Origin of the sequence: Limnobaculum xujianqingii (assembly GCF_013394855.1) — a bacterium.
In the GTDB taxonomy this organism is placed as follows: Bacteria; Pseudomonadota; Gammaproteobacteria; order Enterobacterales; family Enterobacteriaceae; genus Limnobaculum; species Limnobaculum xujianqingii.
Window position 1 is genome coordinate 461,373 of record NZ_JABMLK010000001.1, and the last position, 115,343, is coordinate 576,715.

A 115,343-nucleotide genomic window follows, 5' to 3' on the forward strand; every position below is an offset into this window, starting at 1 on the left:
GTTCATTAAGCCTGAAACGGCGTTATGCGATATTACTCAGCCAATAGCAATTCCGGATGGATTCGGTTCTGTCCATTATGAAGTGGAGCTGGCGGTACTCATTGGTTTGCCGCTGAAGAATGCTGATGAAGGGCGGGTTGCTAATGCTATTGTAGGATACGGCATTGCTATTGATTTAACTCTGCGTGATTTGCAGGCAGAGTGCAAAAAAGCGGGCGAACCTTGGGAAAAAGCCAAAGCATTTGATAATTCTTGTCCTATTTCAGGCTTTATTCCGGTAGGGCAGTTTGGTGATGCCCAACAGGCTTCATTATCGTTGTCGATTAATGGTCAGGTGCGCCAGAACGGGAATACTCGGGAGATGATCACCCCAATTCTGCCGCTGATTTCCTACATGAGTCGCTTCTTTACGCTGCGTCCTGGCGATATCGTATTAACCGGTACTCCTTCAGGGGTTGGCCCGATTGAGCATGGTGATAACTTCATCGTTGCGCTTAATGGTAAAGAAATTACCAGCCGCGTGCTATAATCCTCTTATATCGTCTAAAACAGACGCCTGTAGCTAACCGTTACAGGCGTTTATTTTTAGATTAATCCCTTATTTATTAATACCGGAATACCATCATGAGCCAATCCTTTTTTTGGCAGCAAAAGACGCTGCCTGAGATGACCGATGACGAATGGGAGTCGTTGTGTGACGGATGTGGTCAGTGCTGTCTGAACAAACTGATTGACGAAGATACCGATGAAATCTATTTCACTAACGTCGCATGCGACCAACTGAATATTAAAAGCTGCCAGTGCAGTAATTACGATCGCCGTTTTGAACTGGAAGAAGATTGCATCAAACTTACCCGTGACAATTTACCTACTTTTGAATGGTTACCGCCAACCTGCGCTTATCGTCTGATTGCTGAAGGTAAAGCTTTACCAGAATGGCATCCGCTGTTGGCTGGTTCTAAATCAGCTATGCATGCTGCCAGAATTTCAGTGCGTCATATTGCGGTACCAGAGAGTGAAGTGATTGACTGGCAGGATCATATTTTAAATAAACCCGACTGGGCCAGGTAATAAGTTTATTTCTAGAATACAGTACCATGCCTGAGTCGAATGATGATTTTGTTGAGAATACCAATGACAATGATCCAAAACTCATTAATGAATGAATTTATACTCTCAGCAGATGATGACGGCTTCATCCCATTAAAAGTATTTGCTCAAAAAGCATTAAAGCGAAGTGCTAATGACATTAATACTTTCTTTGATCCTGAAAGCCGTTTTTATCAGCAATATCTACAAACCGTTATTCTTAACGTAAAACACAACGTTGTATTTACTCAACGCTATAAAAAAGATGGTTCTCCGGGAGCTCGTGTTTGTGAAGGTGGTGTACATAAAGACGATTTACTTATCTTTATTTTGCAAGCCCAAATAGCAATTGAGAATAATACAAAAAAGTTTGACGAAGTTTATAGAGACTATTATGAATTGAAATAACCTTGCTGAAAGCAGGATTATTCATGATTTTATTTGACCCCAGCCGCTTTGATGACAAAACAGTAATTATCGATTGTTCGACAAATAGTAGATTTAATACCCTTGTTTCTTGTGGTATCCCATTCTGAGTCTGTAGCATGTGGTAAACGCTCAATAATAGCAGGTGTGAAAAATATTAGGCGTTAGCCAAATTTTTTACTCATTGCAACCTTGCAAAATTCAATAATCAACTATTATGTATATATAAAGCCTAAGGAATTACAAATAGAATCAACCCGACAAGGTGATAAGCGGCAGTGCGGTAAGAAGATTGTTCAACCCCAGAGAGAGGTGGTCCAAAATATCTTCGATAGCCATAATTGGCAAGTCAGCACGCAACTTAGAGATACGTGGCAAAGCTGGCGGGAAGTTTGAAAAAAATGTGCGTATCGATAACATTAATATATTAACAGAGCCTTGCATTCGTGAGGCTTTTTTATTTCTCCCGGTGATTTTTGATTTCTACTGTAACTCGGGCATAACGCGCTTAATTTCTCTTTTTGCTATATCAAATTTTGTCAGAATATACTTATCGATTGATCTTTGAATTTATCAATTAATAAGTATTGTTTAGCAATCTATTATTTTTAATTAATTGTTAATTATAAGTTATTTTTTCATTCATAACATAGTATACTCCGCCGGCAGTTATTTTTGTAATTTGATTATGGTTTACGCCATAAAGCTGGAGTTTTCCCCTATGACAGGTCTGTTTTTGGGTCTTCTTCTCGGTTTTGTCATGCAACGTGGACGTTTTTGCATGGCAGGAGGGTTACGGGACCTCTATTTGTTTCGTGATAGTCGAATGACTATTGCTATGCTAATCATCATTACTCTTCAAAGCATCGGTCTGTTTATTCTTATCGACTTAGGTTGGGCGAAATTACCTTCGGGGGATTTTCGTTGGCTGGCAACTCTGGTCGGAGGGTTGATGTTTGGTATCGGAATGGGATTGGCAAGTTCTTGTTCTACAGGAGCTTATTATCGAGCTGCTGAAGGGCTGGTAGGAAGTATGATTGCCGTGTTTGGTTTTGTTATATCCAGTTGGTTTATTCGACAGCCGGATGGAAAACAGATCTTTGCGCCCATTAATGCTCCTTCTCTACCTGATGCGTCGCTTACTCAAACATTCAATATCTCTCCCTGGATTGCGGTTTTGGTTTTAACTATAACTACGCTTTTCTTGGTATATCGTCATCTGAATAAAAAATCGTTTCCAATTCCCCAACCTCAACCCAGAAAGCAGGGGATATCTCATTTGCTTTTTGAAGCCAGATGGCATCCTTTCGTTACCGCTACCATTATTGGCATTATTGCTTTATTAGCATGGCCATCCAGTTTGCTATCAGGGCGAGTTGGAGGGCTTGGTATCAGCGGGCCCAGTGCTCAACTATTTTCTTTAGTCACTGAAGGTAAAACGGGATTCTTTGGTTGGGCAGGGTACTTACTGATTGGAATATTTGTTGGTGCTCTTATTGCTGCCTGGGGAAGTCAGGAACTCAGAGTTCGTTCTCCTGGTTGGAAGGCATTAATCAAAAGCTTATTCGGTGGCTTATTAATGGGGGTTGGTAGCGGATTAGCTGGCGGTTGTATGTTGGGGAACACGGTAGTTAATACTGCATGGTTCTCATGGCAAGGATGGCTGTTTATTCCCTGCATATTAGTCGGTAGTTGGTTGGTAAGTTATTTCACCATTATCATTCCTAATCAATTAATTAAGAAAAGCGAGGCATAACACATGAAAACAATCGTACTGGATACTACAGGTAAGCTTTGTCCATTCCCGTTAATTGAAGCTAAAAAGCAAATTGCAGAACTTAACGCTGGTGATACCTTAGTTATTGAATATGACTGTGCGCAGGCAACTGAAAATTTACCTCGCTGGGCGGTTGAAGACGGTCATGAAGTGACTAGTTTTAAACAAACCGGTGATGCTCAATGGCAAATAAGTATTCAAAAAGGTTGATACGATCTATTTTTGATTAACCCTCTTCGGAGGGTTTTTTTATTGGTTTGAAATTTCTGGTGATACACCGTATCTGATAGTTATTTTCTGTTTATAAAGTTAAACACAATTGTATAGAATGAGGCGTTAAATTAACTAAAAGGAGTTTAGTATGCGTCGAATTCTTGTTGCCTTAACGGTAATGGTATCAGCCAATGCATTAGCTGCAGGCTGTGCAACACCGCGTAATGCCTTTGATCAGGTTTATTGTAGTAGTACGGTATTTTCTCAGTTAGATCGTGATTTAAACCAGCAGTATTCTCGTGTAGTGAAGCTAGTCAGTGCAGAACAAAAGGCTATTTTGAAGAAGAGCCAGCTAAATTGGATCAAGCAACGGGATGATAACTGTAGCGAAGAGAAAAACAGCGGGTATTTTGTCAATTTAACCTGTGCTAACAATATGATGAATGAACGAATTGCTTTCCTTAAAGAACGCGAGCATGAATGTAGCAGCACCGGTTGTGTGTCATCTAAACTAGCCGAATAAGCCATTTGTTATTTAAGGCCTCGCAATGCGAGGTTTTTTTATGATCGATGCTTAAAACCGTAGTTAACAAAAAAGCGCCGATAATGGCGCTTTTTGAACATTGATCTTCTGATTTATATATCAGAGTGGATTGTTATAGAAAAAACGTCTCTTTGGTTTAACAAACTGAGCAATAATAACCAAAGCAACAATAACTAAATTAATAGCGAAAATAATCAATAACCATTGTGGCATTTCTAATGAAAGGAATGACCACTGTTTTTCACTGCAATCACCGTTAGCTACAAATAACGCTGGTAACCATTTATCCAGCGGTAGCCAGGTTGGAAAGTTAACAAAAATATCACAGGTGTTTGCCGGGGAAGGGTAAAGCTGAATCATGGTGTGTTTCCATGTCAACAATAGGCCTTCGATAGTGCTGTATAGCCATACAATGATAGCCAGAAAACGTATCAGCGTAGAGGAAGGTGCCAACATACCAATCAAGGCTGCGCCTAAAATACCAAACAGAGCGCAACGTTCGTAAATGCAGAGCACACAAGGTCTCAGTAACATTACGTGTTGGAAATAGAGGGCAATTAACTCAAGTACAATAACAATCAGAGCCAGAAGAAACCAGGCACCTCTTCCTTTAGAACAGCTATTTAAATAACATAACATGATTAATTCACTTTAATATGTATGAGCGATCGCCGATAGCGGTAGTTTAAACTAGTTTTATTTCTATGCCATCTTTCAAATGACATTATGGTTAAGATTTTCTTTGTAAGCCAAGGATTTTTTCCTGCATGGCTGATTTAGAATGAATAAGTAATTTTTTACACTGAAATTAGCCTGTTTTTGTAATCTAAACCACAGTTTACTCTATTTGATATTTTGAGATGCTATATCCGGCTATGGCCTTCTGGTATGATGCAACAAATCGTTTTAATTTTTGTACCTTAATGGAATAGCACTTTTATGGTGATCAAAGCGCAGAGTCCGGCAGGATTTGCGGAAGAGTATTTAATTGAGAGCATTTGGAACAACAGGTTTCCCCCTGGTACCATTCTGCCCGCAGAACGTGAACTCTCCGAACTTATTGGCGTAACTCGTACCACATTGCGTGAGGTATTGCAGCGTTTAGCCCGAGATGGCTGGCTGACAATTCAGCACGGTAAGCCAACTAAAGTAAATAACTTCTGGGAAACTTCCAGCTTGAGTCTGCTGGAAACGCTGGTACGTTTAGATCACGATAGCGTTCCTCAGTTAATTGATAACCTTCTGGCCGTCAGAACCAATATCGCTGCTATCTTTATTCGGGCTGCGGTTCGTCAAAATCCGGAAAAGGCGCTGGAAGTTTTAGCTCAGGATAATGGTTTTGAAGAGCGTCCGGAGCTATTTACCGAGTTGGATTATAATATTTTCCGCGGTTTAGCATTTGCCTCAGGTAATCCGATCTATGGTCTGATTCTTAACGGTATCAAAGGGCTATATATCCGCGTTGGTCGCTATTATTTTTCTAATCCAGAAGCGCGCCAGTTAGCCCTGAACTTCTATCAACGTCTTTCTGACTTATGCCGCGACAGACTACACGATCAGGTGATGGAATGCGTACGCCAGTACGGTAAAGCCAGTGGTATTATCTGGCATAAGATGCAAAGCAACATGCCAAAGGATTTGGCTGAAGCAAATTAATCGGTATTCGAAAGATGTAATAAGGGGCGCAATAAGCGCCCCTTATTATTGAGCTCAAATTAACAGAGGGCAATTTGAGGGGAGCTGGCATCGAATAGCAGCAGGTACCACTTCAATTTGAAATTGATTGCCTTTTAATGGCTCTCCATCAAGATTAAGGATCATCTCATGGCTGGAAGTAAGGGTCAGACTATTTAAGGATTTCTCAATAATATGCTCACTGTCTTTGCCGTTGATTAAGCTGGAGAGCAGGGCAGGCAACGATTCATCTGCCATCAGAATAGCCAGTTGCAACTGTCCATCGTTAATTTTAGCATCAGGACACAGGGGATGACCGCCTCCAGCCTGCTTGCCATTACCGATGCCTATCACCAGTGCTTCCCCTGACCAGTGAAAGTTATCTGCTGTAATCGTGCAATTGTCGGGTTTTAACGTGTTAGCCTGAGTAATGCCGTGCAGCAGGTAAGAAAAACCACCTAATGCTGCCTTAAGTTTATCCGGTGTTTCAGTAGTGATTTTGGTACCAAAACCGCCGGTAGCCATATTAATGAAATAGTGCTGCTGGTTTACCTTCACCATATCAATAGCAACCGGGTTACCGTTCAGGGCCAGAATTAAAGCCTGATAAGGTTGTTCCGGAATTTGACAGGCGGTAGCAAAATCGTTGGCGGTTCCTAGTGGTAAGATCCCCATTGCGGGTCTGGAATGACTGTTCAACTGTACGATTGCTGCCGCAACCTCATTAATGGTTCCATCACCACCTCCGGCAATAACCAGTTCAGCGTGTTGTCGTTGCGCCTCGGTAACGTAACGACCAGCATCACCGTATTCCCAGGTGACCCTGACTTCGAGTTGGTATCCTTGTTCCCTGAGTTTTTTTATCGCGTCCCGAACCTCGGGTGTATTGGCTCCTTTACCGTTTAAGATAATAAAAGCATTGGGTGATATAGCCATTACACCTCCTGAAAGTGAAAAATAAGAGAATATAAAAACAGTATAACGATTCAATTACGAGTGATAATATTTTTACCAATTGTTTACATTAAAATAATTTGTTGCCTGATAAATATAAGGAAGAAAATCATGATTGCGGTAATTTTTGAAGTGCAGATAAAACAGGGGCATAAACAAGCTTATCTGGATTTGGCAGCAGAACTAAAACCTTTACTGGTAGAAATGGATGGTTTTATTTCTATTGAGCGTTTTGAAAGTCTGTCTGAACCGGGCAAGATTTTATCACTTTCATTTTGGCGTGATGAAGAAGCTGTTCTGCAGTGGCGGCAATTAGAATTGCATCGGCAGGCACAGGCTAAAGGCCGGGCGATGATTTTTAATGATTATCGGCTCAAGATTGCCGGAATTATTCGCGATTATGGTATGACTGACAGGGAACAGGCACCCAATGATAGCCGCATTATGCATGGCTAAATCAGTCGAAAAGAGAGACAAAAGAATTTTGAGAGACGCTAAAAAAAAGAAACCAGCCCAAGGGAGATTGGACTGGTAAGGAGGTGGTTTCTATTAAAGAGATAATAGGAACACAACTAGTTATTAATCTTTAGGACTGAGATAGTAGTCCTTTTATTTGCTAATAGATGTGATCCATTTCTAATAATTTGAATTAAAGCGTGTGATTTTTATCACCGCCAGTGGAAAAAAATCATTTTTATGCACTATGCGGATTTCTGGTGTTGTTGTTTCCCGCTAAATTACGCATCAACAAAGCATATTCCAGATTAACATCATCCGGAACCGGCAAATAAACCACGTGCCCGTTACCCGGGGCTACTTCGGTAGGTTGGCCTTTGCTGGTTTCCATTGATTCAATAGTGAAATGGATGTTGCCCTGAGGGGTCATCATCTCCACACTATCACCAACAGAAAATTTATTTTTTACATCAACAGCGGCTAAACTATTACGTCGTTCACCGGTAAACTCACCAACAAATTGCTGACTGTCAGAAATAGAGTAGCCGTAATCATAATTTTGATGCTCATCGTGTACATGGCGACGCAGGAAACCTTCGGTATATCCCCGATGGGCCAATGACTCCAGTGTTGTCATCAGCGACTCATCAAATGGTTTACCTGCAACTGCATCATCAATAGCCCGGCGATAAACCTGAGCAGTACGCGCGCAGTAGTAGAACGATTTGGTGCGACCTTCAATTTTTAATGAATGAACGCCTAACTGGGTTAAACGCTCAACATGTTGAACAGCACGCAGATCTTTAGAGTTCATAATATAAGTGCCGTGTTCGTCTTCAAAGGCACTCATATACTCGCCCGGACGCAGTGCTTCTTCAATCATAAATACTTTATCGGTAGGGGCTCCGGCACCTAATGTAGGCTCAACGTTTTTTACCGGGATTGGCTCATGAATATGCACAATGTTACCTGTGTCATCTTCTTTGCCTTCTTCTACTTTGTATTCCCAGCGACAAGCGTTAGTACAGGTACCCTGATTAGGATCGCGTTTATTTATATAGCCAGAGAGCAGACAACGGCCAGAGTAAGCCATGCATAAAGCGCCATGCACAAAGGTTTCCAGTTCAATATCGGGTACCTGCTGGCGAATTTCTTCAATTTCTTCCAGCGACAGTTCGCGGGAAAGGATAACGCGGGTTAGCCCCATCTGTTTCCAGAATTTTACCGTCGCCCAGTTGACAGCGTTGGCCTGTACCGAAAGGTGAATATCAATATCAGGAAATGCTTCACGTACCATCATAATCAGGCCAGGATCGGACATGATCAATGCATCTGGTCCCATTTCTACCACGGGGGCCAGATCGCGAATAAAGGTTTTTAGCTTGGAGTTATGAGGAGCGATATTAACCACCACATAAAACTTTTTGCCAAGGGCATGGGCTTCATTAATACCTAAAGCCAGATTCTGATGATTGAATTCGTTGTTACGTACCCGCAGGCTGTAACGAGGCTGACCGGCATAAACTGCATCTGCGCCATAAGCAAAGGCGTAACGCATATTTTTAAGCGTACCGGCCGGAGAAAGTAATTCCGGTTTAAACATGTTGTTGGTCTCTTAGTCTGATCACAAGTCAGAGCCGCACCCTAAGGGTACAGCTTTGGGAAAATCCCAGGGCCGGAATTGTAGACCTGGTTGAGGGGAATGGCAACGCAGGAATATCCACTTATACCGTTTGTTTATCACCAATAAGTGTAAGTCGACCGCAACACAGTAGTTCGATCGACGACATAGGTCGGAAACAGCTCCAGTTCCTTACTGATAGATTTGGTACAGTCGTTGCGATCATTCCATTCCAGACAGTCGGTTTGTTTACTGCCAAGATAGTAGGGGGATACGGTAATTTCTATCATTCCACTGGCGCGTTGCTGCTGGTCATACAGATAACTGATATTCATAGTTGGGCTGATTAAGGCGAAAGGTTTATTGTCCGGTTGATAGAAGAAACGATATTCACCATTTACCGACTCATCACTGCCGCTTAACAGGCTGTAGGCCATACGAAATTTGTCATCAGTTTTATAGATACCGTCGGTAACGCCAGTTTCTGCTTTTTTCTCATCGCTACCAGAAATGTAATTATCCGTTGAGCTAACAATCAGTCCTTTATCATCCGTCTGATAATCAATTGCGCCTTCCCGGGCATAAAACAGCTTATTCATACCAAAAAGAGTGACATTGTAACTATTTCTCCAGCCCTGCTGAATTTTACTAATATCGTAGCTGGAATCAATACGAAAGCGCAGTTCATTGCGGGTCATTTGAGCATACATATCGGTTAACTGGCCACAGCGATCGTAATTAAATTTATAGTAAAAGGCAGAACGCGTGTTGTCGCTTTCAGTGACGGTTTCCACTACACGGGCGTGATTAAACTCAGGCATGCTTAACAGCGCCAGATGATTATTAACAATAATATCTTTGTTTATCGGGCAGCTTCCCGGGGTATCTGCATGGGCTACGGAAGCTAGCAAAGCTGGAATAACCAGAACCAAAGGGGAACTTTTAATAACTAAACTCATTAACCTGACAACTCCTGTTGTGTTATTCCATTTCTGCTTAGAAAGGTATAAATACCTGTTTTGTTACTCTTCCCAACGGTAGCCTAATCCATATACCGAACGAATAAAGACTTTTTCTGGCGCTAAGGTTTCCAGTTTACGGCGTAAATTCTTGATATGACTGTCTACAGTACGATCGGTTACTACACGATAATCATCGTAAAGATTATCTAACAGCGATTCCCGCGTCAGTACCTGGCCTGAATGGGATGACAGAGTTTTAAGCAACCGAAACTCAGCGGCGGTTAAATCAAGGCTGGTATTGTTATAACGAACCTGAAACTGTGATTCGTCTAATTGCAGTCCCAGCTCCGGCGAAGGTAGCTCTCTGGCGGGCAGATAACAGCGCCTTAAAATGGTTTTAACCCGAGCCACTACTTCTCGTGGGCTATAGGGCTTACAGATATAATCATCAGCGCCAATTTCCAGTCCGGACAGGCGGTCTATCTCTTCGGTTTTTGCTGTTACCATGACTACCGGAACATCAGAAAACGTACGGATCTCCCGGCACAGTGTAATGCCATCAACACCCGGCAGCATCAAGTCTAACAGGATCAGCGAAGGCGGGTATTGTTTCACCCAACTAATCACTTTCTGACCCTGAGTAATTAAATGTGTGCGATATCCGGCCGCCTGAAGATAATAAATTAATAACTGACCCAGTTTAGGCTCATCTTCTACAATCAATACTGGCGGCAAGTCATTACCGGTCAATAGGGTACTTTCTGTCATAGTTATGAGGATACCGTTTCTGTTACCAGCGGCAAGAGTAACTAATTTCCAGCCCGCCTAAAGCAGAATGGCTGGCGCTAATTTCTCCGCCGTGAGCATCAACAATATTCCAGCAGATGGACAGGCCGGGTCCGGAGCCGCCGCTGGCCCGGTTACGTGAAACTTCAGTACGATAAAAACGCTCGAAAATCTGACTCAGTTGCTCGTCGGTAACGCCGGGGGCAGAATCCTGCCAGTGTAATAGTATTGATTGTTTGGTTACTGTTGCGGAAATATGTAGCTGTCCCTGAGTATTGTCACTACTGGCATCAGTATAGCGCAGGCTGTTCTCTAATAAATTGTGAAATAGTTGCGATAAACGATCCGGATCGCCAAACACGATTGCGTTTGGCGGTAGTTCTGTTTCGATAGCTAATCCTTTATGACTGAAGCGGCTGTGATAGGCAGCAATCGCCTGTTCCAGTAAGGCTATCAGATTGAGATCGCTCTTCTTATAGGTTAGTGCCCCTAAATCGGATAATGAAAGCTGATGCAAATCATTAACTAATTTAGTCAAAGATCGCACTTCAGCCTGGAGTGAATGTAATGAAGTCGGCGTTAACTGGCGTACGCCGTCTTCCAGTGCCTCCAGTTCTCCCTGCAATACCGCTAATGGTGTACGCAGCTCATGAGAAACATCGGCAATAAATGCCCGTCGCATACGTTCGTTTTTTTCCAGAGTATTGGCCAGTTGGTTAAAGTCATTGGCCAAAATTCCCAACTCATCTTTACTGGTAATTGGAACCCGGGCAGAAAAGTCTCCGGCTGCCAACTGATGAGTACCGGTCACAAGGCGTTTTACTCGTGATAACAGGCTGCGGGAAACCAGCAGTGTAGTGACGGCAGCTAACAGGGTCGAAAGGGCAATCAGCATCCAACTGGTGCGATTCTGTTGTTTAGCAAAGTTGATGTCGGCACTGCGGGTAAGTTTTTCGCTGGGCATGCCGACAATCCAACCGATGGTTTTCCCATCCAGCGTAATGGCTTTACGGGTCGCATGACGTGGAACCGGATGAGAAGATCCTGCCAGCATATGGTTCTCGGTATCAAAGATCCAGAAAGGAACGCGCCATCCCTGAGGTGGTAGTGCCTGTTCGTCACTTTCATCATCATTTTGTTCTACCGCTCGTAGAAACTGATAGATGATTTTTTCATTGCGTTGAAGGAATTGCCAGTTGCCTTCATGGCGATAACGTTCGGCCAGAGCATTGCCCAATAAACTTAAGCGCTGCTCATTACTGGAGCGAATATAGTCGGTAAAACCACGTTAAACTCAGGCGAACTCCCCAGTGCATGGTAATCAGCACCAGCATGCAGGTGGCTAAAATAGCAAAGAACAGTTTTCCGGTGATCCCCATTTTCATTAGATTTGATTTCCGCTAGTTATCGGATTTATCCCGGTTTTTACCGGAGCCCAGCAAGACGTTTTTGGCACTGTCTTTGGGAACTCGGGCAAAAATCGCCGTTGGGATTAACATAATTAAACCAATGCACAGATAGGTATATAAGAACGCCTGTTGAACCTCAGGGCTACCAACTGCCACATGATGCATTGAGAAGACCCCCAGTAAAATCCCGGCGGTACTGACACCCAGGCTCATGGATAATTGCATAACCATCGACAGCAAACTGTTGCCGCTGCTGGCAAACTCATCGGGCAGATCTTTGAGCGTCAGGGTGTTCATAGTGGAAAAACGCACGGCATTAGTCACACCGAGCATAAATAGCAGGAATGGAATGACGATATACCATCCCAACATGCCTGCAATCGGAATCATTAACGTAATGGCCGGTAAGGCTAAGGTCGCAATACTCAGAACACCCCGATAACCATAGCGATTAACAATTTGTACCACCAGACGCTTAATACTCATACTGCCGATGATCATGGGAATCATCATTAAACCAGCATGAAATGGGGAAAAGCCTAAGCCGATTTGTAAATATAGCGGTGTCATAAAAGGCAACATTCCGCTGCCGATACGGGCGAATAAACTGCCGGTTAGTCCCAGAGAGAAGGTAGGGATTTTAAACATGGCTAAATTGAACAGCGGTGCTGTTGCCCGACGAGCATGCAACCAGTAAAGTCCAAGTGCGGCAACGCCACTGGTACACAACAATAGAATAGTTGCCGGTGCCAACCCTAAACCAGAATGACCATCCAGAGAAAGGGTAATAGTAGCCATACCAATGGCTAATAGAATAAAGCCAACCACATCAAAGGGGCGTGGCGGCATCTTGTAGTTAGGCATAATCATCAGCGTTGCCAGTACACCAATAATACCAACCGGAATATTAATCAGAAAAATCCAGTGCCAACTGGCGTACTCTACCAGAAAACCACCCAACGCAGGCCCCATTAATGGCCCTACCTGACCGGGTAAGGTAACAAAGGTCATAGCTGCCATATACTGTTCACGAGGAACAATTTTCATTACGGTTAACCGACCAACGGGCACCATCATGGCACCACCAATTCCTTGAATTACTCTGGCACGAACCAACTCCTGTAAGCTTTCTGACTGGGCACAAAGCAGGGAGCCTAAAGTAAAAAGCACAATGGCTGACAGAAATACGGGCTTAACGCCGATGCGATCGGCTAACCAGCCGCTGGCGGGTAGCCCTACGGCAACCGTCAGAATATAGGCAACGATTACTGATTGCATCTGTAGCGGACTTTCATTCAGACTAACAGCCATAGAGGGTAAGGCAGTATTTAAAATAGTGGTGTCCAGTGACTGCATAAAGAAACCCAGAGCCACAATCCACAGTTGCCAACGCACATTAGCAGTACTATTTTTCATTTGGTGTTGGCTCCTCCGGCCAGACTAATGTGGTGAGTGGATGATCAGTGACCGGTTGTCCCGGTGCCAGTTTTGATGCTGATGACGAACCACGGTTTTTATACCAAAGCCTTAAGCGATCAAAATAGAGATATATCACCGGTGTGGTATACAGTGTTAATAGCTGACTCATGACCAGCCCACCAACAATAGTAATGCCCAGAGGCTGTCGTAACTCTGCGCCATCGCCGCTACCGAGAACCAGCGGGACTGCACCAAAAATAGCGGCCAGAGTAGTCATCATAATGGGTCTGAAACGCAACAAGCAGGCCTGAAATATAGCCTCGCGAGGTGTCAGGTTACCTTGTCTTTCTGCGGTGAGCGCAAAATCCACCATCATAATGGCATTCTTCTTCACTAAACCAATTAACAACATCACACGATCAGGGCAATCAGGCTGAATGGCGTATCAAACAGCTCTAAAGCCAGTATAGCGCCAACCCCGGCAGATGGCAGGGTGGATAAAATGGTCAGTGGATGAATATAACTTTCATACAGTACACCCAACACGATATAGACAGTGACAATAGCCGCAATAATCAGAAAAATCTGTGATTGCAGCATTTCCTGAAATACCTGAGCAGTACCGGCAAATGATCCTCTGACCGTATTTGGAACCCCTAATGCGGTCATAGAACGTTCAATGGCAGTAGTGGCCTCGGATAATGAGTATCCCTCTGCCAGGTTAAACGAAACGGTGGACGCAGCTGATGGTTAACTGATAACGGCGCATTTGCCGGCATCCATTGGGCAAAGTAGGAAAGGGGAATCGGTTTGCCATCCTGATTGATGACAAACATCTTATCCAGAGCACTCTGGTCCTGGGCAAACTCGGGTGCGACTTCCATCACGACTTTATACTGGTTCAGTGGTTGGTAGATGGTAGAAATCTGTCGTTGTCCAAACGCATTATTCAACAGGGCATTGGCAGCAGAAACATCAATCCCTAATCGTGACATCGTTTCACGGTTATAGGTGATAGCAATTTCGGCCCCTTTGTCCTGTTGGTCAGAGTTTACATCAGCCAGTTCAGGCAGAGTGGCGAATGCAGTCCGAATTTTCGGCTCCCATTCGCGCAGGGTGCTCAGGTCATCAGACAGCAAAGCATATTGATAACCAGCGTTAGATTGACGCCCTCCGGCTCTGACATCCTGAACCGCCATCAGAAATAAACTGGCTCCTGGTTCCTGAGACAGTTTACCTCTCAGACGGTTTATCACTTGTTGGGCGGTATCTTTACGCTCAGAGAGTGGTTTTAGCGAGATAAACATTGAGCCACTATTGGTGCGTGAACCACCGGTGAATCCGGTCACGTTATCCACATCCCGATCGCTACTGACGATTTTCATCAGTACTTCCATTTTCTTTTTCATTGCTTGAAAAGAGATGCTTTGGTCAGCCTGCACAAATCCCATCAATCGACCGGTATCCTGCTCAGGGAAGAAGGTTTTTGGGACATTTATATACAGCCAAACGTTGAGCACAATAGTGCTAAGAAAGATCACAAATACAAACCGGGAGTGATCCAGCGTCCAGCTGAGAGTACGGGCATAGCCTTGTTGCAGAGTAACAATAATGCGGCCAAACCCTTGTGATGAACGTGGACGTTCCTGTTTTTTAGCACGTAACAGGCGGGCACACATCATGGGTGTTAGGGTAAGGGAAACAACCAGTGAAATCCCAATAGCCACCGACAGTGAAATAGCAAATTCACTAAATAAACGACCGGGCAGGCCACTCATAAATAACAGAGGAATGAACACCGCTACCAGAGAAAGGCTCATCGAGAGAACGGTAAAACCAACTTCACTAACGCCTTTCAGTGCGGCATCGAAAGGTTTTAGTCCCGCTTCAATATGGCGGGCAATGTTTTCCAACACCACAATAGCATCATCTACCACAAAACCAGTGGCAATGGTTAAGGCCATGAGTGACAGGTTATTCAGGCTAAAGCCGAGCATATACATGGCGGCACAGGTACCAATCAGTGAAACCGGTACAGCGACCGCCGGGATCAGTGTGGCACGGCCAGAACGCAAAAACAGGAACACTACCAGAATCACCAGCGCAATAGCGATGATTAATGCCCGTTCAACCTCCACCAGCGAAGCTCGGATAGTGGGTGAGCGATCCTGAGCAATGGCCAAATTAATCGAAGCAGGAATATAGGATTGCAGTTCAGGCATCTCGGCACGAATGCGGTCTACCGTATCAATAATATTGGCATCAGCGGAACGCCGAATCATGATCAAAATAGCCGGAACACCATTTGCCATACCGGCATTACGAATATCTTGTACCGAGTCGGTGATAGTGGCTACATCCTGCAGCCTGACCGCAGACTGATTATTGTAATGAATAATAATCGGCTTATATTGGTCAGCGGTTTTAATCTCATCATTGGTTTGAACCTGCCAGTTTTGATCGTCTGCCTTAAGAAAACCCTGGGGTTTGCGAACGTTAGCCTGACTAATGGCAGTTCTGACATCGTCTAACGAAACGCCCTGATTAAATAACGCCTGGGGGTTAAGTTGTACTCGTACGGCAGGTAAAGAACTACCACCAACAGAAACATCACCAACACCTTCCAATTGAGAGATCTTTTGTGCCAATTGGGTAGAGGCATAATCATACAGTTCACCCTGACTATAAACGTCGGAAGTTAATGTCAGAATCATAATTGGCGCGTCAGAGGGGTTGGCTTTCCGATAGGTAGGTCTTGATGGCATGCCACTGGGCAGCAAATTATGTGCTGCGTTAATGGCCGCCTGAACATCACGGGCAGCTCCATTGATATCCCGGTCCATATCAAATTGCAGAATAATCCGGGTACTGCCCAGCGAACTGGTTGATGTCATTTCATTTACGCCGGCAATAGCGCCCAGCGAGCGCTCCAGCGGGGTAGCAATAGATGATGCCATGGTTTCGGGTGATGCCCCCGGTAGTGATGCACTAACGGAAATCACTGGAAAATCAATTTTAGGCAGAGGTGATACCGGCAATAACCTAAAACCAAGAATACCGCTGAGAATAATGCCCAACGTCAGCAAAATGGTGGCTACCGGACGGTTAATAAACAGGGCATAGAACTTCATATCACACACCGTCCTGAGAGGTTTCAGTTGGTTGTGTCATTACCGGCTTATGACGACTCAAACGGTCAAACATCAGATAGATAACCGGAGTGGTAAATAGAGTTAGTACCTGACTGACCAGCAGACCCCCAACCATACAAATTCCCAGTGGGTGGCGCAGCTCGGCACCAATACCTGTACTGAGCATCAGTGGTAAGGCACCGAGTAAGGCTGCCATAGTGGTCATCAGAATAGGGCGAAAACGCAGTAAACAGGCCTGATAAATGGCATCATAAGGTGTTTTTCCCTGCTCACGTTCCGCCGCTAAGGCAAAATCGATCATCATGATGGCGTTCTTCTTCACAATACCGATAAGCAGGATGATGCCGATAATCGCAATAATATCCAGCTCCTGACCAGAAAGCATCAGTGCCAGTAAGGCTCCAACACCCGCGCTGGGTAAGGTAGAGAGGATGGTTACCGGATGAATAAAGCTCTCATACAGTACCCCAAGTACAATATACATGGTGACAATCGCCGCCAGAATTAACCACAGAGTACTACTCAACGAGGCCTGAAAAGCCAGAGTAGCCCCTTGGAACTGAGTGGTAATGTCGCTAGGGAAATTCAGATCCTGTTCAGCCTGAGTAATCGCTTTAGTTGCCTCACCTAATGAGACGCCTGCCGGTAAGTTAAATGAAACCGTGGCCGAAGGAAATTGAGCGATACGGTTAACCGATAGCGGTCCAAGTCGTTGCTCAATGGTGGCAATATTGGTTAAACGAATTGACTGACCGCTGCCATTTTTCAGGTAAATATCGTCAAAGGCGTTCAATACCTGTTGTTTATCAACTTGCTGTTCCAGCACCACCCGATACTGATTGGCCTGGGTATAGATAGTGGAGATCAACCGCTGACCAAAGGCGTTATACAGCGCATTATCAATGCTGCTCATATTTATGCCTAAACGGCTGGCTTCATCGCGATTAACATTCACATAAGCCACTAATCCCTGATCTTGCCAGTCGCTGCTGACATCCGTTAGTTCCGGCAGTTGTTTCAAACGCTCCAGTAATTTAGGCACCCATAAAGTAAGTTGATCCAATGACATGGTTTGCAGTGTAACTGATACTGAGTAAGGCTTACCCGATCTTCAATAGTTAAGTCTTGTACCGGTTGCAGATAGAGAGTGATTCCCGGAACGGCTTGTACGCTATGTTGGAGACGTTCGATAATTTTAGGTGCACGATCATCACGTTGGCTTAATGGCTTCAGATTAATTTGCAGTCGTCCATTATTCAGAGTGGCATTACTGCCATCAATACCAATAAATGAAGAGACGCTTTCTATTGCCGGGTCCTGTAGTAGAATTTTAGTGACGGCCTGCTGGCGTTCAGACATGGCTGAAAATGAGATAGATTGCGGTGCTACCAAAGTTCCCTGAATCAGGCCATTGTCCTGTAGTGGAAAGAAGCCTTTAGGAATAAACAAATAGAGCAATACGGTAAGGCCCAGAGTACCCACCGCCACAGCCAGAGTAGTCCACTGATGTTTTAATACCACAGTCAGATAGCGCCCATAACCAGCGATAACTCGTTCAAAAAAACGCTCACAGGCCAGAGAGAAACGGTTTTGTTTACGCAGAGATTCATGATTCAGTAGCCGGGCACACATCATTGGTGTGAGAGTCAGAGAGACCACGCCAGAGATCAGAATCGCAATGGTCAGGGTCAGAGCAAACTCATGGAATAAGCGACCAACCACATCCCCCATAAACAACAGAGGAATGAGTACTGCCACCAGAGAAATGGTCAGTGAGATTATAGTAAAGCCAATTTCTCCAGCACCTTTCAGTGCCGCATTTAATGGTTTTTCTCCCTGTTCGATATAACGGGAGATGTTCTCTATGACCACGATCGCATCATCCACCACAAAACCGGCGGCAATTATCATTGCCATTAATGTCAGGTTATTGATGGAGAAACCGAGAAAATACATGGCGGCAAAGGTGCCGATTAATGACAGGGGCACCGCAACGCTAGGGATAATGGTGGCAGGAACATTACGCAGAAACAGATAAATCACCATCACTACCAGTATTACCGCCAGCAACAGTTCAAATTGCACATCGTTAATTGAGGTACGAATGGTAACGGTACGATCGGTGAGTATTTGAACTTTTACCGAGGCGGGCAGACTTTCAGTGAGTTGGGGCAATACATCACGGATTTCATCGGCGGTGGTAATAACATTAGCACCAGGCTGGCGCTGGATATTTAAAATAATGGCCTGTTTTTGATTGGCCCAGGCGGCTAACTGAGTATTTTCTGCACCTTCTTCAACATTCGCTATGTCCTGCAAGCGAACGGGTGCGCCATCTTTATAGAATACAATCAGCTGGCGATAATCTTGTAACGATTTCATCTGGTCGTTGGCTGATAAGGTGGCGGAACGTGTCGGGCCGTCGAGGTTACCTTTAGCGGTATTGACGTTGGCACCGGTAATGGCTGTGCGTACTGTTTCGCTATCCAGACCGTAAGCAGCAACGGCTTGAGAGTTAAGGATAACTCGTACCGCCGGGCGTTCACCGCCGGATAAACTAACTAGGCCAACGCCGGAAACCTGAGAAATCTTCTGAGCCACGCGGGTTTCTATCATATCCCGCACCTGACTCATCGGTAAGCCATCAGAAGTGACGGCCAGAGTCAGAATGGGTGCATCAGCAGGGTTGACCTTACTGTAAATAGGGGGATAGGGTAAATCATTTGGCAGCAGGTTAGTTGCTGCATTAATTGCCGCCTGAACTTCCTGTTCTGCAACATCCAAGTCCAGATCGAGCTGAAACTGCAAGGTAATAACCGAAGCGCCGCCGGAGCTTTGAGAAGACATCTGCTTCAGGCCGGACATCTGACCCAACTGCTGTTCCAGCGGTGCTGTAATCGCCGACGTAGTCACATCGGGGCTGGCACCCGGATAGAGCGTGACTACCTGAATAGTTGGGTAGTCAACTTCTGGTAATGCAGAAACCGGCAGTGATTTATAACCCAGAATCCCGGCTAACAGCAGAGCAATCATCAGCAGCGTTGTCGCTACCGGACGCAGAATAAACTGGCGGGATGGGCCGCCACCTGAAATCATTTCATCAGGGTTATGTTCAGGGCGGTCGCTCATTTTGCATCCTGCGGCTGGCGAGGCACTTTAGTCTGAGGGACTGACAGGGATTGCGGGGTGACTACTTCAACCTGCATATCCTGTTTCAGGCGGTCAACACCATCGGTAACCACTCGTTGCCCGGTCTCTATGCCTTGGGTAACCACTACACTTTCGCCACTGCGTAATCCGACCGTGACGGCTTGTTTACTGACTTTATTGTCGCTATCAATCATCCAGACAAAGTTTTCATTATTACCGGTTTGAATGGCAGCAGCAGGGATGACGATGGCGTTATCCAGTGTATCAACCTTAATTTTGGCGTTAACAAACTGATTTGGGAACAGTTGATTATCCTGATTGGTAAAGCGAGCTTTTAATTTGATGGTGCCGGTAGCAGTATCAATTTGGTTATCCAGACTGAGTAAGGTGCCGGTAGTTATCAGCTGTTTATTACCTCGATCCCAGGCTTCTACCGACAGGCTTTTACCCTGATTGTAGGCAGGTAAAATGGCTCTCAGATCGGTTTCCGGTAAAGCGAACAACACATCAATCGGATGGGTTTGGGTAATAACCACCAAACCGGTACTGTCACCGCTGGAAACATAGTTACCCACATCAACCAGTTTCAGGCCAACCCGACCAGAAATAGGGGCAGTGACTTTACTGTATGTTAATTGCAGATTAGCACTGTCAACCGCGCCTTGTGCAGCTTTCAAACTCCCTTCACTTTGCTTAACCAGCGCTTGCTACGTATCTAACTGTTGTTGTGAAACCATATTGGTTTTAATTAGCTTTTGATAACGAGACAAATCACGTTTGGCATTGCTCAGGGTGGCTTGCATATTCAACAGTTGGCCTTCTGCCTGAGTTAGCTGTACCTGATAAGGACGCGGATCAATTTCAACCAGTAGATCACCGGCATTCACTTCCTGACCTTCGGTAAAATGTATTGCCATAATCTGGCCATCCACCCGATTGCGTACCGTAACGGTATTGGCGGCGGTAACTGTTCCGAGTCCACTAAGGTAGCGAGGAATATTTTGTACATCCGCGGTGGCAACTTGCACTGGCGGTAGCGGCATATTACGCCGTCCACCACTGGCAGGTTGGGATGATTTGGTTGCACCCGGAGCCTGACTGGTATTACTGTTATGCCAAAACAGCCAGGCTCCGATAACAAGAATCGCGATAGCAATGAGCGGTAGTGGGCGTAATAAACGCTTAGATTGCAGTGTCATAGTTAGAGGCTCACTTAAACAGCTCAATGGTGGAGCTATTACTCTGAATTAGTTGAGAATACTGTAATTTTATCAGTATAACTGGTTCAGAGAAAAAAATGATGAAGGAAATATGGAAGTTCGGTAATGAAGCGTAAGCCGGATGTCTGTTTTATGTAATGAAAAACCAGGACAGAATCCAGCTTAGCTATAGCAGCCACAGATGGTGTTATTCACACAAGAAATAGGGCAAGGTTCCGCTGGAGAACAGGCGTTTTCCACTATTCATACGGATAATCACCAAATGGGTCGATTCATGTTGTTCGGTACTGAAGCGATAGAGATAACGTTCTCCCAGCGCTTTAGGCAAGTTATCCGTATTTTCTAAAGAAACTTGAGTAGTGTTCAAAACGTAATTATTAGTTTTATTGTAGGTGTAATCAAACTGTACTTTGCGATTGATGGTGTAATTGCTGCCATCCACCAGTAAATTTCCCATAATGATGTTGTAACCTTTCCCGTCACCATCAAAATGAAATCTCATTTCAGAGGTTAGTACGGCTTCTTTTTCTTTGTTAATTTTTTCAAATAGATAGGTAGTGTTTGCCGAACAGGTGAATTTATTGTTGCTACTGGCATAAAACAGATATAAACCAACCGCCAGTAAGGCTGTAACAATTAGTGTGGCAATCACCGAAAATTTAATATTGTTCATTTCACTTTTACCACATAGAAATTGAAGCAAGAGGCATTAGATTTATCCGGATCGCTGTCGCAGACCTGAATTGACTCCCGGCGATCGTCGGCAGGAAGGCTAAAATAGACGTTTTTAGGACTGTCGCAGGCGATAGCAAATTCATCTAACCGCTTTTTCAAATTGGCTAAGTCAGTAGCTTTTTGATTGTGAATGAAAATATCACATTTCTGGTATTTTTCCTGATGATGGTAATCAGCAAAATAGCCCGGCTTGCTGGTAAACATATCTAAAGCAAAATAGAACACAAAAATAAACAGGGCGGCAACCAACGCAATTCGGGTGTAATACCACACAAAACGGCTTTTTGGTTGCGACGCAGGGGATGAATCATTGTTGCCATTGACTGTGGCAGAATTGACCAATGACTTTTTGGCAATATACGGTTTTTTCTTTGCTGTCATCACTGAAGGTTCGTTAGCTGGTGATAACTTTTAGCTCTACATCAGTGGATAGCTGTACACCATATGAGTAAGTGGTCAGTATGGGTTCAAACTCACCTAATTGATGAAAGGCTTGAGTAATATCACTCAGTTCAGAGACAACGTCTTTAGCCGTATTTATAACGTTTTCAGATTGTTGAATTTCACTGGTTAGCTGTTCAAAAGGAACAATCTGGTAGCCACTGTCAATCAAACGCAGAAATAATCGTTTAGCATTACTACTGAGCGTGCTCAACTTCCGCGGATCGTCAAGTCGACTTAATCCACCGGTAAAAGTGTTAAACATCACTCGGTCATTAATAATATAGTTATGCAAACGTTCCCTCCGGGCACTTATTTCTCAATGGTTTTTAATCTGAGATTTGGCGCATTTTACACATTAATTCACCAGATTAAAGAGAAATAATAGTGTTACATAAAGTAGGGTTATTTCATCTGAAACAGCTAATTGTTATTTATCATACTAATAGAGATGATAACTCACCTCTATTAGCATTATCTTTTGTTTTTTAAACAATATTATTCACTGTGCTCACCACCCAATGCTTCAATTAGCTCTTCAATCAGTTGGGCAACTTCACCGGTCATCAGGGTGAAATCTGCATCAAAGCGTGCAGCATAATCTTCTTTATCGATATCCTGATTTTGTTCGCGAATAGTTTCAGTAAATTTGATTCGTTTCAAACTGCCATCATCGGCAATCACAAACTGAATACGTTCACGCCATTCCAGTGCCAGTTTGGTAACCAGTTTGCCCGCTTCAATATGCACTGCAATTTCATCACTGACCAGTTCCTGAGCCTTACAGCGAATAACGCCACCGCCTTCAAGAATTGCTTTCAGTTCAGCTTCATCCTGCAGCACAAATCCTGCTGGTGCATTGCCAGAACGAACCCATTCAGTGAGTGTCAGTTCAATAGGACTTTCCAGCGTTAAAGGTACTACTGGTAATGAACCTAAGCTTTTACGCAGCAGGGCCAGAGTATCTTCAGCGCGTTTGGCACTGGCGGCATCAACAATAATCAAACCGTTAACCGTATCAATCCACAGGCTGGTTTGATTAAAACGGCTAAATGCACGGGGTAACAGACTGTGCAGCACTTCGTCTTTTAACGCATCTTTTTCAGTCTTTTTTAGTTTTCTATGTTGTTCGGCTTCTAACTGTTCAATTTTTGCCTGTAGGGCCTGTTTGATCACCGGAGAGGGTAGAATTTTCTCTTCCTTGCGGGCAACAATTAGAATTTGATTGCCTGAGGCGTGAGTTAAGGCATCACTGTGTGATCCTAAAGGAGAGACCCAGCCTGTTTTTGCCATATCCTGGCTACCACAAGGTGTAAATGTTAATGGCTTCAGCTGCTTTTCCATCTCGTCAGCAGACAGATGGGTTTCGCGACTGAGGCGATAAATCATTAAATTCTTAAACCACAACATAGTTATTTCCATTAAAAAGAGCTGAGCTCTGTATAAACATAGCCGTCATCATAACCAATCGCAAAGCCTCTTGCTGTGATTTTGGCTAATGAAACTTATGAAATAATTAGATAATGCTATTCTTTGAACCGATCATCCAATTTACTGATACCTAATCCATTCACTTTACGAACCCGAATTTGTACCGGGATACGTTCTTTCATGGCGTCAATATGGCTGATAACCCCAATGATTTTACCGCTGGCATTCAGGTTATCTAAGGCATCCAATGCAATATCCAGCGTCTCAGCGTCCAGAGTGCCGAAACCCTCATCAAGAAACAGAGAGTCAATACTGGTTTTGTGACTAACCAGATCGGACAACGCCAGCGCCAGCGCCAGACTCACCAGAAAACTCTCTCCACCGGACAGGGTACGAGTATCCCGTAGATTATCGGCCTGCCAGGTATCGACCACCTGTAACTCAAGAGCGCCGCTCTCTTTACGCTGTAACAGATAGCGACCATGTAACCGATTTAGCTGTTGATTAGCCAGGTAGACTAAATGATCCAGCGTGAGGCCCTGAGCAAATTTACGGAACTTTGCACCATCACTGGAGCCGATTAGATTATTCAGATAGGCCCAATCATCAACCTGCTGTTGATGTTGTGCAATACGCTCTACCAATGACTGCTGATTGGTGCGGCTTTGTCGGTCATTTTCCAACTGTTGGCGGATTTCTCCCTGACGGATACCGTTAGCTTTACTCTCTGCTGCCAGTTGCGTTATCTGTAAGCTGAGATCTGCAATATTACTCACATCGGTTAGGGTTTCTGGCCGTTGAGCCTGATGCTGTTGCCGCTGTTTGTTCGCTTGATTAAACAGGGTTTGTGCCTGATGCAGTGCGTTAGTGACGGTCTCTTTAAGTTCACTAAGCTGCTGGTGTAATTCCGGAGATAACAGAGCATCCAGGAAATCGGCCTGAAGGCTGAATGGGCTTTGTTGTAACGCGGTATTAAATTCATGCTCTGCACTGTCAGTTTTTTGTTGAAGTTGCTGTTGTTGAGATAACAGGGCGGAAAGCTGTCCGCTGAGCGTCGTCTGTCTGTCGTTAAGCTGCTGCCAAACGTTTCTGCTATCGGTTACCGTCAGTTCAAGAGTTTGCTGTTGTTGCTGAAGTTGCAACATGACAGCATCGGTTTGTTTATCCCCGAATAGCTGATAGCGCTGTTGTTTGAGTTGTTCTGCCTCACGTTGACAGGTTGTAAGTTGTGTCTGGTTTTCTACCGTTTGGATATTCAGACTTTCTAACCGGGTTGTCAGTGTCGCTATCTGAGTATTCAGAGTAATTAACTGTTGCTCCAGCGTTTTTTGAGCGTTGAGGTGGCTTTGCCACTGTTGCCATTCATTTTTACGCGCGTTATACCAGCCGTCATACTGTTCTGGTTGTGGCAAGGTTAGTTCATAGTGAGTCAGCGCCGTTTGTAGTTGTTCTGACAGCGTTTGATAATCTTGTTGTAGTGATAATAGGGCCTGCCCGGAAAGCTGCTGTTGCTGAGTTTTGTTCAAAACATCTTGAGCCAGTAGCGTTACCCGCTGTTGTGCTTCCTGAGTTGCATTATGCTGTTTATTGAGAAGCTCTTTTTCTTGCAACCATTGTTGCTCGGCCAGTTCAAGTTGGTTTATCTGTTGCTGTAACTGTCTCTCTTGTTGGCGAACGCTTTCCAGATAAGATTCAAATTGCTCTGTCCCGGTAAGTGACAGGTTGATATCCAATTGTTTGCAGTGTTGTTGCCATTGCTGGCTGATGTCGTCCAGCTCCAGACTCAGATTATTCATCTCTTTGGTCAGTTGGTTTTGCCGATCGCTATGCAGAGCTATTTTGCTTTTTAACTCAATTCCTGCATCGTGTAATTGCTGAAACTCGGTTTTTAACTGATTCAGGCGCTGCTGAGTGTCCGAGGTTTTCAATGCAGTATTTTCACCCACTAATGGATGCTGGGTCGAACCACATAGCGGGCAGGGTGAACCGGGTTGCAATAGCGCTCTTTCTTGCTCAAAACGGCTAATTATCAGCTCTTGCTCGGCCAGTTTTTCTACGTTGGTCAAATGGACTTTTTTATCGCTATATTGCTGACGTTTGGTAACTAAATCTCTATCGAGCTGTTTAATCACCGTCGTGAGTTCATTTAGCTGGCTGGACCTGGCCTGATGCTGCTTAGTCACCTGTTGATAACGCTGAAACAGCAGGGAAAGTGACTGTTGTCGATCTCTGGTTTGGGCAAGATTATGCTGTTGTTGTTTTAGTCCATTTAAGTCGTGCAGGGCGCGCAATTGTTGGAAGGCGGCATCATGCTTATCAAAGCTCTGTTGCAATTGTTGCAGCTGTGTCTGATGTTGTTTTTGTGACAATGTAACTTCAGTCAGCTGTTGATTGAGCCGATCGATCTCTTTTTGTTTAAGTTCTGCTGATTGCCGGGCGTTCTGTAACTCGCTATTAATACGGGTGAGCTGATTTAGTTGCTGCTGCCACAGAGGGAGGTTTTCCCCCCAATATTGATGGTGCGAGTGATGTTGGAAATAGTCATTTAGCTCCTGCTGACGACTGAGTAGCTGAAGCTGTTGTTTTAAGCTTGCATCATGTTCGCTTTGCTGTAGTTGTAATTGTTGAACAAGGTTGGTTCGAATTAATTCAAGTTGAGTTAATTGACTGACCTTATTTCCAATCTGTAAATCCAACGGCATGACTTGGGTATTAATCAGAGTGCGGGTTAACTCATGCTGTTTAAGTTGCGATGCATGCTGCTGTTCTGCCTGTTCACGCGCCCGTAAAGCAACAGCGATCTGTTGTTTGAGTTCGGTTTCGGCCTGAGTAATGCGCGCTATTTCCTGCTGGTTATCTTGTTGTTCCTGACGCAAACGCATCAGATTAGTATGCAGGGGGCGCAGTTTTTCAGCCGGTTCACTTCGCTGTAATTTTTCAAGTTGGGGCTGTTGCTGTTGCCAATTTTGCTGAGCCAGAGTTAATTGTTGCTGGCACTGTGATTCCTGACGTAGATATTCATCTTGTTTTTCCAGCCATTGCCTGTCTGCCAGCAGGCGTTCAGTTTGCTGGGTTAGTAATTTCTCCTGAGATTGCAGTTGCCGGGCCTGTTGGGTTAGCTCCTGAGTTTGCTCTTCTGACAGCAACTGTACACTACCTAACAAAGTATGCAGGGTATCCAGCTGATTTTTAGCCTCTTTGTGGGATAGAAAAACTTGCTCAGAGATGTGACCATAAATCTCTGTGCCGGTAAGCTCTTCCAGCAATTCAGCACGCTCATTCGGTTCTGCATTAAGAAAAGCGGCGAACTCACCCTGCGATAACATCATGGACTTGGTGAAACGGCTAAAGTCTAAACCGGTGATCTGGGCAGTAAGGTCGAGTTTATCGCGAATTTTATCGGTAATAATTTTGCCATCGCGTATATAGGCCAGTTCAACCTTAGGGGTTTGCAGATTACCATCCGGGCTGCCTTTTGCCCGGCGTTGGCTCCAGAATGCCCGATAGCCAATGCCTTGAACTTCAAACTCTACCTCAGCCAGCGACTCAGCTGTGTGATGAGTCATCAGTTCATTTTGAGTTGGCGTTACATTCAGGCGAGGTGTTTTATGATAAAGCGCCAGACAAATGGCATCCAGCAGGGTGGTTTTACCGGCCCCGGTAGCGCCGGTAATGGCAAACAGAGCGTTATCGCAAAAGGGTTCTTGAGTGAAGTCGATTTTCCACTCGTCTTTCAGCGAGTTAATATTTTTAAGTCGCAGGCTAAGGATACGCATCAGACGGCTCCTCCATCAACGGGCTGTTCAGTCTGTTGTTCCATTTCCTCTACCAGCGAATGAAACAGCTGACGCACTCGTTGATGTTGCTGCCGGGTGCTTTGATTATCGTCATCATCCTGTACCAGTCTGCGTTCAAATACTTCGTTTACCGTCAGCTCTGACAGCGTCTCTTTTTCCTGGCGCTGAATGGCTTGCTGAGTGAGGGCCTTACTGCGACGCAGTAATATCACCTCGACCGGTAATTGTTCTGCCATTTGCTGTATTTGTCGCTGAAGGTCATTCAGGTAAAGGCGAGAATCCACTTCAATATCCAACCAAACGGTTTTCTGTTGTTGCCGATCGCGAAAACCTTCCAGTGCCGATTTGATTTGTTCAATGTCGCCTTTAATCAGTTGCATTGGCTGAAATTGCGGTACGGTAAGTAATGTAATTTGCGGCTCTGCCGGAGAGGAAAAATCTACCATCACTACGCTTTTTTCCTGGCCGCTTTCATCAAAGCTTAAGGGAATCGGGGAACCGGAATAACGAATATATTCTGATTTGGCGACTTTCTGTGGGCGGTGAATATGCCCCAAAGCAATATAGTCTGCCGGGGGAAATGCCTGCGCGGGAAATGCATCCAGCGTACCGATATAGATTTCACGAACAGAGTCGGAGGTGGATGCGCCAACGGTGGTTAAATGCCCGGTAACAATAATCGGTAAATGTCTGGCGTATTGTTGCTGCTTTTCTTTTGCCAGTTGGTATATCTGCTGGTAGTGCTGGCTGATTGCTTCCAGCAAAGCCTGTTGTTTTTCACTACCCGATTGGCCCGCCTGGCTGGAGAGTACATCTCTGGCTCGAATAAAGGGAATTGCACACACCAATGCACCAGGCTCGCCCTGAGCGTTATTCAAAACGATAAGCTGCTGTTCAGGCTGTTGTGCAACGCTGGCGATGACCTGAGTATTGAGGTAGGTCAGTAGTTCCCGGGATTCATTCAACATCGCAACAGAGTCATGATTTCCACCCAATACCACTAACTGACAGCCGGTTGGTTGCAGTCCCACAATAAACTGATTATAGAGTTCCCGGGCATAGCTGGGAGGAGAGGTAGTATCAAAAACATCACCCGCGACAATAATGGCATCAACCTGATGCTCTGCGACTTTTTCGGTTAACCAGCGCAAAAATTCTGCATGTTCAGCCGCTCGGCTTTTGGTAAAAAAGTATTGTCCAAGATGCCAGTCAGATGTGTGAATAATGCGCATGAATCCTCTCTGTCAAAAAATAGCCATATGGTGCGCTATGGTTATTGGGGATTATACGCAGCAGAGATGGTCAGCACTACCTTAGTGGACGCTTCTATTAACAGAAAACGTTGTTAACGTAATAAAAGTGTCATATATCTGTAGCATAATGCCAATGCACTATAATCCAGTGTACTTTAGGTTGCAGATGTATTGACAAGATTTCTGGTGTTTCTGCAACTCAAATTATTAGGGTATATAATCATTCAACTCGCATTGTGTTGAGAAAAAACAACAAAGAGCAGAGCCCGCATGATAAAACGCATACTGGTGGTTGAGGATGAAGCACCTATACGGGAAATGATTTCTCTTGTTCTTGAACAACATGGCTATCAGGCCATCGAAGCTGCGGATTTTACCGCGGCGCAATCTTTACTTATTGAACCTTTTCCCGATCTGATCTTACTGGATTGGATGTTGCCGGGCGGATCCGGCATTCAACTGATTAAATATCTGAAACGCGACCCTCTGATGAAAGCCATTCCGGTGGTGATGTTAACTGCCCGGGGAGAAGAGGAAGACCGTGTACAAGGGCTGGAGTCCGGGGCGGATGACTATGTCACTAAACCTTTTTCTCCTAAAGAACTTCTGGCGCGCATTAAAGCTGTGATGCGCCGAACGTCACCTATGACCGAACATGAATCTTTAGTATTTGATGGCTTAACCCTGGACCCATCATCCCATCGGGTTATGGCAGACGATAAGCCACTGGATATGGGACCTACGGAATACAAACTGCTGCATTTCTTTATGAGCCATCCTGAGCGGGTTTATAGCCGTGAGCAACTGCTTAATCAGGTATGGGGTACTAATGTGTATGTTGAAGATCGAACCGTTGACGTATTTATTCGTCGCTTGCGTAAGACGCTGGAAGACAGCGGTTATGACAAGATGCTGCAAACCGTACGCGGTTCAGGCTATCGTTTTTCAACTCGTTTTTAAGTTAACTGGTTAGGGACTCGCCTGTGCTAGAACGCCTGTCGTGGAAGAGAATTGTCATTGAGCTGTTGCTGTTTTGCCTTCCGGCATTGCTGTTAAGCATTTTTATTGGTCATCTGACGCTGTTACTGCTGATTTCGGCACTCTGTGCCTTGTTGTGGCATTTTTATAATCTGCTGAAGTTATCTCACTGGTTATGGTTGGATCGCAGCATTATGCCTCCACCAGGTCGGGGAAGTTGGGAACCGTTATTCTACGGCCTGTATCAAATGCAGCACCGTAACCGCCAGCGCCGTCGTGAGCTGGCTTCACTGATTAAACGTTTTCGTAGCGGTGCCGAATCGCTACCTGATGCCGTGGTATTGAGTACCGAAAGCGGACATATTTTTTGGTGTAATAAACTGGCTCAACAAATGTTAGGGTTTCGCTGGCCGGAAGATAACGGCCAGCATATTCTTAACTTGATTCGTTATCCGCAATTTACCGAGTTTATTAAACGCAAACAATTTGATGAACCACTAACGTTAAAATTCAATAAAGGTAGCTATATTGAATTTAGAGTAATGCCTTATGACGAAGGGCATATGCTGATCTCCGCTCGTGATATATCACAAATCAGGCAATTGGAAGAGGTTCGTCGTAAATTCTTCACTAACGTCAGTCATGAGTTGAAAACGCCGCTTACCGTGTTGCAGGGCTATATTGAAATGCTGGGAGATGACGATACCCGTCCGGAGATTCGCCATAAAGCGTTGACCAGTATGAAGGGCCAAACGGAGCGCATGAGCAGTCTGGTTAATCAATTACTGACGTTATCGCGTATTGAAGCCGCTCCTCGCTATGCGTTAAATGAAAAGATTAACGTGCCTGTTCTATTGGATAATCTTGCGCGTGAAGCCAATATTTTAAGTAACGGCGAACATCAGCTTCATTTTGATGTTGATACCAAATTGCAGGTGTTAGGTAATCAGGAACAGCTTTACAGCGCAATGTCCAATCTGGTGTATAACGCTATCAATCATACGCCGTCCGGAACGGATATTTATGTCAGTTGGGCATTAACGCCTCGCGGCGCTCAGTTTAGTGTGAAAGATAATGGGCCAGGCATTGAGCAACAGCATATAGCCCATCTGACCGAGCGTTTTTATCGTGTTGACCCATCGCGTTCCAGTCTGACCGGAGGCAGCGGCTTGGGACTGGCGATAGTTAAGCATGTGTTGAATCACCATGATTCCCAGTTGAGTATTGAAAGTCAGTTGGGGGTAGGCAGTGAGTTCAGATTTGTGTTGCCGGGAAGGTTGGTGGTGGGTAATTAGTTGTTTTGGCGTTTAATTAGATAACAGGCCTGTTTTAACAGGCCTTTATGAACGAAAGTTAATCGACGGGAGGGACGGGTGTTGGGGTCGACTTGGCGTAAGCCAACGAAGTGCCCCTAACCCGGCCAGGCCCGACGCACTCTGCTCCTGAGTACAAACGCCCATCCGTCCGGGCACCATGCCAATATAGGTATATAGCCTTTACGGACGGAATATCCTCTGAAGTTAATACTGTATTTGCTTTACTATTTAGTCGCCGCCTTCATCCCCTTAACAAACTCCGCCAGTTTCTCCAGCATAATCTTCGGCTGTTGATGGCTTTGTTCGATAATCTTCACAATGGCTGAGCCAGAAATGGCTCCTGCGGCTCCACTGGTGAGAGCCGCTTTTACCTGTGAAGGTTCTGAGATGCCAAAACCCTGAATCGATGGTGCTGCGTTGTACTCTTTCAGTTTAGCAACCAAATGCTCTAATGGCAGATGTGCTTTGTTCTCGGCACCGGTCACGCCAGCACGTGAGAGCAGGTAGGTATAACCACGACCATGAGTAGCAATTTGGCGTAATAGCTCGTCATTCGCGTTAGGTGGGCAGATAAATATTGGCGTAATATTATGGCGCTGTGCTGCCAGACGGTATGGTTGTGACTCTTCCAGTGGAACATCAGCAACCAGTACGGAATCTACACCTACTTTTGCACATTGCGCATAAAACTCATCAATACCGCGACTAAACACCAGATTGGCATACATCAGTAAACCAATCGGAATATCAGGATGTTTTGCCCGAATTTTGCCTAATAATTCAAAGCAAAGTGTCGGCGTCACTCCTGAAGCAAAAGCACGCAAGGTAGCACTTTGGATGGTTGGTCCGTCAGCCAGTGGGTCAGAGAACGGAATGCCCAGTTCCAGAGCATCAGCGCCTGCGGCAATTAAGGTATCAATAATTTCCAGCGAGAGTTCCGGGTTTGGATCACCCAGGGTAACAAAAGGAACAAAAGCGCCCTGGTTGTTGGCAGCCAGACGTTCAAATAGTTGTTGATAACGATCCATCAGATTTCTCCCCGCGCTTTTAAAATATCATGAACTGTAAAAATGTCTTTATCACCACGACCGGATAGATTGACCACCAGGATTTGTTCTTTTTCCGGTTCTGCGGCAATCATTTTTAGGGCATAAGCCAGGGCGTGAGAAGACTCCAGCGCAGGAATAATTCCCTCATGGCGGGATAGCTGTTTAAAGGCATTCAACGCTTCATCATCAGTAATTGAAACGTATTCTGCACGACCAATGCTGTTCAGGTGAGCATGCTGAGGCCCAACAGAAGGGAAATCCAGGCCAGCAGAAATAGAGTAGGACTCTTCAATCTGACCTTCACTGGTTTGCATCATTGGTGACTTCATACCAAAATAGATGCCAACGCGGCCGTGTTTTAATGGGGCACCGTGTTGTCCGGATTCAATACCTAATCCCGCAGGTTCAACACCAATCAGTCGAACGCTGGATTCCTCGATGAAATCAGCAAACATACCGATAGCGTTAGAGCCGCCGCCAATACAGGCAATAACCGCATCCGGCAGACAGTTTTCACGCTCTTTCATTTGTTCTTTGGTTTCTTCACCAATCATTCGTTGGAATTCACGTACGATGGTTGGGAATGGGTGTGGACCCGCAGCAGTACCCAGCAGATAGTGCGCGGTTTCATAATTACCAGACCAGTCGCGCATAGCCTCATTACAGGCATCTTTCAGGGTGGAAGAGCCGCTGTGAACAGAAATAACCTCTGCTCCCATCAAACGCATTCTGAAAACGTTTGGTGACTGACGCTCAACGTCTTTAGCTCCCATGTAAATCCGGCATTTTAAACCCAGTAAGGCACAGGCTAATGCGGCTGCAACTCCGTGTTGACCAGCACCAGTTTCGGCGATGATCTCGGTTTTACCCATGCGTTTTGCTAAAAGTGCCTGACCTAGTACCTGGTTGGTTTTATGAGCACCGCCATGTAATAAATCTTCGCGTTTTAAATACAGTTTGGTTTTGCTTCCTGCCGTCAGATTACGGCATAGGGTTAACGGCGTCGGGCGACCTGCATAGTTTCTTAATAAATCCTGAAACTCTGCATGAAATGCCGGATCCCGCTGAGCGCTAACAAAAGCCTCTTCCAGTTGCTGTAATGCAGGCATCAGGATTTGGGGTACATACATCCCGCCAAATTCGCCGAAATAGGGGTTAAGTAATGTCATGTTATATCCCTTAGTCTTCCACTTTTGTCATTATTAATAGTTGCGTAGTATGCTAAATACCGCGTTGATTTTGGTAATGTCTTTATGGCCAGGCTGGCTTTCCACTCCGGAATTAAAATCCAGTCCCAGGCAGCCAAGACCGGCTGCTGCTGCGGTATTACCCGTGTTTAATCCACCGGCTACCATCACATTGCTCAATTCCTGGTCCTGCAATACTTGCCAGTCGAAAGTTTGTCCGGTACCACCGGCACCGTTATCCAGCAGGTAGCAATCAACCTGAGAATCATTCAGTTCTGGCAGTTGGCCATCAACCGTTTGCGCTTTCCAGATCAGGCAACTTGCCGGTAAGCGTGAACGTAAGTCATGAATATAGTCGCTATTTTCATTACCGTGCAGTTGAATGGCAGAGAGATTAAGCCGCTCAACTGCCAGAAAAATGGTTTCGGTCTTAGCATTACTGAATATGCCAACCCACTTTAATGGGGCTGCTGCGGCAACTTTTTGAGCCTGAACTAAATCAATATAACGAGGTGACTTGCCAACAAAAATTAAACCACCGTATACGGCACCGGCATGATAAGCGGCCGCGGCATCTTCAGGTCGGGTTAATCCACACACCTTATTCGCACCGAAAAGAACACGGCGTACAGCCAGATCCAGATTTTCTTCTGACATCAGTGCGCTACCGATAAGGAAACCATCCGCGTACTGACTAAGCTCACGTACTTGCTGGTAGTTATGAATACCGGATTCGCTGATAACAATAGTCGACTCGGGCAGTTGTGGTGCCATGGTACGAGTACGATTCAAATCGATAGAAAGATCGCGTAAATCCCGATTATTAATACCCACGACACGGGCCTGTAGATCAATGGCGCGCTGCAATTCGCTTTCATTACTGGCTTCTGTTAACACACCCATATTGAGTGAATGTGCAACGGCGGCCAGTTCGACATATTGCTCATCATCCAGTACCGAAAGCATCAGCAGAACGGCATCTGCATGATAGAAACGAGCCAGATAAATCTGATATTCATCGATAATAAAATCTTTGCACAATACCGGTTGATGAACCTGATTGCTTACCAGCGTCAAATAATCGAAGTTGCCTTGAAAGTATTTCTCATCAGTTAATACAGAGATAACTGAGGCAAAGTTACGATAACTTTCAGCGATAGCCCGTGGATCAAAGTTTTGACGAATCACCCCCTTAGATGGGGATGCCTTTTTACATTCCAGAATAAAAACGCTGTTATCACTGGTTAATGCCTGGTAGAAGTTACGCTCGCTGGGAATAACTTTATGACGAAAGCTTTCCAGCGGCTGTTTTTGACGACGTTCTGCGACCCAGACCTGCTTATCACGAACAATGCGCGTTAATACGGTTTCTTGCATCATTTATCCTCTTGCCGCCAGGGCCTGAACTCTATCGAAGGCAACACCACTACTAATCACATCCATTGCCTGTTGCGCATTGGTACGCAGATTTTCTTGTCCAAATAATCTCATTAATAATGCCACATTTGCCGCCACGGCAGACGCGTGAGCAATTTCACCTTTACCTTGTAACAAGCGAGACAAAATGTCACGGTTTTCTTCAGGTGTCCCGCTTTCAAGGTCAGACAGCGAATATTGCTTCAGACCAAAATCCTGATGGGTTAACTGATAGCATACAATTTCACCGTCACGCAGTTCAGCAACCTGAGTTGGAGCGTGGACGGCAACTTCATCCATTCCACCACCATGAACCACGGCAGCTTGCTGATAGCCAAGCACTTTCAATGCCTCAGCGATAGGACGAACCAGTTCCGGGCTGTAAACACCAATCACGGCTTTTTTCGGGCGCGCCGGATTAATTAACGGACCCAGTACGTTAAACAACGTGCGGGTTTTTAGCTGCTGACGAACCGGCATGGCGTGACGAAAGCCAGCGTGGTATTGAGGAGCAAACAAAAAGCAGACGCCTACTTCATCTAACGCCTGACGAGAAACATCGGCCGGTAAATCCAGTTTAATGCCCATTGCTGCCAGCAGGTCGGAAGATCCTGAACGGCTGGAAACGCTACGGTTACCATGTTTAGCAATTTTGATACCACAAGCAGCGGCAACGAATGCGCTGGCGGTTGAAATATTAATGCTGTTAGTGCCATCACCACCGGTGCCAACAATATCGGCAAAATCGTAATCCGGACGTGGGAAGGGCACCGCGTCAGCTAAAAATGCGTTTGCAGCACCAGCGATTTCATCCGGCGTCTCCCCGCGAACTTTCATGCTAATCAGTGCAGCAGCCAGTTGTGAGGGTTCTAAATCTCCATGTGCAATGCTGCTAAAAAGCATTTGGCTTTCCTGCTGAGTCAATGATTCGGCACGGAATAATTTATTAAGAATTGATTGCATCATGTCTTGTGTTTGCATTTTGGTGTTCGCCGTTTTTATTAATATTTGTTTCTTTGCCAGGATGCTTTCGGTTGGTGAAAAGCGTCCATAAAAAAGCCCGCAAAATGCGGGCTTTTGGCTATTTGCTTTATCAGATGACAAATTAGTGCAAGTAAACCGCCCGCTAAGGGAGGAGTCGCCACCAACGATTTGCTAAAATATTTAATGTCATCATGATATTACCTATGTGTTGTTGTGTTAGTTATTTACTGCATCTGTGTACTAGTAAACTAGTTTTATGTATCGCTGTCAATATATTTAAGCCAGAAAAACAAAAATATTTTTGTTCTTTCAGTTACAACGGCTTGTCAGTCAAAAAATAAAATAAATACATTTATTTTTCATATAATTAAAATATTCAGGATAGTGCCCATTCCAGTGTTTGATCTAACAGGCGTGCACCCTGAGTGGTTAAAATGGATTCAGGATGGAACTGAAAACCACATACCCGATGCCGATCGTGGCGAACTGCCATTACCATCTGATTAAAATGTGCGTTAACGGTGAGTTCTGAAGGAATTTCAGTGCCCACCAGTGAATGGTAACGGGCAACGGGTAACGGAGATGGTAACCCTTCAAACATCGCTACACCGTCATGAGTAATCAGAGATGATTTTCCATGCAGAATTTCACCAGCCTGACCAACGGTACCACCATAGGCTTCAACAATGGCCTGATGTCCCAGGCAAATGCCAATAATGGGTAACTTGCCAAGCAGGGCTGAAAGTAATTCTGGCATACATCCCGCTTCTGATGGTTTACCTGAACCCGGTGAAAGCATTAGTACCGGATTATTCATTTGTTCAATTTGTTGAATAATCATATCGGCAGGCAATTGGTTGCGATAAATCGTTACCTGATGACCACTGGCCCGAAGTTGATCCACCAGGTTATAGGTAAAGGAGTCGATATTGTCGAGCAATAGGATATCAGCCATTAGAAAATCTCCTTAACCTGATGGGCACTGGCAATCGCGCGTAGAACGGCTCTGGCTTTATTACGGGTTTCATCCGCTTCTGATTGTGGGTTTGAATCCAGAACAATGCCGGCACCGGCTTGAATGGTTGCAATACCGTCTTCAACATAGGCAGAACGAATAACAATGCAGGTATCCAGATCGCCATGGGCGGTCAAATACCCCACAGCACCACCATAGCTACCACGACGAACACCTTCATATTGAGCAATCAGCTGCATTGCACGAACTTTAGGCGCACCGCTTAAGGTTCCCATGTTCATACAGGCCTGATAAGCGTGCAGTGCGTCCAGATCCTTTCTCAAAGTACCGACCACCCGCGAAACCAAATGCATCACAAAAGAATAACGGTCAACTTCGGTTAAATTGGCGACATAGCGACTACCTGCTTCACAAATACGGGCTAAATCGTTACGGGCTAAATCAACTAACATGATGTGCTCCGCCAGTTCCTTGTGATCGGTACGCATATCTAACTCAAAGCGACTGTCCAGGTCTTTATCCAAGGAACCATCAGGCTTACGTCCTCGTGGGCGGGTACCGGCAATAGGGTAGATCTCAATTTGACGACTGTTAGCGTCATATTTCAGTGCGCTCTCAGGAGATGCACCAAACAGCGAAAATTCTTCATCCTGCATAAAGAACATATAAGGGCTGGGATTGCTCTCTTTCAGGGTTTGATAAGCCGCCAGCGGAGAAGGGCAAGGCAAAGTGAAACGGCGCGAAGGCACCACCTGAAAAATATCGCCACAGCGAATTGACTGTTGTAGCTCACGAACAATATCTCCGTATTCTTCATCGCTGCGATCGCAATTTAATTGCATACTATCGAGTGCGGGAGCCGTTACTGGTGAAGCCGGTGCACGTAACTGTTGTTGAATTTCAATCAGTCGAGATTTTAATCTCTGTTGTTCAGTATTGTCCTGCGTAAACAGACTGGCCTGAAGGCGCGAAACACCATTTTGATGATCGAGAATCAGTAGCGTTTCTGCCAGATAAAAACAGAAATCAGGACAGCGGCGATCGCTTTCCAGAGTAGGAAGGTTCTCAAAACCTGCCACCAGATCGTAGGCAAACAGACCACCCAGGAACATAGCTTCACGCTGATCCTGAGGAACATTAACCAGAGTAAGTAGTTGGCGTAATGAATCAAAAACTGAGATGGATTTTAAGCGGGTATCTTCATCCTGTAGCGCATCAATCTCAGGATAAATCAACTCACGTTGTCCTGAACTGATACGGTTTTCCACCTCTTTTGGTAGCTGTTGGTCTAATAGGGCTAGCAGCGCATTACCATTTTCTGTCAGTGCCCGGAACGTAACCCGGCGGCCTTCAGCGGCAATTCGCAGTGCGCTATCAATTACCAACAGGCTCTTCAAATTTTGTTTACTGTCGACTTCAGCCGATTCCAGCAGCAAAGTAGACGGGCGATTATTACAAAACTGGGTAAAAATAGCCGTAGGATCGTCACGATATGGCGTCTCTGCGGTCAATAATAATATCGTTGGTTTCTGTGTTTGCATGTTGTACGCCAGTATTAGTTAGTTTCTGTTGATTATCTATCAATTCTCGGGCAATAAAAAAGCCCGCAGTTTGCGGGCTCTTGGGCTATTTGCTTTATCAGATAACAATATGGTGCAAGTAGGCCGCCCGCTAAGGGAAGTCTCGCCACCAACCTGTTAATACCATAGGATATGTCATCATGATAATTGCCTGTATAAATCATTTGTTCTTGTGTACTAGTAAACTGGTTTTTGTCGTAGGTGTCAACTGCTTTACTCAAGAAAAGCGAAAATTATTCTGATTGAATCAAAAGAAGTGGCGACAGGATTGCAGTCAAATGTGTTTATCAGGAAAAAGTTATAAGCATCAATAAGCCGAAAAATCTGATAATATCAGCTCCTCGTCTGGTCAGAACCAGTCCGTTCACTTTCTGCTAAAGAGTCTTCTGTGAGTACAACACTATCCTTTTCCGAATTACCGCTGGATAAAGCGCTAATTGATAACCTGCATGAGCTGGGTTATGCACAAATGACCCCGATTCAAGCCGCAGCGCTGCCCGTTATTTTGCAAGGGAAAGATGTGGTTGCACAGGCAAAAACCGGTAGCGGAAAGACAGCTGCGTTTGGTATTGGGCTGCTGTCTGCTATTCAGGTTGATGCTTACCGTACCCAGGCATTAATACTTTGTCCTACCAGAGAACTGGCCGATCAGGTCAGTAAAGAGCTTCGACGTCTGGCTCGTGCCATTGCCAATATTAAAGTACTAACCCTGTGTGGTGGTCAGCCAATGGGAGCACAGGTAGATTCACTGGCTCATCCTGCTCATATTATTGTTGGTACTCCGGGGCGAATTCAGGATCATTTACGTAAAGGAAATTTGACCCTGAACGATCTGAATATTCTGGTACTGGATGAAGCCGACAGAATGCTGGATATGGGTTTCTCTGACGAAGTAAATGATATTATCAGCCAGACGCCGTCTCAACGTCAGACGCTGTTGTTTTCTGCTACTTATCCTGCGGATATTGAAAAAATGAGTGAGCGAATTCAGCGTTCTCCTCAGCGAATTATTATTGAATCGGTGGATGACCGGGTTCATATTGAACAGCAGTTTATTGAAGTTGCTGCACAACAGCGTATTAGCCTGTTGCAAAAAATTCTCTCCAGCAATCAGCCTGAATCATGCGTAGTGTTTTCCAACACTAAACGCGACTGTCAGGAGATAGCTGAAACGCTCAGTGCTGCGGGTAGTAGCGTTTTGGCACTGCACGGTGATTTAGAACAGCGGGATCGGGAACGTGTATTAGTACAATTTGCTAATCAAAGTTGTCGTGTGTTGGTGGCAACAGATGTAGCAGCTCGTGGATTAGATATTAAGGATCTTCCATTAGTAGTTAACTTTGAGTTACCTTTTGATCCTGAGGTATATATTCATCGCATTGGTCGAACCGGTAGAGCGGGCGCTCAGGGAATGGCCATTAGTTTTTGTACTGTGAATGAGTTACAGCGAGCCCATGCTATTGAAGATTATCTGTCTGAACAGTTAGAGTGGAAACAGGCAGAACGTTTTAATCATAGTGATATTCAGCCAGTAGTTTCGAATATGCTGACGTTAAGTATCGACGGCGGGCGTAAAGCTAAAGTTCGCCCGGGAGACATTCTGGGGGCCTTGACGGGTGATGCGGGGCTAACCGCTGCTGATGTTGGTAAGATAGCTATCTTTGATACTCAGGCTTATGTGGCCATTCGCCGCCAGCGTGCCAGATTCGCCCTTGAACAATTGCGTAATGGAAAAATTAAAGGCAAAAATTGTCGGGTGTGGTTAATTAAATAATTTTATTGTTATGACATGAAAAAGGCTAAGGATTTTAAATGAGCGAAATAACTATTGTTGCAACACTGACTATTAAAGCAGATTTTCAGGCTCCCTTAATGGATGCACTAAAAAAACTGGTAGATAGCAGCAGAGCGGAAGAGGGATGCCTGCAATATGATTTACATCAGGACAATCAAAATCCGCTGGTTTATGTGTTTATAGAACGCTGGGCATCACAGGAAATACTGGATATCCACAGTAAATCACCTCATTTTGTCTCCTTTGGCCAATTTACCAAAGGTAAAATCGAATCGCTGACGATTAACTTGATGTCAAAAGTCTATTAATTTTCTGAAGTGATAAAAAAACCCGCATTATGCGGGTTTTTTATTTTTTGCTATATCACAGTTGATTAATCATCAACCGGAGCCGGTCTTGCTGCAGGAGCACTGGCATAATTAGTGGCAGCGTGACCACCGGCAGAAGGCTTAGCAGTAACTTCTTCTTTAGCTACAGCTACTGGCGCTTCTTCAGGTTTAGCTTGTGGTTCCACAGGAGCTTCTTCAGTTTCGGCTGTCTCTAACTCTGGCATGACTGGTTTAAAGGCCGGAGAACTGGCAACACTAGACACCTTCTTTTCAACCGATTCAGTATTAATAACCTCAACCACAGCTGCCTCTACTTCAACTACCGTTTGAATCACTTCTTCAACGATAGCTTCAGGTTCAGCACTAAATGCCGGAGAAGCAGCCGGAGCAGATGAACTACCGCCTGAAATCGCTTCAGATGCCGATACTGATTCACTCTTCAATGGCTTTGGTGCTTCAATCGGTGCGATATCAAGAGGTGCCGGTGCTTCAACATGCCATACAGTTTCTACTGATGGTGTGACAACCAGTTCAGTTGTTGGAGCTGATGGTTCATCTCTTTCAGCAATATAGGTTACCGCAATTGCTGGTTCGCTTACTGATACAACTGGAGTTGTTACTTCAGCAATTATTGCTGGCGCAGTGACCGGAAGTTCTGTTGGTGTTTCAACGACGACTGGTGCCTCAACAACAGCAGTGACAACAGATACAGCCTCAGTCTGTTGGTGATTAGCGGCTTCCAGAGCTTCAACTGGCTCAAAAACCTTCGCCTGTTCTGTTGCCAGTGCTGCATAGTTAATGCAGACTTTCCCTGACGCCATTTCTGGTGAAGCCATTGCCAGACTTAATGGCATAGGAGAAACAGTTGGATACTTCTCATCGCGATAACGACGACGGCGTTGTCCACTAACGCGCAGATGACGAGGGGAGCGACGAGAACGACGTGGCATACCGTTATTATCGGTTGCGTTGTTATAACCGTTTTTCTCTCCATCAATTTCATCAGCTGTCGGGGCTACGAAGTTTTCACTGATAGCAGTTGGCTGAGGTAGTAACTTAATTTCTTCTACCGGAGCAACATGCGTTTTCACCGCAGCGACTGGCGTGATATTTTCAGCCGTTTGGTCATTTTGAGCCGCAACACGAACCTTTTGGTTCATTTGGCGACGCTGACGACGCTGAGCTGGTGCCTGCGTCGGTTTTTCTTCCTCGGCAGAAACTTCATTTTCCACAACGGCTTCAACTTGCTCTACCTGCGCAGCTTGTTGCTGTTGTTGACGCTTGTCTTCATTACGACGACGTTGGCGTTCTGCTCGAGTCTCACGGCGGTTTTCATCACGAGTAGCAGTGGTAGCTGTAGCTTCCTGTGTATTATCTTGTGAAGCAGCCGTAGCCTGGCGGTTATTACGACGTGATTCCTGGTTGTTATCGCGGTTTTGACGATCGCCATTACGTTCATTCCGCTCATTACGGTCGCTGTTACGATCGTTATTACGGTCATTGTTGCGGTCGTTATTGCGATCTTTACGATTATTATTACGACGGTTGTTACGGCGATCTTGCTGGTTGCCGGAAGATTTCTCTGCTGCTGTTTTTTCAGCCGGAGTAGCAACGGTTTCTGCCGGTGCTAACAGATTTTTTAATCCGCTAACAAAACGAGAGAACAGACCCGGACCGGCTGGTTGGCTGGCGACAGGAGCTGCAACAACAGGTGCTTTTTTCTCTTCAACCGGGGCAGATTCCGTCGGCATTGAGAAGCTGGTTAATGCCGGTTGCTCAGGCATTTTACGCTCAAGAACAGTCTCTTCTTCGGATTCTGTTTCAGCTTCATGCAGCTGTGGCAACATGTAACTTAATACATTGCTTTCTTCGCCAGGTTTTTTACGAATAACTTCGTAATGAGGGGTATCCATACGATCGTTTGGAACCACCACTACGCGAACCTTACCGCCAGAACGTCGTTCAATAGCATTAACGGATTCACGTTTTTCGTTTAACAGATAAGAAGCAATTTGCACCGGAACAATGGCGTCAACTTCTTTGGTATTGTCTTTCAGCGCTTCTTCTTCAATCAAGCGTAGAATAGACAGAGATAATGATTCGTTATCACGTACGGTGCCGGTGCCATTACAGCGTGGACAGACGTGATGGCTGGATTCACCCAGAGAAGGACTCAGGCGCTGACGGGACATCTCCAGCAGGCCAAAACGGGAGATACGACCAATTTGAATACGGGCACGGTCCTGACGAACGGCATCGCGTAAACGGTTTTCTACTTCGCGCTGATGGCGAATTGGGGTCATATCAATAAAGTCGATAACGATCAAACCACCCAAGTCGCGCAGACGTAATTGACGGGCAATTTCATCAGCCGCTTCCAGGTTGGTATTAAATGCGGTTTCTTCAATGTCACCACCACGGGTAGAACGCGCGGAGTTGATATCGATAGCGGTTAATGCCTCAGTGGTATCAATAACGATAGAACCACCAGACGGCAGGCGTACTTCACGTTGGAATGCAGATTCAATCTGCGATTCAATTTGATAGTGGCTAAACAGCGGGATTTCACCGGTATAAGGTTTAATTTTACTGCTGAAATCCGGACGACCTAACGCTGCAATATGTTCTTTAGCCAGATCGAGAATTTTGATGTTATCGATCAGAATCTCACCGATATCCGGACGTAAATAGTCACGGAAAGCACGAACAATAACATTACTCTCCTGATGGATCAGGAATGGAGCAGGGCGACTTTCAGCCGCTTTTTTAATCGCTTCCCAGTGTTTTAACCGGAAAGATAGGTCCCATTGTAACGCTTCTGCAGATTTACCTACGCCAGCAGTACGGACAATTAAGCCCATGCCGTTAGGAATCTCTAATGAATCCAGTGCTTCTTTTAACTCCTGACGATCGTCACCCTCTATACGGCGAGAAATACCGCCAGCGCGTGGGTTATTGGGCATCAGAACTAAATAACTACCGGCCAGACTGATAAATGTTGTCAGTGCTGCGCCTTTATTTCCACGTTCTTCTTTATCGACCTGAACTATCACTTCCTGACCGACATGCAGTACATCCTTAATGTTAGGACGACCCTGAGATGCAGAATTAGAGGAAAAATACTCGCGGGAAATTTCTTTGAAAGGGAGGAAACCGTGTCGTTCTGCACCGTAGTCGACAAATGCCGCTTCAAGGCTTTGTTCAACGCGGGTGATCTTACCTTTATAAATGTTTGCCTTTTTTTGTTCATGCCCTGGACTTTCAATATCTAAATCATACAGACGTTGCCCGTCAACTAAGGCTACACGCAACTCTTCCTGTTGAGTTGCGTTAATCAACATTCTTTTCATTAAAAAATACTCATTTTTTTACATTGTCAATTGAGTCTACGCATAGAGGAACTGATGGACAGCGTTAACCGACGGCCCCGAGTCTTATCGCAAAATCGTCAACCTCACGGTTGTCGCCTGCACAGGGGCGCATTATCTCGGTAAGCCTGTATTTCTTTGTGAAAACAGCGCTTTTTATCGGGGAAAGCCGTTCCTGAAATCTGTGGAAATCGGGTCCCTTTATACTATCCAGGCCACTACCCGTAGCTCGCTAATTGCCTGATACTCAATGCGTCTTACGCCATTGCTGCACTACTTGAGCTATCTGCAAATTCATTTTTTCCCTGTTATCTCACTTTAAAGTGAGTCAGGGTAGAAAATCAGCCACATTATCAACTGCCAACTGCATTATGGCAAGGTGACTTTTACTCAGATGCGTAATAATGTAAAAAACGTGTTAAAGTTAACGCCGACAGAGGCTTACATGCCTGAATACGATGGCATACTTGCAACACGTATCTTATTTATTTTTCAGCTCAAATAGCACTATTGTTAAGTGTAGTCATTAAAACAGGTTAATAAGGCATATTTAGCAAAAAATGATCGTGCTAGAATCAGCGTTATGAAAACAAATCAACCAACTGTACAAACTGTCACCATTACTGCCGATACGGCAGGGCAACGCATTGATAACTTTTTGAGAACCATGCTGAAGGGCGTGCCAAAAAGTATGATTTATCGTGTGCTGCGTAAAGGTGAGGTTCGCGTAAATAAAAAACGTATTAAGCCGGAATATAAGCTGGAAGACGGCGATATTATCCGAATTCCTCCCGTTAGAGTGGCTGAACGTGAAGAGTCTGTAGTTTCAGCCAAATTAGATAAAGTTGCTGCACTGGAACACTGCATTCTTTATGAAGACGATCATATTCTGGTGATGAATAAACCTTCAGGAACCGCAGTTCATGGCGGAAGTGGTTTGAGCTTTGGTGTAATAGAAGGCTTAAGAGCGCTTCGACCAGACGCTAAATTTCTTGAGCTGGTTCATCGCTTGGATCGTGAAACATCCGGTGTTTTGCTGGTAGCAAAAAAGCGTTCAGCATTGCGTTCATTGCATGAGCAATTACGCTTAAAAACTATGCAAAAAGATTATCTGGCGTTGGTCCGGGGTCAATGGCAATCCCATTGTAAAGTGGTACAAGCTCCTTTACTGAAAAACGTCTTGCAGAGCGGTGAACGAATCGTTCGTGTTGATGCGGAAGGTAAACCTTCAGAAACGCGCTTTAAAGTAGAAGAGCGCTTTGAGTTTTCAACGCTGGTTAAGGCCAGTCCGGTAACAGGTAGAACCCACCAAATTCGCGTTCATACTTTGCATGCTGGTCATCCTATTGCTTTTGACGATCGCTACGGCGATCGGGAATTTGATCGACAGCTTGAACATACCGGTTTAAATCGTTTGTTCCTTCATGCGGCCAGTTTGCGTTTTGAACATCCCTCTAGCGGCGAAACCATGAGAATAGAAGCACCGATGGATAAAACACTTCATCGCTGTTTAATCGCATTACGGGCGCAAAAGTCTTAATTCTTCTGATGGCTCGCACTTTTGTTGTTTGATTAAACCGCAAAAGTGCGAATAGAAAATTTATTGAAATCAATACTGGTGACGCTGTCACGCTTTATTTTCGATTTAATGGGTTGATACCATTTTTTATCAACATATGATTAAGGGCAATTAAAGGAAGCCCAATCAGACTATTCGGATCCCGTCCCTCTAATCGTTCAAACAGTACAATGCCTAATCCTTCTGATTTAAAACTTCCTGCGCAATACCATGGTTGCTCTTGATCAACATAGACTTCTATTTCTTTTTGACTGAGATGACGAAAAAAAAACGTAAAAGGTTCACATATAACCTCTGCCTGCTGGTTATGACTGTTATATAAGCAAAGGCCGGTATAGAAGGTAATCGATTGTCCGCTGGCTTGAGTTAGCTGAGCGATAGCATTTTCTCTGTTAAGCGGTTTCCCGGTAATTTGGTGGTTTAACACGCATACCTGGTCGGAACCAATAATTAAACTGTCCGGATTATTTTTAGCCACAGCTTCAGCTTTGCTGGTTGCCAGTCGCATAACTAACGCTTCTGCAGATTCATTTATCTGAGGTGTTTCATCCACTTCTGGTGCAACACAAATAAAAGGAAGTCCCAGTTTTTCCAACAGGGCCTGACGGTAAGGTGAGGTTGAGGCCAAAATGAGTTTTGTCATATTTTTTCGTATAAACGCGTCGAGTGTGTTTAAACAAACATAATAAAGATAATTCATTGTTTAGCCATAAATAGGATAGGGCGAATATTTATTAGCAATGAAATATGGTTGTTAATTAATCACTCGTTATTGGTAATTAACATTATTTATCCCATACAACAAAGTTTATTAATTCATTACATAATGTGAGTGATGGTTTTTTTACTCTATAAATCAATGGGTAATATGGTTTTTGTTGCGTGTTTAATTTTTATTAAAACCATAGCGAAACCGCTCCGGCTGCTTTAAACTATGCCCACTCAAAAAAGCTGAGATCGTTAAAAGCACGTTATTTGCGTGCATTTCCTTTGACTATCAGCCATGACAACGATAATATGCGCGCCCTATGCAAAAGGTAAAATTACCCTTAACTATTGATCCGCTCCGTACGGCTCAGAAAAGTCTGGATTACTCAGGTATCTATTCAGGCGCTCAAGCCCAGCGGTTAGCAGAGTCAGTAGTAAGTGTGGATGGTGATGTTGAAGCTGAATTATCATTTAATATTGATAATCAGCGATTAGTTGTGATTACAGGGCAGGCCACGGTTCCCGTAACCTTGATGTGTCAGCGTTGTAATGGCAATTTTCCTTACACTATTCACGCAACGTATTGTTTCAGCCCGGTCAAGAATGATGAGCAGGCAGAAGCATTACCGGCAGGCTACGAGCCGATTGAAGTCGATGAGTTTGGCGAAATCAATCTGCTGGCAGTAATTGAAGATGAACTTATTCTTTCATTGCCAATAGCGCCGGTTCATGAATATGAACACTGTGAAGTGTCCGAAGCGGACATGAGTTTTGGTGAACTACCGCCAGAGGCGGAAAAACCAAATCCGTTTGCCGTATTAGCCAGTTTAAAGCAAAAGTAACCGAGGAGTAAGGTCGATGGCCGTACAACAGAACAAAAGTACCCGTTCAAGACGTGGCATGCGTCGTTCACATGATGCATTGACTACAGCTGCAGTATCTGTGGATAAAGTCTCAGGTGAAACTCACCTGCGTCACCACATCACCGCTGACGGTTACTACCGTGGCCGCAAGGTTATCACTAAATAATCACTGGTGATCCCTTGTCTCGTCTAACCATTGCGTTAGATGCTATGGGCGGGGACTTCGGTCCCTGCGTAACAGTGCCTGCAGCCTTGCAGGCATTGGCTTCTAATCCCGCACTCAATATCAAATTAGTTGGTAATCCATCGGATATTCAGCCACATCTTAATCAATGTGACTCAACTATTCTTGAACGTCTTCAGCTTATTCCCGCAGAACTCATGGTGGCTAATGATGCCAAACCTTCTCAGGCTATTCGTAATAGTCGAGGCACATCTATGCGTATTGCGCTGGAACTGCTAAAAGAGGGTGAAGCTCAGGCCTGTGTTAGTGCCGGAAATACCGGTGCCTTGATGGGGTTAGCCAAAATGATGCTTAAACCTCTGGATGGTATTGATCGCCCAGCATTGGTGACCGCCTTGCCAAATCAGAAAGGGGGGAAAACGTTGTTACTGGATTTAGGTGCCAACGTTGAGTGTGACAGTGACATGCTGGTTCAGTTTGCTGTAATGGGGGCAGTAATGGCAGAGGAAATTCTGCAGATTAACAACCCACGAGTGGCGCTACTGAATATAGGTGAAGAAGAGACGAAAGGCCTTGATAATATTCAGGCTGCTGCGGCTATACTCCGGAATGTTCAACAGATAAACTATATCGGTTATCTTGAAGGTAACGATCTTCTGACTGGCGAAACGGATGTGTTAGTATGCGACGGTTTTGTCGGTAACGTTACGTTAAAGACACTGGAAGGCGTAGTCAGAGTATTCCTTTCATTACTGTCGTCAGGGAAGCGGAAACGATTATGGTGGATGAAATTAATCAGTTACTGGTTTAAAAAGAGTCTTTCTAAACGTTTCGGCCATTTAAATCCTGATCGATATAATGGTGCCTGTCTGTTAGGATTACGCAGTTCCGTGATTAAAAGTCATGGGGCAGCAAACCAACAGGCTTTCACCGTAGCCATTGAGCAGGCAGTGCAGGCAGTGGAACGTCAGGTTCCTACGCAAATTGCTGCTCGCCTTCAGGCTGTATTACCTAAGAGTGAATGATCGTCCATGTATACAAAAATTCTCGGTACCGGCAGCTATCTGCCTGTACAAGTGCGTACCAATGCCGATCTAGAGCAGATGGTAGATACAACAGATGAGTGGATTGTCTCCCGTACAGGGATTCGCCAACGTCATATTGCGGCAGCGGATGAAACCGTTGCAACCATGGCATGCCACGCCGCTGATAAAGCGATCGAAATGGCAGGGATCGATAAAGATGATATTGGGTTGATTATTGTTGCAACCACATCATCAAGCAATGCTTTCCCCAGCGCAGCCTGTGAAGTGCAAAAATATTTAGGCATTAAAGATGCAGCAGCATTTGATATTGCTGCCGCCTGTGCTGGTTTTGCTTACGCAATTAGCGTTGCGGATCAGTATGTTAAAACTGGCTTTGTTAAAACCGCGTTGGTTATCGGTTCTGACGCGCTAAGTCGCACGCTGGATCCCGAAGATCGCGGTACCATTATTCTGTTTGGTGATGGAGCCGGTGCGATCGTGGTGGGTGCATCCGATGAGCCAGGAATTATTTCTACTCATTTACATGCCGATGGTCGTTATGGTGAGTTATTAACTTTACCTAATCACGATCGTGTTGATCCTTCCAAGCCTGATTATCTGACGATGAAGGGTAACGATGTGTTTAAAGTGGCGGTGACAGAGCTGGCCCACATTGTTGATGAAACCCTTAATGCCAATAATATCGATAAGTCTGAACTGGACTGGTTGGTTCCTCACCAGGCTAACTTCAGAATTATTTCCGCGACCGCGAAAAAACTCGGTATGGAAATGGATAAAGTGGTTATTACGCTTGATCGCCATGGTAACACTTCGGCAGCTTCAGTGCCTGCGGCGCTGGACGAAGCCGTTCGGGATGGGCGTATTCAACGTGGCCATCTTATTTTATTGGAAGCCTTTGGTGGCGGTTTCACCTGGGGCTCAGCACTAATTCGTTTTTAAGTTAAGATCTGGAAAAATAATTATGAGTCAATTTGCAATCGTATTTCCGGGGCAGGGTTCACAAACCGTAGGTATGTTAGCCGCACTGGCTGAAGAGTTTCCGGTAGTTCAGGAGACGTTTGCTCAGGCTTCTGAAGCACTGGGCTACGATCTTTGGGCACTGGTACAACAAGGGCCAGATACTGAACTGAATAAAACATGGCGGACTCAACCGGCACTGTTAGCTGCCTCCGTTGCTATCTGGCGCGTTTGGCAACAACAGGGCGGTAAACAGCCTTCAGTATTAGCTGGTCACAGTCTGGGTGAGTATTCCGCTTTGGTATGTGCTGGCGTATTAGATTTTAAAGATGCCATTAAACTGGTTGAACTGCGCGGTAAATTGATGCAAGACGCTGTGCCTGAAGGTACCGGCGCGATGTATGCCATTATTGGTCTGGATAATGAAGCTATCGCGAAAGCTTGCGAAGAATCAGCTCAAGGGCAGGTAGTTTCTCCGGTTAATTTCAACTCACCGGGTCAGGTGGTCATTGCTGGTAATAAAGAGGCTGTTGAGCGTGCCGGAGCTGCCTGTAAGGCTGCGGGTGCTAAACGTGCTCTGCCGCTACCAGTTAGCGTACCGTCACACTGTGCTTTGATGAAGCCGGCAGCAGATAAACTGGCTGAAGCATTAAAATCAGTTAACTTCAACGCACCACAAATTTCTGTCATTAATAATGTTGATGTTAAAGCTGAAACTGATGGCGAAGCAATTCGCAACGCATTGGTTCGCCAGTTGTATAGTCCGGTTCGCTGGACCGAAACCGTTGAACATATGGCAACCGAACAGGTGACATTCCTGTTGGAAATGGGCCCTGGAAAAGTTTTAACCGGATTAACCAAGCGCATTGTAGATACCTTGTCAGCCGCTGCGGTTAACGATCCAGCCAGCTTACAAAGTGCTCTGGAACTGTAAGCCGGAAACGAGTTTATCCTAAAGGGGAAATGCATGAAGTTAGACGGAAAAATTGCACTGGTCACTGGCGCAAGCCGGGGTATCGGCAAAGCTATCGCTGAAAAACTGGTTTCTGAAGGTGCTCGTGTTATTGGCACAGCAACAACAGAAAAAGGTGCTGAAGCGATTAGCGAATATTTGGGCACTCATGGAAAAGGATTGGCGCTAAATGTGACTGATTCCGCATCTATTGAATCTGTGCTCGAGACTATTCGTGCTGAATTTGGTGAAATCGACATTCTGATCAATAATGCGGGTATTACCCGTGATAACCTGTTAATGCGTATGAAAGATGACGAGTGGCAAGATATTATTGACACCAATCTGACGTCCGTTTTCAGATTATCAAAAGCAGTTATGCGTGCGATGATGAAAAAACGTTATGGTCGGATAATTACTATTGGCTCAGTTGTTGGTACAATGGGTAATGCAGGGCAGACAAACTACGCTGCGGCTAAAGCTGGCATTATTGGTTTTAGTAAGTCGCTGGCGCGTGAAGTTGCCTCAAGAGGCATTACTGTCAATGTTATTGCACCAGGTTTCATTGAAACTGATATGACGCGTGCATTGACAGATGAACAACGGTCAGGCATTTTGTCACAAGTCCCAGCTAACCGCTTGGGCGAAGCAAAAGAGATAGCCAGCGCTGCTGCATTTTTAGCCTCTGATGAAGCTGGATATATTACGGGTGAAACCTTACATGTGAATGGTGGCATGTATATGCTTTAAGAATCGCACTTTTTTTAAGCAATTTGCGCTAAATTTAGCTAAATAGTTTAAAATTGTGGTTCGACCAGCCGATATTTGGTTGCATCTTTTTCAACATTGAATAAACTACGAAAACCATCGCGTTAGCGAGTTTTGATAGGAAATTTAAGAGTATGAGCACTATCGAAGAACGTGTTAAGAAAATCATTATTGAACAACTGGGTGTTAAAGAAGAAGAAGTCAAAAACGCAGCTTCTTTCGTAGAAGACCTGGGTGCTGATTCTCTTGACACCGTAGAGCTGGTTATGGCTCTGGAAGAAGAGTTTGATACTGAGATTCCAGACGAAGAAGCAGAGAAGATTACTACTGTTCAGGCAGCGATTGATTATATCACTGCTGCTAACGCGTAATCAGACATATCTAGGCGGTCATTCGACCGCCTAAGTTTTTCTCATTTCCATATACAAATCATTCCCCCTCTGGAGGATTCAACGTGTCTAAGCGTCGAGTTGTAGTGACTGGAATGGGCATGTTATCCCCTGTCGGCAACACTGTAGAGACTACATGGAAGGCTCTCCTTGCCGGGCAGAGTGGTATCAGCCTAATAGACCATTTCGATACTAGCGCCTACGCAACGCGTTTTGCTGGTTTAGTTAAAGGTTTTGACTGTGAAGAGTACATTTCTCGCAAAGATGCCAGAAAAATGGACCCTTTTATTCAATACGGTATTGCTGCTGGCATCCAGGCCATGAAAGATTCCGGTATTGAAGTCACAGCAGAAAATGCACCACGTATTGGTGCTGCTATCGGTTCCGGTATCGGTGGCCTTGGCTTAATTGAAGAAAACCACAGCGCATTGATGTCTGGCGGTCCACGTAAAGTAAGCCCATTCTTTGTACCTTCAACCATTGTAAATATGATTGCTGGTCATCTGTCCATTATTTATGGATTAAGAGGCCCAAGTATCTCTATTGCAACGGCATGTACATCTGGCGTGCATAACATTGGTCATGCGGCGAGAATCATCGCGCATAACGATGCTGATGTGATGCTGGCTGGCGGTGGCGAAAAAGCCAGTACTCCTCTGGGAGTGGGTGGATTTGGCGCGGCTCGTGCGTTATCTACCCGTAACGATAATCCTCAGGCTGCCAGCCGCCCATGGGACAGAGACCGTGATGGTTTCGTGCTGGGTGATGGTGCCGGTATTATGGTGCTGGAAGAGTATGAGCATGCCAGGAAGCGTGGCGCAAAAATTTATGCTGAGATCGTTGGTTTTGGTATGAGTAGCGATGCTTATCATATGACATCACCACCAGAAGATGGCGCAGGGGCAGCATTAGCGATGGAAAATGCGCTACGTGATGCTAATGTGACGCCGTCACAAGTTGGTTATGTTAATGCACACGGAACATCCACTAACGCAGGCGATAAAGCTGAAGCGCAAGCGGTGAAAACTATTTTCAAAGAAGATGCGAAGCGTGTTCTGGTAAGCTCAACCAAATCGATGACGGGCCACCTGTTGGGTGCGGCCGGTGCAGTCGAATCAATTTTCTCTATCCTTGCTTTACGCGATCAGGCGATTCCGCCAACCATCAACCTGGATAATCCGGATGATGGTTGTGATTTGGATTTTGTTCCTCATGAAGCGCGTCAGGTAAAAGGAATGGAGTACGTATTATGTAACTCATTTGGTTTTGGTGGTACTAACGGTTCTGTACTGTTCCGTAAAGTGTAATGCCAGAATAAATAAGTTCTGTAATGAGTAAATAAACGGCCTGGTATATTCACCGGGCCGTTTTGCTTATAAAATCAGGATAATCTTGTTAAACGACCAAAACGTTTCAGAAACACGCTTGAAGGGAATGGCCAGGGCAATGAAGAAAAAAATTTTAGGGATCTTTGCAATCTTAATACTGGCTGGAGCCGCCGGTGTATTTGCCGGGTATCAATGGCTACAGAAATATGCAGAGACACCGCTGAATATTGAGCAGGAAACCTACTTTACGCTGCCAGCAGGAACCGGACGTGTGGGTCTGGCACAGTTGCTGGTTGATAAAAAACTGATTGATGAGATTAAGCCTTTCCCGTGGTTACTGCGAGTACAGCCAGAACTGGGTGGATTTAAGGCCGGTACCTATCAGGTTACTCCGGGAATGACGTTAAAACAGCTATTACTGCTGTTGCGTTCCGGTCGTGAAGCTCAATTCTCGATTCGCTTTATTGAAGGTACCCGAATGAAAGACTGGATACCTCTGTTAGCCGATGCCAATTTTTTACAGCACACCCTTCATGGTTTAACGAATAAAGAGATTGCGGAGAAGTTAGGAATTCAAGATCCTGAACATCCGGAAGGTTGGCTCTATCCTGATACTTATAATTACACGGCGGAAACCAGCGATCTGGCGGTACTAAAACGTGCTTATTCACGAATGAAGACAGCACTTGATGAAGCCTGGGCTGGCAGAGAAGAGAATCTTCCGTATAAGACACCATACGAAATGCTGACTATGGCATCGATTATTGAGAAAGAGACGGCATTAGACTCTGAAAGAGATAAGGTTGCATCGGTGTTTATTAATCGGATGCGTATCGGTATGAAGTTACAAACTGATCCGACGGTTATTTATGGTATGGGTGAGCAATATAATGGAAATATTACCCGTAAAGATCTGACTACAGCGACCGAATATAATACTTACGTGATTGGCGGTTTACCACCAACGCCAATCGCTATGCCGGGATTAGCCTCGTTGAAAGCGGCCGCCCATCCTGCAAAAACGCCATATCTCTATTTTGTTGCAGATGGCAAAGGTGGACACACATTTACCACTAATCTGGTGAGCCATAATCAGGCAGTACAGGTTTACCTCAAGACTTTACGAGCAGGAAAATAGGCATGACCAAAGGTAAATTCATTGTTATCGAAGGGCTGGAAGGCGCAGGTAAAACTACCGCCCGGGATACAGTGGTTAAAGCACTGCGCGACAGCGGTATCCAAAATATTGTTTTTACCCGTGAGCCAGGGGGAACACCTCTGGCAGAAAAGTTACGAGAACTGGTAAAGCAGGGCGTTGGTGATGAAGTTCTGACAGATAAAGCAGAGCTTTTGATGATGTATACCTCCCGGGTTCAGTTGGTTGAGAATGTGATTAAACCAGCGTTAAGTCGTGGTGATTGGGTAGTAGGCGATCGCCACGATCTCTCTTCTCAGGCTTATCAGGGCGGCGGTCGGGGAATTGATAACCAACTGATGATAACCCTGAGAGATACCGTACTGGGAGACTTTCGTCCGGATCTGACGTTATATCTGGATATTCCTCCGGAAGCTGGATTAAAACGCGCCAGAGCCCGTGGTGAATTGGATCGTATCGAGAAAGAGTCACTGGCTTTTTTTGAACGTACACGTCAACGTTATGTTGAACTGGCACAAGCTGACCCATCTATTGTGACAATTGATGCTTCTCAGCCATTAGAGAAAGTTACCGCCAGTATTCAAACTGCGATGAACCATTGGCTGGAGAGCCGTAAGTGATTTGGTATCCATGGTTAACGCCCGCCTATAAACAGTTGGTGGCTCAATATGCCTCTGAGCGTAAGCATCATGCACTATTATTACAATCCGTTCCCGGATGTGGTGATGAGTTATTAATTCAGGCGCTGGGTCGTTGGCTAATGTGTCAGGCACCGCAGGGGGAAAAAACCTGTGGCGTTTGCCATAACTGCAATTTAATGAAAGCTGGCACGCATCCGGATTGGCATGTAGTTGAACCTGAAAAAGGAAAAACCGCCATTGGTGTCGATCAAATTCGCCAACTGACTGAAACTTTGTATAACCATGCACAACAAGGTGGGGTTAAAGCGGTTTGGTTTACGCAATCTGAATTGCTTAGTGAAGCTGCGGCCAACGCTTTATTAAAAACACTTGAAGAACCGCCGGAAGGCACCTATTTTTTATTAGCCAGTCATGAAATTTCGCAAATACCGGCAACCATACGTAGCCGCTGTTTGTTGTGGACTCTGAGCTGCCCAAATGAGGCATTCAGCATTGAATGGTTATCACGACAGAATGCAGGGCAGCCGGATAGCCTGAAAACAGCGTTACGCCTTAGCCATGGCGCGCCATTGGCGGCACAGCAATTGCTGACCACTGAGGTTTGGAAACAGAGAGATGCAGTATGTCAGGGATTAGATAGTGCGTTCTCTCAGCGGGATTTATTGTCATTTTTACCACAGCTTAATCATGACAATGCAAATGAGCGAATCCATTGGGCAGTTTCCCTGTTACTGGATGTGGTCAAATATCAACAAGGGGCTGCGAGTTTTGTGGTAAATCAGGATTGCATATCGCTAATTCAGCGACTGGCCACAATGGGTTCAACGTCGGTGTTTAATCAGCTGGCAAAGGATTGGTTAAACTGTCGATATGAACTGTTAAGCGTTGCCGGCGTAAACAAAGAGTTATTACTGACCAATATGCTAAATCAAGCCGATAGCCTACTGGCCTGATTGTCCATTCTAATGAGTTAATATTCCTATGTATTTAGTTGATTCACATTGCCATCTTGATGGCCTGGATTACGCAGGGTTACATACAGACCTTGCCAGCGTACTTCAGCAGGCAAGAATGCGTGATGTTAAAGCCTGTCTGGCGGTGTCTACTACGCTGCCCGGGTTTAAAAAGTTGAAACAGATGGTGGCAGGACATGATGAAGTATTTCTTTCCTGCGGTGTTCATCCATTAAATTTGGATGAAGTTTACCAACAGAAAGAGTTACTGGCGTTAGCTGACGACTCTCGAGTAATAGCATTGGGAGAAACCGGGCTGGATTACTATTATCAAAAAGATAATATTCCACTGCAGCAAAACTGTTTTCGTCAGCATATTCAGGTAGGAAGAGAATTAAATAAGCCGGTAATTGTTCATACTCGCGATGCTCGTACGGATACATTGGCTATTTTAAAAGAAGAGAAGGCTGATGAATGCGGTGGCGTTCTGCACTGTTTCACTGAAGATTGTGATACCGCTAAAAAACTATTGGATATCGGTTTCTATATTTCATTTTCAGGCATAGTTACTTTCCGTAATGCCGACGCTTTACGTGAAGCGGCACGTTATGTTCCTTTAGACCGAATGTTGGTTGAAACTGATTCACCTTATCTGGCTCCAGTGCCACATCGGGGCAAAGAGAATCAGCCTGCGTATGTACGTGATGTAGCGGAGTATCTTGCAGTATTGAAGCGGGTTGAGCTGGAAGAATTTGCTGAAATCACTACCAAAAATTTTAGTCAGTTATTTAACGTTACACTGTAACTAGCATTGTCATTATTCTGGTTCGCCGGACGGTAATTAAAAGGTTGTCCGGCAACTATTTTTTTATTCAGTGATAATATTTATCCATAATCTGTTGATAAATTCATCTTTAGCCTGTTAAGATGCGCCCGCCTTCAAGTATCACCGCGTTAAAATCCCTCTGTTTTACGCCTTATCATCTGCTCATTTGGGTAGGATGAATTATGCATAACTATTTCAACGAATCTGTTTTAATTAATGATTACTGTTAGTCCGCAACCGCGGAATACCAATGTCGGATAGTCTCGTAATGAAATAATGTGCATCTGAAAAGTGGATTAGCATTATGGATATGCAATCGAGAAAATATGGCAGAACTTACCATTATCCATTTTCTCCGGGAACCACCAGTGACGATCGTATCAACCATCATTGGTGGCGTGATATTGAAAATATATCTCATCTGGTTCATACCGAGAAATTGGATGGTGAAAATAACTGCCTGAATAAATATGGCGTATTTGCCCGATCCCATGCCGCACCGACACAATCGGCCTGGACCCAGCAAATTCGTCAACGTTGGCAACTGATTAAAGATGACTTAGGCGATATAGAGATTTTTGGTGAAAATCTGTATGCCATACACTCCATCGAGTACCAAAAGCTGGAGGAATATTTTTTTGTGTTTGCTGTACGTTATAAAGATATGTGGCTTAGTTGGGAAGAAGTCGGTTTTTATGCCGAGCTGTTTGATTTTCCTCGTATTCCACAATTAGACATTGTTGAAACAACCAGTGAATCAGAGTTTAGTCGTTTGATTCTTCAGCATGCAGGTCAGAATAGCCATTTTGAATCCTGGGATACCCATTCTCATCAGCCCTGTTCGATGGAGGGAATTGTTACCCGCAATAGCGATGCTTATCCGGTAACGGATTTTTCTCATAATGTATTTAAGTACGTACGAAAAAATCACGTTAAAACCGATATTCACTGGAAGAGTAACTGGCAACAAGCCCCGCTTTATTATGAGCGAGATGCAGCAGGAGGGCCAAAATGAGCTGGATGTTAAGTCGTGACAAATCGTGGCAATTCCTGCAGCAAAATTTCTTATGGGTTGCTGATATGAGCGGTGTAATGCAAGATCCGATTCATCATGCCGAAGGGGATGTGTCCGTACACACTCAGTGCGTACTGGAGGCTTTGAGGTCATTACCTGAATATCAGCAATTGCCAACGTTGCAGCAGGAAATTTTGTGGAGTGCAGCACTGCTTCACGATGTGGAAAAGCGAAGCACTACCCGAATCGATTACGACGGACGTATTGTTTCGCCAGGACATGCCCGCAAAGGTGAGCTTACGGCTCGTCAGATTCTGTTTAAGGATCTCGCTGCACCCTTTGCCATACGAGAAATGATAGCCGCTCTGGTGCGCTATCATGGGTTACCTTTGTGGGTTATGGAAAAACAAGATCCACAAAAATCACTGTTATCTGCATCACTGCGGGTAGATAACCAGTTGCTGACGCTATTGGCCAAAGCGGATGTGCTTGGTCGGGAATGCACTGATGCGAAGGAGTTATTAAACCGTATTGAGCTATTTGAGTTGTATTGTCATGAGCAACAATGCTGGAGACAAGGGCGAGAGTTTCCGTCTGCGGAGGCCAAATATCGTTATTTTTCTACCGATAATGCCCCGCTGGACTATCAGCCTTATGACGATTATCAAAGTCAGGTAACGTTGTTATCCGGATTACCGGGAATGGGAAAGGACAGCTATATTCAGCAGCATTGTTTTGGATTACCAGTAATCAGCCTGGATGATATTCGCCGTCAACATCGTATTGCACCTGATGACAAAATGGCAAATGGCTGGGTGGTTCAACAGGCTAAACAACTGGCAAGAGAGAAATTACGTCGTGGTGAAGATTTTGTCTGGAATGCGACTAATATTACTCACCAAATGCGCCAACAGCTGATAAATCTGTTAGTTAGTTATAAAGCTCGGGTCAGGGTAATCTACATAGAAGTGCCCTATGTGAAATGGAAACAGCAAAATAGTGCACGTATATATGCAGTACCTGATGCGGTGATGGATCGTATGTTGGCTAAACTGGAATTACCGGCACCTGAAGAGGCGCATGAGGTTATTTATTATATTGATGGTCAGACAGAAGCTATCTCCATATAGCCGCTATACATTCGATATTATTAAATTAATCTGATAATAAAATAACGAGAAGATAAAATTAATGTTTTGTCTTCTCGTTTTAACATGTGTTGGCCAGCGGCGTACGCTATATCGAGTTATCACCTGATTTATTGAATAAAATAATGAAATATCATTAATATGGCGGGTTGTTTAATGATGGCATCAGAGGCTATAGTCAGGGATAAATATTTTTCAGGAGTCTGACATGTATTACGGTTTTGATATGGGCGGCACAAAGACGGAATTGGCCGTATTTGATGCAGACTTAAATCAGCTATGGCAGAAACGTGTTCCCACGCCTAAAGATGATTATCAGGCTCTGCTACAGGTATTTATTGACCTGACAAATGAAGCTGATCAACGGTTTAATACCAAGGGGCAGGTTGGTGTCGGTATTCCAGGTATTGTGAATGCCAAAGAGGGAACCGTATTTACCACCAATGTGCCGGCGGCTAAATATAAACCATTGGTAGCTGATTTGACGCATTGCTTACACCGGACGGTGAAAATAGACAATGATGCCAACTGTTTTGCGCTGTCTGAAGCATGGGCGCCTGAATTTCGGCAATACCCAACGGTATTAGGTTTAATTCTGGGTACTGGTGTTGGTGGTGGTTTTGTCGTCAATGGAAAAGTGATCTCCGGTAAAAATGGTATCGCGGGTGAAATAGGTCATTTAAATCTGACAAGCGCTGCAGATAAAGTTCTGACTGATGCAGTACCACAAATAGTTTGTGGCTGTGGCAAGATGGGCTGCTTTGAAGGATATCTGGCTGGTCCGGGTTTTGAGCGTATCTATCGCAGTTTTTATCAAAAACCGCTAACCGCGGTGCAAATTATCGAAGATTATTATGCGGGGGATGCTTCAGCTAAAATTCACGTAGAGCGCTATCTCACTGTGTTATCCATCTATCTGGGCAACATACTGACATTGTTTGATCCACATTTATTGGTCATCGGTGGAGGATTGTCGCAGTTTGATGAAATCTATCGTTTGTTGCCTGAGTATCTGCCTCAGTATCTGTATGGTATAGCAACGCTACCGGCTATTGAAAAGGCACGTTATGGTGATGCTGGTGGTGCCCGGGGAGCGGCCTGTCTTAATCTGGTGGATTAGCAGATAGTTGTTAGATAAAAAATGCCGCAATTATATGCGGCATTTTTGTATCACTGGATAATTATGCCAGATTTTTAGCAACAAATTCCCAGTTAACCAGCGCCCAGAAATTTTCTAAATATTTAGGGCGGGCATTACGGTAATCAATGTAGTAAGCATGTTCCCATACGTCTACAGTTAATAGTGGCTTATCACCATCAGTCATTGGGTTGGCTGCGTTTGAAGTATTTACGATAGCTAATTTACCATCGGCTTTTTTCACCAGCCAGGTCCAGCCTGAACCGAAGTTCTTCACTGCTGAATCAGATAATTGATCTTTAAATGCAGCGAAAGAACCAAAGTTTTTAGCAATAGCGTCAGCCAGTGCACCTGTTGGTTCACCACCAGCTTTAGGCGCCAGACAGTTCCAGTAGAAGGTATGGTTCCAGACTTGTGCTGCGTTATTAAAGATGCCGCCAGAAGATTTCAAAACGATCTCTTCCAGAGATTTACCTTCAAACTCAGTACCTTTTACTAAGTTATTCAGGTTAACAACGTAGGTGTTGTGGTGTTTACCGTAGTGATATTCCAGAGTTTCAACGGAGATGTGTGGTTCCAGGGCATCTTTAGCATAAGGAAGGGCTGGTAATTCAAATGACATTTTATTGCTCCTCAAGAAAAAAATAGTGCTCATTGATTTCATCAACCCTGAATAACGAGTTGTATGAATCATGAGTCATTTGCAAGAAAACTGTTATTACTTTGTTATAACTTATGATTTTATCAACTTTTTTTTATATTTAAAGGAAAATAGTGGAAAAGATCGGTGTTTGAGTAGGGATTCATCAATGAAGACGCCGGTATCAAAGGAACTGAAGGAAAATAAAAATTAGTTTATGTATTAACTTAAGCGTGAGAGAAATCAGGTAATTGCGTTATAAGGGATACATAATAGAATGTATTCTATCTGCTATACTATAACCCTATAAAAAGTGGTATTTTTTCCTGTCACTATAGTCGCTACAATAGTCATACAATAAGCGCAATGTCTGCTTGAGGAAGCAAAATAATGACGACACTAGAAAAGATTCAACGCCAAATCGCTGAGAACCCAATTTTACTCTATATGAAAGGCTCACCAAAGCTACCTAGTTGTGGTTTTAGTGCTCAGGCAGTTCAGGCACTCTCCGCTTGCGGTGAGCGTTTTGCGTATGTGGATATTCTACAGAATCCTGATATTCGTGCTGAATTACCTAAATATGCTAACTGGCCAACGTTCCCTCAACTGTGGGTGAACGGTGAGCTGATTGGTGGCTGTGATATTATTCTGGAAATGTATCAACGTGGTGAACTGCAGACATTACTGAAAGAAGCTGCAGCAAATGCCGGCTCTCAAGACGCAGAGTAATTAATTTGATTGAAATATAAAGCCCCGATTTTCGGGGCTTTATAGTAATTAGTCTCTGACCTGCTGGTCTGGCGTGACTGGCCAGCCACCGAGTTTTTTCCAACGGTTAACCAGTTCACAAAACAGTTCAGTAGTTCTTTCAGTGTCGTAAAGAGCTGAATGAGCCTGAGAACTGTCAAAAGGGATACCTGCTGTAATACAGGCTTTTGCCAGTACGGTTTGCCCAAGCACTAAACCACTTAGTGCTGCGGTATCAAAGGTGGCAAAAGGGTGAAAAGGGTTACGCTTCAGGCCAGCTCGCTCTGCGGCAGCCATCAGAAAACCATGGTCAAATGTGGCATTGTGCGCAACGACAATTGCCCGGTTACAGTTCTGATCTTTAATTCCTTTACGTACCATTTTAAAAATAGCGTGTAACGCATCATATTCACTGACCGCCCCGCGCAGAGGGTTGGTTGGGTCAATACCGTTAAAGGCTAAAGCGTCAGGGGAGAGTACGGAACCTTCAAAAGGCTCAATATGAAAATGCAGAGATTGGTCACGCATCAACCAGCCCTGATCGTTCATTTTTAAGGTAAAGGCGGCTATTTCTAATAACGCGTTAGTTTTTGCGTCAAATCCTGCGGTTTCAACATCAATCACAACGGGGTAAAACCCACGAAAACGCTCGCTTAAACTGTTTTGAGTATTATTATCAGCCATGTCTACCTGTTCTTTAAAATTTTCAAGCCACTATTATGCCAAATTTTGCCATCTGATGCTTGGTATAATCATTATCTCAGGCAGGGATAATCCCAAACTAAGAAATAATGCTAACCGATCATCAGAAACGATAATATGAGGGTATAAGGGTGTTTATTGAGCATACCTGAGTATGCTCAACGATAGGAAAAAATATAAATTAGTTACCTAATGCCTGACTGGCTTGCTTATTTTCGATCAGTTCAATTTTATAACCGTCAGGATCTTCGACGAATGCAATAATAGTGGATCCACCTTTTACCGGACCCGCTTCACGAGTAATATTTCCACCTGCTTTACGTATTTGTTCACAGGTCGCCGCAACATTATCAACACCCAGAGCGATATGACCGAATGCTGTTCCCATATCATAGCTTTCGACGCCCCAGTTGTACGTCAGTTCAATAACGGCGCCTTGACTCTCATCACTGTAACCGACAAATGCTAACGAATACTTATATTCGGTATTCTCACTGCTGCGCAGTAAACGCATACCTAATACCTTGGTATAGAAGTCAATAGAACGCTGTAAATTACCAACTCGTAGCATGGTATGAAGCAAACGCATGTCGTTATCCTCTTGGTTGTTAAATCTTTCACTCGGTAAATTTGAACAAATTATCCTGTCGCTCAGTATACCCGAGACTGAGCTGAAGTGTTTAATGGATTGATACAGCAAGTACTGAATTGGTTACCGGGAGCAGGCAGTCATTCCTGAATACAATAAACTCCTTGCTTTTTATCATAGTTCAATCTATTACCTATCCATATTCATTATTTTGTTTGCTAAGTAATTCGTTGAGTTTGACTATGCCACAGCAACTGGAATTTTTTGATATCCCATCGCCATGCCGCGGCGTTTGTCAAAGTGACAGCCGGGGATATTGCCTGGGCTGTTTCAGAAGCAGGGATGAACGCTTTAAGTGGATGACACTAAGCGATATGGAAAAACGCGATGTTTTACGCCTTTGTCATCAACGTCGCCTGATCAGAAACCGAAAAGCAATTGCGCAAGATGATAATCAGCCAGAGCAACCTTCTCTATTTTAAATTCACTACTTCTTTTTGGTTATTAATGAGTTAAAACACGTTCATCTATTTTACATAGCGTGATAACGATCACTTAGTTTGATGTTCACTCTGAAATAACGCTATTTATCACCCATAATAAATAGGCTTAGATAATAAGCGATTTATTAAAAGGATAAACAATGAAACGTTATTTAACTGCATTAGCAGCACTGGTTATTTCTGGTGGAATTCAGGCTGCAACTGTTGAGGTTCCTGTTAATAGTGTTTCCGCTGAAGGAATCGGACAATCAGTGGGTACCGTAACCATTAGTGAAACGGATTATGGATTGCTATTTACCCCTAATTTGAAATCATTACCGGCTGGTATTCATGGATTTCATATTCATGAAAAAGGAAGCTGTGAACCAGGAATGAAAGAAGGTAAAGCGGTTGCTGCATTGGCTGCCGGGGGGCATTTCGATCCGGAAAAAACAGGTAAGCATCTGGGGCCCTATGCCAATGGTCATTTAGGTGATTTACCTGCGGTTTATGCTGCGGCTGATGGAACGGCGACTTACCCGGTATTAGCTCCACGTCTGAAAACTATTGAACAAATTAAAGGTCTTGCGCTGATGGTTCATGCTGGTGGGGATAATCATGATGATCATCCTGAACCACTGGGCGGTGGCGGTGCCAGATCGGCCTGTGGTGTAATCAATTAATTCATCACACAGATTATCACTTAATTAATTTAACTTTTTTTTCATCTATTAACGCCAATGTATGTTGGCGTTAATTTCAATCTGTAATTATTTAACATTAATATAATAATTAATTTAAATTTAATCAATATCTCCATCCGCGCCGCACCCTATTGAAATTAAAGATAAAAACCCATTAATGTGTTAATTTGAATGATTAAAGTACACGTTAATTGTCGTTCAAATCATATTTATTGAAATTAATTGCAGATTAATGTTTTAATTATTAGCAATTGAGTGGTGAAAAAAGTCATAATTAGCTTCGTAAGAATATCATTCATTTTACTACTATCGGATATAAAATATGAATTCAAAAACTGAATATACATTAGGTGCAGATATTGCACGATTAGTACGCAGCTGGCGTAGCATTATTGATCTCCAGCTTAAACCAATTGGCTTAACTCAAACGCATTGGATTACGCTTTACTATTTAAATGGCTTACCTCCAAATCAATCGCAAATACAATTAGCGAAAGCAATTGGAATAGAGCAACCCTCATTAGTTCGTACTTTAGATCAATTAGAAGGGATGGGATATGTAAGAAGAGATCCTTGCCCATGCGATCGCAGAGCAAAACAAATTAATCTGACCGAAGACGCTAAACCAATTTTAGGTCAGGTGAAAGAGGTTGTTGATGGAGTTAGAGAGGGCATTCTGCGTGGCGTCAAGGACGAAGAGTTAGCAACATTTGTCAATCTGATCAGGAAGTTTGAGCAAAATATTGCTGATTTATCTGGAAAATAATTTTCTGGCGAACATAAGATTAATTATCTTAGTGTGAATTAATGGTTAAGCACCCCCGTTAGGGGTGTGCACCTTATTTTGTATAAAAATTCTTCCTCACTTTTCTTCGATTAATATCTGGTAATTGCTGATTTTTTTGCTCTAATACTTATTCTGGTCATTTTGATTTATTCATCACAATCACTGAGAAGGTATTAATCATGAAAGCAGGCAATTATATTGGCGTCATGTCAGGCACCAGCCTGGACGGTGTCGATGTGGCATTAGTCAAAATTGATAACGCTACTGTTACGCAAACTGCCAGTTATTCACATCCAATGCCTGCAGATCTCAAAGCGGACGTTTTGTCGGTATGTCAGGGACAAAAAACTACGCTATCTCAAATTGGTCAATTAGATCTTCGTTTAGGCCTTCTGTTTGCCGAAGCTATTCAGGGTTTACTCAATACTCACCATATTAAACCAGAAACTATTACTGCCATTGGATGCCACGGACAAACAGTATGGCATCAGCCGGATGGTGTTTATCCTTTTACTATGCAACTAGGGGATAATAATCGTATTGCTGCCAGTACTGGTATTGTGACGGTTGGTGATTTTCGCCGTAAAGATATGGCATTTGGTGGGCAGGGCGCACCACTGGTACCTGCATTTCATCAGGCCTTGTTGATGGTAGAAGATGAGCGGCGAATTATTTTGAATATTGGCGGTATCGCTAATTTATCATTACTGATTCCGGGGAGTGATGTCACCGGTTTTGATTCTGGCCTGGGAAATATGTTGATGGATGCCTGGATTCAACAACAGCAAGGTTTACCTTATGATAAAGATGCCCTGTGGGCGCTCCAGGGACAGATCTGCGAACCTTTATTACAACAGATGATGTCAGATGCCTACTTTGCGCTACCTGCGCCTAAAAGTACGGGTAGAGAATATTTTAATATTCAATGGTTACAGCATCATTTAATCGCATTTCCCCATCTTAAACCTCAGGACGTGCAAATTACTCTGGCTGAATTAACCGTGCGAACCATTATCGATCAGGTAAAAGCTTCAGGTGGTTGTGACCGGTTATTGGTATGTGGCGGCGGGGCTCGTAACCCATATCTGATGGCACGTATGGCAGCAGCGCTTCCAGAGACCGTGGTAGATACTACCGATAACTACGGCATCAGTGGCGATGATATGGAAGCTATTGCATTTGCATGGTTAGCCGCTCGCACATTATCAGGATTACCGGGAAATTTACCTGCGGTTACCGGCGCATCCAGAGCAACAGTGTTGGGGGCTATCTACACGCCATAGTCTAAGCTTATATAGGTTTATCTATTAATATTGCGTTTTTTCTTATCTAACCATGGGAGACATAATGAAAAAGTTATTAGCAGGATTATTTGTTATTGGGTTAGCTGGCTGTACAGTAACAACGGAGCAGCGGGTTGAAGGTACAACACTGAACTATCAATGCGAAGGCCAGTCGCTATCTGTAATATTGAATAATGAAAAACAGTTAGTGAATGTCATTATTGCCGGAGAACCTCAGCAGCTTCATCAGGTGGTGTCTGCTTCTGGTGCCAAATACAGTAATGACAAATATTCATTCTGGTCTAAAGGTGATACCGCAATGGTGTTGAAAGGTGACGATATCATTATTAATGATTGTAAATTGGTTCAGTAATCGATTCTTATCTGCTGGTTTTCTTTTCGACAAGGTTTGAAATCCGCCATCAGTGAGTGCAAGATAAGGCAAAACAAGATACCAATAGGTTTTCTGATTATGCCAACTCAATTAAGTGATGATATTGCTGACCTACGGCGTGAATACACTCAGGGTGGTTTGCGCCGAAAAGATTTACCTGAAAATCCCCTGGCTTTGTTTGAACTCTGGTTAAAACAAGCTTGTGAAGCTCAAATTCCCGATCCTACCGCGATGTGTGTTGCTACCGTAGATGCTCAAGGACGACCTTCTCAGCGTATTGTGTTACTAAAACACTACGATGAAAAAGGTTTCGTTTTTTATACCAATCTGGGTAGCCGTAAGGCGCAACAAATTGCACAAAATAATCAGGTTAATTTACTGTTTCCCTGGCACTTTTTCGACAGGCAGGTCATGGTTTCCGGTAAGGCTGAACGGCTCTCATCCCTTGAAGTACTAAAATACTTTCACTCACGTCCTAAAGACAGCCAGATTGCTGCCTGGGTATCTCAACAGTCATCCCGAATTTCAACTCGTGGCGTATTGGAAAGTAAGTTTCTGGAGTTAAAACAGAAATTCCTTCAGGGTGAAGTTCCATTACCCAGTTTTTGGGGCGGATTTCGCGTCAGTATTGAGGAAATGGAGTTTTGGCAAGGTGGTGTAAATCGGTTACATGATAGATTTATTTATCAGCGTACAGAAAATCACTGGAATATTGATCGACTGGCACCTTAAATACTGGTCATTGCGTTAATCGGCGTTTATGCTATCCAGTTCATTAAAACTAATTAATTCAGCGGTAATAAATATCGCAGCTTATAACAACGGAGTTATGTATCGATGGCGAACAACCTGATTAAACAATTGCAGGAGCGGGGGCTGGTAGCCCAGGTTACGGACGAAGAGGCACTGGCAGAACGACTGGCACAAGGGCCTATCGCGCTGTATTGTGGCTTTGACCCTACCGCTGACAGCTTGCATTTGGGCCATTTGGTTCCGTTATTGTGTTTAAAACGTTTTCAGTTAGCCGGGCATCAACCAGTTGCATTAGTGGGCGGCGCGACCGGTTTAATCGGTGACCCCAGCTTTAAAGCAGCTGAGCGTAAACTGAATACTGAAGATACGGTCGCTGATTGGGTTGATAAAATCCGCCAGCAGGTTTCACCGTTCCTGGATTTTGATTGTGGCAGTAACAGCGCCAAGATGGCCAACAACTATGATTGGTTTGGTGGCATGAAAGTGCTGACTTTCCTGCGGGATATCGGTAAGCACTTTTCTGTTAATGCGATGATTAATAAAGAAGCGGTAAAACAGCGTCTGAATCGTGATGATAGTGGAATTTCTTTTACTGAGTTCTCCTATAACCTGCTGCAAGCCTATGATTTTGCCTGCCTGAATAAAGAACATGGTGTTGAGCTACAAATTGGTGGTTCTGACCAGTGGGGTAACATCACATCCGGTATTGATTTAACCCGTCGTCTGCATCAGAAACAAGCCTATGGCTTTACCGTACCATTAATCACTAAGTCTGATGGCACTAAGTTCGGTAAAACTGAAGGTGGCGCAATTTGGCTCGATCCAAAGAAAACCAGCCCATATAAGTTTTATCAATTCTGGATCAATACTGCTGATGCTGATGTGTATCACTTCCTGAAATTCTTCACCTTTATGAGTATTGAAGAGATTAATGCGCTGGAAGAAGAAGATAAAAACAGCGGTGTTGCACCTCGTGCTCAATATGTACTGGCAGAGAACGTAACCCATTTAGTGCATGGTGAGAAAGGATTAGCTGCTGCGAAGCGTATCACACAAAGCCTGTTCTCTGGTGAGCTGGCAGATATTACTGAAGAAGACTTTGCTCAACTGGCTCAGGACGGTATGCCTGCGGTTGAACTGGAAAACGGCGCTGATTTACAGCAGGCACTGGTAAGTGCAGAACTGGTACCGTCACGCGGTCAGGCCAGAACCATGATTAGCTCAAATGCAGTAACGATCAATGGTGAGAAGCAATCCAGTCCGGAATATGTCTTTACTGATAGCGATCGTTTGTTTAATCGCTATACGCTATTACGTCGTGGTAAAAAACATTATTGCCTGCTGATTTGGAAATAAGCTGGAAATAAATTGTTCCATAAATTCGGTCGCTAAGCGGCCGAATTTTTTGCCTTGAACGTAGCATTCATCGTTTGATATCTGACACAATATTGCCAATACCTTTCTTATCTTAGGGACATGCCATCATGAAAAATATCTTATCCATTCAATCCCACGTGGTATATGGCCATGCAGGGAATAGCGCTGCTGAATTTCCAATGCGCAGGATGGGTGTGAACGTATGGCCGCTAAATACAGTACAGTTTTCTAACCATACCCAGTACCGTCAATGGGAAGGGTGCGTAATGCCCGCCAGTCACTTAACGGATATTGTTCGTGGTATCAGTGAAATTAACCAATTGGTACGTTGTGACGTTGTTCTGAGTGGTTATATTGGTTCCCCGGAACAGGGAAAGAGCATTTTAAATGCGGTGGCATCTGTTAAAGCAGCAAATCCTAAAGCGCGATATTTCTGCGATCCTGTTATGGGGCATCCTGAGAAGGGCTGTATTGTTGCACCAGGCGTTTCAGAATTTTTTTGTCAGGAAGCATTACCACTGAGCGATATGATGGCTCCAAACCTGCTGGAATTGGAGATCTTAAGCGGTAAAACCATTACTTCGGTTGATGAAGTTGTCAGTGCTGCCCGTGAGTTGTGTAAACAAGGCCCTGAACTGATTTTAGTTAAGCACCTGAGTCGTGCTGGTTATCGTGCAGATGCCTTTGAAATGGCGCTGGTAACACCTGATGAAGCATGGCATATCAGCCGTCCTCTGGTGGATTTTGGTCCTCGTCAACCGGTGGGTGTTGGTGATATCACCAGTGGTTTGCTGCTGGTTAATTTATTACTGGAAAAAACGTTGCCAGATGCCTTAGAACACGTAACAGCTGCCGTTTATGAAGTGATGTTGGAGACCCAACGCAGAGGTGAATATGAACTGCAATTGGTGGCTGCACAGGACAAAATGGTTAACCCGGAACATCATTTTAAAGCGATCAAACTCTAAGATTATATCGACATGTATCGTAATGTTTACAAATAAAAAAACGGGCTAGATGGCCCGTTTTTTTATCTCAATCAAAAGACAAAATCAATGTAAGCCTTCAGCTTTAAGTGCAGCGGCTGTCGCTGGTCGTGCGGCAATTCGTTCCATATAGGCAGCCAGTGACTTTAATGCACTCAGATCCAGTTTTACCGCAGCAGCCCAACGGGTCACGGTAAACAGATAGGCATCCGCTACGCTAAATGAAGCGCCTAAAACATACTCTTGTTTTTCCAGCACGCTATCAACATAGGTAAATTGCTTGAGTAATTTCTCTTTAGCAATTTTCTTATATTCTTCTGGTGTCTGTGGATTGAACAACGGGCTAAAGCCTTTATGTAGTTCAGTTGAAACAAAGTTTAGCCATTCGATAGCATGGTAATATTCGGGAGTTCCTGCGCCTGGCATCAGGTGTTTACCGGGAACTTTATGTGCAATGTACTGAACAATAGCCACACCTTCAGTCAAAATACTGCCATCATTCAACTCCAAAGTTGGTACTTGTCCTTTGGGGTTAACGGCCAGAAAGTCTGCTCCATGCTCGGTTTTCTTGGTGGCTAAATCCACTTTTTCTACTGAGTAGTTCAGGCCGCTTTCATTCAGAATGATGTGAGGGGATAACGAACAGGCACCTGGCTTATAATATAATTTCATTAAAACTCTCCGTGCAGTTAAAGGTATCAGACTAACGGTATAAAACCGTAAGGTATCGTATTGTATCTTGCCTGAAAGATGTTTGATATATGTTGTTAAATGGTAACTAAATATCAGTAGAAAAACCGGTAAACTGTCAGTTTAACCTGTTAAGCAGCTGCCAGATTAGTCCTGATTGTTTTGCATCATTCGGTGTATTAGCGGTGCGGAGATAACCATCAATACTGCAATAATGGCAGTTACGATACCAATCGTCATAAACCATTCGCTGTACAACGCCAAAGAAATATAAGGAGAGTCACTGTTCAGAGGAGGAATAGTTTTTGATGCAATTTTACCTGCCGTTAATGCTGCGACAGCAAAGGTGAAAAACCACATGATGGTGATAAAGTTTTTTAATTCCGACGGTACCATACGATTAACCACAATAAGCCCTAATGCGGAAATCGACAGATGGCCAATGCTATGTAAGGCGTAACTTAATATTAACCAGTTAGCAGAGATAAATCCTGAACTGTCAGAAAAAGCAGCGCCCCAGGGTAAAACCAGAAATGAAGTGGAGCAAAGTACCATACCTATAGCTAACTTATGAGGTATGGGCAGATAACTACCCAATCGATTGTATAAAGCAGCGAGCATGGGGGCGGTAATAATAATCCAGATGGGATTCAGTGCCTGAAATTGTTCAGGTAGAAACGAAATATTGAAGACTAAATGGGAAACGTGATTAATGGCAAAAAAGTTAAGTGAAGTGGGGATTTGAAGATACAGAGTGAAAAAGACAAATACTATGAATAATAGAATAAAAATAACCCCCATTTTCCGGCGCATTTCGGATTTAAGGCGAGCTATATCTTTCCAATAAAATATGACGCAAGCGATGACTAAAATCGCTAAAACCCAGGGAGCTACTTTCTGATTACGCAACAGAGCTATGCCAAAAACAATAGCAACCGCAATAATAGTCGTTACCAGTAACCCGATCTTTAGGGAAACGGGTTGTTGGTCAGCCAGCGTTCCCTGTTTATCGAGATAATGTTTACCAAAAATTAAATGAATAATGACCAGGAACATACCAAATACACTCAACGAAAAGGCGATGTTCCAGTCATAATGATGAGCAATCCAGGGGGTCAAAAGTACTGCGGCAATAGAGCCCAGGCAGGCCAGAATATGATACAGCGTGAATCGGGTACGATTATAAATACCCGATAGCAAAGAGGCCGGATTAGTTTTAAATAGTCCATGGCCTATCGCAATAGTTGCCAGACCGGGGTAGAACAATTCATTTTGACGATTAGAGAATACCAGCAGGACATAGCCGGCCATCATGATTAATGAGCCTAAAAGCAGGGTGTGTTTAATTCCGATAACTTGTTCACCCAACCAGCGACCAACGGAAATAAAACCAAAAGCCAGAGCAACATAGATAGAAAATAGCCTGAAGGCATCTGCCAGTGTCATTTCAAGTTGCCAGACAAAATAAAGTGGAAGGATGCACTGTAAACCGTAATAACTAAAACGCTGCCATAACTCCAATATCGATACCAGATAGAAAGAGCGGGACTGGTTGAAAAGATCCTGAGTAGCTATAGACACCATCACCTCTGGCTTTTAGATCGTCTAACGAGCGGCGATATTGATTAATTATGGCATTAAGTTTAGTTAAAGCGGCAGAAAACCCAAGGAGTTACCGTCAGATTACGATCGCCTGCAAATAATATTATTCAGTCTTTTCTTTAAATTCGCACAGGTCTTCAATCAAGCAGGAACCACAACGAGGTTTACGGGCAATGCAAGTATAGCGACCATGCAGAATCAACCAGTGATGACAATCAACTTTAAATTCAGCCGGAACGACTTTAAGTAATTTTTCTTCCACCAGTTCAACGGTTTTACCTGGAGCAAAACGGGTGCGGTTACATACGCGAAAAATATGAGTATCAACAGCAATTGTTGGCCAACCAAAGGCGGTATTTAAAACCACATTAGCGGTTTTACGGCCTACACCAGGTAGTGCTTCAAGCGCCTCACGATTTTCTGGCACCTGACTGTTATGTTTTTCAATCAGAATACGACAGGTTTTAATGACATTCTCAGCCTTACTGTTAAACAAGCCAATGGTTTTGATGTACTCTTTAACACCATCAACGCCTAACGCCAGAATAGTTTCTGGCGTATTGGCGATAGGATAAAGCTTAGCCGTCGCCTTATTTACGCTAACATCCGTTGCCTGTGCTGAAAGTAATACAGAGATCAATAGCTCAAATGGGCTGGAGAACGCCAGTTCAGTGGTAGGCGTAGGGTTGTTATCACGCAGCCGGGTTAAGATTTCTATGCGTTTTGCCTGATTCAAACCGGGTATCCTTACTTAATTATTTAACGTTTTCATCTGACAGAGTGGAGATTTTTACCTCTGTAGATTTTTGTTTATAGGCTTTTACCTTCTCATCAATAACATATTTCAACGCCAGCAGAAACCCGAGGCCTAAAAACGCACCGGGCGGTAATATTGCCAGCAAGAAGGCGTTATCCAGATGTAGAACTTCAATACGTAGAACTTTAGCCCAGGAACCCAACAGAGAATCAGCTCCATCAAACAGGGTACCATTTCCCAGAATTTCTCTCATGCCACCCAAAATAAACAGCACAATAGTTGCACCAAAACCCATAGCAAAGCCATCCAGTGCGGATAACGATACCGGGTTTTGTGCTGCATAGGCTTCCGCACGGCCGATGACTATACAGTTGGTAGTAATCAGAGGGATGAAAATGCCTAATGATTGATATAAACCATATGCATAGGCGTTAATTAATAATTGAACGACGGTAACGACACAGGCAATGATCATAACGTAAATAGGAATACGGATCTCTTGTGGTACCCAGCGACGTAAAGCTGATACTGCTACGTTAGTACAAACCAGAACCAGCGTGGTAGCAAGACCAAGGCCAAGAGCATTAGTAGCAGTAGAAGAGACTGCCAGCAGAGGGCAAAGGCCTAATAGCTGAACCAGTGCAGAGTTGTTTTTCCACAAACCTTGATTAAGCAGCGTCTTTATTTCGCTCATTTACTCTGCCTCGCAGTGGGGGAATGATTCAAACTGTTGGTGATGATGCTGTATATAAAGCGCTGTCTGTTTTACGGCTTTTACTACTGCTCTTGGAGTAATAGTGGCACCGGTAAACTGATCAAACATACCGCCATCTTTACGTACCAGCCATTGTTTATCCTGCTCACCATCTACCTGTTTTCCGGCAAAATGGGTGATCCAGTCAGAGATACGTAATTCTATTTTATCACCAAGCCCCGGGGTTTCATGATGCTCAAGAGTACGAACGCCCAATACCTGGCCGTTAAAATCAGCAGCAACCATCAATTGAATGGCACCAGAATAACCATCAGGTGCAGTTGTTTCTATTACTGCAGCTACCGGAGTGTAGCCTTTACGGGCAATAAACAGTCTGTGAGATCGATCGGTACCTAAAGCCTTATCCGTGACAACGTAACACTCATCCTGCAATGTATTATCATAAAGAGCCGCTGGAATGACTTGATCAAATAGCGCTTTTTGCTGCTGAATCGCCTGTTTTTCGATAGTGGATTTAGTCAGTAGATAAACACCTGAAGTAATACCAGTTGCCAGTGCAGCATAAAGGGCCAACGTCAGGCCGTGTCGTCTCATGGTACTCAGCATTGGGGCTCCTTAGCGATGTCCATAAGCACGGGGTTGAGTATAGTGGTCGATCAACGGCACGGTAATGTTCGCCAGTAAAATGGCAAAAGCCACCGCATCAGGATAACCGCCGTAGCTACGAATCAGCCAAACCAGCACGCCAACTAACACACCGAAAATTAATCGGCCCTTTACTGTCGTAGAAGCAGTTACCGGATCGGTAATAATAAAGAAGGCACATAACATGCTGGCACCTGAAAGCAGATGAAACCAGGGTGCTGCATTATGTGAAGGATCCAGTAACCAGCCAATGGTGGAGACAATTGTTAATGTCAGTAGAAAACTAATAGGCAGATGCCATTGAATCACTTTCTTTCCAAGCAGGAACAGCCCACCAATGAGGAATCCGACATTCACCCATTGCCAACCAATACCACCCAAACTGTTATAAATCGGCTGGCTTAATACTTCAGTAATGCTGTGACCACTACGTAGTCCAGTTTTTAAGGTATCTAATGGCGTGGCCTGGCTGACACCATCGATGCCTGACATCAATTTGAAAACATCATCGCCTTGAGTGCTGTGCCCGCTAAAGATGATACTCAGCGTATCCATCAGGCCAATATGGGTTGCCTGAAGTGGAGCAGGAGGCAACCAACTGCTCATTTGAACCGGGAAGGAGATCAGTAGAATAACGTAACCCACCATCGCCGGATTGAATGGATTTTGCCCCAGACCACCATACAACTGCTTTGCGATGACAATGGCAGCAAAAGTACCGATCACAATAATCCACCATGGTGCGAGTGGAGGTATGCTGATCCCCAATAATATGGCGGTTAGCAGGGCGGAATTATCGCTTAACTGAGGACCAATGGGTTGATGTCGCAGCTTCAATACCGCCGCTTCAGCGCATAACGCAACAATTACAGCCAGTACAACTTGAATTAAATTACCGTAGCCAAAGAAATACCATTGTGCAGCAATTCCCGGTATACAGGCCAGCACTACCAACAGCATTAATCGCTGTGTTGATTGTTGACTGTGTGAAAATGGTGAGCTGGTTATACGAAATGACATCTATTCTTCACCTGTTGCGGTTAACTGAAGTGCAGCTTGTTGAGCTTTACGCGCTTTTACCCGTGCGATTGCCTCGGCAACGGCGGCTTTGCGTTCATCAACTTCTGCTACTGGCTGAGTTTCAATGGTTTGTTGCTGCTGTTCAGAAGATTCAGATTGTTGCTGCATTTCCTCACGTTGCTCTTTTCGTGCTTTAGCACGAGCAATAGCTTCAGCTACTGCGGCCTTACGATCGTCCACAGGTACTGTAACTTGTTGACTAACACTTGTTTCTTTTGGGTTTGCCGATGCGGCTACAGGCACTGAGTTAGCTTGCTGCTGTGCTTTACGCGCTTTAACGCGAGCGATAGCCTCAGCAACTGCATTTTTACGGTCATCTGTATCAGATGTCTCTGAAACGTTCTGTTCAACAGGTTTTATCTCAGCTTGCTGTTTTTGTTCTTTTTTAGCTTTAGCGCGAGCTATAGCGGCAGCCAGTGCAGCTTTACGTGAGTCTTGTTCAGTATCAACGTTATTGTTAACGGATACTTCAGATTGTTCAACGAGTTGACTGGCTTGTCGTTGGGCTTTTCTGGCCTGTCTGAGAGCAATAACTGCGCTGTTATCCGGCAGTAATTTTCCATCAACGGATTTAATCACTGGTATTGTTGAGCTATTACTATTTTCAACGGGGTTCTGTTGTTTTACTCGTTCTAATGCGGCTTGAATAATATGGTTATCTTTATCGTCTAAACGAGTCTCAGCCTGTTTATGACGCTGTTGACGCGCGAGCTTCTCTTTTTCAAGACGAGCCTGTCTGGCTTCAAAACGAATTTTGGCTGTGCGGGCCAGCTCAGCTAACTGGTCCTGTTCACGAATTTCTGCTTTTTCCTGACGATAGTATTGCACCAAAGGAATATTGCTGGGGCAAACGTAAGCACAGGCACCACATTCTATACAATCGAACAGATTATAATTACGAGCTTTTTCATGCTCCTTGCCGCGACTGAACCAGTAAAGTTGCTGAGGTAATAATCCCGCCGGGCAGGCATCGGCACACTGAGTGCAACGAATACAGGCCTGCTCTTGTTGTGGTGGTTCAATTTCATCGCTTGATGGTGCAATAATACAGTTGCTCATTTTGGTTACCGGTACTTGCATATCCGGTAACGCAAAGCCCATTAACGGGCCTCCCATAATCACCATCGGTTTGGTTTGAGGTTGATATTGGAGCTGTTGCAGAAGTTCAGACACCGGGGTACCTAACAGCACCCAGAAGTTTCCTTTATCCTGAAGCGCTTCTCCGGTTAGGGTAACAATACGTTCGATCAGCGGTTCACCATTAATCACTGCACGTTTGATGGCGTATACCGTACCTACGTTCTGCATTAATACGCCAATATCTGACGAACGCCCGCCATGTGGCACTTCAAGTCCGGTAAGGATCTTGGTTAACTGTTTAGCTCCGCCGGAAGGGTATTTAGTAGGAATAACGCGTAGGGAAATATCAGACGATCCGTTACGTTGTAACGCTTGTTTTAATTGTTGAATGGCTTCTGGCTTATTATCTTCAATACCAATCAGAATACTTTCAGGTTTCAGAATATGACGCAGAATCTCACAGCCGATAATTAACTCATCAGCATATTCCTGCATCAACCGATCGTCGGCAGTAATATAAGGTTCACATTCGGCACCGTTAATGATCAGGGTATTTACCCGGCTTAATGCACCATTGATTTTGCTGGCGGTAGGGAATACTGCACCACCTAAACCAGCAATACCGGAACGATGAATATGTTCGATTAACTGTTCCGACGTATAAGACAAGTAATCATCTAACGGTTGTAGCTCGGCCCATTGTTCAAGACCATCAGGTTTCAGGCGAATACAGCGTTCAGGAATAGCGGACGGATGGGTACTTGGATAATAATCGATATCTATAACTGTACCAGACGTGGAAGCATGCACCGGTAAAGCGCGGTTCTTACCCGTGGTTAGCTTTTGGCCTTTAAAGACATATTCGCCTTGTTTTACCAGCAGTTCTCCCTCAGGACCAAGATGCTGTTGCAGAGGGATCTGTAAGTAATCCGGTAGCGCAGGGCGTCTGATAGGGATAAGGCGTGTTTGATCTTTCATCTCAGGAGTATGAATGCCGCCGTCGAAATCCCAGACTTTGGTTTTTCTGAACTTAGCAAATAGATCAAACATGTGAATTAATCTCTAGCACTTTAACGGGTATGGCTTGCAGGTCCCATTTCCAGGTTGAGGTTGTCTGCTCCACCGGACGCATTTCAATGCAGTCTGTAGGACAAGGTGCAACACAGAGATCGCATCCGGTACAAAGATCGGTGATTACAGTATGCATAGCCCTGGTTGAACCAACAATGGCATCAACAGGACAAGCCTGAATACATTTGGTACAACCAATGCAGTTATTTTCATCAATAAATGCCACTTTGCGCACCGGATTGCTCTCCATGGTGGCCTGATCAAGCGGTTGAGGATCGATACCCAGCGTATCAGCCAGCTTTAGCATCACCGCTTCACCACCGGGGGCACATTTATTGATCATTTCGCCATTATTAGCCACGGCTTCGGCGTAAGGACGGCAGCCGGGATAGCCGCATTGACCACATTGGCTTTGGGGCAATAGTGCCTCAACCTTATCGACGATAGGATCGGCATCTACCTGAAAACGACGGGCAGCAAAACCCAAAATAGCACCACACACCAACGCCAGTAACGTTAGTGCAATAATGCTGGACCATAAAGAAAACATTAAAACCTTACCAACCCGGTGAAACCCATAAATGCCAGTGACATTAATCCGGCTGTAATTAACGCGATGGATGAACCTTTAAATGGAGCAGGCACATCAGCAGAGGCCAGACGTTCACGAATAGCGGCAAAAAGAACCATAACAAATGAAAAACCAACCGCAGCGCTAAAGCCGTACACGGTAGATTGCATAAAGTTGTGTGATTGATTAACGTTAAGTAACGCTACGCCCAGCACCGCACAGTTAGTGGTAATCAAGGGTAAGAATATTCCCAGCAGGCGATAAAGTACCGGGCTGGTTTTACGCACCACTAACTCTGTGAACTGAACCACAACGGCGATAACAAAAATAAACGCCAGGGTACGTAAGTAGGACAACCCTAACGGTTCTAAAATATAATTTTCAACCAGCCATGCACAGATGGAGGCAAGCGTTAGCACAAATGTTGTTGCTAATCCCATTCCGATGGCCGTTTCCAGCTTTTTCGATACCCCCATAAAAGGGCATAAGCCTAAAAACTTAACCAACACGAAGTTATTGACAAAAACAGTGCCAACAAAAAGTAGCAAATAATCGCTCATTAAACTGCCTAAAAGAGAAGAAGCCGCCATATTATCAATAATTGGCGGCTTAATCACAACACTGTAAGTGTAGGGGTATTGGTATTTACCTCTATAGAGGTAAACAAACGACGTTAACTCAGGCCAATAATTTCCCCGGATTGATCGATATCAATATTACGATAGGCGGGTAGCGTACCTAAACCCGGCATAGTCATAATATTTCCTGCATAAGCGCGGATAAATCCAGCCCCGGCAGAAACCCGGAAAGAAGAAATCGTGACAGTAAAATCTTTTGGCACATTCTTTAATGCCGGATCGGCACTAATTGATAGCGGCGTTTTTGCTATGCATAAAGGAAGATGACCAAATCCGGCTTTCTCCAGTTGTGCTAACTGGTCAGAGGCTTGAGCGGTCAGGACTGCCTGTTTTGCGCCGTAAGTATTAACCAGAGTCTGTACTTTTTCCAATAAACTGGCGTTATCAGGATAGAGTAAGGTGACTCCCTGTTGTTTTTCACATACGTCGGCAACCAGCTCAGCCAGTTTTGCCGTTCCGGCACCGCCTGCAGCAAAGGCATCACTGATCTCTACGCCTTCAGCACCACAGGATAGGGCGTATTTGCGTAGGTATTCCAGCTCTTCACCTGAGTCAGTTGGGAATCGGTTAATGGCGATCACTACCGGTAAACCATAGCGTTTGGCGTTGGCAATATGCCAGCCTAAGTTTTCACAGCCCTGCGCTAATAGTTCAACATTACTTTCCGCAATTTCCGCTGGCAGTGGTTGGCCCGGTTTAATATTAAATTTACCACTATTGGCTTTCAGGCTACGTAATGTTGCCACTAAGACCACACAAGATGGCTGGATGCCTGACTGGCGATACTTAATATTGAAGAATTTCTCCATTCCCATATCAGAACCAAAACCGGCTTCGGTTACAACATAGTCTGCTTGCTGTAAACCAATACGGTCAGCAATAACCGAGGAGTTACCGTGGGCAATATTAGCGAAAGGCCCGGCATGAATCAGTACCGGAGTATTTTCGCTGGTTTGCATCAACGTTGGTTGGATGGCATCTTTCATCAATACCGTCATGGCACCGGCCACTTCCAGACGTTCTGCAGTAATAGGTTTGCCGTGAATATCAAGAGCCAGAATTATGCGGCCAATACGTTGACGCATATCTTTTAGATCTTCTGACAGAGCAAGGATCGCCATCAGTTCAGAAGCGGCAGTAATATCATAACCATCAGCGCGTTCAACGCCGTTAACTCCTCCGCCAACACCAACAGTGATATGACGTAAAGCACGGTCGTTGTGGTCAACTACGCGCTTCCAGAGAATATGGTTCATATCAATATTTAATGCAGGCAGGTCGGTTTGTTCAGTGAATCGATCGCCTAAACGATGTTCATGATACAAACGAGCATCTAATGCTGCCGCTGCCAGATTATGCGCAGCAGTTATTGCATGAATATCGCCAGTAAGATGAAGGTTTAACTTCTCCATCGGCAGCACTTGAGCCTTTCCTCCACCTGCAGCACCGCCTTTCACGCCAAATACCGGACCAAGACTTGGCTGGCGAATACAGGCGATACAAGGTTTACCGATAAAATTAAAACCCTGACTTAAACCAATAGTCGTCACGGTTTTACCTTCACCCAGTGGCGTAGGCGTGATGCTGGAAACTAAAACCAGTTTACCTTTAGAAGCCTGAGGATTGATTAATGACAGCTCGACCTTGGCCATACTGGAGCCATAAGGGATAAGATATTCTGAAGTGATGCCATAACGTTGTGCAATTTCTTGAATTGGCTTAAGTGATGGTGAAGATGCCATTCTCTACATGATCCTATGTATTAAAATCAAGATACCCAGCGGGCGGGAGTAAGCGAAGGCCAAATTATGTCATAAATCAAAGCAAAAATGGGTAAGAATAATCACTTTATTTGTCTTTTAGTTTTTGATGAATCTACTGACTATGCGGCAAGGGTATCGTTTGCGTAATGGCAAAATTTGCATTTTTGTCAAAACGGAATAGATTACGAGATTCAATTAGTAAGGTATGTAGCTAAAGGTTGTTTTCCATGTCGTGGTTGAAGTTTTTAAAAGTAGATACTTTTCTGGTTATGTTGATTGGCGTGATGATTTTAGCGACGCTATTTCCCTGCGAAGGGGACGCCAGAGTTTTTTTTGGTTATCTGACTAAAGCGGCGATTGCGTTACTGTTTTTTATGCATGGGGCAAAGCTGTCCCGGCAGAACATTCTTAATGGTATTCGACATTGGCGTTTGCATTTGATTGTTTTTGCCAGCACTTTTGTATTATTTCCATTACTGGGCCTTAGCCTGTCAGTATTTGTGCCCGATTTAATGTCAACGGGCATCTATCTGGGCTTTCTTTATCTTTGCGCCTTGCCCGCCACAGTTCAATCTGCAATTGCCTATACCTCTATTGCAGGTGGTAATGTGGCGGCTGCGGTTTGTAGCGCTTCTGCATCAAGTATGTTGGGTGTATTTATTTCGCCGATCCTGGTTGGGCTTTTGATGCATACTCAAGAGGGGAGCCAGGATACCTTACAGGCGATCCTTAATATTGTAATACAATTAATGTTGCCTTTTATTATTGGTCACCTTTCTCGTCCTTTTATTGTTAACTGGATTGAAAGATATAAAAAATTGATTAATACCACCGATCGCAGTTCTATTTTATTAGTGGTTTATACCGCCTTTAGCGATGCTGTTATTGGGGGAATATGGCACCAGGTTAATCAATGGTCTTTGTTAATTATTATTATTTTTTCAATATTACTATTGGCAATTGTATTAATTATTAATACCTGTCTGGCTCGGTGGTTGGGGTTTAGTATTCAGGATGAAATAACCATTATTTTTTGTGGCTCTAAGAAGAGCCTGGCCAACGGTATACCTATGGCTAATGTGCTTTTCCCGGCTGCATCTGTTGGGATGATGGTATTGCCATTGATGATCTTTCACCAAATCCAACTCATGGTATGTACATTTTTAGCACAACGCTATGCAAAGAAAATCGCTATAATAGAGGAATGGAACAATAAATAACTGCAACAATCTTTAATTATTGAAAATGTTATTTTATGTAAATAATTGTCTTGATAAGAACTTGCTTATCAAGCCGTTGTCATACAATATGCACAGCGTTGTCTCAAATACACGTTAATTTGCTATCTCTTCTAGCGTATTAATATCTACTTGAACAAAGGCTAATTTTTGTCCGTTAGCGCTGCGTTGCAGCAAGAGAAAGCAGAACCTGAATGTCGAAATTTAAACAACCTGAATTTCATTACTCCTACCTGATGCCAAAGTATTGGTTAACCTGGTTTGGGCTTATTACACTTTATTTATTAGTGCAGTTACCCTATCCAGTGATTCATTTTATTGGTACCCGAACTGGTCATTTATCAATGCGCTTTTTAAAGCGTCGTAAACATATTGCCCGGCGTAATTTGGAGCTTTGTTTTCCTAACCTGAGTTTAGATGACAGAGAGAAGCTTCTGGTTGAGAACTTTGAATCATTAGGAATGGGGTTACTGGAAACGGGAATGGCCTGGTTTTGGTCCGATAATCGGATCAAAAAATGGTGCAAGGTCGATAATATCGAGATCATGTCACGTATTCGTGCTGATGGGAAAGGGGTGTTATTGGTAGGCGTCCATTTTTTAACCCTCGAGTTAGGGGGCCGAATTTACGGCATGTACAATCCTGGTGTTGGTGTTTACCGCCCGCACAATAATAAGTTGATGGATTGGGTTCAGTGCAAAGGCCGCAGCCGTTCAAATAAGTATTTTATTGACCGTCATGATATTAAAGGCATGATTCGTGAGCTGCGCAAAGGAGAGATCCTTTGGTATGCACCCGATCATGATTATGGCCCGCGTAACAGCGTATTTGCGCCATTCTTTGCGGTTCCTCAAGCAGCAACAACCATTGGAACCAGCATATTAATGCGTCAGGCTAATCCGGTAATATTACCTTTTACGCCGAAACGCCATATTGATGGTAGTGGTTATACTGTAATGGTAACTGAGCCACCAACTGGTTTCCCAATGGATAACTCTACGGAAGCAGCAAAATTTATGAATAAAGTGGTTGAGAAAGAAATATTGAAAGCACCTGAGTTGTATATGTGGCTACATCGTCGATTTAAGACGCGGCCAGCAGGTGAGATATCTCTTTATTAATCAATTTATAAGGGTGAAAAATAACCAGTTTAGTTGTTTTACCCAAAAGAGTGAGAAATCGCTTGCGTTATGTGGTTCATTATGAGTAAATGTGAACCGGCCTGTGCTACAGACCTATTTATGTACGACATTAGAGTAAAGCAGTTCCTTCTTAAAGCCGTTATCTTTTGATTTCGCTTATTAGACGAACATCTTCTTAGTGCCTCCATAAGTAATGACTCTGAAAATCTGGCCATAATGCCTATACCCTATGATGTATGGCAGGTTAACTAATTTAAAGGTAAGTAAAGATGTCCAAGAAAACTGGCAAAGTTAAATGGTTCAATGAAAGCAAAGGTTTTGGTTTTATTGAGCAAGATGATGGTGGTAAAGACGTATTCGTTCACTTCTCTGCTATCGCTAGTGAAGGTTTTAAAACTCTGGCTGAAGGCCAGAAAGTTGAATATACCATTCAAGACAGCCCACGCGGTCCAGCAGCTGCAAACGTTGTTGCTCTGTAATTAGCAGCAAACGTTAAGGAAGATAAGATAAGCCTCTGGTTTTCTTAGCTTCAGTGACAAGGAACCCGCATCGCTGATGCGGGTTTTTTTGTGGTCTTGGAACAGAAAATTTACTTGAACCTGATATTCCAGGTACAGATGTTGTAAAAACTTACTGTAGAAGGAAATGAAATAACTGAATAAATTAAGAGGTAAAAATTATGACCCTAAGAATGGGACTCGTAAAATGGTTTGATAAAAACCAAGGTATTGGTTTAATTACTCCACTGGATGGCAGTACTGAACTTTATGTAGATCGTAAGTCAATTGCGACATCCACTAAATCGTTGACTGAAGGGCAAAACGTAGAATTTTCTACTTATAAAACTTCCCGCGGTCTGTTAGCAACGGATGTTATCGCATTTTAATTATTTAATTGATAATGATATGGAGGAAGAGTTTAACTAAAGTTTCTGCATCATTACCGTGTTAAATCACAATTAACACGCCTCTCAAACCTTGCTGCTTTAATGTTATACTTCCTTCATAAAAATTCTATTTACTCTATATCGGTATTTCCGATATTCAATATTTCGCCAGGATTTCGCTATGCAATATCAATGTCCACTTTGTCACCAGCCGTTGCAATTGGACAATCAGGTATGGCAATGCAGTAATCGCCACCAGTTTGATCGGGCAAAAGAAGGGTATGTGAACCTGATGCCTGTTCAGCATAAAAAATCTAAAAATCCTGGCGATAATCAAATGATGATGCAAGCCCGCCGCCAGTTTCTGGATGCGGGTTATTATCAACCACTAAGAGATGCCATTTTCTCACTGCTGAATAATTCATTATCTGATGATTTAGTGCCTCAGGCACTATTAGATATAGGTTGTGGTGAAGGTTATTACACTGGTTTTTTGGCTGAAAAATTAAAGCAACACAGAGACATTACGGTTTATGGTCTGGATATTGCTAAAGGTGCAATACGTTCAGCCGCTAAACGTTATAGTTCAGCTGAATTTTGTGTCGCATCCAGCCATCTTTTACCCTTCAGTGACCAATCTATGGATGCAGTATTGAGAATCTATGCGCCTTGTAAGGCTCAGGAGCTCTGTAGAGTAGTTAAAACAGATGGTTTGATTGTAGCTGTTACTCCGGCCCCAAATCACTTGATACAGCTTAAAGGGCTTATCTATCAAACGCCTCAACCTCATGAGGATAATGAAGAACATATTGAAGGGTTTTATCTGATAGAAAGTCAGCGTTTAAGTTATAAGATGAATTTACCGGGTGAGCAGGCGGTCAATTTACTACAAATGACACCTTTTGCCTGGAAGGCCTCAGAGCAATTGATTGCTGAACTTTCTGACAATACCGATTTTTATTGTGAAACGGATTTCTATATCCGTTTGTACCGCAAAAAATAACAAACGGGGCTTTAGCCCCGTTTGATTAAAACATCTTATTTTTATGCCAGATTGCTAACCATTGCCCGCATATCACTACCGGTCGGTGTCTGGTGCAGTCGTAAACCAAACTGTGGAATGATAGAGAAGATATGGTCGAAAATATCTGACTGGATACCTTCATATTCAACCCAGGCAACCGTGTTGGTAAAGGCGTAAATTTCCAAAGGAATACCTTCTGAGCTAGCCTCTAACTGTCTGACCATTAAGGTCATATTCTGGTGAATTCCCGGATGTGCTTTCAGGTAAGCGTGTATATAAGCGCGTAATGTACCAAGGTTGGTTAACCTACGGCCATTAATTGGCAGACTTAAGTCAATATGATGTTGGTGATTATATTGTTCGATCTCTTTTGCTTTACTTTCAATGTAAGGTTCAAGCAGATAACTATGCTGTAGTGACTGTTGTTGCTCTGATGATAAAAAACTGACGCTGGTAGCATCAATTCTGATGCTACAGTTGAGAAAATAAGTTTAATTCTCTGTTAATTAAAGGGTATAAATCCTTTAACCTGAAGGGCTAAGCGTTGAAGAATGGCGGCAGTAAGGCCCCAAATTAGATTATCCGCGTAATAAAGAAAGTAGATACGTAAGGGTTTACCACGACGAACAATATCAATGGAATGATAGTTTTCGCTATTTAAAGCGTAGTCCAAAGGGATTTCAAACAATGTCTCCACTTCATGATGATTTTTAATGAAGTTTAATCCTGCAGGTAGTACTCCAACAACCGGAGTAACCTGAAAACCGCTAACGCTGTCCATTGCTGGTAATTGACCGATAATTTCAACGCATCCCGGATTTAGTCCAACCTCCTCGTAGGCTTCTCTGAGTGCCGTGGTTTCTGGCAATATATCTGTCTCATCTGTTGCACCACCAGGAAAGGCGACCTGGCCCGGATGTTTACGTAAAGCGGAAGATCGTTTCGTCAACAATAAAGAAGGTTGTTGACCATTAATTATCGGGATTAATACCGCTGCTTTTCGTAGTTGAAATGTATCATAGGCCGGTGGCGGTAACTGAAGCTGAAAACGCTGAATAAAATGTTGAAGAATATCGCTCATTGGCCATCATCACTGAAATTCTTGGTTGAGTAGTTGAGATTAGCGGGAGATGTTCTCAGCTATGTATCATTCTGTGCTATTATAACCATTAGTAATATTATTTTGTGCAATTGTGTGTGCAAAAAACCGTTAATCCTACCAGGAACATTGAAATATATGACTACTATTGGTTCACCGGCACTTCGTCACGATCAACAGCAAGATGCGGTAGAACGTATCCAACAGTTAATGGCTGAGGGGATGAGTAGTGGAGAAGCTATTGCTTTGGTAGCTAAAGAGATCAGAGAAAGCCATCAGGGTGAGCAAACTTTTGCATCCTTTGATGATGAATAATTCTTTTACGGATTAACATCAGAATAAAGAGCACCATATTTATCCAGAAAGGTGAGATAAAGTCGAGTGTCTAACTCCAGCTGATGGTAGTCCGGTTCCATATAACAGCATAAATTATAAAAATCTTTATTGTGCTGCTTTTCTTTTAAGTGTGCTAATTCGTGCACCACGATCATTCGTAATAATGCTTCCGGCGCTGACTTGAATAGATTTGATATTCTTATCTCTGCTTTTGACTTTAATTTACTACCCTGAATTCGAGATATTGAAGTGTGCAAACCCAACGCATGTTTGATAATGTGAATTTTATTGTCATAACAAACTTTGCTAACTAATTGCGCATTTTTCATGTATTGGTTTTTTATCTCCATCACGTATTGATATAACATTTTATCGCTGACGTAGATATGTGGCATAGGGTAGCGGCTTAGTAATAAAGCCCCCAGTTTTTCTTGCTTAACTAGTTGAGCTACTTGCAGTTGGATGTGTTCCGGATAGCCAGCGAGATAGGGAAGGGAATTCACGTTATTTTTCTTGTGCAAATGAATTTATAGTATGAATAGTCCCTTCATTCTAACAGTTAATAAGTTTTTTTGCATTACAGATTAGTGGGATTAGTTTGATTAATGAAATTAATGTCTCATTATACCTGATGCTAAATTAATATTAGGATAAGAACATTGATGACGTATTTGCTTAACCGTTTCGATACCAATTAAAAAACAAAAATATGTGCTCTTGATCTAATTTTTTATTTAGTTGCTGAAAACACCTTGCCTAAATTTATTGGATATGCGGTAATGTTTTTGGTCAGTAAAATAGAGCTACTTCAGATAAGTCATTTTGGATCAGTTATTCCCGGCAAGTTCGTTATCCTTAACTTCTTCCAGGTTCTCTTCTTAGTGCTTAACATAAGTAACCACAACTACCGGCCTTTCGTGCCTTTTGGCAGGTTAAACATCAATAGGAATTTTGTAATGTCTAAGAAAACTGGTCACGTTAAGTGGTTCAACGAAAGTAAAGGTTTTGGTTTCATCACTCCAACTGATGGCAGCAAAGATGTGTTCGTTCATTTCTCCGCTATCGTTAATGATGGTTTCAAAACTCTGGCTGAAGGCCAGCATGTTGAATTTTCTATTCAAGACAGCCCACGTGGCCCGTCTGCGGCTGAAGTTGTTGCTCTGTAATTTATTACACAATAACTGTATTGCCAAAAACCCGCATTAAGCGGGTTTTTTATTGCCTTAAAATAGTCAGAGCAGGGGCTATAGTTGTTTAATCAGCTTTTTTCTTTAGCTCTTTTGCTGCTTTCTTCAGAACCTTACGAATACGATTCACATCAGCAGCCGGAAGCTCGACACTACCTGCCGTGCTTTTTTTGCTTACAGCAGGTGCTGGTTCAGTCTGGCTGGTAAAACTTTCCTCCAGACGTTTGATAATTTCAGCATTCATTGAGTGTTTATTATGTTCTGCCTGGACTTTTAATTTTGCCCTTAACTCAGCGGGGATTCGTACGCTCAGCGAAGTAATCGTCATAATGATGCTCCCGTTTGGCTATATGAAGGAAGAGTGAAACATTAGCTATTGATAATGTTATAACCTCTTTAATGTAGCGGATAAAGGATAATCAGCAATAAAACAAAAATGCGCTCTGAAAATAAGAGCGCATTCAAAAGATAAAAATAATAAATAGAATTAAGAGAGTGAAGGGGCCGGACGAGCGATAATACTGCGCGTTTCCATTCTAACCTCAGCAATCGTAGCTTCTAACGAATCGCCCTGACGATAAATCACATTACCATTGAGCTGTATAGTACCGTTCTCGGCGCTACAAATCAGTTCATCACGTACCGGATGAATAAATGGTGCCGGAATAAAAGCTACCGCACCATTCTCAATTAGCTTAATGCGCATACCTCCACGTGAGATATCCATAATTTCTGCCTGATAGCGAATATCAGTTCCAGCTTTATCCTGTAAAAAGCGAGCATACAGCCAGTCACTGACATCGCGTTCAGCAATGCGATTAGCCCGACGGCGCTCTGTCAGTGGCTGCATTATACTTTCATCTGGTGCTGTAGATGGGCGATCGTGAATTAATGCTTTTAATAAACGATGATTGATAATATCGCCATATTTACGGATTGGAGAGGTCCAGGTAGCGTAAGCTTCCAGCCCCAATCCATAGTGAGGCGCTGGCGTGGTGCTGATTTCTGCATAGGTCTGGTACTTGCGAATACGGCTATCCAAGTAGGATGTCGGTTGTTTATCCAGGAAACGACGTAACTCACAGAATCCGTCAAGCGTCAGGATCTTCTCTTTATCAAATTCAGCACCATTTAATTCCAGAATATTGATAGCCTGATCGACTACAGTAGGATCGAAACCTGCATGGACGTTAAAGATTCCGTAGCCTAATCGCGTTTTTAGCACAATAGCGGCACAGATATTGGCTACAATCATTGATTCTTCAACAATGCGATTAGCGATACGACGATGCTCAGTAACGATATCTAATACCTGACCATTTTCACCGAGAATAAAGCGATAATCAGGACGATCTTTAAATACCAGTGCATGTTCTGTCCGCCAGGATATACGGCGTAATGCAATCTGATGTAGCAACTCTACTTGTTGAGCTATTTCGGGTTGTTCTGGTTTCCAGTCGTCGATACCTTCAATCCAGTCAGATAGTTTCTCATAATCAAGTTTTGCCTTAGATGTTATCCAGGCGCAGAAGAACTCAATGTCATCATGGATTGAACCATCAGGAGAAATAGTCACCTGACAAACCAGTGCCGAACGACGTTGGTTTGGCCGTAAAGAGCAAAGGTTATCCGACAGTTCTCTTGGAAGCATTGGAATATTAAAACCAGGCAGATAATTGGTAAACGCTCGTTTTAAGGCGATGTTATCCAGTTCACTTCCGGCGGTCACATAGGCGCTGGGATCGGCAATAGCAATGGAGAGCCGAAGCAATTGATCATCCAACTCTTCAACGTATAATGCATCATCCATATCTTCAGTTGATTCGCTATCAATAGTGACAAAGTTCAACGCGGTTAAATCACGGCGAACAATCCCCTCATCCTGAATAGATTCTGATGTCCAATCTGGTGCTGTGCGTTCTAATTGATGACGTGACAACGTCACCCACCATGGAACCAAATAGTCATCCCCATGGGTAATGTACTCATTGATTTGCGCCTGAAACCCGTGATTATCTTTCAATGGGTGACTGGTTATTTCAGCAACTACCCAATCTCCCTGAGTTAAAGAGTGATTCAACTCTTTTACCGGTTTGCATGGAATGACATCTTTAATCATTGGGTGGTCGGGAACCACCATCAGGCGGTCATTTTTCTGCTGAATACGACCAATAAAACGCGTCAAAAATGGCTCTATTAGTGTTTCTGGTTCGGCTAACTCACGATCTTTTTCCGTATGGATAGTGGCTGAAACCCGGTCTCCGTGCATGACTTTTTTCATTTGCGGAGGTGGGATGAAGTAGCTTTTCTGATTATCTACTTCAAGAAAGCCAAATCCTTTTTCGGTGGCTTTAACAATGCCTTCAACCCGTGGAGTGTTAGCATTAAGTTGCTGTTTAAGCTGAGCAAGCAGCGGGTTATTTTGAAACATATATGAGAAGCGCTATTCAATGAGTTAACCATTTTTGTGATGGATTGTTTTACACAAAAGGCGTGTCGGGAGCAAGCTTATCCTGTCGTTTACCACAATTAATTGATATGTCATGATGGGGGTGCTCGATAATAAAAATGTGAATATCGGCTATGCCTCACAAACTGACATTTTGTTTGTGACAATAATTCACTGATTTTCTTAATATAAAGATTCTGTTTTACAACTCACATCAGGTACCCAATTATGCTCAATGTAAATGAATATTTTGCCGGGAAAGTAAAATCAATTGGCTTTGAAAATGGGAGCATTGGTCGTTCCAGCGTAGGGGTGATGGCGGCAGGTGAATATAACTTCGGCACAGCGCAGCCCGAAGAAATGACGGTAATTACTGGTTCTCTTAAGGTACTGCTTCCAGGTGCAACGGAGTGGACAGTTTTTTCCGCCGGGGAGTCATTCCATGTACCGGGAAAAAGTGAGTTTAACGTGCAGGTTTGTGAGAGTACGGCCTATCTGTGCCGTTATTTGTAATAATTTCTAATTTATAATCAGGAATATAGTTAACAATATTTCGGCTTACCACATCAGCAGTAAGCCGAAATTACATGAGAATTAGGCTTTTAGCTCAAGCTCATTCATTGCAGCGATGCTGAAACCACCATCAACGTGCAGAACTTCACCACTTACGCCAGCAGACAGATCCGAGCACAGGAATGCTGCAGAGTTACCTACGTCTTCAATGGTTACCGTACGACGAATAGGGGTAACGGCTTCACAGTGAGACAACATCTTTTTGAAATCTTTGATGCCGGAAGCAGCTAAGGTACGAATCGGGCCAGCAGAGATTGCGTTAACACGAACGCCTTCAGGTCCCATTGCGTTAGCCATATAGCGAACGTTGGCTTCCAGAGAGGCTTTAGCTAATCCCATCACGTTGTAGTTTGGAATAGCACGTTCAGCCCCCAGATAAGAAAGGGTCAGTAACGCAGAGCCAGGATTTAACATGCTGCGGCAAGCTTTAGCTAATGCGACAAAGCTATAAGAGCTAATATCGTGAGCAATGTTGAAGCCTTCACGGGTTACCGCGTTCACATAATCACCATCTAACTGGTCGCCAGGAGCAAAACCGATAGAGTGAACGAAACCGTCGAATTTAGGCCATACATTAGCCAGTTGAGCGAACAGCTCAGTAATGCTTGAATCTTCAGCAACATCACATGGTAATACGATATTACAGCCTAATTCTTTAGCAAACTCTTCTACGCGAGATTTCAGTCTTTCATTCTGATAAGTCAGCGCCAGTTCTGCACCTTCACGTTTCATTGCTTGTGCAATACCAAAGGCAATTGAACGATTGCTGGCAACGCCAGTAACCAGAATGCGCTTACCGGTTAAAAAACCCATAGCTATGATCCTTGTAGTCAATTTTATGGCCGCCGGAGTATTTCCGGAGCAGTCATTGTTAAAAAACGAAGCGATTCTACCATGCAACTACGATGGATAGTGCATGTTTGTCATACTGCTCCGATCAGTGATATCAAACAGACAGTGTAATTGGATGTTTTTAGTCTCCGGATTCTTCTGCCCATCGTTAAATATCTGAAACATCTTTACGCCAGTGATCGGCGGTTAACGCTTCAGTAAAATGGCTATTAATCATTCGGCGGGTGATATCATGCAGCGGGGAAGCGATAACCTCTGCCGTATTACCTCGTTCAACCACTTCACCATTTTGCATTACCAGCAACTGGTCACTGACATGTTTAATCATTCCGAGATGTTGGCTTACGTAGATATAGGATATACCGTGCTTTTCCTGCAATTCCATCATTAAGTTCACTAACTGTGAACGCATGGACATATCCAGTGAAGCCAATGCTTCATCGGCAATAATAATTTTAGGTTGTAATATTAAAGCTCTGGCCAGCGCCACCCGTTGTTTCTGACCAGAGGCCAGCATTTGCGGATAATAATAAGCGTGGTCAGGCAGCAATCCCACCTGACGCAAGGTTAGATTTATTTGTTTTTCCCGGGCAGAGGCCTCCAGATTAGTATTCAGCTTAAGCGGAATATCTAACAATTGTCCAATGCGTTGCCGTGGGTTAAATGACGTGTTCGGGTCCTGAAAAATCATGCGAATATGCTGACTGCGGTAGCCATAATCGCCAAATTCCAGTTTATGATCTCCGATCATCATTTCTCCGGAGGTTGGCTTAATCATACCGGAAATCATTTTTGCCAGCGTTGATTTGCCCGAACCGTTTTCGCCAATAATTGCCATGGTCTGTTTTTCACGCAAAATAAAGCTGACGGGCTTTACCGCTTCCAGTTCGTGAGGGCGAAACAACCCTGTACGAAAATGGAAGGTTTTGGATAAATTACGTACTTCAAGTAAAGCACCCATCAGGATGGCTCCTCATAGTTAAGAGGAAAATGGCAGGCAAACTTATGGCCTTTCACATCTCTCAAGCGTGGTGTTTCTATGCATTTTTTCTGTGCATAAGGACAACGCGGTCCCAGACGACAACCAATAGGTAAGTGCTCAAGAGAGGGAATCACTCCCGACAGAGTATTTAGACGGCTTTTATGGGGTAAGGCCCGACCAAAATCAGGCATCGCGCGAATTAATGCCTGAGTATAAGGATGGTGGGGCGCGGTCAACAGCTCATCACATAATGCACTTTCTACCGTTTGGCCACAGTACATTACGTTAATCCGGGTTGCCCATTTACTCATCATTTGCAGGTCGTGACTAATCAGCAGAATAGTAGTGTTGTTGTTCTGATTCATTCTGGCTAACAAACGGAAAATTTGTGCCTGAGTAGTGGGCTCCATGGCGTTGGTGGGTTCATCGGCTATCAGCAGCCTTGGTTGGTTAGCCAAGGCAATGGCAATCATTACTTTCTGGCATTCACCTTCAGTGATCTCATAAGGGAAACTGCGCATGATGTCTTTATGATCTTTAATACCTACCCGATGTAATAGCTCGATAGCCCGATGTTTACGCCAGTTAAAGCGCTGCCACCAGTGGCCTTCATAAGTCCATCCGGGAATCGCCTGAATTAACTGACGGCCAACTCTTTCTGATGGATCGAGACAGGATTGAGGTTCCTGAAAGATCATCGATATATTATGACCAACCAATTTTCTGCGCTGACGAGGGGTCAGCTTAAGTAAGTCGATATCATCTAAACGAAAACGATCTGCGGTAATGCGCCAGTTATCCTTACTGATACCGCAAATAGCTTTTGCGATCAGACTTTTTCCCGAGCCGGATTCTCCCACCAGGCCTCGAATTTCTCCTTCAGTCAGGGTCAGGCTAACGCGATCGACCGCTTTTACCGGGCCATCAGCAGTCATAAACTCAATGGTGAGATTACGAATATCGAGTAAAGGCATTATTCATCACCCGTAGAAATAGCTCGGTATAACCCATCGCCGAGAAGATTGACCAGTAATACACTAATCATAATGGCAGCACCCGGTAACATTACACTCCAGGGCGCCACATACAGCAATTCCAGAGAGTCTCCCAACATAGAACCCCATTCTGGTGATGGCATTTGAGCACCAAGGTTTAAAAATCCTAACGCAGCAATATCCATAATTGCCATGGATAGCGAACGGGTAAATTCTGTAACCAGTACTGGAGCGATATTCGGCAGTAAACCATTCCACAAAATGTAGGCGGTGGATGCCCCGTCCAGACGGGCAGCAATGACATACTCTTTTTCCAGTTCATCATGCACGGTTCTGTATATGGTATGAACCATACGAGGTAATAGCGCCAGCCAGATTGCGAACATAGCATGTTCCAATCGTGGACCTAAGAAGGCGACCACGATGATGGCCAGTAGCAGAGAAGGGATTGCCAGTAATGTGTCCAGCAGATGGTTCAGTGCTGCGGAGCGTAACCCATGGCTGACACCTGCTAATAAGCCAAGCAGGGTGCCACATAAGGCAGCAGCTAAAGTAACCAGTAGTGCGGCACCGAAGGTTGGAGCAGCACCATTAAGCAGGCGGCTTAACAGATCCCGACCTAAATCATCAGTTCCCAGGAAAAAGGAGACATCACCGTGACGAGACCAGGATGGCGGCAGAAGCTGATAGCCAAGGAATTGCTGATCGAGCTGATAGGGGGCAATTAGCTCCCCAAACAGGCACAAGACAATCAGCATAAGAACACCATAAAGACCAACCATTGCCAGAATGTCTTTATGAAGTCGCTGCCAGATATAGCTCATGGCTCCCGGCATTTTCTTTTCGCGGTATACGTTATCGGAAAGCATACCACTCCTTATTTTTAAAAGGGTTAGTCATCGCACTAAAAATATCAGCAATCAGGTTAACCACAATAGACAGGCTTCCCATCACAATTATACCTGCTGAAATCACGGCAAAATCTTGCTGACGAATTGCCTGTATTAACCAACGGCCTAAACCCGGCCAGTTAAACACTGATTCGGTGATCATCGCCAGGGCTAACATAGTGGAAAACTGCAAACTCAGTTTAGGAATGATCATTGGCAGCGCATTATGTAACACATGACGATGAATAATAGTAAAGCGAGACAGGCCACGGGTTGCGGCTGCTTTAATATAGTTTTGTCCAATTATTTGCGTGACGCTCTGGCGCGTCAGGCGAATAACTTCTGTTGTTGGTGCCAGAGCTAACGTTAATACCGGTAGAATCAAATGCTTCAATACGCTGATAATTATCTCTTCACGATAGTGTGAATCAGATAGCCAGGCATCAATTAAAGCAACGCCGGTAATGGGTTTAATCTGATATAACAAATCGTAACGACCGGAAACGGGCAACCAGCCAAGGGTCAACGAGAAGAACAGCATTAGCAATAATGCCAGCCAGAAAATAGGAATAGAAAAACCGAACAGAGAAAAGGAAGTGATAATGTAGTCAGGCCACTTTTGTTTCGACATCGCTGCCAAAATGCCTAATGGAATGCCTAAACCCAAAGCAATTACAAAAGCAAAAATGCACAGCTCAAGAGTGGCGGGAAACACGATCTTTAGCTGTTCACCAATAATCTGCCCGTTAATGACCGAAGTACCAAACTCCCCCTGAAGCAGGCTTTCCATATAAAAAGCGTAAGCATCAAACAGATGTGCTCCAGCCAGTGGTGCATTAGGCGTGTAGTAAGAAATACTGAAGCTGACGAAAGTCAGAATCAACAAGGTTACTAATGCCAGCAGTAGCCGCCTGAGAATATAAATAATCATTTATTATTCGTCTCTGATTTTTCCCGATAGACACCGGCAAATGAAACGTTGCCCAGCGGACTCAATACTAACCCCTTAATATCGTATCGGTAAGCCTGAATTCGTAGTGAAGAGGCCAGTGGTAGAACGGGCAACTCTTCTGCCAGAATCTTCTGCGCTTTAGTATAGGTTTCAATTCGCATAGAAAGATCCTGAGATGTCACCCCTTTGGATAACAACTGATCGAACTCCTGATTACACCAACGGGCATAGTTGGTCTGTGAGTCAATACCAGCACAGCTCAGTAGTGGACGGAAGAAACTGTCAGGATCGTTACTGTCGGTGGCCCAACCGGTTAATGTTAGATCGTGTGCATCATCACTGAGACGAAGTTCCTGAAAACGACCTTCAACCGGAACAATAGTGACCTTAATATTCACTTTGGCTAAATCTGCCTGAAGTAGTTCTGCCGTTTTCAACGGGCTGGGATTATAAGCCTGAGAAGCAGTAGGTACCCACAGGTGCAAGCGTAGGTTATTAACGCCCGCTTCTTTTAATAACTGTTTAGACTTCTCGACGTTGTATTCCGTAATTTCTGATTCATTGTCATAAGCCCATGAAGTTCGTGGAAGAATCGATGATGCAGTTTCAGCGGTGCCATAATAAATGGATTGCATCAGGCGTGGGTTATTGATGGCCAGTGCAATAGCATGACGTACCCGACGATCGTTGAAAGGGGCTTTTCCGGTATTAAAAGCCAGATAAGCCACATTCATACCGGTACGTAACGAAATACGCAAACGAGGGTCGTCACGTAATATAGAAAGCTGGCTGGCTGCCGGATAAGCCAGAACATCACATTCACCGGTAAGTAGTTTAGATAAACGACCGGTACCGCCAGCGCCTAAATCAATGACTACCTGCTGCATTTTAGGTGAACCGCGCCAATAGTCTTTGTTGCGATACAGGCGAACAAATTGCCCTGGATGATACTCATTAAGCAGAAAAGGCCCAGTGCCTACAGGCTGGCGATCGATACGTTCCTGCATACCAATACGGGTCAAATTATTTGCATATTCGGCAGAGAGAACAGGGGCATAGTGAGTTGCCAGATGCCACAGGAAAGAAGCGTCTGCATTATGCAGTTCAATATCGACGGTGTAGTCATTAACTTTACGAATGCTTTTCACCGAGTCGGAGAATTGCATACTGTCAAAATAGGGGTAATGACCACCGTTTACCATATGATAAGGAGCTTCGGCATTAAAAATTCGGTTGAAGCTAAATACCACATCATCAGCATTCATGGTGCGGGTTGGAGTAAACCATTCTGTGGTTTGGAATGTTACGCCTTTACGCAGATGGAAACGATAAGTTGCACCGTTATTCAGGCTTTCCCAACGCTCAGCTAATTCAGGGATCAGGCGATAGGTATAGGGATCAACATCCAACAGGCGGTCGTATAGCTGAGCAGCAATGGTGTCAATCATCACACCGCCATTCGCTATTTGTGGGTTAAAGCTATCAACAACACCGCTGACGCAATAGACAAAACCGCTCTGGCGAATATCTGGCTGAGCAGGCTTTGATGGTACCACTGCCGTGGTGGCTTCCGGAGTGGTAATCAAGGGTGGCGTTTCCAGTTTCCCGGTTGGTGCTGCCCATGCAGGAATAAGAAAACCAGCACAGAGCAACGCCCCAATTTTTAAACCGCGCATATATAAAGGATTCTTTGATATATAGTTCAAGTTATCGATTATACAGGAGTATAGCCGTCATCCCAATGCTTAGCATTGCTTAAGCGATGTTTCGTTAAAACCGTATAGCAATTGTGCGAAAGCCGTCTGAAAACCGAGCATTATCACTATTTGGATTGCTCATTTTTGCGTAGCATCCCTCTTAACTGGTGATAGCTAAGCCCTAACAGTTTGGCTGCCTGACGTTGGTTATATTGTGACTGCTCCAGTGCTTTGGTTACCATCGATTGTTCCTGTTGGGATAACCACTGCTTCAGATCGAGTGGTAATACCGGTAGTCCGGTAACTTGTTCATTGGTGTTTGTAGTTGATAATTTCTCTGAGTCAACGCTGGAAGAGAGGCGAACAAAGGGATCGATAATAATGTTATCAAGCGGTGTTTCATTTTCTCCATGGCGATAAACCGAACGCTCCACCACATTCTTTAGTTCACGAATGTTTCCTGGCCAACTGTAATTCATTAATGTTTCAACTGCCTGTGGCGTAAAGCCAGGGAAGAAGGGATATTCCAGTTCTCTGCACATTTGGATGGCAAAGTTATCTGCCAGTAACATGATGTCCTGACGACGCTCCCGTAATGGAGGAAGGTTAATGACATCAAATGCCAGCCGATCGAGCAGATCGGCACGAAACTTACCGGCTTTTGCCATAGCAGGTAAATCTTCATTGGTGGCACAAACCAGACGTACATCAACCTGTAAGGGCTGAGTACCACCAACCCGCTCTAGTTGGCCATACTCAATAACCCGCAATAATTTTTCCTGAACCAACATAGGTGCATTTGCCAACTCATCCAAAAATAGCGTTCCACCATCTGCACGTTCGAAACGTCCAAGATGTCTACGTTGTGCACCAGTAAATGCGCCAGCTTCATGACCAAATAGTTCTGAATCCAGAAGAGTGTCACTCAACGCGGCGCAGTTAAGAGAGATAAAAGGGCCTTGCCAACGTTTGGAGAGATAATGCAGACGATGGGCTATCAACTCTTTCCCCGTGCCGCGTTCGCCAATAATTAATACTGGTTTGGTTAACGGGGCTACCTGCGAAGCTTGTTCAAGCACTTCAATAAAGCTGTTTGCTTCACCAATAATGTTATCAATAACGTCAGTCATGGTTAATTTCACCAATAGTTGGTTTTTTTCATCAAACCATTTTTCATATACAAATAGCAAGAAAAATAAAATCACTTTAAAATCAGATAATTGAATTTTTTGAAAAGTTGGCACGCTTCTTGATATATCTATGGTAACTAACCTGAATGGCAATATATGCCAGTTAATTGATTAACCACTGTAGAAGAGGACATAACCATGGGTATTTTTTCTCGTTTCGCTGATATCGTAAACGCTAACATCAGCAGCTTATTAGAGAAGGCTGAAGATCCACAAAAAATGGTTCGCCTGATGATTCAGGAGATGGAAGACACACTGGTAGAGATTCGTTCAACATCAGCTCGTGCACTGGCAGAGAAAAAGCAGTTATCTCGCCGTATTGAACAAGGGGAAGCTCAGCAAGCAGAATGGCAGGAAAAAGCTGAACTGGCATTACGTAAAGACAAAGAAGATCTGGCGCGTGCGGCACTGATTGAAAAGCAGAAAGTTGCGGACCTGGTAGCTGTACTGCAATCAGAGCTGGTCATTGTTAATGAAACCCTTGACCGTATGCGTAACGAAATTGGCGAACTGGAAGCGAAACTGAGTGAAACTCGTGCTCGCCAGCAGGCATTAACCTTACGCCATCAGGCTGCCAGCTCTACACGTGATGTTCGCCGCCAGTTGGATAGTGGTAAAATTGATGCTGCAATGGCTCGTTTTGAACAATTCGAGCGTCGCATTGACCACATGGAAGCAGAAGGGCAAAGCGTTGGTTTCGGCAAGTCAAAGAGCCTGAGTCAGGAGTTCACCGAGCTGAAAGTTAACGAGCAAATTGATAATGAATTAGCGGCCCTGAAAGCTAAAATGAATATGAATAAAGACGCCTAATCATAACAGGCTGATGAGGTCGCTTATTCAGAATGTATGAATAAGCGACAATCTAAGAATTTTAGATAAGAAGGAATATCAATGAGTTGGCTACTGGGTTTACTTGCCATACCGCTGACAATATTTATCTTGTTTGTTGTCCCTATCTGGCTCTGGTTGCACTACCGTGGAAAACAGAGCGATGGTGGTCAGTTGAATCAGCAAGATATGCAACGGTTAGCAAAACTTACTGATGAAGCGCAAAGAATGCGTGACCGCATTCAGACTCTGGAAGCTATATTGGATGAAGAACATCCAAACTGGAGACAACGTTAATGAACAATAAACTGTATCGTATTCCTGATGAAGGCATGATTAGCGGCGTATGTGCGGGAATTGCGCGTTATCTGGGCATCCCGGTACTGGTGGTTAGAATTTTAGCCCTGTTAGCATTAGTGTTTGGCTTCTTCTTTGTTACCGTTGTGGTTTATTTCACCATGGTGTTCTTTTTGGAAAGCGCACCGGTCGAAGAAGCAAATTTGCATAGCCGAATCCCTGCTCGTCAGCGGATGAAGCAAGTTGAACAAGAACTGGCAGCCAGTGAACAGCGTCTGCGCGATCTGGAACGTTATTTGACCTCTGAGACTTTTCAGGTGGAAAGTCGATTTCGTCGCCTGTAATACCAGTGGCATAAATAACGGTATTATAAGTTACGACCATTATCTTCATACTATGCGAGCAACCCTTGGTTCAGGGAAGCTCGCATCGACATGTCACCATCTTCCGATGAGATAGCATAACCCCAGAGTTTCAGGAGCAATCATGCAAAAGTCAGCTAAACTGCAGGCTCTTATTCAACCGCTTATCACGATAATATTATTCTTTGGGCGCTCTTATGCTCCGGCGTTAGTGCTATCATTCCTGTTAAAAAGCAAATTATGGCGGCCGGTTAGACTGTTACTGGTCATGTTTGGTGAACCACTGTTAAGAAAAGTGTTTGGCTCCATTGCCTGGCGCTTTAAAAAGGGTTCGGATGAAACGACTGCAAAATGAAATAAATTCGTTGGTTAACCGCGGGCTGGACCGTCACTTGAGACTGGCGGTCACTGGGCTGAGTCGTAGCGGAAAAACCGCATTTATTACCGCGTTTGTTAACCAACTTTTAAATGTGAATAACGGTGCTCGTTTGCCTTTGTTTTCCGCTGTCCGGGAAGAACGCTTGCTGGGGGTGAAACGAATTCCACAGAAAGATTTTGGTATTCCACGTTTTACCTATGATGAAGGATTAGCATCGCTGTATGGTTCACCTGCCAGTTGGCCAACGCCAACCCGCGGAGTTAGTGAAATTCAGTTAGCGTTACGCTTTCGTTCTAATGATTCACTGATACGTCACTTTACCAGCCATTCCACACTCTATCTGGAAATTGTCGATTATCCGGGGGAGTGGCTATTAGATTTACCAATGTTGGAACAAAACTATCTGGAATGGTCTCATCAAATGAACAGCATTCGGCAGGGAGAGCGTGCCGAATGGGCTAAACCATGGCTTGACCTCTGCGCCAAATGCGATCCTTTAGGGCCGGTTGATGAGAATTTATTGGCAGATATAGCTCAAGCCTATTGTGATTATTTGCTGCGTTGTAAGCAGGAAGGACTGCATTTTATTCAACCAGGGCGTTTTGTGTTACCAGGGGATTTAGCCGGTGCTCCGGCATTACAATTTTTCCCGTGGCCAGAGATTAATGCGCAAAATGAATCCCGACTGGCTCAGGCCGATAAGCGAACCAACTGGGGAATGCTGAAAGCCCGCTATGATTACTATTGTCAGCATGTAGTAAAAGGTTTCTATCGGGACCACTTCATGAAATTTGACCGCCAGATTGTATTGGTAGACTGTCTGCAACCGTTAAATAATGGCCCGCAGGCATTTAATGATATGCGTCTGGCTCTGACTCAGTTAATGCAGAGTTTCCACTACGGCCAGCGTTCTTTGCTCAGACGTCTGTTTTCTCCCTGTATTGATAAGTTGATGTTTGCAGCCAGTAAAGCGGACCATATCACACCGGATCAGCACGCTAATTTGGTTTCTCTGCTGCAACAACTGGTACAGGAAGCCTGGCAGAATGCGGCGTTTGAAGGAATTAGTATGGATTGCGTAGGTCTGGCATCAGTACAGGCAACAGAGAGCGGCATGATTGAACATCAGGGAAATCGTCTGCCAGCGTTGAAGGGTTACCGCCTGGAAGATGGTCAGCCATTAACGGTCTATCCCGGAGAGGTTCCAGCTCGTTTACCAGAGCCATCATTCTGGCAACAGCAAGGTTTTCATTTTGATCAATTCAGACCTAAGCCAATGAGCGTTGATACACCATTACCCCATATTCGTTTAGATGCGGTTATGGAGTTTCTGTTAGGAGATAAGCTTAAATGAACCAACCCATAAAAGGGCGTATCACCTTTGATGAGCCTCTGTTGGATGAAAAAGAGCCTGTTTTACGCAGCAATTTGCAGTTTGACCCACAAGAAGCAGAAAACTTCTTTCCTACGGCTCCGGAGTTGGAAGAAGAGCAGGAAGAGGGTGAAGCCGAAGGCATTATTATGAATGCCCTTAAGCCCAAAACTAGTTTGTGGCGAAAAATGGTCACTTTTGGACTGGGGGGGTTTGGCATTAGCGTGGTTGCGCAGGGAATTTACCGTATTTCTGATGCGATTCAGAATCACGAATGGATTACTCTGGGTGCTTATAGCGCTGGGGCCATCATCGTTGTAGCTGGTGTTGGTTCGGTGATAACCGAATGGCGTCGATTATATCGTCTGCGGGAGCGTGCAGAAGAGCGAGATATCGCTCGTGAATTGTTACATAGTCACGCCTTGGGTAAAGGGCGTGAGTTTTGTGAGAAACTGGCTGTTCAGGCAGGTATTGATAAAAGTCATCCGGCTTTACAACGCTGGCAGGCATCATTGCATGAAACGCAAAACGATCGCGAAGTGGTTTCCCTGTATGCCAAACTGGTGCAACCGGTATTAGATCAGCAGGCTCGTCGTGAAATCAGCAGTTCTGCTGCCGAATCAGCTTTGATGATTGCCGTTAGCCCGCTGGCGATTGTCGATATGGCATTTATTGCCTGGCGCAATATCCGACTGATCAATCGCATCGCCAGTATTTATGGTATCCAGCTAGGTTATTTTAGCCGTATCCGACTGTTTAAACTGGTAATGCTGAATATTGCGTTTGCCGGCGCCACTGAATTAATTCGGGAAGTGGGTATGGACTGGATTTCTCAGGATATTACCGCCAGATTATCTACCCGAGCTGCACAGGGAATTGGGGCCGGTTTATTGACCGCTCGCCTTGGTATTAAAGCGATGGAATTATGTCGTCCATTGCCCTGGATGGATGATGACAAGCCACGCTTAGGGGATTTTCGTACCCAACTAATAGCGCAGATAAAAAGCAAGTTACCGAAAGGTGGAAGCAGTAAAGCGTGAGTTTCTCAGATAGCTAAGATAAAAAGGCGGCGTCCATTTACTATGGTGCCGCCTTTTGCTATTCACATTAAAATCAGGCGTTCAGTGCCTGTTCAAGATCGGCCAGAATATCTTCAATGGCTTCAATACCAACAGATAAACGGATCATTTCCGGCTTAACCCCTGCTTTTGCCTGTTCTTCTTCAGACATTTGGCGATGGGTAGTTGAAGCGGGATGACAGGCCAGAGATTTGGCATCACCAATATTCACTAAACGCTTAAAGATTTGCAGCGCATCGTAGAATTTCACACCGGCGGCATAGCCATCTTTCAAACCAAACGAGAGAATGGCGGAAGGTGTGCCATTCATATACTTTTGTGCTAATGGATAATGAGGATGGTCTGGCAGACCAGCGTAACTGACCCAGGCAACCTTATGATGCTGTTTTAAGTAGTTAGCTACTTTTATGGCGTTTTCTACATGACGTTCCATTCGCAGCGATAAGGTTTCAAGTCCTTGTAACAACAAGAACGCATTCATTGGCGAAAGGGCTGCACCACAGTTACGTAAAGGAACGGTTCTGGCCCGGGCAATAAATGCAGCTGCACCAAAACTTTCCGTATAAACAACGCCGTGATAGGCGGCTTCGGGAGTGCTGAACATTGGGAATCGCTGCTGGTATTTTTCCCACGGGAAGTTACCGGAATCGATAATTGCTCCACCTAATGAATTACCATGACCACCAACGTATTTGGTAATTGAATGAACGATGATATCTGCACCAAACTGTATTGGTTTACACAGAACCGGAGAGGCTACGGTGTTATCTACGATTAAGGGAACGCCATGGTTGTGAGCAACCGTGGCCAGTCCTTCAATGTCAACAATGTTTCCAGCAGGGTTGCCAATGCTTTCGCAATACACGGCTTTGGTATTTTCATCAATCAACTCAGCGATCGCCTGTGGCGAATCGTCCCGGGCAAATTTCACATTAATGCCAAAGCCTGGCAGCATATGAGCGAACAAAGTATAAGTGCCACCATATAGCTGTGGCGTACTGACAATGTTGTCTCCTGCCTGGGCCAGAGTCTGGATAGCATAGCTGATAGCAGCACTACCAGCAGAAACCACTAATCCTGCGATACCGCCTTCAAGGGCCGCCATGCGCTTTTCCAGAATGTCATTGGTCGGGTTCATTATTCGGGTATAGATATTGCCCGGTACCGCCAGATTGAACAGGTCAGCACCATGCTGAGCATTGTCAAACTCATAAGCAACCGTTTGATAGATAGGTACAGCTACGGACTTGGTGGTTGGATCGCTTTGAAATCCATGATGCAGTGCTAGTGTTGCGTCTTTCATTCGCTATTCTCTTTTTTCTATTTTTATGGAGGATATGTTTAAGGAAATGTTACTTAATCATTGTTTATTGTTAAATGAAACAGGCAAATGAATTTTTTAGTCGATTATTTTTCATATCTATGCCTTGAAAAGCCTGACTAAATCATAAAGTGGTGATATTGATGGCGATGATTGAGTGTATCCAATGAGTTTCTGTTAAACCTGTCAACTTTTTGTGACACTCCTCTTCATCTGAACGGGCTCTACGGGTATGATAGGGGCAACAACCGTTACAGTGTGCTCGTTAAACAAGGCTATTCACAATGCGTCTTGAAGTCCTCTGCGAAGATCGTCTGGGATTAACCCGTGAACTACTTGATTTGCTGGTTGCCCGCAATCTTGATCTACGGGGCATCGAAATTGATGTCAGCGGTAAGATCTACCTTAACTTTTCCTCTATTGATTTTGATGTATTCAGTGCATTGATGGTGAACATTCGTCGGATCACCGGCGTAACCGATGTTCGCACCGTTTCTTATATGCCTTCGGAACAGCGTTTACACGCATTGAGGGCGTTACTGGAATCTTTGCCTGAACCGGTGATTTCTATCGATTTGAAAGGGCGGATCGACCTGGCTAACCATGCGGCTTTGATGCTGTTTGGACTTTCTGAGGAAAGAATACTTACTCAGACTGCTTCCAGCCTGTTAAGTGGCTATAACTTCCTGCGGCATCTGGAAGGGGAAAACATCATACCCCATTCGGAACGTGCAATTATTCGCGGTCAGGATTACCTGATGGATATCACTCCTATCTACCAGAGTGATGACGATCAGTTGCCGAAAGAAGTGACCGGTGCAGTAATTGTTCTGAAGTCCGCAGCCAGAATCGGGCGTCAGCTACAGAATAAGAACGTAGCGGATAACAATGCGTTTGGTCATATCGTCGCCATCAGCAGCAAAATGAAACTGCTGATAGAGCAGGCCAACAAATTAGCAATGCTGGATGTCCCATTACTGATTATTGGTGATACCGGAACCGGTAAAGATGTTTTAGCTCAAGCCTGCCACGTTCGCAGCGCTCGTCGGGATAAACCGTTTCTGGCAATTAACTGCGCCTCTTTGCCTGATGATGTGGTGGAAAGCGAACTGTTTGGCCATGCGGGAAGCGCACAGATCGAAAGCAAAAAAGGTTTTTTTGAACAGGCGAATGGTGGTTCAGTTTTGCTGGATAACATCAGTGAAATGTCACCAACCATGCAGGCAAAATTATTGCGTTTCCTGAATGATGGTACCTTCCGGCGGGTAGGTGAAGATCAGGAAGTATACGTAGATGTTCGTGTGATTTGTGCAACTCAAAAGAGCCTGTTTAATTTAGTCAGTCAGGGGTTGTTCAGAGAGGATCTGTATTATCGCCTGAACGTACTGACACTAACAACTCCTCCATTACGGGAACGTGTTTCCGATATCATGCCGCTGGCAGAGCAATTTATTACACTGTTCGCCGATCAGTTGGGTGTCCACCGTCCTAAGCTGGCTCCGGATTTAACACCGTTATTAACCCAATACGGCTGGCCGGGCAACGTCAGACAATTAAAGAACATTCTTTATCGCAGCTTTACTCAGTTGGAAGGCAATGAGCTACAGGTTAAAGATATTGTATTGCCTGAAGTCTCTGCGGAAATGATGCTGAATAATAACATTATGGATGGCAGTCTGGATGAGATCTGTAAACGTTTTGAATGTTCAGTATTAACTCAGTTGTACAGTAGCTATCCAAGTACCCGTAAACTGGCTAAACGATTAGGTGTTTCCCATACGGCAATTGCTAATAAGCTCAGAGAATATGGTTTAAGCCAACCATCGCGTACTGCTGAAAATGTAGAAGTTGTTGATAACGAATAAAGCAAAACTCAGGAAAACAGAAGGGAGCCAGTGGCTCCCTTTTTCATGTAATATATTCGGTAGTAATGCGGTTATTTCAGTGCGGCCAGCGCAGCATCATAGTTTGGTTTAGTAGAGATCTCTTTAACCAGTTCGCTGTAAATTACTTTATCGTTAGCATCAAGTACCACTACAGCACGGGCAGTTAAACCTTTTAGTGGGCCGTCCTGAGTATCCACGCCATAATTTTGTTTAAATTCTGGATTACGGAATACAGACAGGGTAACCACATGATCTAAACCCTCTGCGCCACAAAAGCGTGCTTGAGCAAAGGGCAGATCGCCAGAGATACATAACACAACCGTATTATCGACATCACCCACGCGTTGGTTAAAGGTTCTGACCGATGTAGCACACACTGAAGTATCTACACTTGGAAATATATTCAGTACGTTACGTTTGCCTGCATAGGTACTTAATGTGACATCAGAGAGATCTTTGGCTACCAGGGTAAATGCTTTTGCGCTGTCACCAGCTTTGGGTAATTGCCCGGCAACGGATACAGGATTGCCTTTCATTTGTACGGTTTGAGTCATAACTGCCTCCAGTGAATGTTACTTTAAATTAACAATTAAGTTATCTTAGTCCAACAAAATAGTTTTGGATATCTCAAAATAAATTAGTGTTGCCGTAAATTGATCCTGCTATTAATTCTCATGCTATTTTTTCTTTTAAAATCAGTTCATTCAGTTTCCTTAAATCAAACTTAGCTTGGATCTATTGCTCTAATCAGCAAAAAAATTGATTATTTTTCGCCGGACAACAGGTAGCATCTCTGTATGAATGATCTGTTTTGATTCATAATAGCTGTTGATAGATGTAAACTGATGGTTACCCATGTCTGCGGTAAACCAGACAAATTTAACTGATATAAAGCTGAAGTTTAGGAATTAAGAATGAACCGTGTTTTTGCAGTTTGTAAGGCTGTGCTGGCTATGTTGTTCGTTGGTCATTTTTCTGTCGCTCAGGCTATGGAATACCCGCTACCATCGTCGAATAGCCGTTTAATTGGTGAGAATAGGGTATTGATTGTTCCGAATGACGGACGCTCACTGGAACGAATCGCCTCAGATTATCAAATCGGCCTGATTGCTATGCTGGAAGCAAATCCGGACGTTGATCCACTATTGCCAAAAGCGGGTTCAGAATTAATTCTTCCGCTGCAAATGATCCTGCCTGATACACCGCGCGATGGCATCGTTATTAACCTGTCAGAACTTCGCCTTTACTACTATCCGAAAGGAAAAAACACCGTTATCGTTTATCCAATTGGTATTGGCCAGTTAGGTCGAGATACGCCGGTAATGACGACAACTATTATTGAAAGAAAGGCCAACCCAACCTGGACGCCAACCGCCAATATTCGTAAAAATTACGCGGCAGAAGGTATCATTTTACCGGCAGTAATTCCGGCAGGCCCGGAAAACCCAATGGGTTTATTTGCCCTACGTCTGGCTGCGGCAGGTGGGACTTACCTGATTCATGGTACTAATGCTGATTTTGGTATCGGTATGCGTGTAAGCTCTGGCTGTATCCGTTTACGCCCTAACGATATTGAAGAACTGTTTAATACCGTTCCTGTGGGAACCCGAGTTCAAGTGGTTAATGAGCCGATTAAAGCAACAGTAGAGCCTGATGGTTCTCGTTATGTTGAAATTCATCAGCCATTGTCTAAGTCTGAAAATGACGATCCGCAGACTAAACCAATTGAAATTCACCCAACTATCGCGACATTTATTAATAACCCGTCAACTGACTCTTCCCGAGTGAATGCTGAAATTGAGCGTCGTTCTGGATTACCGTTGCTGGTGAATCGTTAATAGCGTTAAGGGTAGTGACAAATAAAGCAGTGGGAAAGTCTTCCCGCTGCTTTAATAATATTTCCCGCCATAATGTTTTCCCTTTGATATATTTTCCTGATGTAACTTAATTATTTTCCCTTGCGGTTAAATCTTTTCATCATTGATATTCTATTTCGATAAATAATCGCCTGAGCGCTAATTTGAGGCGTTTTTTCCATTACCACTCATACAGGTCTTAAAATTATTTTAATAAGCTTAAAGTGGAGTAGAGACGCTATTATTGCTATTGGGAAGTAACGGAACCAAAGTTGAAGAATGAGATAGGGCAGATGGTGAAACGAGAAAGCAGAAAATAGTAACTTGCTAATACGGATAAAAAAAATGGCGCACTTAAGTGCGCCATTTTCCCTTACGAGAAATATTATTTCTTGTAAGAACGAGTCATGTTGTCTAAACGTTGGTTAGCACGAGCTGCTTCATCTTTAGCAACTTGTACATCAGAACGTAAAGCAGCAACATCGCTGATCAGTTGAGTCAGCTTGCTGTTAGTTGAAGTGTCAGTGCTTTTCGCACAGCCAGCTAACAGAGTAGCACCTAAAATTACAGCACCCAGTACCACTTTAGTACGGTTCATATTTACACCCTCAATTTGAGTTAACTTTTTGCATGTAGCCCGATAAGTATTACACAAACTTTTTCGGAATGAGAATAATTTTTTAACTTCTCGCAAACTATTTTGCTTGTTTGGTTAAAGAATAGTCAAAACAAATTTTTATTTGCGAAAAAAAGGATTTTACGCTACTAAAAAAAGTGAACGTGTGGGGGACAAAAAATTTATCTAAAGATAAGTGGGTGAAATAACCCTGTGTTTTTATACACCATTATCCAATTTTGGATAAAAAATATAGCACAATTAATCAATAATTCTGACAGCAGATTTCGCCATAAAATAGACGAAAAAAAACGCCATCTGATTCAGATGGCGTTTTAATGTTACAAGAGTTGTTAAAGAATATGTACGGAAGCAGTATTTGTTGTACCACTGGCAACCAGTGCACCAGATACCATTACGATAACATCATTCTTTTGCGCTAATCCGCTGGTTAACGCCATTTCTTTACCAATACGGTAGAAATCATCAGTGGAGGCGATTTCTTTAACTACTTGCGCAGTCACACCTTTAGTCAGAACTAACTGACGAGCCGTGGTTTCGTTGGTAGTTAACGCCAGAATTGGTGCAGTAGGGAAGTATTTACGGATAGCTTTAGCTGATTTACCACCTTGGGTAGCTACAACAATCAGTACTGCATCCAGCTTCTCTGAAGTTTCTACTGCGCCACGACATACGGCTTCAGTAATACGTAATTTACCGGAAGAGGTCAGTTTGTCTACGCGACATGGCATCACACAATCGGTACGTTCGCAAATGGTGGCCATGATAGTAACGGATTCCAGTGGATATTTACCCTTAGCACTTTCACCCGACAGCATAACCGCGTCAGTACCGTCCAGGATGGCGTTAGCAACATCACCGGCTTCAGCACGAGTAGGGCGAGGGTTTTTGATCATTGAGTCCAGCATTTGTGTTGCGGTGATAACCACTTTACGAGCCTGGTTACATTTCTCAATCATCATTTTTTGGGCGAAGATAACTTCTTCAACCGGGATTTCAACACCAAGGTCACCACGAGCAACCATGATACCGTCTGATGCTTCGAGAATTTCGTCGAAGTTGTTCAGGCCTTCCTGGTTTTCAATTTTGGAGATGATTTGGATATGTTCACCACCGTGTGCTTTTAAATGCTCACGGATGTCCAGTACGTCTGAACGCTTACGGATAAAAGAAGCAGCAACAAAATCAACATTTTGCTCACAACCAAATACCAGATCTTTTTTATCTTTTTCTGATAGCGCTGGCAGTTGAATAGAGACGTTTGGCAGGTTGATACCTTTGTTTTCACCCAGATCGCCACTGTTCAGTACTTTACACACAACTTCTTTGGCGCGAACTTCGATCACTTCCATACCAATCAAACCATCGTCAACCAGTACGGTATTACCCACTTTCAGGTCTTCTGCAAAACCAGTATAGGTCACAGCAACACGTTCATTGTTACCAACAACGCTTTGGTCGGTAGTAAAGGTGAAGGTTTGACCAGCAACCAGAGGGGCATCATTACCGCCTTCCAGTTTCATGGTACGGATTTCCGGACCTTTGGTATCCAGCAGGATAGCCGCTTTTTGACCGGTTCTGGCCAGTACCGTGCGCAGATTAGAAATACGTTGTCCGTGCTCATTATAATCACCATGAGAAAAGTTCAAACGCATTACATTCATACCTGCATTCAGCAGCTTACCCAAAACTTCTTCTGATTCAGTTTTTGGACCGATGGTACATACAATTTTAGTCTTTTTCATGATGATAATTTTTACCGATATTTTTGTGTGGAAAGAAAACGATAGCCTGCCATTGAGGCTTCAGAAAAGAATACACGCACAATCAGGTTACTTTCAGTATTGCGAAACATAGCCAATATCGCCAGTCTGTAGATAGAAATCATCCTTTATACCGAAGAAACTGCGGCTCACTCATTTGCTGAAACCTTTCAACTCACTATTTTGCCTATTATAGAGGGGAAATGCACCAGAAGAAAATGGATAAATGTTGAAATAATAATGTAATAAGCAGCTGAATTTAGTGAAAACGTACAGAAGGGCCGGAAACAGGGGATGTGGGGGAGATAAAAAATGGTGCGCCCTAGTGAACTCGAATCACCGACCTCCACCATGTCAAGGTGGCGCTCTAACCAACTGAGCTAAGGGCGCTTTGTAATTCCAGATACCGGAAGAAGAGATATCTGGTGCGTCCGAGTGGACTCGAACCACCGACCCCCACCATGTCAAGGTGGTGCTCTAACCAACTGAGCTACGGACGCATATTTTGTATTATTAAAGCATGATGCACTAACAATGCGCACGAATATTAACGATGAAGTGACTCAGTGGCAAGGAGAAAAAGCGATTTTCTTCTGCCAACATCGCTAACTGGCGACTTACTGCTCAGGCAGCCTCTTTTTTGTCCAACAGGCTGCCCGAGAAAGCATTAACGCTGAGCGCGGGCCAGAATAAGCTCGACAGGTTGTTTTTGTAGCCAACGCATACGTAGCATCATTAGCACTGCAGAAGCACTCAAACCAACAATAAATCCAATCCAGAAACCGGCTGGTCCCATTGCCGGAACCAACAAATCGGTTAACCCCAGACAATAACCAACGGGTAATCCTACAATCCAGTAGGCAGTAAAAGTAATATAGAAGATAGAGCGGGTATCTTTATAACCGCGCAGAATTCCACTACCAATCACCTGAATAGAGTCGGAACATTGATACACTGCTGCCAGTAACATCAAATGGGTCGCCATCATCACTACCGCAGGAGTATCGTTATACAGTAATGCTATTTGATGGCGGAAAACTACGGTAAACAGGGCAGTGATAGAGGCCAGACTTAAGCCCATTATCAATCCGGTATAAGAAGCCACTCTGGCCTCATCAACTTTCTTCTGCCCCAGCTTAAAGCCAACCCGAATTGAGGTTGCTACACCCAACGCCAGCGGAATAACGAAAACCAGACTACTAAAGTTAAGCGCTATCTGGTGTCCTGCGACAGAAACGACGCCTAATGGTGAAACCAGTAATGCCACGACAGCAAACAGAGTAACCTCAAAAAATAGCGCCAGAGCTACCGGTAAACCAAGGTTAAACAAACGTTTGAGGGTGGGCATATAGGGTTTCTCAAAAGTACTGTATTGAACAATATCTTTTTGAGAACGGGCAGAACGTACGTATAGCTTGAGGCCAATAAACATCACCCAATATACCGATGCGGTAGCAATACCACAGCCTACACCACCCATTGCGGGAAAACCCAGCTTGCCGTGAATCATCACATAGTTAACGGGAATATTGACCAGTAAGCCAATAAATCCAATCACCATGCTGGGTTTAGTTTTTGATAATCCGTCACACTGACTGCGATAGACCTGAAACAGCAAATAACCGGGAGCTCCCCACATAATAGCGCGCAGATAGCGAATGGTGATATCCGCCAGCTTCTCATCGATATTTTGCATATGCTCGATAATATAGTGACTGTTATACAACAGCACGATAAGAAACAACGATATGAACAACGCCATCCAGACGGATTGTGTTACCTGATGAGCAATTTCTTTTCTGCGCCCGGCACCGTTCAATTGCGCCACTACCGGCGTCAATGCCATTAACAACCCTTGTCCAAATAAAATGGCGGGTAACCAAATGGAAGTGCCAACAGCTACCGCGGCCATATCAGTTGCACTAACGTCTCCGGCCATGATGGTGTCAACTACACCCATAGCGGTTTGGGAGAATTGGGCTGCAATAACTGGAATAGCTAAAACCAGCAGATTACGCGCTTCACGGGTATACTTCTGCACGTACTTACCTTTAATATATTGAGATTAAAACAAAAAAATGCCACTGAAGTATAGATACTACAGTGATAACCGAAATGTGAGGGGCACGATTCTACCTGTTAAACGTCAGTAAGCAAATGAAACACACATGATTAAAATTCATAAACAAGAATAAAACCGGAAACTGGATTTGGTTTTTATATCAAATTGCGTCAAACTTCCGCTTAGTTGATTTTGTACATTACTAAATGTCACTACTGATTTGAGGCCTATTGAATGTTTACCGGAATTGTTCAGGGTACTGCTCCTGTTGTTGAAATCGAAGAAAAAGCTAATTTCCGCGTCCATAAAATGAAATTTCCTGCTGAGCTGTTGCCTGGGCTGGAGACGGGGGCATCCGTTTCACATAACGGCTGTTGTTTAACGGTAACGGAAGTGAATGACGATATCGTCAGTTTTGACTTAATGAAAGAGACGTTACGAGTAACCAATCTGGGGGCGCTTTCTGTTGGTTCTAATGTCAATCTGGAACGGGCAGCTAAATTCGGTGATGAAATTGGTGGACACTTAATGTCTGGCCATGTCATGTGTCAGGCAGAGATCATGAAAATTCTGATTTCAGAGAATAATCGTCAAATCTGGTTCAAAATGCCGGAAGACCTGATGAAGTATGTGCTGAATAAAGGATTCATTGGTATTGATGGCATCAGCCTGACGATTGGTGAAGTAGTGAAGAGTCGTTTCTGCGTATATCTGATACCGGAAACGTTGGAACGCACTACGTTGGGCAAGAAACGTTTAGGTGACACGGTAAATATTGAGATTGACCCGCAAACTCAGGCGGTTGTTGATACCGTTGAGCGTGTTCTCGCCAGTAAAAATTAACCACGCATTTGAAATTTGTGATTCTGGAAGGTGCGCAATCCCACTCTAACGGTGGGCATTGAGACTGTTGACAAACTTAATAAATCAGCACCTGTGAATATTCCGCCCGTAAAAAACACTGTGCTAATATCGGTACCGATAACGGTCGGTAAACAATCTGTACTGAGCTACAGAGCACGTCGGGCCTAAGCTGCCTACGGGCACTTCGTTGGCTTACGCCAAGTCGACCCCCACGGCACCTTCTCCCTCCGATTGGCTATGTTAAAACATAAAACTGAATCATCTGACTTTATCACCAGTTTGAATCCCCACTTAATAGTGGGGATTGTTATTTATGGGTCAGGATACTTTATTCAACAGCAATTCAGGCCGATCGCCTTCAGTTAAGAAACTCACAATGCTTTTGGCTGCTTTACGTCCATCAGCAATAGCGGTTACCACTAAATCTGCGCCTCTGACCACATCGCCACCGGCAAATACTTTTGGATTGCTGGTTTGACAGGCGAAATGATTCAGATGTGGTGCCACAATAACACCATAGCTATCGAGTTCTACTCCCATCTCTGCCAGCCATGGCATGGCGTGAGGGCGGAAACCAAAGGCTTTGATGACGGCATCAGCAGGTTGTATAAACTCAGAACCCTGAATCACTTTCGGACGACGGCGACCTTCGGCATCTGGTTCACCCATTTCTGTTCTGACCAGTTTTACGCCGCTAACATGACCATCTTCATCCAGTTCAAGGGATACCGGTTGTACGTTGAACATAAATTCAACGCCTTCTTCACGGGCATTTTTCACTTCTTTTTTGGAGCCTGGCATATTGGCTTCATCACGGCGATAAGCACAGGTTACTTCCGTCGCGCCCTGGCGAATGGAGGTGCGTAAACAGTCCATTGCGGTATCGCCACCACCCAGAACCACAACACGCTTTCCGGACAGATTAATATAAGGCTCTTCTTTTAGCTCTGGCAGATGCATCACTTTTTTAGTGTTGGCAATCAGGAACGGCAGGGCATCATAAACCCCAGGCGCGTCTTCATTGTCCAATCCTGCGCGCATGGATTGATAGGTACCCACGCCAACAAAAACTGCGTCATAGTCATTAAGCAGAGAATCAAAGGCAATATCTTTACCAATTTCAGTATTCAAATGGAACTCAATGCCCATACCGGTAAAGATTTCACGGCGATGAACCATCACCTCTTTATCCAGCTTAAATGAGGGGATACCAAAGGTTAGCATTCCGCCAATTTCTGGATGGCGATCGAACACCACCGCATCAACACCATTGCGAGCCAGAATATCGGCACAGGCCAAACCAGCTGGGCCAGCGCCAACGATAGCCACTCTCTTACCTAATGATTGCACATGAGACAGATCGGGTTTCCAACCCATCTCAAAGGCAGTGTCCGTAATGTAACGTTCAATATTTCCTACCGTAACGCCACCTAAACTATGCAAAGTACAGCTGCCTTCGCACAGGCGATCCTGTGGACAAACTCGGCCGCAAATTTCCGGCAGGCTACTGGTTTGATGAGAAAGTTCGGCAGCTTCAATGATACGGCCTTGCTTCGCTAAAGAGATCCAGTGAGGTATACGGTTATGCAGTGGGCAAGTCCACTCACAAAATGCATGGTCGCCACAGGTAATGCAGCGGTCTCCCTGATTTTCAACCTGCTCAGGAGTGAAACGTTTGTAGATCTCAACAAACTCAGTTTTTCGCAATGGCAAATCGACTTTAATCGCATCACTACGCGGAATAATGACTTTTCCAGCCAGCTTATTTACCGTGTCATTTTCTACCTGTTGAACACCTCGTGTTGCACCCATTGGATCTTCACGCAGTGCCGCATGGCGGAGTTTTTGCTGCTGTTGCTCAAGCAAATATTCCTGACTGAATACTTTTAATGCTTTGGTTGGGCAATTGGCTACACAAGCCGGGCTTTCTGCATCATCGGCACACAGGTCACATTTATGGGCGGTAGTGCGGTTTGGGCCACCATCAGCAAAGGTTACGCTTTCTTCAACCATGCCAATTGCGCCAAATGGGCAGGCTAAAACGCAAGTTTTACAGCCGATACATTTGGATTTATCCAATTGAATGCAGTTATCACCATGAGTTAATGCCGCACTCGGACACACCTGAACACAAGGGGCATCTTCGCAGTGTCGACAGGTGACAGCGGTTTTGATGCTGGCAGTTTTGATAACTTTAATGCGAGGGAAATAGAGCTCAGGAACCTCAGGGTGTTTACCCTGATTATGAGTCATGACACAGGCAACTTCACAGACACGACATCCGATACAGGCTTTTGCATCGGCTATGACAAAGCGGTTCATAAATACTTCCTGTAAAGATCCGATTTAATCGGATTGCTTATAAATAGCTATTATAGGGATTATCATCACTTTTATTATGGTTATGGTGTTTATCACAGGAAAGCGGGGTTAACAATAGTGAAAATGCCAAAGAAAGTTTGTGAAATACCGGTTGAGGATAAATGAAACTGAAACAGAATTTCATTTAATTTTTTGATTGTGAAAAGGTATTTTTGTTAAAGCTGATTAAATGCTCACTTGCTGATACGTTTCCGCTAGAAACAATTTATTTCAAGCGGAAACGTTTATTTATTACCGTTCGATTATTATATGAACTATTCCATACCAGACATCATAAACAAATTGATGAACTGCTCTGCCGGCATTTTTTGTCCATTCAGATCAATTACACCGTCAGCATAGTTAAAACTGCTGGTAATGGTGTTGTCATCCAGCTTGCTGATCATCTTCTGTGCTAAACCAAGGCTGACCATTTGTTGAACAGATTCTGTTGCCTGCGCTTGTGCTTCTTCAGCAGAAAGACCATCAGATATCTCATGGTTAATTTTGACTTGCTCGTTCAGCATAGGGATGGAGAGTTTACTGTTACTGCTGAATGATTTAATTGAGCTCATCAGTAGCTGAGACATATCTTCCATTGCCATATTTTGCGGATCGGGTTTCATCATAGTCAGAGACATATCAATCTGACTTTCGCCTTTATCATTTTTCCAGACAAAAGGCGCGATGCTGATTACCGGATTAGCGTCCAGGAAAGCCATCAGGTTATTCATCATCATATTACCTGCCTGTTCGGCAGACTCTTCAGCAGGTATACCAAGGAACAGGTAGGTCAGTTGGTTTGAGTTTTGATTCAGGTATTGCAGAGCTTTACCGTCAAATTGATCCAGTTTGAGTTTCAGGCTACCAGAACCAATGATTTTTCCTTCAATGCTCATTTGACCTATAGTGGTATCAACCACCTGGTTAACAAATTTATCAGTTTCCTGTGCATTACTGGAAATTAAAAGATTATCAATAGTCAACTTTGGCTGCTGCTTAACGGTATAGGTAACATTTTTCAGTTCAATATCGCTGACGCCTACACCAAGATCGAACTTACCGATTTTACCGTTGCTTTTTATTGTCAGACCATTCATAACCAGCTGATCTGCATCAGTCTCAGCAATGGTAAATTTACCTACGCTGGCCGTTGCCTGGTACTCCTGAGCTTTATTCTGAGTAACATCAATCTTGGCTGTATCGTATGACACAATGCGTCCTTCATCATTCAGTTCAAATGGAGAACTGGTCAGGGTAACCGCTTCTTCACCCTTCAGGACTTTGGCAACACCATCAACAGTTAATCCACTGAATTTAAAAGTATTAGAATCTTTTCCTGTTAACGGCTCTAACACCAACTTCAGGTCAGAACTGCCGCTATAGGATGTTAAGATATCAACCGTGAGAGGGGACTTTCCGCCCGCCATTTCAAACAGCTCATTCAGAGAGTCTTGTTTAACCAGTTCGGTTTTTGAGTAAGCCAGTTTAGGAATCAGGCTGAATTTTGCCAGCGGGAATGGACCATGGCTGACTTCCTGATGAATGGTTACGCTATCTTTCTGTGGGCCTTGTTCGTTGGTTTGATCA

General features: G+C 44.1%; 103 protein-coding genes, 2 tRNA genes, 8 pseudogenes and 2 other annotated features (2 of these 115 cut by a window edge). Of the genes and pseudogenes, 54 read left to right on the top strand and 59 right to left on the bottom strand.

Annotated elements, in window-relative coordinates; genetic code table 11:
* From GOL65_RS01800 to GOL65_RS01825, 6 genes are all read left to right on the top strand, one after another.
* Positions 1–529: the 3' portion of a fumarylacetoacetate hydrolase family protein gene (locus GOL65_RS01800; RefSeq protein WP_140918523.1), read on the top strand. Its footprint begins 128 nt before the window's first position; only the last 529 of its 657 coding nucleotides appear in the window; the start codon falls outside the window, past its left edge; it ends in the stop codon at positions 527–529.
* 95 nt (positions 530–624) lie between these two features.
* Positions 625–1,071, top strand: coding sequence for a YcgN family cysteine cluster protein (locus GOL65_RS01805; protein WP_140918524.1), 447 nt, complete (start codon positions 625–627; stop codon positions 1,069–1,071).
* Between the two features lie 63 nt (positions 1,072–1,134).
* Positions 1,135–1,497 carry a P-loop NTPase family protein gene (locus GOL65_RS01810; RefSeq protein WP_140918525.1) on the top strand — a complete coding sequence of 121 codons (363 nt, stop codon included), beginning with the start codon at positions 1,135–1,137 and terminating at the stop codon, positions 1,495–1,497.
* 739 nt (positions 1,498–2,236) lie between these two features.
* On the top strand, positions 2,237–3,271 hold the full coding sequence (locus GOL65_RS01815) for a YeeE/YedE family protein (protein WP_140918526.1): 1,035 nt from the start codon (positions 2,237–2,239) through the stop codon (positions 3,269–3,271).
* 3 nt (positions 3,272–3,274) lie between these two features.
* Positions 3,275–3,502 (top strand): sulfurtransferase TusA family protein, encoded by a 228-nt coding sequence (locus tag GOL65_RS01820; protein WP_140918527.1) that lies wholly within the window; start codon positions 3,275–3,277, stop codon positions 3,500–3,502.
* A gap of 151 nt (positions 3,503–3,653) precedes the next feature.
* Entirely contained in the window at positions 3,654–4,028 is a 375-nt protein-coding gene (locus GOL65_RS01825) for a lysozyme inhibitor LprI family protein (RefSeq protein ID WP_179038127.1), read from the top strand.
* 120 nt (positions 4,029–4,148) lie between these two features.
* On the opposite strand, the gene dsbB is transcribed toward GOL65_RS01825, so the two are convergent.
* Positions 4,149–4,688 carry a disulfide bond formation protein DsbB gene (dsbB, locus tag GOL65_RS01830; RefSeq protein WP_140918529.1) on the bottom strand — a complete coding sequence of 180 codons (540 nt, stop codon included), beginning with the start codon at positions 4,686–4,688 and terminating at the stop codon, positions 4,149–4,151.
* A gap of 300 nt (positions 4,689–4,988) precedes the next feature.
* Between dsbB and fadR the strand changes: the two genes are divergently transcribed.
* Positions 4,989–5,705: a fatty acid metabolism transcriptional regulator FadR gene (gene fadR / locus GOL65_RS01835; protein ID WP_140918530.1), complete on the top strand. Its 717-nt coding sequence runs from the start codon at positions 4,989–4,991 to the stop codon at positions 5,703–5,705.
* A 54-nt stretch (positions 5,706–5,759) separates the two neighbouring features.
* Here the strand turns inward: fadR and yegS are convergent, their stop codons facing one another.
* The gene (gene yegS / locus GOL65_RS01840; protein WP_140918531.1) at positions 5,760–6,659 is read right to left on the bottom strand and encodes a lipid kinase YegS; all 900 of its coding nucleotides are present in this window, start codon (positions 6,657–6,659) and stop codon (positions 5,760–5,762) included.
* A gap of 129 nt (positions 6,660–6,788) precedes the next feature.
* On the opposite strand from yegS, the gene GOL65_RS01845 reads away from it, so the two are divergent.
* The gene (locus GOL65_RS01845; RefSeq protein WP_140918532.1) at positions 6,789–7,133 is read left to right on the top strand and encodes an antibiotic biosynthesis monooxygenase family protein; all 345 of its coding nucleotides are present in this window, start codon (positions 6,789–6,791) and stop codon (positions 7,131–7,133) included.
* A gap of 238 nt (positions 7,134–7,371) precedes the next feature.
* Here the strand turns inward: GOL65_RS01845 and trhP are convergent, their stop codons facing one another.
* The 14 genes and pseudogenes from trhP to sbcD form a co-directional block, all read right to left on the bottom strand.
* On the bottom strand, positions 7,372–8,736 hold the full coding sequence (gene trhP, locus GOL65_RS01850) for a prephenate-dependent tRNA uridine(34) hydroxylase TrhP (RefSeq protein ID WP_140918533.1): 1,365 nt from the start codon (positions 8,734–8,736) through the stop codon (positions 7,372–7,374).
* Positions 8,737–8,873: 137 nt separating this feature from the next.
* Positions 8,874–9,713, bottom strand: coding sequence for a hypothetical protein (locus GOL65_RS01855; protein ID WP_140918534.1), 840 nt, complete (start codon positions 9,711–9,713; stop codon positions 8,874–8,876).
* Between the two features lie 63 nt (positions 9,714–9,776).
* Positions 9,777–10,484 (bottom strand): envelope stress response regulator BaeR, encoded by a 708-nt coding sequence (baeR, locus tag GOL65_RS01860; protein WP_140918535.1) that lies wholly within the window; start codon positions 10,482–10,484, stop codon positions 9,777–9,779.
* A 22-nt stretch (positions 10,485–10,506) separates the two neighbouring features.
* Positions 10,507–11,887: pseudogene (gene baeS, locus GOL65_RS01865) on the bottom strand (envelope stress sensor histidine kinase BaeS).
* A 15-nt stretch (positions 11,888–11,902) separates the two neighbouring features.
* Positions 11,903–13,327, bottom strand: coding sequence for a multidrug transporter subunit MdtD (mdtD, locus tag GOL65_RS01870; RefSeq protein WP_140918536.1), 1,425 nt, complete (start codon positions 13,325–13,327; stop codon positions 11,903–11,905).
* Positions 13,317–16,461, bottom strand: a pseudogene (gene mdtC, locus GOL65_RS01875) (multidrug efflux RND transporter permease subunit MdtC). The gene mdtD and the pseudogene mdtC overlap by 11 nt, the downstream one beginning before the upstream one ends.
* Position 16,462: 1 nt before the next feature.
* Positions 16,463–19,578: pseudogene (locus GOL65_RS01880) on the bottom strand (MdtB/MuxB family multidrug efflux RND transporter permease subunit).
* Positions 19,579–19,607: 29 nt separating this feature from the next.
* A pseudogene (locus GOL65_RS01885) lies at positions 19,608–20,831 on the bottom strand (MdtA/MuxA family multidrug efflux RND transporter periplasmic adaptor subunit).
* Positions 20,832–21,039: 208 nt separating this feature from the next.
* Positions 21,040–21,525, bottom strand: a complete 486-nt coding sequence (locus tag GOL65_RS01890) for a FidL-like protein (protein WP_140918537.1) — start codon at positions 21,523–21,525, stop codon at positions 21,040–21,042.
* The gene (locus tag GOL65_RS01895; protein WP_179038128.1) at positions 21,522–21,968 is read right to left on the bottom strand and encodes a hypothetical protein; all 447 of its coding nucleotides are present in this window, start codon (positions 21,966–21,968) and stop codon (positions 21,522–21,524) included. The genes GOL65_RS01890 and GOL65_RS01895 overlap by 4 nt, the downstream gene beginning before the upstream one ends.
* Positions 21,969–21,981: 13 nt before the next feature.
* Positions 21,982–22,323 (bottom strand): hypothetical protein, encoded by a 342-nt coding sequence (locus tag GOL65_RS01900; RefSeq protein WP_140918539.1) that lies wholly within the window; start codon positions 22,321–22,323, stop codon positions 21,982–21,984.
* 203 nt (positions 22,324–22,526) lie between these two features.
* The gene (gene rdgC, locus GOL65_RS01905) at positions 22,527–23,438 is read right to left on the bottom strand and encodes a recombination-associated protein RdgC (protein ID WP_179038129.1); all 912 of its coding nucleotides are present in this window, start codon (positions 23,436–23,438) and stop codon (positions 22,527–22,529) included.
* Positions 23,439–23,554: 116 nt separating this feature from the next.
* On the bottom strand, positions 23,555–27,235 hold the full coding sequence (locus GOL65_RS01910) for an AAA family ATPase (RefSeq protein ID WP_140918541.1): 3,681 nt from the start codon (positions 27,233–27,235) through the stop codon (positions 23,555–23,557).
* Positions 27,235–28,488 (bottom strand): exonuclease subunit SbcD, encoded by a 1,254-nt coding sequence (sbcD, locus tag GOL65_RS01915; RefSeq protein WP_140918542.1) that lies wholly within the window; start codon positions 28,486–28,488, stop codon positions 27,235–27,237. The genes GOL65_RS01910 and sbcD overlap by 1 nt, the downstream gene beginning before the upstream one ends.
* 291 nt (positions 28,489–28,779) lie before the next feature.
* Between sbcD and phoB the strand changes: the two genes are divergently transcribed.
* Positions 28,780–29,469: a phosphate regulon transcriptional regulator PhoB gene (gene phoB / locus GOL65_RS01920; RefSeq protein ID WP_140918543.1), complete on the top strand. Its 690-nt coding sequence runs from the start codon at positions 28,780–28,782 to the stop codon at positions 29,467–29,469.
* Between the two features lie 23 nt (positions 29,470–29,492).
* Positions 29,493–30,782, top strand: a complete 1,290-nt coding sequence (gene phoR, locus GOL65_RS01925; RefSeq protein ID WP_140918544.1) for a phosphate regulon sensor histidine kinase PhoR — start codon at positions 29,493–29,495, stop codon at positions 30,780–30,782.
* 245 nt (positions 30,783–31,027) lie between these two features.
* Here the strand turns inward: phoR and trpA are convergent, their stop codons facing one another.
* The 6 genes and pseudogenes from trpA to GOL65_RS01955 all read right to left on the bottom strand — a co-directional run bounded on the left by trpA (position 31,028) and on the right by GOL65_RS01955 (position 37,956).
* Positions 31,028–31,831, bottom strand: a complete 804-nt coding sequence (trpA, locus tag GOL65_RS01930; RefSeq protein WP_140918545.1) for a tryptophan synthase subunit alpha — start codon at positions 31,829–31,831, stop codon at positions 31,028–31,030.
* Positions 31,831–33,021, bottom strand: a complete 1,191-nt coding sequence (gene trpB / locus GOL65_RS01935) for a tryptophan synthase subunit beta (protein WP_140918546.1) — start codon at positions 33,019–33,021, stop codon at positions 31,831–31,833. The genes trpA and trpB overlap by 1 nt, the downstream gene beginning before the upstream one ends.
* A 33-nt stretch (positions 33,022–33,054) precedes the next feature.
* Positions 33,055–34,416 carry a bifunctional indole-3-glycerol-phosphate synthase TrpC/phosphoribosylanthranilate isomerase TrpF gene (trpCF, locus tag GOL65_RS01940; protein WP_179038358.1) on the bottom strand — a complete coding sequence of 454 codons (1,362 nt, stop codon included), beginning with the start codon at positions 34,414–34,416 and terminating at the stop codon, positions 33,055–33,057.
* A 3-nt stretch (positions 34,417–34,419) separates the two neighbouring features.
* Positions 34,420–35,415, bottom strand: a pseudogene (trpD, locus tag GOL65_RS01945) (anthranilate phosphoribosyltransferase); the annotation flags it as partial.
* A gap of 90 nt (positions 35,416–35,505) precedes the next feature.
* Positions 35,506–35,608, bottom strand: a sequence feature (Trp leader region).
* Between the two features lie 216 nt (positions 35,609–35,824).
* Positions 35,825–36,394 (bottom strand): annotated as a pseudogene (locus GOL65_RS01950) (glutamine amidotransferase-related protein); the annotation flags it as partial.
* Positions 36,394–37,956, bottom strand: coding sequence for an anthranilate synthase component 1 (locus tag GOL65_RS01955; protein WP_140918548.1), 1,563 nt, complete (start codon positions 37,954–37,956; stop codon positions 36,394–36,396). The pseudogene GOL65_RS01950 and the gene GOL65_RS01955, both read right to left, overlap by 1 nt.
* Before the next feature lie 53 nt (positions 37,957–38,009).
* Positions 38,010–38,113, bottom strand: a sequence feature (Trp leader region).
* Positions 38,114–38,383: 270 nt separating this feature from the next.
* On the opposite strand from GOL65_RS01955, the gene dbpA reads away from it, so the two are divergent.
* Together dbpA and GOL65_RS01965 are read left to right on the top strand one after the other, a co-directional pair.
* Positions 38,384–39,769 carry an ATP-dependent RNA helicase DbpA gene (dbpA, locus tag GOL65_RS01960; protein WP_140918549.1) on the top strand — a complete coding sequence of 462 codons (1,386 nt, stop codon included), beginning with the start codon at positions 38,384–38,386 and terminating at the stop codon, positions 39,767–39,769.
* A 38-nt stretch (positions 39,770–39,807) separates the two neighbouring features.
* Positions 39,808–40,098, top strand: a complete 291-nt coding sequence (locus tag GOL65_RS01965) for a putative quinol monooxygenase (protein ID WP_140918550.1) — start codon at positions 39,808–39,810, stop codon at positions 40,096–40,098.
* 65 nt (positions 40,099–40,163) lie between these two features.
* On the opposite strand, the gene rne is transcribed toward GOL65_RS01965, so the two are convergent.
* Positions 40,164–43,469 carry a ribonuclease E gene (gene rne, locus GOL65_RS01970; protein WP_218651998.1) on the bottom strand — a complete coding sequence of 1,102 codons (3,306 nt, stop codon included), beginning with the start codon at positions 43,467–43,469 and terminating at the stop codon, positions 40,164–40,166.
* A 601-nt stretch (positions 43,470–44,070) separates the two neighbouring features.
* On the opposite strand from rne, the gene rluC reads away from it, so the two are divergent.
* A complete protein-coding gene (gene rluC, locus GOL65_RS01975) occupies positions 44,071–45,027 on the top strand; it encodes a 23S rRNA pseudouridine(955/2504/2580) synthase RluC (protein ID WP_140918551.1) in 957 nt (318 codons plus the stop codon).
* 94 nt (positions 45,028–45,121) lie between these two features.
* Here the strand turns inward: rluC and GOL65_RS01980 are convergent, their stop codons facing one another.
* Complete coding sequence (locus GOL65_RS01980; protein WP_140918552.1) at positions 45,122–45,709, bottom strand: Maf family protein; 588 nt, start codon at positions 45,707–45,709, stop codon at positions 45,122–45,124.
* 385 nt (positions 45,710–46,094) lie between these two features.
* Between GOL65_RS01980 and yceD the strand changes: the two genes are divergently transcribed.
* The 15 genes from yceD (at position 46,095) to nagK (ending at position 59,120) form a co-directional block, all read left to right on the top strand.
* Positions 46,095–46,616, top strand: a complete 522-nt coding sequence (yceD, locus tag GOL65_RS01985; protein ID WP_140918553.1) for a 23S rRNA accumulation protein YceD — start codon at positions 46,095–46,097, stop codon at positions 46,614–46,616.
* Between the two features lie 16 nt (positions 46,617–46,632).
* Positions 46,633–46,803 (top strand): 50S ribosomal protein L32, encoded by a 171-nt coding sequence (gene rpmF / locus GOL65_RS01990; protein WP_108899505.1) that lies wholly within the window; start codon positions 46,633–46,635, stop codon positions 46,801–46,803.
* Positions 46,804–46,817: 14 nt separating this feature from the next.
* Positions 46,818–47,846: a phosphate acyltransferase PlsX gene (gene plsX, locus GOL65_RS01995; protein ID WP_140918554.1), complete on the top strand. Its 1,029-nt coding sequence runs from the start codon at positions 46,818–46,820 to the stop codon at positions 47,844–47,846.
* A 6-nt stretch (positions 47,847–47,852) separates the two neighbouring features.
* The gene (locus GOL65_RS02000; protein WP_140918555.1) at positions 47,853–48,806 is read left to right on the top strand and encodes a beta-ketoacyl-ACP synthase III; all 954 of its coding nucleotides are present in this window, start codon (positions 47,853–47,855) and stop codon (positions 48,804–48,806) included.
* 22 nt (positions 48,807–48,828) lie between these two features.
* Entirely contained in the window at positions 48,829–49,758 is a 930-nt protein-coding gene (gene fabD / locus GOL65_RS02005) for an ACP S-malonyltransferase (RefSeq protein ID WP_140918556.1), read from the top strand.
* A 33-nt stretch (positions 49,759–49,791) separates the two neighbouring features.
* Positions 49,792–50,526, top strand: coding sequence for a 3-oxoacyl-ACP reductase FabG (gene fabG / locus GOL65_RS02010; RefSeq protein WP_130591396.1), 735 nt, complete (start codon positions 49,792–49,794; stop codon positions 50,524–50,526).
* Positions 50,527–50,678: 152 nt separating this feature from the next.
* A complete protein-coding gene (gene acpP / locus GOL65_RS02015) occupies positions 50,679–50,915 on the top strand; it encodes an acyl carrier protein (protein WP_029095374.1) in 237 nt (78 codons plus the stop codon).
* An 83-nt stretch (positions 50,916–50,998) separates the two neighbouring features.
* Entirely contained in the window at positions 50,999–52,240 is a 1,242-nt protein-coding gene (fabF, locus tag GOL65_RS02020; RefSeq protein WP_140918557.1) for a beta-ketoacyl-ACP synthase II, read from the top strand.
* A 139-nt stretch (positions 52,241–52,379) separates the two neighbouring features.
* Positions 52,380–53,399, top strand: a complete 1,020-nt coding sequence (mltG, locus tag GOL65_RS02025; protein WP_140918558.1) for an endolytic transglycosylase MltG — start codon at positions 52,380–52,382, stop codon at positions 53,397–53,399.
* Positions 53,400–53,401: 2 nt separating this feature from the next.
* Positions 53,402–54,037, top strand: a complete 636-nt coding sequence (gene tmk, locus GOL65_RS02030) for a dTMP kinase (protein ID WP_140918559.1) — start codon at positions 53,402–53,404, stop codon at positions 54,035–54,037.
* Positions 54,034–55,011: a DNA polymerase III subunit delta' gene (holB, locus tag GOL65_RS02035; protein WP_140918560.1), complete on the top strand. Its 978-nt coding sequence runs from the start codon at positions 54,034–54,036 to the stop codon at positions 55,009–55,011. Before tmk ends, holB begins: the two co-directional genes overlap by 4 nt.
* A gap of 28 nt (positions 55,012–55,039) precedes the next feature.
* Complete coding sequence (locus GOL65_RS02040) at positions 55,040–55,816, top strand: metal-dependent hydrolase (RefSeq protein WP_140918561.1); 777 nt, start codon at positions 55,040–55,042, stop codon at positions 55,814–55,816.
* A gap of 325 nt (positions 55,817–56,141) precedes the next feature.
* Positions 56,142–56,852: an RNA ligase family protein gene (locus GOL65_RS02045; RefSeq protein ID WP_140918562.1), complete on the top strand. Its 711-nt coding sequence runs from the start codon at positions 56,142–56,144 to the stop codon at positions 56,850–56,852.
* On the top strand, positions 56,849–57,982 hold the full coding sequence (locus GOL65_RS02050; RefSeq protein ID WP_140918563.1) for an AAA family ATPase: 1,134 nt from the start codon (positions 56,849–56,851) through the stop codon (positions 57,980–57,982). Before GOL65_RS02045 ends, GOL65_RS02050 begins: the two co-directional genes overlap by 4 nt.
* Before the next feature lie 226 nt (positions 57,983–58,208).
* Positions 58,209–59,120: an N-acetylglucosamine kinase gene (nagK, locus tag GOL65_RS02055; RefSeq protein WP_140918564.1), complete on the top strand. Its 912-nt coding sequence runs from the start codon at positions 58,209–58,211 to the stop codon at positions 59,118–59,120.
* Positions 59,121–59,181: 61 nt separating this feature from the next.
* Here nagK and sodB read toward each other — a convergent pair whose 3' ends face one another.
* Positions 59,182–59,760: a superoxide dismutase [Fe] gene (sodB, locus tag GOL65_RS02060; RefSeq protein WP_140918565.1), complete on the bottom strand. Its 579-nt coding sequence runs from the start codon at positions 59,758–59,760 to the stop codon at positions 59,182–59,184.
* Between the two features lie 405 nt (positions 59,761–60,165).
* Here sodB and GOL65_RS02065 point away from each other — a divergent pair, with 405 nt between their 5' ends.
* Positions 60,166–60,507, top strand: coding sequence for a Grx4 family monothiol glutaredoxin (locus GOL65_RS02065; RefSeq protein WP_140918566.1), 342 nt, complete (start codon positions 60,166–60,168; stop codon positions 60,505–60,507).
* 48 nt (positions 60,508–60,555) lie between these two features.
* Here the strand turns inward: GOL65_RS02065 and rnt are convergent, their stop codons facing one another.
* A complete protein-coding gene (rnt, locus tag GOL65_RS02070) occupies positions 60,556–61,209 on the bottom strand; it encodes a ribonuclease T (protein WP_140918567.1) in 654 nt (217 codons plus the stop codon).
* A 199-nt stretch (positions 61,210–61,408) separates the two neighbouring features.
* Positions 61,409–61,816: a lactoylglutathione lyase gene (gene gloA / locus GOL65_RS02075; RefSeq protein WP_140918568.1), complete on the bottom strand. Its 408-nt coding sequence runs from the start codon at positions 61,814–61,816 to the stop codon at positions 61,409–61,411.
* A gap of 242 nt (positions 61,817–62,058) precedes the next feature.
* Between gloA and GOL65_RS02080 the strand changes: the two genes are divergently transcribed.
* The 8 genes from GOL65_RS02080 to pdxY all read left to right on the top strand — a co-directional run bounded on the left by GOL65_RS02080 (position 62,059) and on the right by pdxY (position 68,564).
* Positions 62,059–62,298, top strand: a complete 240-nt coding sequence (locus GOL65_RS02080; RefSeq protein ID WP_140918569.1) for a DUF1289 domain-containing protein — start codon at positions 62,059–62,061, stop codon at positions 62,296–62,298.
* Positions 62,299–62,459: 161 nt separating this feature from the next.
* Positions 62,460–62,981, top strand: a complete 522-nt coding sequence (gene sodC, locus GOL65_RS02085) for a superoxide dismutase family protein (protein ID WP_140918570.1) — start codon at positions 62,460–62,462, stop codon at positions 62,979–62,981.
* Positions 62,982–63,324: 343 nt separating this feature from the next.
* Positions 63,325–63,768 (top strand): transcriptional regulator SlyA, encoded by a 444-nt coding sequence (slyA, locus tag GOL65_RS02090; protein ID WP_130591381.1) that lies wholly within the window; start codon positions 63,325–63,327, stop codon positions 63,766–63,768.
* A 200-nt stretch (positions 63,769–63,968) separates the two neighbouring features.
* Positions 63,969–65,072: an anhydro-N-acetylmuramic acid kinase gene (gene anmK / locus GOL65_RS02095; protein WP_140918571.1), complete on the top strand. Its 1,104-nt coding sequence runs from the start codon at positions 63,969–63,971 to the stop codon at positions 65,070–65,072.
* 64 nt (positions 65,073–65,136) lie between these two features.
* Entirely contained in the window at positions 65,137–65,445 is a 309-nt protein-coding gene (locus GOL65_RS02100) for an MliC family protein (protein WP_140918572.1), read from the top strand.
* 99 nt (positions 65,446–65,544) lie between these two features.
* Positions 65,545–66,198, top strand: coding sequence for a pyridoxamine 5'-phosphate oxidase (gene pdxH, locus GOL65_RS02105; RefSeq protein ID WP_140918573.1), 654 nt, complete (start codon positions 65,545–65,547; stop codon positions 66,196–66,198).
* Positions 66,199–66,303: 105 nt separating this feature from the next.
* Positions 66,304–67,575: a tyrosine--tRNA ligase gene (gene tyrS / locus GOL65_RS02110; RefSeq protein ID WP_140918574.1), complete on the top strand. Its 1,272-nt coding sequence runs from the start codon at positions 66,304–66,306 to the stop codon at positions 67,573–67,575.
* A gap of 128 nt (positions 67,576–67,703) precedes the next feature.
* Positions 67,704–68,564 (top strand): pyridoxal kinase PdxY, encoded by an 861-nt coding sequence (pdxY, locus tag GOL65_RS02115; RefSeq protein WP_140918575.1) that lies wholly within the window; start codon positions 67,704–67,706, stop codon positions 68,562–68,564.
* A gap of 84 nt (positions 68,565–68,648) precedes the next feature.
* On the opposite strand, the gene gstA is transcribed toward pdxY, so the two are convergent.
* From gstA to GOL65_RS02165, 10 genes are all read right to left on the bottom strand, one after another.
* Positions 68,649–69,254, bottom strand: a complete 606-nt coding sequence (gene gstA, locus GOL65_RS02120; RefSeq protein WP_140918576.1) for a glutathione transferase GstA — start codon at positions 69,252–69,254, stop codon at positions 68,649–68,651.
* Positions 69,255–69,419: 165 nt separating this feature from the next.
* Positions 69,420–70,853, bottom strand: a complete 1,434-nt coding sequence (locus GOL65_RS02125; RefSeq protein WP_179038130.1) for an oligopeptide:H+ symporter — start codon at positions 70,851–70,853, stop codon at positions 69,420–69,422.
* Positions 70,854–70,977: 124 nt separating this feature from the next.
* Complete coding sequence (gene nth / locus GOL65_RS02130) at positions 70,978–71,610, bottom strand: endonuclease III (protein WP_140918578.1); 633 nt, start codon at positions 71,608–71,610, stop codon at positions 70,978–70,980.
* Positions 71,611–71,629: 19 nt separating this feature from the next.
* The gene (locus GOL65_RS02135) at positions 71,630–72,325 is read right to left on the bottom strand and encodes an electron transport complex subunit E (RefSeq protein WP_140918579.1); all 696 of its coding nucleotides are present in this window, start codon (positions 72,323–72,325) and stop codon (positions 71,630–71,632) included.
* On the bottom strand, positions 72,326–72,952 hold the full coding sequence (gene rsxG, locus GOL65_RS02140) for an electron transport complex subunit RsxG (RefSeq protein WP_140918580.1): 627 nt from the start codon (positions 72,950–72,952) through the stop codon (positions 72,326–72,328).
* Between the two features lie 9 nt (positions 72,953–72,961).
* Positions 72,962–74,011 carry an electron transport complex subunit RsxD gene (gene rsxD, locus GOL65_RS02145; protein ID WP_140918581.1) on the bottom strand — a complete coding sequence of 350 codons (1,050 nt, stop codon included), beginning with the start codon at positions 74,009–74,011 and terminating at the stop codon, positions 72,962–72,964.
* On the bottom strand, positions 74,012–76,201 hold the full coding sequence (gene rsxC, locus GOL65_RS02150; protein ID WP_179038131.1) for an electron transport complex subunit RsxC: 2,190 nt from the start codon (positions 76,199–76,201) through the stop codon (positions 74,012–74,014).
* On the bottom strand, positions 76,194–76,772 hold the full coding sequence (gene rsxB, locus GOL65_RS02155; RefSeq protein WP_140918583.1) for an electron transport complex subunit RsxB: 579 nt from the start codon (positions 76,770–76,772) through the stop codon (positions 76,194–76,196). The genes rsxC and rsxB overlap by 8 nt, the downstream gene beginning before the upstream one ends.
* The gene (rsxA, locus tag GOL65_RS02160) at positions 76,772–77,353 is read right to left on the bottom strand and encodes an electron transport complex subunit RsxA (RefSeq protein WP_130591367.1); all 582 of its coding nucleotides are present in this window, start codon (positions 77,351–77,353) and stop codon (positions 76,772–76,774) included. Before rsxA ends, rsxB begins: the two co-directional genes overlap by 1 nt.
* 113 nt (positions 77,354–77,466) lie before the next feature.
* On the bottom strand, positions 77,467–79,173 hold the full coding sequence (locus GOL65_RS02165; protein WP_140918584.1) for a formate--tetrahydrofolate ligase: 1,707 nt from the start codon (positions 79,171–79,173) through the stop codon (positions 77,467–77,469).
* Positions 79,174–79,421: 248 nt separating this feature from the next.
* Here GOL65_RS02165 and GOL65_RS02170 point away from each other — a divergent pair, with 248 nt between their 5' ends.
* The 5 genes from GOL65_RS02170 to rlmA all read left to right on the top strand — a co-directional run bounded on the left by GOL65_RS02170 (position 79,422) and on the right by rlmA (position 83,463).
* On the top strand, positions 79,422–80,414 hold the full coding sequence (locus GOL65_RS02170) for a bile acid:sodium symporter family protein (RefSeq protein WP_140918585.1): 993 nt from the start codon (positions 79,422–79,424) through the stop codon (positions 80,412–80,414).
* 212 nt (positions 80,415–80,626) lie between these two features.
* The gene (locus GOL65_RS02175; protein WP_140918586.1) at positions 80,627–81,553 is read left to right on the top strand and encodes a Kdo(2)-lipid IV(A) acyltransferase; all 927 of its coding nucleotides are present in this window, start codon (positions 80,627–80,629) and stop codon (positions 81,551–81,553) included.
* 290 nt (positions 81,554–81,843) lie between these two features.
* Positions 81,844–82,053 carry a transcription antiterminator/RNA stability regulator CspE gene (gene cspE, locus GOL65_RS02180; RefSeq protein WP_047780981.1) on the top strand — a complete coding sequence of 70 codons (210 nt, stop codon included), beginning with the start codon at positions 81,844–81,846 and terminating at the stop codon, positions 82,051–82,053.
* Between the two features lie 200 nt (positions 82,054–82,253).
* The gene (locus tag GOL65_RS02185) at positions 82,254–82,460 is read left to right on the top strand and encodes a cold-shock protein (RefSeq protein ID WP_140918587.1); all 207 of its coding nucleotides are present in this window, start codon (positions 82,254–82,256) and stop codon (positions 82,458–82,460) included.
* A 181-nt stretch (positions 82,461–82,641) separates the two neighbouring features.
* On the top strand, positions 82,642–83,463 hold the full coding sequence (gene rlmA, locus GOL65_RS02190) for a 23S rRNA (guanine(745)-N(1))-methyltransferase (RefSeq protein ID WP_140918588.1): 822 nt from the start codon (positions 82,642–82,644) through the stop codon (positions 83,461–83,463).
* Between the two features lie 41 nt (positions 83,464–83,504).
* Here rlmA and GOL65_RS02195 read toward each other — a convergent pair.
* Positions 83,505–83,957, bottom strand: a pseudogene (locus GOL65_RS02195) (miniconductance mechanosensitive channel); the annotation flags it as partial.
* Between the two features lie 29 nt (positions 83,958–83,986).
* A complete protein-coding gene (locus GOL65_RS02200) occupies positions 83,987–84,565 on the bottom strand; it encodes a CoA pyrophosphatase (protein ID WP_140918590.1) in 579 nt (192 codons plus the stop codon).
* Positions 84,566–84,721: 156 nt separating this feature from the next.
* On the opposite strand from GOL65_RS02200, the gene GOL65_RS02205 reads away from it, so the two are divergent.
* Complete coding sequence (locus tag GOL65_RS02205) at positions 84,722–84,898, top strand: YoaH family protein (protein WP_140918591.1); 177 nt, start codon at positions 84,722–84,724, stop codon at positions 84,896–84,898.
* Between the two features lie 5 nt (positions 84,899–84,903).
* On the opposite strand, the gene GOL65_RS02210 is transcribed toward GOL65_RS02205, so the two are convergent.
* Positions 84,904–85,422: a M48 metallopeptidase family protein gene (locus GOL65_RS02210; protein WP_140918592.1), complete on the bottom strand. Its 519-nt coding sequence runs from the start codon at positions 85,420–85,422 to the stop codon at positions 84,904–84,906.
* 453 nt (positions 85,423–85,875) lie between these two features.
* Here GOL65_RS02210 and cspE (GOL65_RS02215) point away from each other — a divergent pair, with 453 nt between their 5' ends.
* Positions 85,876–86,085, top strand: a complete 210-nt coding sequence (gene cspE / locus GOL65_RS02215) for a transcription antiterminator/RNA stability regulator CspE (protein ID WP_130591357.1) — start codon at positions 85,876–85,878, stop codon at positions 86,083–86,085.
* Positions 86,086–86,173: 88 nt separating this feature from the next.
* On the opposite strand, the gene GOL65_RS02220 is transcribed toward cspE (GOL65_RS02215), so the two are convergent.
* Together GOL65_RS02220 and GOL65_RS02225 are read right to left on the bottom strand one after the other, a co-directional pair.
* Complete coding sequence (locus tag GOL65_RS02220) at positions 86,174–86,434, bottom strand: Arc family DNA-binding protein (RefSeq protein ID WP_140918593.1); 261 nt, start codon at positions 86,432–86,434, stop codon at positions 86,174–86,176.
* Between the two features lie 159 nt (positions 86,435–86,593).
* Positions 86,594–88,537 (bottom strand): exoribonuclease II, encoded by a 1,944-nt coding sequence (locus GOL65_RS02225; RefSeq protein WP_140918594.1) that lies wholly within the window; start codon positions 88,535–88,537, stop codon positions 86,594–86,596.
* A 246-nt stretch (positions 88,538–88,783) separates the two neighbouring features.
* Between GOL65_RS02225 and ppnP the strand changes: the two genes are divergently transcribed.
* Positions 88,784–89,068: a pyrimidine/purine nucleoside phosphorylase gene (gene ppnP / locus GOL65_RS02230; protein ID WP_130591354.1), complete on the top strand. Its 285-nt coding sequence runs from the start codon at positions 88,784–88,786 to the stop codon at positions 89,066–89,068.
* An 81-nt stretch (positions 89,069–89,149) separates the two neighbouring features.
* Here ppnP and fabI read toward each other — a convergent pair whose 3' ends face one another.
* The 7 genes from fabI to pspF form a co-directional block, all read right to left on the bottom strand.
* A complete protein-coding gene (fabI, locus tag GOL65_RS02235) occupies positions 89,150–89,941 on the bottom strand; it encodes an enoyl-ACP reductase FabI (protein ID WP_140918595.1) in 792 nt (263 codons plus the stop codon).
* Between the two features lie 187 nt (positions 89,942–90,128).
* Positions 90,129–90,944 carry a putrescine export ABC transporter ATP-binding protein SapF gene (sapF, locus tag GOL65_RS02240; protein ID WP_140918596.1) on the bottom strand — a complete coding sequence of 272 codons (816 nt, stop codon included), beginning with the start codon at positions 90,942–90,944 and terminating at the stop codon, positions 90,129–90,131.
* Positions 90,941–91,936, bottom strand: coding sequence for a putrescine export ABC transporter ATP-binding protein SapD (sapD, locus tag GOL65_RS02245; protein WP_140918597.1), 996 nt, complete (start codon positions 91,934–91,936; stop codon positions 90,941–90,943). Before sapD ends, sapF begins: the two co-directional genes overlap by 4 nt.
* A complete protein-coding gene (gene sapC, locus GOL65_RS02250) occupies positions 91,936–92,826 on the bottom strand; it encodes a putrescine export ABC transporter permease SapC (RefSeq protein ID WP_140918598.1) in 891 nt (296 codons plus the stop codon). The genes sapD and sapC overlap by 1 nt, the downstream gene beginning before the upstream one ends.
* Entirely contained in the window at positions 92,813–93,778 is a 966-nt protein-coding gene (gene sapB, locus GOL65_RS02255; RefSeq protein WP_140918599.1) for a putrescine export ABC transporter permease SapB, read from the bottom strand. Before sapB ends, sapC begins: the two co-directional genes overlap by 14 nt.
* Positions 93,775–95,475 carry an ABC transporter substrate-binding protein SapA gene (gene sapA / locus GOL65_RS02260; protein ID WP_140918600.1) on the bottom strand — a complete coding sequence of 567 codons (1,701 nt, stop codon included), beginning with the start codon at positions 95,473–95,475 and terminating at the stop codon, positions 93,775–93,777. The genes sapB and sapA overlap by 4 nt, the downstream gene beginning before the upstream one ends.
* A 146-nt stretch (positions 95,476–95,621) precedes the next feature.
* Positions 95,622–96,626 (bottom strand): phage shock protein operon transcriptional activator, encoded by a 1,005-nt coding sequence (gene pspF / locus GOL65_RS02265; RefSeq protein WP_140918601.1) that lies wholly within the window; start codon positions 96,624–96,626, stop codon positions 95,622–95,624.
* Positions 96,627–96,824: 198 nt separating this feature from the next.
* Here pspF and pspA point away from each other — a divergent pair, with 198 nt between their 5' ends.
* From pspA to GOL65_RS02295, 6 genes are all read left to right on the top strand, one after another.
* Positions 96,825–97,496 (top strand): phage shock protein PspA, encoded by a 672-nt coding sequence (gene pspA, locus GOL65_RS02270; RefSeq protein WP_140918602.1) that lies wholly within the window; start codon positions 96,825–96,827, stop codon positions 97,494–97,496.
* Positions 97,497–97,577: 81 nt separating this feature from the next.
* Positions 97,578–97,811, top strand: coding sequence for an envelope stress response membrane protein PspB (pspB, locus tag GOL65_RS02275; protein ID WP_130591345.1), 234 nt, complete (start codon positions 97,578–97,580; stop codon positions 97,809–97,811).
* Positions 97,811–98,155: an envelope stress response membrane protein PspC gene (pspC, locus tag GOL65_RS02280; RefSeq protein WP_130591344.1), complete on the top strand. Its 345-nt coding sequence runs from the start codon at positions 97,811–97,813 to the stop codon at positions 98,153–98,155. Before pspB ends, pspC begins: the two co-directional genes overlap by 1 nt.
* Positions 98,156–98,297: 142 nt before the next feature.
* Positions 98,298–98,528, top strand: a complete 231-nt coding sequence (locus tag GOL65_RS02285) for a phage shock protein D (RefSeq protein WP_130591343.1) — start codon at positions 98,298–98,300, stop codon at positions 98,526–98,528.
* Positions 98,509–99,906 carry a YcjX family GTP-binding protein gene (locus tag GOL65_RS02290; protein ID WP_140918603.1) on the top strand — a complete coding sequence of 466 codons (1,398 nt, stop codon included), beginning with the start codon at positions 98,509–98,511 and terminating at the stop codon, positions 99,904–99,906. The genes GOL65_RS02285 and GOL65_RS02290 overlap by 20 nt, the downstream gene beginning before the upstream one ends.
* Positions 99,903–100,964: a YcjF family protein gene (locus GOL65_RS02295; protein ID WP_140918604.1), complete on the top strand. Its 1,062-nt coding sequence runs from the start codon at positions 99,903–99,905 to the stop codon at positions 100,962–100,964. The genes GOL65_RS02290 and GOL65_RS02295 overlap by 4 nt, the downstream gene beginning before the upstream one ends.
* Before the next feature lie 73 nt (positions 100,965–101,037).
* Here GOL65_RS02295 and GOL65_RS02300 read toward each other — a convergent pair whose 3' ends face one another.
* Complete coding sequence (locus tag GOL65_RS02300) at positions 101,038–102,306, bottom strand: O-acetylhomoserine aminocarboxypropyltransferase/cysteine synthase family protein (RefSeq protein ID WP_140918605.1); 1,269 nt, start codon at positions 102,304–102,306, stop codon at positions 101,038–101,040.
* 302 nt (positions 102,307–102,608) lie between these two features.
* Here GOL65_RS02300 and tyrR point away from each other — a divergent pair, with 302 nt between their 5' ends.
* The gene (tyrR, locus tag GOL65_RS02305; RefSeq protein ID WP_140918606.1) at positions 102,609–104,189 is read left to right on the top strand and encodes a transcriptional regulator TyrR; all 1,581 of its coding nucleotides are present in this window, start codon (positions 102,609–102,611) and stop codon (positions 104,187–104,189) included.
* Between the two features lie 71 nt (positions 104,190–104,260).
* Here tyrR and tpx read toward each other — a convergent pair whose 3' ends face one another.
* Positions 104,261–104,764 carry a thiol peroxidase gene (tpx, locus tag GOL65_RS02310; RefSeq protein ID WP_179038132.1) on the bottom strand — a complete coding sequence of 168 codons (504 nt, stop codon included), beginning with the start codon at positions 104,762–104,764 and terminating at the stop codon, positions 104,261–104,263.
* Between the two features lie 399 nt (positions 104,765–105,163).
* Here tpx and GOL65_RS02315 point away from each other — a divergent pair.
* Positions 105,164–106,039, top strand: a pseudogene (locus tag GOL65_RS02315) (L,D-transpeptidase family protein); the annotation flags it as partial.
* Positions 106,040–106,451: 412 nt separating this feature from the next.
* Here the strand turns inward: GOL65_RS02315 and GOL65_RS02320 are convergent.
* The 6 genes from GOL65_RS02320 to GOL65_RS02340 form a co-directional block, all read right to left on the bottom strand.
* Positions 106,452–106,664, bottom strand: coding sequence for an LPP leucine zipper domain-containing protein (locus tag GOL65_RS02320; protein ID WP_130591336.1), 213 nt, complete (start codon positions 106,662–106,664; stop codon positions 106,452–106,454).
* Positions 106,665–107,035: 371 nt separating this feature from the next.
* Positions 107,036–108,448, bottom strand: coding sequence for a pyruvate kinase PykF (gene pykF / locus GOL65_RS02325; RefSeq protein WP_140918609.1), 1,413 nt, complete (start codon positions 108,446–108,448; stop codon positions 107,036–107,038).
* A gap of 11 nt (positions 108,449–108,459) precedes the next feature.
* The gene (locus tag GOL65_RS22355) at positions 108,460–108,591 is read right to left on the bottom strand and encodes a hypothetical protein (RefSeq protein WP_267078997.1); all 132 of its coding nucleotides are present in this window, start codon (positions 108,589–108,591) and stop codon (positions 108,460–108,462) included.
* A 188-nt stretch (positions 108,592–108,779) separates the two neighbouring features.
* Positions 108,780–108,856, bottom strand: a tRNA-Val gene (locus tag GOL65_RS02330).
* A 33-nt stretch (positions 108,857–108,889) separates the two neighbouring features.
* Positions 108,890–108,966, bottom strand: a tRNA-Val gene (locus tag GOL65_RS02335).
* Positions 108,967–109,133: 167 nt separating this feature from the next.
* Positions 109,134–110,507: an MATE family efflux transporter gene (locus GOL65_RS02340; RefSeq protein ID WP_140918610.1), complete on the bottom strand. Its 1,374-nt coding sequence runs from the start codon at positions 110,505–110,507 to the stop codon at positions 109,134–109,136.
* A 255-nt stretch (positions 110,508–110,762) separates the two neighbouring features.
* Between GOL65_RS02340 and GOL65_RS02345 the strand changes: the two genes are divergently transcribed.
* Positions 110,763–111,371 (top strand): riboflavin synthase subunit alpha, encoded by a 609-nt coding sequence (locus tag GOL65_RS02345; RefSeq protein WP_140918611.1) that lies wholly within the window; start codon positions 110,763–110,765, stop codon positions 111,369–111,371.
* Positions 111,372–111,710: 339 nt separating this feature from the next.
* On the opposite strand, the gene aegA is transcribed toward GOL65_RS02345, so the two are convergent.
* Positions 111,711–113,714, bottom strand: a complete 2,004-nt coding sequence (gene aegA / locus GOL65_RS02350; protein ID WP_140918612.1) for a formate-dependent uric acid utilization protein AegA — start codon at positions 113,712–113,714, stop codon at positions 111,711–111,713.
* A 314-nt stretch (positions 113,715–114,028) separates the two neighbouring features.
* Positions 114,029–115,343 carry the 3' portion of a YdgA family protein gene (locus tag GOL65_RS02355; RefSeq protein WP_140918613.1) on the bottom strand. It continues 227 nt past the right edge of the window, so 1,315 of the gene's 1,542 nt are visible here — the last part of the coding sequence; its start codon lies off the right edge, out of view; the stop codon is at positions 114,029–114,031.

What these genes read in the sequence shown, in the direction of transcription:
- GOL65_RS01815 (WP_140918526.1), top strand. Translation starts at nt 2,237, where the DNA reads ATGACAGGTCTGTTTTTGGGTCTTCTTCTCGGTTTTGTCATGCAACGT.
- rdgC (WP_179038129.1), bottom strand. Translation starts at nt 23,438, where the DNA reads ATGTTGTGGTTTAAGAATTTAATGATTTATCGCCTCAGTCGCGAAACC.
- GOL65_RS01895 (WP_179038128.1), bottom strand. Translation starts at nt 21,968, where the DNA reads ATGACAGCAAAGAAAAAACCGTATATTGCCAAAAAGTCATTGGTCAAT.
- GOL65_RS02290 (WP_140918603.1), top strand. Translation starts at nt 98,509, where the DNA reads ATGAAACGACTGCAAAATGAAATAAATTCGTTGGTTAACCGCGGGCTG.
- GOL65_RS02135 (WP_140918579.1), bottom strand. Translation starts at nt 72,325, where the DNA reads ATGAGCGAAATAAAGACGCTGCTTAATCAAGGTTTGTGGAAAAACAAC.
- GOL65_RS01825 (WP_179038127.1), top strand. Translation starts at nt 3,654, where the DNA reads ATGCGTCGAATTCTTGTTGCCTTAACGGTAATGGTATCAGCCAATGCA.
- cspE (WP_047780981.1), top strand. Translation starts at nt 81,844, where the DNA reads ATGTCCAAGAAAACTGGCAAAGTTAAATGGTTCAATGAAAGCAAAGGT.
- phoB (WP_140918543.1), top strand. Translation starts at nt 28,780, where the DNA reads ATGATAAAACGCATACTGGTGGTTGAGGATGAAGCACCTATACGGGAA.
- sapA (WP_140918600.1), bottom strand. Translation starts at nt 95,475, where the DNA reads ATGCGCGGTTTAAAAATTGGGGCGTTGCTCTGTGCTGGTTTTCTTATT.
- tyrR (WP_140918606.1), top strand. Translation starts at nt 102,609, where the DNA reads ATGCGTCTTGAAGTCCTCTGCGAAGATCGTCTGGGATTAACCCGTGAA.
- pspA (WP_140918602.1), top strand. Translation starts at nt 96,825, where the DNA reads ATGGGTATTTTTTCTCGTTTCGCTGATATCGTAAACGCTAACATCAGC.
- ppnP (WP_130591354.1), top strand. Translation starts at nt 88,784, where the DNA reads ATGCTCAATGTAAATGAATATTTTGCCGGGAAAGTAAAATCAATTGGC.
- dsbB (WP_140918529.1), bottom strand. Translation starts at nt 4,688, where the DNA reads ATGTTATGTTATTTAAATAGCTGTTCTAAAGGAAGAGGTGCCTGGTTT.
- gloA (WP_140918568.1), bottom strand. Translation starts at nt 61,816, where the DNA reads ATGCGTTTGCTTCATACCATGCTACGAGTTGGTAATTTACAGCGTTCT.
- rsxD (WP_140918581.1), bottom strand. Translation starts at nt 74,011, where the DNA reads ATGTCATTTCGTATAACCAGCTCACCATTTTCACACAGTCAACAATCA.
- fabG (WP_130591396.1), top strand. Translation starts at nt 49,792, where the DNA reads ATGAAGTTAGACGGAAAAATTGCACTGGTCACTGGCGCAAGCCGGGGT.
- tpx (WP_179038132.1), bottom strand. Translation starts at nt 104,764, where the DNA reads ATGACTCAAACCGTACAAATGAAAGGCAATCCTGTATCCGTTGCCGGG.
- rsxA (WP_130591367.1), bottom strand. Translation starts at nt 77,353, where the DNA reads ATGAGCGATTATTTGCTACTTTTTGTTGGCACTGTTTTTGTCAATAAC.
- acpP (WP_029095374.1), top strand. Translation starts at nt 50,679, where the DNA reads ATGAGCACTATCGAAGAACGTGTTAAGAAAATCATTATTGAACAACTG.
- GOL65_RS02345 (WP_140918611.1), top strand. Translation starts at nt 110,763, where the DNA reads ATGTTTACCGGAATTGTTCAGGGTACTGCTCCTGTTGTTGAAATCGAA.
- GOL65_RS01855 (WP_140918534.1), bottom strand. Translation starts at nt 9,713, where the DNA reads ATGAGTTTAGTTATTAAAAGTTCCCCTTTGGTTCTGGTTATTCCAGCT.
- GOL65_RS01965 (WP_140918550.1), top strand. Translation starts at nt 39,808, where the DNA reads ATGAGCGAAATAACTATTGTTGCAACACTGACTATTAAAGCAGATTTT.
- GOL65_RS01890 (WP_140918537.1), bottom strand. Translation starts at nt 21,525, where the DNA reads ATGAACAATATTAAATTTTCGGTGATTGCCACACTAATTGTTACAGCC.
- rluC (WP_140918551.1), top strand. Translation starts at nt 44,071, where the DNA reads ATGAAAACAAATCAACCAACTGTACAAACTGTCACCATTACTGCCGAT.
- pdxH (WP_140918573.1), top strand. Translation starts at nt 65,545, where the DNA reads ATGCCAACTCAATTAAGTGATGATATTGCTGACCTACGGCGTGAATAC.
- GOL65_RS01810 (WP_140918525.1), top strand. Translation starts at nt 1,135, where the DNA reads ATGACAATGATCCAAAACTCATTAATGAATGAATTTATACTCTCAGCA.
- cspE (WP_130591357.1), top strand. Translation starts at nt 85,876, where the DNA reads ATGTCTAAGAAAACTGGTCACGTTAAGTGGTTCAACGAAAGTAAAGGT.
- GOL65_RS02205 (WP_140918591.1), top strand. Translation starts at nt 84,722, where the DNA reads ATGACTACTATTGGTTCACCGGCACTTCGTCACGATCAACAGCAAGAT.
- GOL65_RS02225 (WP_140918594.1), bottom strand. Translation starts at nt 88,537, where the DNA reads ATGTTTCAAAATAACCCGCTGCTTGCTCAGCTTAAACAGCAACTTAAT.
- fabD (WP_140918556.1), top strand. Translation starts at nt 48,829, where the DNA reads ATGAGTCAATTTGCAATCGTATTTCCGGGGCAGGGTTCACAAACCGTA.
- rne (WP_218651998.1), bottom strand. Translation starts at nt 43,469, where the DNA reads ATGAAAAGAATGTTGATTAACGCAACTCAACAGGAAGAGTTGCGTGTA.
- GOL65_RS01820 (WP_140918527.1), top strand. Translation starts at nt 3,275, where the DNA reads ATGAAAACAATCGTACTGGATACTACAGGTAAGCTTTGTCCATTCCCG.
- rsxG (WP_140918580.1), bottom strand. Translation starts at nt 72,952, where the DNA reads ATGCTGAGTACCATGAGACGACACGGCCTGACGTTGGCCCTTTATGCT.
- aegA (WP_140918612.1), bottom strand. Translation starts at nt 113,714, where the DNA reads ATGAACCGCTTTGTCATAGCCGATGCAAAAGCCTGTATCGGATGTCGT.
- slyA (WP_130591381.1), top strand. Translation starts at nt 63,325, where the DNA reads ATGAATTCAAAAACTGAATATACATTAGGTGCAGATATTGCACGATTA.
- pspB (WP_130591345.1), top strand. Translation starts at nt 97,578, where the DNA reads ATGAGTTGGCTACTGGGTTTACTTGCCATACCGCTGACAATATTTATC.
- GOL65_RS02185 (WP_140918587.1), top strand. Translation starts at nt 82,254, where the DNA reads ATGACCCTAAGAATGGGACTCGTAAAATGGTTTGATAAAAACCAAGGT.
- trpA (WP_140918545.1), bottom strand. Translation starts at nt 31,831, where the DNA reads ATGGATCGTTATCAACAACTATTTGAACGTCTGGCTGCCAACAACCAG.
- GOL65_RS02040 (WP_140918561.1), top strand. Translation starts at nt 55,040, where the DNA reads ATGTATTTAGTTGATTCACATTGCCATCTTGATGGCCTGGATTACGCA.
- rsxB (WP_140918583.1), bottom strand. Translation starts at nt 76,772, where the DNA reads ATGTTTTCTTTATGGTCCAGCATTATTGCACTAACGTTACTGGCGTTG.
- yegS (WP_140918531.1), bottom strand. Translation starts at nt 6,659, where the DNA reads ATGGCTATATCACCCAATGCTTTTATTATCTTAAACGGTAAAGGAGCC.
- yceD (WP_140918553.1), top strand. Translation starts at nt 46,095, where the DNA reads ATGCAAAAGGTAAAATTACCCTTAACTATTGATCCGCTCCGTACGGCT.
- sapB (WP_140918599.1), bottom strand. Translation starts at nt 93,778, where the DNA reads ATGATTATTTATATTCTCAGGCGGCTACTGCTGGCATTAGTAACCTTG.
- trhP (WP_140918533.1), bottom strand. Translation starts at nt 8,736, where the DNA reads ATGTTTAAACCGGAATTACTTTCTCCGGCCGGTACGCTTAAAAATATG.
- GOL65_RS02045 (WP_140918562.1), top strand. Translation starts at nt 56,142, where the DNA reads ATGGATATGCAATCGAGAAAATATGGCAGAACTTACCATTATCCATTT.
- GOL65_RS02080 (WP_140918569.1), top strand. Translation starts at nt 62,059, where the DNA reads ATGCCACAGCAACTGGAATTTTTTGATATCCCATCGCCATGCCGCGGC.
- sapC (WP_140918598.1), bottom strand. Translation starts at nt 92,826, where the DNA reads ATGCTTTCCGATAACGTATACCGCGAAAAGAAAATGCCGGGAGCCATG.
- gstA (WP_140918576.1), bottom strand. Translation starts at nt 69,254, where the DNA reads ATGAAATTATATTATAAGCCAGGTGCCTGTTCGTTATCCCCTCACATC.
- mdtD (WP_140918536.1), bottom strand. Translation starts at nt 13,327, where the DNA reads ATGAAAAATAGTACTGCTAATGTGCGTTGGCAACTGTGGATTGTGGCT.
- pspC (WP_130591344.1), top strand. Translation starts at nt 97,811, where the DNA reads ATGAACAATAAACTGTATCGTATTCCTGATGAAGGCATGATTAGCGGC.
- mltG (WP_140918558.1), top strand. Translation starts at nt 52,380, where the DNA reads ATGAAGAAAAAAATTTTAGGGATCTTTGCAATCTTAATACTGGCTGGA.
- baeR (WP_140918535.1), bottom strand. Translation starts at nt 10,484, where the DNA reads ATGACAGAAAGTACCCTATTGACCGGTAATGACTTGCCGCCAGTATTG.
- nagK (WP_140918564.1), top strand. Translation starts at nt 58,209, where the DNA reads ATGTATTACGGTTTTGATATGGGCGGCACAAAGACGGAATTGGCCGTA.
- GOL65_RS01845 (WP_140918532.1), top strand. Translation starts at nt 6,789, where the DNA reads ATGATTGCGGTAATTTTTGAAGTGCAGATAAAACAGGGGCATAAACAA.
- GOL65_RS02170 (WP_140918585.1), top strand. Translation starts at nt 79,422, where the DNA reads ATGTCGTGGTTGAAGTTTTTAAAAGTAGATACTTTTCTGGTTATGTTG.
- fabI (WP_140918595.1), bottom strand. Translation starts at nt 89,941, where the DNA reads ATGGGTTTTTTAACCGGTAAGCGCATTCTGGTTACTGGCGTTGCCAGC.
- GOL65_RS02050 (WP_140918563.1), top strand. Translation starts at nt 56,849, where the DNA reads ATGAGCTGGATGTTAAGTCGTGACAAATCGTGGCAATTCCTGCAGCAA.
- sbcD (WP_140918542.1), bottom strand. Translation starts at nt 28,488, where the DNA reads ATGCGCATTATTCACACATCTGACTGGCATCTTGGACAATACTTTTTT.
- fadR (WP_140918530.1), top strand. Translation starts at nt 4,989, where the DNA reads ATGGTGATCAAAGCGCAGAGTCCGGCAGGATTTGCGGAAGAGTATTTA.
- GOL65_RS02320 (WP_130591336.1), bottom strand. Translation starts at nt 106,664, where the DNA reads ATGAACCGTACTAAAGTGGTACTGGGTGCTGTAATTTTAGGTGCTACT.
- GOL65_RS02295 (WP_140918604.1), top strand. Translation starts at nt 99,903, where the DNA reads ATGAACCAACCCATAAAAGGGCGTATCACCTTTGATGAGCCTCTGTTG.
- GOL65_RS02300 (WP_140918605.1), bottom strand. Translation starts at nt 102,306, where the DNA reads ATGAAAGACGCAACACTAGCACTGCATCATGGATTTCAAAGCGATCCA.
- sapD (WP_140918597.1), bottom strand. Translation starts at nt 91,936, where the DNA reads ATGCCTTTACTCGATATTCGTAATCTCACCATTGAGTTTATGACTGCT.
- sodC (WP_140918570.1), top strand. Translation starts at nt 62,460, where the DNA reads ATGAAACGTTATTTAACTGCATTAGCAGCACTGGTTATTTCTGGTGGA.
- rlmA (WP_140918588.1), top strand. Translation starts at nt 82,642, where the DNA reads ATGCAATATCAATGTCCACTTTGTCACCAGCCGTTGCAATTGGACAAT.
- GOL65_RS02165 (WP_140918584.1), bottom strand. Translation starts at nt 79,173, where the DNA reads ATGGCATCTTCACCATCACTTAAGCCAATTCAAGAAATTGCACAACGT.
- rnt (WP_140918567.1), bottom strand. Translation starts at nt 61,209, where the DNA reads ATGGCTGATAATAATACTCAAAACAGTTTAAGCGAGCGTTTTCGTGGG.
- pspF (WP_140918601.1), bottom strand. Translation starts at nt 96,626, where the DNA reads ATGACTGACGTTATTGATAACATTATTGGTGAAGCAAACAGCTTTATT.
- sodB (WP_140918565.1), bottom strand. Translation starts at nt 59,760, where the DNA reads ATGTCATTTGAATTACCAGCCCTTCCTTATGCTAAAGATGCCCTGGAA.
- GOL65_RS02200 (WP_140918590.1), bottom strand. Translation starts at nt 84,565, where the DNA reads ATGAGCGATATTCTTCAACATTTTATTCAGCGTTTTCAGCTTCAGTTA.
- tyrS (WP_140918574.1), top strand. Translation starts at nt 66,304, where the DNA reads ATGGCGAACAACCTGATTAAACAATTGCAGGAGCGGGGGCTGGTAGCC.
- tmk (WP_140918559.1), top strand. Translation starts at nt 53,402, where the DNA reads ATGACCAAAGGTAAATTCATTGTTATCGAAGGGCTGGAAGGCGCAGGT.
- trpB (WP_140918546.1), bottom strand. Translation starts at nt 33,021, where the DNA reads ATGACATTACTTAACCCCTATTTCGGCGAATTTGGCGGGATGTATGTA.
- GOL65_RS22355 (WP_267078997.1), bottom strand. Translation starts at nt 108,591, where the DNA reads ATGATTTCTATCTACAGACTGGCGATATTGGCTATGTTTCGCAATACT.
- GOL65_RS01805 (WP_140918524.1), top strand. Translation starts at nt 625, where the DNA reads ATGAGCCAATCCTTTTTTTGGCAGCAAAAGACGCTGCCTGAGATGACC.
- pdxY (WP_140918575.1), top strand. Translation starts at nt 67,704, where the DNA reads ATGAAAAATATCTTATCCATTCAATCCCACGTGGTATATGGCCATGCA.
- rsxC (WP_179038131.1), bottom strand. Translation starts at nt 76,201, where the DNA reads ATGTTTGATCTATTTGCTAAGTTCAGAAAAACCAAAGTCTGGGATTTC.
- GOL65_RS01910 (WP_140918541.1), bottom strand. Translation starts at nt 27,235, where the DNA reads ATGCGTATCCTTAGCCTGCGACTTAAAAATATTAACTCGCTGAAAGAC.
- rpmF (WP_108899505.1), top strand. Translation starts at nt 46,633, where the DNA reads ATGGCCGTACAACAGAACAAAAGTACCCGTTCAAGACGTGGCATGCGT.
- GOL65_RS01980 (WP_140918552.1), bottom strand. Translation starts at nt 45,709, where the DNA reads ATGACAAAACTCATTTTGGCCTCAACCTCACCTTACCGTCAGGCCCTG.
- GOL65_RS02220 (WP_140918593.1), bottom strand. Translation starts at nt 86,434, where the DNA reads ATGACGATTACTTCGCTGAGCGTACGAATCCCCGCTGAGTTAAGGGCA.
- GOL65_RS02100 (WP_140918572.1), top strand. Translation starts at nt 65,137, where the DNA reads ATGAAAAAGTTATTAGCAGGATTATTTGTTATTGGGTTAGCTGGCTGT.
- pykF (WP_140918609.1), bottom strand. Translation starts at nt 108,448, where the DNA reads ATGAAAAAGACTAAAATTGTATGTACCATCGGTCCAAAAACTGAATCA.
- GOL65_RS02000 (WP_140918555.1), top strand. Translation starts at nt 47,853, where the DNA reads ATGTATACAAAAATTCTCGGTACCGGCAGCTATCTGCCTGTACAAGTG.
- anmK (WP_140918571.1), top strand. Translation starts at nt 63,969, where the DNA reads ATGAAAGCAGGCAATTATATTGGCGTCATGTCAGGCACCAGCCTGGAC.
- GOL65_RS01955 (WP_140918548.1), bottom strand. Translation starts at nt 37,956, where the DNA reads ATGCAAACACAGAAACCAACGATATTATTATTGACCGCAGAGACGCCA.
- trpCF (WP_179038358.1), bottom strand. Translation starts at nt 34,416, where the DNA reads ATGCAAGAAACCGTATTAACGCGCATTGTTCGTGATAAGCAGGTCTGG.
- GOL65_RS02175 (WP_140918586.1), top strand. Translation starts at nt 80,627, where the DNA reads ATGTCGAAATTTAAACAACCTGAATTTCATTACTCCTACCTGATGCCA.
- GOL65_RS02285 (WP_130591343.1), top strand. Translation starts at nt 98,298, where the DNA reads ATGCAAAAGTCAGCTAAACTGCAGGCTCTTATTCAACCGCTTATCACG.